This is a genomic window from Vibrio kagoshimensis (assembly GCF_050337535.1).
Lineage (GTDB): Bacteria > Pseudomonadota > Gammaproteobacteria > Enterobacterales > Vibrionaceae > Vibrio > Vibrio gallaecicus.
The window spans coordinates 229960-345302 of record NZ_JAKJSZ010000003.1 but is presented as its reverse complement, the minus strand read 5'-3'; the positions used below and the strand labels follow the sequence as shown (position 1 = coordinate 345302).

81 protein-coding genes (2 of these 81 only partly in view) are annotated in these 115343 nt (G+C 41.7%); 41 read left to right on the top strand and 40 right to left on the bottom strand.

What is annotated here, in order from left to right; translation table 11 throughout:
- Positions 1–84, bottom strand: partial view of an AraC family transcriptional regulator gene (locus tag L4C37_RS03495; protein WP_137371981.1) — the 5' end (the start) only. Its footprint begins 705 nt before the window's first position; 84 of the gene's 789 nt are visible here — the first part of the coding sequence; it begins with the start codon at positions 82–84; its stop codon lies off the left edge, out of view.
- A gap of 98 nt (positions 85–182) precedes the next feature.
- On the opposite strand from L4C37_RS03495, the gene L4C37_RS03490 reads away from it, so the two are divergent.
- Positions 183–1094 carry a DMT family transporter gene (locus L4C37_RS03490; protein WP_429767874.1) on the top strand — a complete coding sequence of 304 codons (912 nt, stop codon included), beginning with the start codon at positions 183–185 and terminating at the stop codon, positions 1092–1094.
- A 284-nt stretch (positions 1095–1378) separates the two neighbouring features.
- On the top strand, positions 1379–3001 hold the full coding sequence (locus tag L4C37_RS03485) for a peptide ABC transporter substrate-binding protein (RefSeq protein WP_429767873.1): 1623 nt from the start codon (positions 1379–1381) through the stop codon (positions 2999–3001).
- 182 nt (positions 3002–3183) lie between these two features.
- Here the strand turns inward: L4C37_RS03485 and L4C37_RS03480 are convergent, their stop codons facing one another.
- Entirely contained in the window at positions 3184–6873 is a 3690-nt protein-coding gene (locus L4C37_RS03480) for an AAA family ATPase (protein ID WP_429767872.1), read from the bottom strand.
- Positions 6870–8102: an exonuclease subunit SbcD gene (gene sbcD, locus L4C37_RS03475; RefSeq protein ID WP_429767871.1), complete on the bottom strand. Its 1233-nt coding sequence runs from the start codon at positions 8100–8102 to the stop codon at positions 6870–6872. Before sbcD ends, L4C37_RS03480 begins: the two co-directional genes overlap by 4 nt.
- 155 nt (positions 8103–8257) lie before the next feature.
- Between sbcD and L4C37_RS03470 the strand changes: the two genes are divergently transcribed.
- Together L4C37_RS03470 and L4C37_RS03465 are read left to right on the top strand one after the other, a co-directional pair.
- Positions 8258–8761 carry an acyl-CoA thioesterase gene (locus tag L4C37_RS03470; RefSeq protein WP_273293791.1) on the top strand — a complete coding sequence of 168 codons (504 nt, stop codon included), beginning with the start codon at positions 8258–8260 and terminating at the stop codon, positions 8759–8761.
- Positions 8762–9142: 381 nt separating this feature from the next.
- Entirely contained in the window at positions 9143–9388 is a 246-nt protein-coding gene (locus L4C37_RS03465; protein ID WP_137371975.1) for a hypothetical protein, read from the top strand.
- Between the two features lie 747 nt (positions 9389–10135).
- On the opposite strand, the gene malG is transcribed toward L4C37_RS03465, so the two are convergent.
- The 3 genes from malG to malE (L4C37_RS03450) form a co-directional block, all read right to left on the bottom strand.
- Complete coding sequence (gene malG / locus L4C37_RS03460) at positions 10136–11026, bottom strand: maltose ABC transporter permease MalG (protein ID WP_137371974.1); 891 nt, start codon at positions 11024–11026, stop codon at positions 10136–10138.
- An 11-nt stretch (positions 11027–11037) separates the two neighbouring features.
- Positions 11038–12609 (bottom strand): maltose ABC transporter permease MalF, encoded by a 1572-nt coding sequence (malF, locus tag L4C37_RS03455; protein WP_137371973.1) that lies wholly within the window; start codon positions 12607–12609, stop codon positions 11038–11040.
- 87 nt (positions 12610–12696) lie between these two features.
- Positions 12697–13881, bottom strand: coding sequence for a maltose/maltodextrin ABC transporter substrate-binding protein MalE (malE, locus tag L4C37_RS03450; RefSeq protein WP_137371972.1), 1185 nt, complete (start codon positions 13879–13881; stop codon positions 12697–12699).
- Between the two features lie 669 nt (positions 13882–14550).
- On the opposite strand from malE (L4C37_RS03450), the gene malK reads away from it, so the two are divergent.
- Positions 14551–15663 carry a maltose/maltodextrin ABC transporter ATP-binding protein MalK gene (malK, locus tag L4C37_RS03445; protein WP_137371971.1) on the top strand — a complete coding sequence of 371 codons (1113 nt, stop codon included), beginning with the start codon at positions 14551–14553 and terminating at the stop codon, positions 15661–15663.
- Between the two features lie 170 nt (positions 15664–15833).
- Here malK and L4C37_RS03440 read toward each other — a convergent pair whose 3' ends face one another.
- The 6 genes from L4C37_RS03440 to L4C37_RS03415 all read right to left on the bottom strand — a co-directional run bounded on the left by L4C37_RS03440 (position 15834) and on the right by L4C37_RS03415 (position 21760).
- Complete coding sequence (locus L4C37_RS03440; RefSeq protein WP_429767870.1) at positions 15834–16733, bottom strand: hypothetical protein; 900 nt, start codon at positions 16731–16733, stop codon at positions 15834–15836.
- Entirely contained in the window at positions 16723–19227 is a 2505-nt protein-coding gene (locus tag L4C37_RS03435) for a fimbria/pilus outer membrane usher protein (protein WP_429767869.1), read from the bottom strand. Before L4C37_RS03435 ends, L4C37_RS03440 begins: the two co-directional genes overlap by 11 nt.
- The gene (locus tag L4C37_RS03430) at positions 19217–19915 is read right to left on the bottom strand and encodes a fimbrial biogenesis chaperone (protein WP_429767868.1); all 699 of its coding nucleotides are present in this window, start codon (positions 19913–19915) and stop codon (positions 19217–19219) included. Before L4C37_RS03430 ends, L4C37_RS03435 begins: the two co-directional genes overlap by 11 nt.
- Before the next feature lie 2 nt (positions 19916–19917).
- Positions 19918–20628, bottom strand: coding sequence for a fimbrial biogenesis chaperone (locus L4C37_RS03425; RefSeq protein ID WP_429767867.1), 711 nt, complete (start codon positions 20626–20628; stop codon positions 19918–19920).
- Between the two features lie 62 nt (positions 20629–20690).
- Positions 20691–21182 carry a hypothetical protein gene (locus L4C37_RS03420; protein WP_137371967.1) on the bottom strand — a complete coding sequence of 164 codons (492 nt, stop codon included), beginning with the start codon at positions 21180–21182 and terminating at the stop codon, positions 20691–20693.
- A gap of 89 nt (positions 21183–21271) precedes the next feature.
- Complete coding sequence (locus L4C37_RS03415; protein WP_429767866.1) at positions 21272–21760, bottom strand: hypothetical protein; 489 nt, start codon at positions 21758–21760, stop codon at positions 21272–21274.
- Between the two features lie 252 nt (positions 21761–22012).
- Between L4C37_RS03415 and L4C37_RS03410 the strand changes: the two genes are divergently transcribed.
- Positions 22013–22678: a LuxR C-terminal-related transcriptional regulator gene (locus L4C37_RS03410; protein ID WP_372268735.1), complete on the top strand. Its 666-nt coding sequence runs from the start codon at positions 22013–22015 to the stop codon at positions 22676–22678.
- A 161-nt stretch (positions 22679–22839) separates the two neighbouring features.
- Here L4C37_RS03410 and L4C37_RS03405 read toward each other — a convergent pair whose 3' ends face one another.
- From L4C37_RS03405 to L4C37_RS03395, 3 genes are all read right to left on the bottom strand, one after another.
- Positions 22840–23514, bottom strand: a complete 675-nt coding sequence (locus L4C37_RS03405; RefSeq protein ID WP_137371964.1) for a LuxR C-terminal-related transcriptional regulator — start codon at positions 23512–23514, stop codon at positions 22840–22842.
- Positions 23515–23747: 233 nt separating this feature from the next.
- Positions 23748–23948 carry a restriction endonuclease subunit S gene (locus L4C37_RS03400; RefSeq protein WP_137371963.1) on the bottom strand — a complete coding sequence of 67 codons (201 nt, stop codon included), beginning with the start codon at positions 23946–23948 and terminating at the stop codon, positions 23748–23750.
- 76 nt (positions 23949–24024) lie between these two features.
- A complete protein-coding gene (locus L4C37_RS03395) occupies positions 24025–25941 on the bottom strand; it encodes a methyl-accepting chemotaxis protein (RefSeq protein WP_137371962.1) in 1917 nt (638 codons plus the stop codon).
- Between the two features lie 337 nt (positions 25942–26278).
- On the opposite strand from L4C37_RS03395, the gene L4C37_RS03390 reads away from it, so the two are divergent.
- From L4C37_RS03390 to L4C37_RS03360, 6 genes are read left to right on the top strand one after another with little or no spacing between them, the layout of a single operon-like run.
- Positions 26279–27235: an AAA family ATPase gene (locus L4C37_RS03390; RefSeq protein WP_372268391.1), complete on the top strand. Its 957-nt coding sequence runs from the start codon at positions 26279–26281 to the stop codon at positions 27233–27235.
- A 30-nt stretch (positions 27236–27265) separates the two neighbouring features.
- Positions 27266–28291 carry a DUF58 domain-containing protein gene (locus tag L4C37_RS22460; RefSeq protein WP_489686368.1) on the top strand — a complete coding sequence of 342 codons (1026 nt, stop codon included), beginning with the start codon at positions 27266–27268 and terminating at the stop codon, positions 28289–28291.
- Positions 28288–28764: a DUF4381 domain-containing protein gene (locus L4C37_RS03375; RefSeq protein WP_429767865.1), complete on the top strand. Its 477-nt coding sequence runs from the start codon at positions 28288–28290 to the stop codon at positions 28762–28764. The genes L4C37_RS22460 and L4C37_RS03375 overlap by 4 nt, the downstream gene beginning before the upstream one ends.
- A 16-nt stretch (positions 28765–28780) precedes the next feature.
- Positions 28781–29773, top strand: coding sequence for a vWA domain-containing protein (locus L4C37_RS03370; protein ID WP_372268396.1), 993 nt, complete (start codon positions 28781–28783; stop codon positions 29771–29773).
- Positions 29766–31595, top strand: a complete 1830-nt coding sequence (locus tag L4C37_RS03365; RefSeq protein ID WP_429767864.1) for a vWA domain-containing protein — start codon at positions 29766–29768, stop codon at positions 31593–31595. The genes L4C37_RS03370 and L4C37_RS03365 overlap by 8 nt, the downstream gene beginning before the upstream one ends.
- Positions 31596–31597: 2 nt before the next feature.
- Complete coding sequence (locus tag L4C37_RS03360; RefSeq protein ID WP_429767863.1) at positions 31598–33322, top strand: BatD family protein; 1725 nt, start codon at positions 31598–31600, stop codon at positions 33320–33322.
- A 177-nt stretch (positions 33323–33499) separates the two neighbouring features.
- Here the strand turns inward: L4C37_RS03360 and L4C37_RS03355 are convergent, their stop codons facing one another.
- The 5 genes from L4C37_RS03355 to L4C37_RS03335 all read right to left on the bottom strand — a co-directional run bounded on the left by L4C37_RS03355 (position 33500) and on the right by L4C37_RS03335 (position 39560).
- Complete coding sequence (locus L4C37_RS03355) at positions 33500–35620, bottom strand: sensor domain-containing diguanylate cyclase (RefSeq protein ID WP_429767862.1); 2121 nt, start codon at positions 35618–35620, stop codon at positions 33500–33502.
- Between the two features lie 368 nt (positions 35621–35988).
- On the bottom strand, positions 35989–36738 hold the full coding sequence (gene pstB, locus L4C37_RS03350; RefSeq protein WP_137371954.1) for a phosphate ABC transporter ATP-binding protein PstB: 750 nt from the start codon (positions 36736–36738) through the stop codon (positions 35989–35991).
- A gap of 66 nt (positions 36739–36804) precedes the next feature.
- Positions 36805–37686 carry a phosphate ABC transporter permease PstA gene (pstA, locus tag L4C37_RS03345; protein WP_137371953.1) on the bottom strand — a complete coding sequence of 294 codons (882 nt, stop codon included), beginning with the start codon at positions 37684–37686 and terminating at the stop codon, positions 36805–36807.
- Positions 37687–37702: 16 nt separating this feature from the next.
- Positions 37703–38632 carry a phosphate ABC transporter permease subunit PstC gene (gene pstC / locus L4C37_RS03340; protein ID WP_137371952.1) on the bottom strand — a complete coding sequence of 310 codons (930 nt, stop codon included), beginning with the start codon at positions 38630–38632 and terminating at the stop codon, positions 37703–37705.
- 106 nt (positions 38633–38738) lie between these two features.
- Complete coding sequence (locus L4C37_RS03335; protein WP_137371951.1) at positions 38739–39560, bottom strand: phosphate ABC transporter substrate-binding protein; 822 nt, start codon at positions 39558–39560, stop codon at positions 38739–38741.
- A 468-nt stretch (positions 39561–40028) separates the two neighbouring features.
- On the opposite strand from L4C37_RS03335, the gene L4C37_RS03330 reads away from it, so the two are divergent.
- Entirely contained in the window at positions 40029–41672 is a 1644-nt protein-coding gene (locus L4C37_RS03330) for a methyl-accepting chemotaxis protein (protein ID WP_273293625.1), read from the top strand.
- 168 nt (positions 41673–41840) lie between these two features.
- On the opposite strand, the gene L4C37_RS03325 is transcribed toward L4C37_RS03330, so the two are convergent.
- The 5 genes from L4C37_RS03325 to L4C37_RS03305 are packed head-to-tail and all read right to left on the bottom strand — an operon-like array spanning position 41841 to position 50426.
- Positions 41841–42398, bottom strand: coding sequence for an Lcl C-terminal domain-containing protein (locus L4C37_RS03325; RefSeq protein WP_137371949.1), 558 nt, complete (start codon positions 42396–42398; stop codon positions 41841–41843).
- A 2-nt stretch (positions 42399–42400) separates the two neighbouring features.
- Positions 42401–43873: an Lcl domain-containing protein gene (locus L4C37_RS03320; RefSeq protein WP_429767861.1), complete on the bottom strand. Its 1473-nt coding sequence runs from the start codon at positions 43871–43873 to the stop codon at positions 42401–42403.
- Positions 43874–43877: 4 nt separating this feature from the next.
- On the bottom strand, positions 43878–46247 hold the full coding sequence (locus L4C37_RS03315; protein WP_429767860.1) for a proprotein convertase P-domain-containing protein: 2370 nt from the start codon (positions 46245–46247) through the stop codon (positions 43878–43880).
- Between the two features lie 9 nt (positions 46248–46256).
- Positions 46257–48398, bottom strand: a complete 2142-nt coding sequence (locus L4C37_RS03310; protein WP_429767859.1) for a TonB-dependent hemoglobin/transferrin/lactoferrin family receptor — start codon at positions 48396–48398, stop codon at positions 46257–46259.
- Positions 48399–50426 (bottom strand): prolyl oligopeptidase family serine peptidase, encoded by a 2028-nt coding sequence (locus L4C37_RS03305; protein WP_429767858.1) that lies wholly within the window; start codon positions 50424–50426, stop codon positions 48399–48401. It abuts the gene before it with no gap.
- Positions 50427–51006: 580 nt separating this feature from the next.
- On the opposite strand from L4C37_RS03305, the gene L4C37_RS03300 reads away from it, so the two are divergent.
- Together L4C37_RS03300 and nagE are read left to right on the top strand one after the other, a co-directional pair.
- Positions 51007–52257 (top strand): SGNH/GDSL hydrolase family protein, encoded by a 1251-nt coding sequence (locus L4C37_RS03300; protein WP_429767889.1) that lies wholly within the window; start codon positions 51007–51009, stop codon positions 52255–52257.
- A gap of 353 nt (positions 52258–52610) precedes the next feature.
- A complete protein-coding gene (gene nagE, locus L4C37_RS03295) occupies positions 52611–54089 on the top strand; it encodes an N-acetylglucosamine-specific PTS transporter subunit IIBC (protein ID WP_429767857.1) in 1479 nt (492 codons plus the stop codon).
- Between the two features lie 120 nt (positions 54090–54209).
- Here nagE and L4C37_RS03290 read toward each other — a convergent pair whose 3' ends face one another.
- The 3 genes from L4C37_RS03290 to L4C37_RS03280 form a co-directional block, all read right to left on the bottom strand.
- Complete coding sequence (locus L4C37_RS03290; RefSeq protein ID WP_429767856.1) at positions 54210–55559, bottom strand: sensor histidine kinase; 1350 nt, start codon at positions 55557–55559, stop codon at positions 54210–54212.
- Entirely contained in the window at positions 55543–56217 is a 675-nt protein-coding gene (locus tag L4C37_RS03285) for a response regulator transcription factor (protein ID WP_137371942.1), read from the bottom strand. The genes L4C37_RS03290 and L4C37_RS03285 overlap by 17 nt, the downstream gene beginning before the upstream one ends.
- 538 nt (positions 56218–56755) lie before the next feature.
- Complete coding sequence (locus L4C37_RS03280) at positions 56756–58087, bottom strand: DEAD/DEAH box helicase (protein ID WP_273293618.1); 1332 nt, start codon at positions 58085–58087, stop codon at positions 56756–56758.
- Between the two features lie 423 nt (positions 58088–58510).
- Between L4C37_RS03280 and L4C37_RS03275 the strand changes: the two genes are divergently transcribed.
- Positions 58511–58777 (top strand): Lpp/OprI family alanine-zipper lipoprotein, encoded by a 267-nt coding sequence (locus L4C37_RS03275; protein ID WP_137371940.1) that lies wholly within the window; start codon positions 58511–58513, stop codon positions 58775–58777.
- Between the two features lie 107 nt (positions 58778–58884).
- Here L4C37_RS03275 and L4C37_RS03270 read toward each other — a convergent pair whose 3' ends face one another.
- Positions 58885–59775, bottom strand: a complete 891-nt coding sequence (locus L4C37_RS03270) for a L,D-transpeptidase family protein (protein ID WP_373367612.1) — start codon at positions 59773–59775, stop codon at positions 58885–58887.
- Positions 59776–60281: 506 nt separating this feature from the next.
- On the opposite strand from L4C37_RS03270, the gene deoD reads away from it, so the two are divergent.
- The 9 genes from deoD (at position 60282) to L4C37_RS03225 (ending at position 70933) form a co-directional block, all read left to right on the top strand.
- Positions 60282–60992: a purine-nucleoside phosphorylase gene (gene deoD / locus L4C37_RS03265; RefSeq protein WP_372265586.1), complete on the top strand. Its 711-nt coding sequence runs from the start codon at positions 60282–60284 to the stop codon at positions 60990–60992.
- Between the two features lie 87 nt (positions 60993–61079).
- Positions 61080–62549, top strand: coding sequence for a transposase (locus tag L4C37_RS03260; RefSeq protein WP_429767855.1), 1470 nt, complete (start codon positions 61080–61082; stop codon positions 62547–62549).
- 190 nt (positions 62550–62739) lie between these two features.
- On the top strand, positions 62740–64227 hold the full coding sequence (locus tag L4C37_RS03255; protein ID WP_137371936.1) for a tetratricopeptide repeat protein: 1488 nt from the start codon (positions 62740–62742) through the stop codon (positions 64225–64227).
- Positions 64208–65788, top strand: coding sequence for a diguanylate cyclase (locus L4C37_RS03250; RefSeq protein ID WP_137371935.1), 1581 nt, complete (start codon positions 64208–64210; stop codon positions 65786–65788). The genes L4C37_RS03255 and L4C37_RS03250 overlap by 20 nt, the downstream gene beginning before the upstream one ends.
- Before the next feature lie 256 nt (positions 65789–66044).
- Positions 66045–66458: a DUF3302 domain-containing protein gene (locus L4C37_RS03245; protein ID WP_429767853.1), complete on the top strand. Its 414-nt coding sequence runs from the start codon at positions 66045–66047 to the stop codon at positions 66456–66458.
- Complete coding sequence (locus tag L4C37_RS03240) at positions 66458–67588, top strand: HlyD family secretion protein (RefSeq protein WP_273294971.1); 1131 nt, start codon at positions 66458–66460, stop codon at positions 67586–67588. The genes L4C37_RS03245 and L4C37_RS03240 overlap by 1 nt, the downstream gene beginning before the upstream one ends.
- A gap of 259 nt (positions 67589–67847) precedes the next feature.
- Positions 67848–68396: an ECF-type riboflavin transporter substrate-binding protein gene (locus L4C37_RS03235; protein WP_137371932.1), complete on the top strand. Its 549-nt coding sequence runs from the start codon at positions 67848–67850 to the stop codon at positions 68394–68396.
- A 6-nt stretch (positions 68397–68402) separates the two neighbouring features.
- A complete protein-coding gene (locus L4C37_RS03230) occupies positions 68403–70097 on the top strand; it encodes an ABC transporter ATP-binding protein (RefSeq protein ID WP_429767852.1) in 1695 nt (564 codons plus the stop codon).
- Entirely contained in the window at positions 70094–70933 is an 840-nt protein-coding gene (locus L4C37_RS03225) for an energy-coupling factor transporter transmembrane component T family protein (RefSeq protein ID WP_137371930.1), read from the top strand. The genes L4C37_RS03230 and L4C37_RS03225 overlap by 4 nt, the downstream gene beginning before the upstream one ends.
- Before the next feature lie 176 nt (positions 70934–71109).
- Here the strand turns inward: L4C37_RS03225 and glgB are convergent, their stop codons facing one another.
- The 3 genes from glgB to L4C37_RS03210 form a co-directional block, all read right to left on the bottom strand.
- On the bottom strand, positions 71110–73290 hold the full coding sequence (gene glgB / locus L4C37_RS03220; protein ID WP_429767850.1) for a 1,4-alpha-glucan branching protein GlgB: 2181 nt from the start codon (positions 73288–73290) through the stop codon (positions 71110–71112).
- A gap of 174 nt (positions 73291–73464) precedes the next feature.
- Entirely contained in the window at positions 73465–75645 is a 2181-nt protein-coding gene (gene malQ, locus L4C37_RS03215; RefSeq protein WP_137371928.1) for a 4-alpha-glucanotransferase, read from the bottom strand.
- 100 nt (positions 75646–75745) lie between these two features.
- Positions 75746–78199: a glycogen/starch/alpha-glucan phosphorylase gene (locus tag L4C37_RS03210; RefSeq protein ID WP_137371927.1), complete on the bottom strand. Its 2454-nt coding sequence runs from the start codon at positions 78197–78199 to the stop codon at positions 75746–75748.
- Between the two features lie 575 nt (positions 78200–78774).
- Here L4C37_RS03210 and malT point away from each other — a divergent pair.
- The 7 genes from malT (at position 78775) to sstT (ending at position 88328) form a co-directional block, all read left to right on the top strand.
- Complete coding sequence (malT, locus tag L4C37_RS03205; RefSeq protein WP_137371926.1) at positions 78775–81495, top strand: HTH-type transcriptional regulator MalT; 2721 nt, start codon at positions 78775–78777, stop codon at positions 81493–81495.
- A 754-nt stretch (positions 81496–82249) separates the two neighbouring features.
- Positions 82250–83176 (top strand): polyprenyl-phosphate transporter, encoded by a 927-nt coding sequence (locus L4C37_RS03200; protein ID WP_137371925.1) that lies wholly within the window; start codon positions 82250–82252, stop codon positions 83174–83176.
- Positions 83177–83459: 283 nt separating this feature from the next.
- Positions 83460–83900, top strand: coding sequence for a hypothetical protein (locus tag L4C37_RS03195; protein ID WP_429767849.1), 441 nt, complete (start codon positions 83460–83462; stop codon positions 83898–83900).
- A complete protein-coding gene (locus L4C37_RS03190; RefSeq protein WP_137371923.1) occupies positions 83897–84496 on the top strand; it encodes an SCO family protein in 600 nt (199 codons plus the stop codon). Before L4C37_RS03195 ends, L4C37_RS03190 begins: the two co-directional genes overlap by 4 nt.
- Before the next feature lie 175 nt (positions 84497–84671).
- Positions 84672–85130 (top strand): copper chaperone PCu(A)C, encoded by a 459-nt coding sequence (locus tag L4C37_RS03185; RefSeq protein ID WP_137371922.1) that lies wholly within the window; start codon positions 84672–84674, stop codon positions 85128–85130.
- Positions 85131–85542: 412 nt separating this feature from the next.
- On the top strand, positions 85543–86607 hold the full coding sequence (gene rsgA, locus L4C37_RS03180) for a ribosome small subunit-dependent GTPase A (protein ID WP_273295079.1): 1065 nt from the start codon (positions 85543–85545) through the stop codon (positions 86605–86607).
- Between the two features lie 503 nt (positions 86608–87110).
- Positions 87111–88328, top strand: a complete 1218-nt coding sequence (gene sstT / locus L4C37_RS03175; RefSeq protein WP_137371920.1) for a serine/threonine transporter SstT — start codon at positions 87111–87113, stop codon at positions 88326–88328.
- 184 nt (positions 88329–88512) lie between these two features.
- Here sstT and L4C37_RS03170 read toward each other — a convergent pair whose 3' ends face one another.
- From L4C37_RS03170 to L4C37_RS03160, 3 genes are all read right to left on the bottom strand, one after another.
- Complete coding sequence (locus L4C37_RS03170; RefSeq protein WP_273295081.1) at positions 88513–89715, bottom strand: tetratricopeptide repeat protein; 1203 nt, start codon at positions 89713–89715, stop codon at positions 88513–88515.
- 501 nt (positions 89716–90216) lie between these two features.
- Positions 90217–91152 (bottom strand): LysR family transcriptional regulator, encoded by a 936-nt coding sequence (locus L4C37_RS03165; RefSeq protein WP_273295083.1) that lies wholly within the window; start codon positions 91150–91152, stop codon positions 90217–90219.
- A gap of 103 nt (positions 91153–91255) precedes the next feature.
- Positions 91256–91696, bottom strand: a complete 441-nt coding sequence (locus tag L4C37_RS03160) for an Lrp/AsnC family transcriptional regulator (RefSeq protein ID WP_137371917.1) — start codon at positions 91694–91696, stop codon at positions 91256–91258.
- 231 nt (positions 91697–91927) lie between these two features.
- Between L4C37_RS03160 and L4C37_RS03155 the strand changes: the two genes are divergently transcribed.
- Positions 91928–92512, top strand: a complete 585-nt coding sequence (locus L4C37_RS03155) for a LysE family translocator (RefSeq protein ID WP_273295085.1) — start codon at positions 91928–91930, stop codon at positions 92510–92512.
- Between the two features lie 149 nt (positions 92513–92661).
- On the opposite strand, the gene L4C37_RS03150 is transcribed toward L4C37_RS03155, so the two are convergent.
- A complete protein-coding gene (locus L4C37_RS03150) occupies positions 92662–92991 on the bottom strand; it encodes a DUF1294 domain-containing protein (RefSeq protein WP_273295091.1) in 330 nt (109 codons plus the stop codon).
- A gap of 271 nt (positions 92992–93262) precedes the next feature.
- Here L4C37_RS03150 and L4C37_RS03145 point away from each other — a divergent pair, with 271 nt between their 5' ends.
- Both L4C37_RS03145 and pulA read left to right on the top strand, forming a co-directional pair.
- Positions 93263–95038: an alpha-amylase family glycosyl hydrolase gene (locus L4C37_RS03145; protein WP_429767847.1), complete on the top strand. Its 1776-nt coding sequence runs from the start codon at positions 93263–93265 to the stop codon at positions 95036–95038.
- A 390-nt stretch (positions 95039–95428) separates the two neighbouring features.
- Positions 95429–99841 carry a pullulanase-type alpha-1,6-glucosidase gene (gene pulA / locus L4C37_RS03140; RefSeq protein WP_429767846.1) on the top strand — a complete coding sequence of 1471 codons (4413 nt, stop codon included), beginning with the start codon at positions 95429–95431 and terminating at the stop codon, positions 99839–99841.
- A gap of 252 nt (positions 99842–100093) precedes the next feature.
- Here pulA and L4C37_RS03135 read toward each other — a convergent pair whose 3' ends face one another.
- Positions 100094–101005: a LysR family transcriptional regulator gene (locus tag L4C37_RS03135; protein ID WP_429767845.1), complete on the bottom strand. Its 912-nt coding sequence runs from the start codon at positions 101003–101005 to the stop codon at positions 100094–100096.
- A gap of 198 nt (positions 101006–101203) precedes the next feature.
- Between L4C37_RS03135 and L4C37_RS03130 the strand changes: the two genes are divergently transcribed.
- The 3 genes from L4C37_RS03130 to L4C37_RS03120 all read left to right on the top strand — a co-directional run bounded on the left by L4C37_RS03130 (position 101204) and on the right by L4C37_RS03120 (position 107363).
- On the top strand, positions 101204–102835 hold the full coding sequence (locus L4C37_RS03130) for a glycoside hydrolase family 13 protein (RefSeq protein WP_429767844.1): 1632 nt from the start codon (positions 101204–101206) through the stop codon (positions 102833–102835).
- A gap of 383 nt (positions 102836–103218) precedes the next feature.
- Positions 103219–104397 (top strand): maltose/maltodextrin ABC transporter substrate-binding protein MalE, encoded by a 1179-nt coding sequence (gene malE, locus L4C37_RS03125; protein WP_137371912.1) that lies wholly within the window; start codon positions 103219–103221, stop codon positions 104395–104397.
- 101 nt (positions 104398–104498) lie between these two features.
- Positions 104499–107363, top strand: coding sequence for an amylo-alpha-1,6-glucosidase (locus L4C37_RS03120; RefSeq protein ID WP_429767843.1), 2865 nt, complete (start codon positions 104499–104501; stop codon positions 107361–107363).
- Positions 107364–107482: 119 nt separating this feature from the next.
- On the opposite strand, the gene L4C37_RS03115 is transcribed toward L4C37_RS03120, so the two are convergent.
- From L4C37_RS03115 to L4C37_RS03105, 3 genes are all read right to left on the bottom strand, one after another.
- Positions 107483–108325, bottom strand: a complete 843-nt coding sequence (locus L4C37_RS03115; protein ID WP_372265555.1) for an alpha/beta hydrolase — start codon at positions 108323–108325, stop codon at positions 107483–107485.
- Positions 108326–108436: 111 nt separating this feature from the next.
- Positions 108437–109294 (bottom strand): MalM family protein, encoded by an 858-nt coding sequence (locus L4C37_RS03110; protein ID WP_429767842.1) that lies wholly within the window; start codon positions 109292–109294, stop codon positions 108437–108439.
- A 79-nt stretch (positions 109295–109373) separates the two neighbouring features.
- Positions 109374–110633 (bottom strand): carbohydrate porin, encoded by a 1260-nt coding sequence (locus L4C37_RS03105; protein WP_429767841.1) that lies wholly within the window; start codon positions 110631–110633, stop codon positions 109374–109376.
- 438 nt (positions 110634–111071) lie between these two features.
- Here L4C37_RS03105 and glgX point away from each other — a divergent pair, with 438 nt between their 5' ends.
- The 3 genes from glgX to L4C37_RS03090 form a co-directional block, all read left to right on the top strand.
- Positions 111072–113033: a glycogen debranching protein GlgX gene (gene glgX, locus L4C37_RS03100; RefSeq protein ID WP_429767840.1), complete on the top strand. Its 1962-nt coding sequence runs from the start codon at positions 111072–111074 to the stop codon at positions 113031–113033.
- Between the two features lie 267 nt (positions 113034–113300).
- Positions 113301–115043, top strand: a complete 1743-nt coding sequence (locus L4C37_RS03095) for a sensor domain-containing diguanylate cyclase (protein ID WP_429767839.1) — start codon at positions 113301–113303, stop codon at positions 115041–115043.
- A 167-nt stretch (positions 115044–115210) separates the two neighbouring features.
- On the top strand, positions 115211–115343 hold the 5' portion of the coding sequence (locus tag L4C37_RS03090; protein ID WP_429767838.1) for a tRNA (adenine(22)-N(1))-methyltransferase. 572 nt of this gene lie beyond the right edge of the window; 133 of the gene's 705 nt are visible here — the first part of the coding sequence; the start codon lies at positions 115211–115213; the stop codon falls past the right edge of the window.

Genomic DNA, 115343 nt, shown 5'->3' with positions numbered 1-115343 from the left:
AAACGCTTCAAAATTCATGAATACATTGGATGGTGCTTTATCAATCGATAAAGATGGGTGAAGGTTTCTTGTCGTTTTTTTCAAACTTGTCTTCCTATCGCGCTCAATGTCTTTTAAAAGATATCTGTAACTATAACGACCTGTCAAACTCTCTTGGTCACCTTAATTGCGATGGAATTCACATGCACTATCTTCTGCCATTTTTTACTGTTTGTATTTGGGGAGCAAATGCCATCATCAATAAGCTTGCTGCCAGTGTTATTGAACCTAGCGCGATGAGCTTTTACCGCTGGGCGCTTGCCATGCTAATTTTAACGCCTTTTTGTATCCGCCCTGTCATTAAACAATGGTCAGCTATACGCCCTAACCTATCTAAACTCGCTTTTCTTGCGTTCTTAGGAATGGTCTTAAACCAATCATTAGGTTACTACGCAGGCTTGACTACCACGGCTTCGAACATGGCTTTAATTACCTCGCTGGTTCCTCTAATTAGTGTCTTTATTAGTGTCCCTTTACTCAGTAAATCGATTTCTGGTTTAAGTATTCTTGGCGGTGTAATGTCGTTAGCTGGGTTAGCCTACATGCTAGGTCAAGGTGACCCATTATTCTTCTTACACCAAGAAATCACGCAAGGTGATGGGCTAATGCTGATTGCGGCGTGTGTTTACGCTTCATACTGTGTATTACTCAAACGTTGGAAAATGCCGATCAGTAATTGGGTGGTAATCTATACCCAAGGCATGTTCGCCGTCTTAATGCTGACTCCACTATGGTTAACAAGCGACCAGCTATTACCTCCTCAACAAGCTTTACCGCTGATTGCTTATGCTGCCGTGGCCGCGTCTGTTTTGGCCCCTTGGATGTGGGTGAAATCAATCAATATTATCGGGGCCGATTCAAGTGCCATGTTCATGAACTTAATGCCAGTAGTCGCTATTGTGCTTGCTGCAACTTGGCTCGGTGAACAAATTCAGCATTTCCATTTGTTGGGTGGGATCATGGTCATTTCAGGAGTGACTCTGGCTCAAATCAAATTAACTAAAAAGCGCCTGCCTAATATAAAAGAAATGGAAACACCAAAAGCCCCAAATTAGATTGTAACCACCTGATAAGTATAACTTTCAATTACATATGAAAATCATTTACTCGAGAATAATCAAATCCACCAGACCTAAAATCACGCTTTGATCTATTAACGAAAGCGCCTAGCAAGGTGGATTGAATTCTTTCTCTGCCGATTTTTCTTAATCAAATTGTGAATAAAGTCATGCCCTTAATGGTTAAATTGAACGCAGCATTGATTGCATTATCACCAACACTTAGCTTTAATGGACTGAGTTTATTGAACTAAATACTGTTAAGTCGTAAAGGAATTACAATGACTCTTTCTCCACTATCTTTGATCATCCCATCTCTATTAGGTTTGGTGGTCCCTTCTGTTATCGCGGCTGATTTAGCCTCTAATACCACCCTTGCCAGTGAACAACATTTTGTCCGAGGAAATGGTGCAGAGCCGAATACACTAGACCCTAGCTTTGTTAATTCAGGGATGCCGGGAGACATTATCGTTAATGATATGTTTGAAGGTTTCGTGATAGAGAACAGTGATGGCCAAATCATTCCCGGACAAGCTGAAAAATGGACATTCAGCAATGGCGGTAAAACGGTCACTTTTACTCTTAAATACACCCTAAAGTGGTCAAATGGAGAACCAGTTACCGCATCAGATTTTGTCTTTGCTTGGCAGCGAGCAGTCTCGCCTAAAACCGGAAATAACACAGGGTTTGTTTTTGTCACCGCCAATATTGATAATGCCGATGAGATACTAAAAGGTAAAAAACAGCCGTCTGAACTTGGTATTAAAGCGATTGATGACCTAACCGTTCAAATTACTTTGAACAAGCCAACACCGTATTTCATGAGTTTGATGAGTATTAAAACCTTCTTCCCTCTTCCGAAAAATCTTGTTGAAGAAAAAGGCGATGCTTGGACTCGAACTGAAAACATCGTAACGAATGGCGCTTACACGTTAACAAAGTGGGTACCTAACGAATATGTAGAAGTCGAACGAAATCCAACATACTGGGACAACCAATCAACGGTTATAAATAAAGTCACTTATTTAGGGCTGTCTTCGCAAAATGCCGAACTGATTCGTTATCAGTCGGGAGAAATCGATATGACAAACCGCGTACAATTGGAGTATTACCAAAAGCTACGTAAAGAAAGCCCTGAACAGATAAAAGCTCAAGCATTACTTGGCTCATATATTTATTCATTCAATACCAATCACCCTCCGTTTGATAACGTACAAGTTCGCAAAGCATTGAGCATGGCAATCGACCGCGAAATTTTGGTGGATAAAGTTACGGGGCAAGGCGAACCTCAAGCCTACGGTGTTTCACCAAATAACATTCCTAACTATCAAGCACCACTGTCTACGTTTGAATCGTTAAGTGCGACACAAAGACTCACAGAAGCGAAGCAATTACTTGCCAATGCCGGATACGATAAGAGCAACCCATTAGCCTTTAAATTGACGTATAACACCAGCGAAAACCATAAGAAGATTGCTATCGCGATTGCTTCTATGTGGAAGCCGTTAGGTGTGAAAGTTGAATTAGAAAATATGGAATGGAAAGCCTACGTAGCGGCAAAAGGAGCGGGGGATTATCAAGTGGCACGTTCATGGGCATTTGGTGACTACCCTGAACCTTCTGCTTTGCTAGAAGGCTTTACCTGCGGTCACACTGCGAATGAAAGTGGTTTCTGTAATCCTAAATTTGATGAGCTAATGAGCCAAGCAAGCTTAACGGAAGATCAAACCTCTCGCTATGCCCTGTACCAGCAAGCAGAAACTCTACTGAATGATGCGGCGGCCGTGATCCCTTTATATCATTACAATCATACGCGCTTAGTGCGTAGCACTCTGAAAGGCTTCCCTAGAAATAATCCGAAAGGGAATATTTACGCAAAAGACCTCTATTTCATTCAAGACTAATGCTTCATTGAGTTAGCAGTTGATTTAAAAAAGAAAAAGGCAAGTGAGTATCGTCACTTGCCTTTTGATTGCTGTTTACGCAGAGATTTAACCCTATATTTCTGAAGAGCTTAAACTCAGACAATAAACCTTAGAATCTTAGAATCTTAGAATCTTAGAATCTTAGAATCTTAGAATCGATACTAAGCCACTCGATAATGTGAATCTAAGACACTGACTCCGAGACCGCTTTTCTTGGTCACTTTCAGCTGAACTGGAATACGCTCTTTCATTGCTTCAATGTGGCTGATTACCCCGATCATTTTCCCTGTAGCGTTCAAGTTATCTAACGCATCCAAAGCTATATCGAGAGTCTCAGCATCTAAAGTGCCAAAGCCTTCATCTAAGAATAATGAGTCGATACTGGTTTTATGACTCACTAGGTCAGATAGAGCAAGCGCCAGCGCTAAACTGACTAAGAAGCTTTCGCCGCCAGATAAGGTTTTTGTATCTCGCACTGCATCGCCTTGCCACGTATCAAGTACAGAAAGCTCTAAGCCCTCCCCACCTTTACGTTGTAAAAGATAACGACCGTGTAAGCGTTCAAGTTGCTGATTGGCAAGATACACAAGGTTATCTAAGGTCAGACCTTGAGCAAAAGTACGGAACTTATCGCCTTTCTGAGAACCAATCAAAGAGTGAAGATATTGAATATCCTCAAATTCCTTGCGGTACTGTTCAATCTGTTCAAAGAGCGCTCTTTGACCCGTTCGACGCTTTTCATCAGATTCTAACTCGTTGCTTAATTCACCTTGCTTCTTAGCGAGGTTATCAACGGCTTCTTGCAATTGTTCAAGCTGGATAGATACGTCATCTAACTCAACTTTGCGCCACTCTTCCGCTTGGGGTTCAAGATCAAGCTTACTGATATTCGCCATCGCGGCTTTCACTACAGCTTGGCTGCCTTCAATGCGTTTTTCTAACTGTGTTTTTAGTAGAACTAATCTTTCTCGTTCCGGCTCAATCAATAACGACGCTAAAAATTCATCTTCATCTTTAATCGAACTTTCAGAAAGCTTTAGCTGCCAGTGTTCGAGTTTTTCCATAACGGCGACTTTAGCTTGCTGAATGTTTTCGACTAGCATATTAATTTCAGCGGAAACGGCATCCAATTGAGATTGCACTTGCTGCGTTGTAGCTAAAGCCGTTTGCTTGGTTTGCTCATGAGTGGTGACTCGTTTTGTGCTTAAATCACGCTCTTGCTCCACCAATTTATCTTGGAATAAATCGCTACGCTCACCTTTCAATTGCAGTAATTGCTCTGCGACATTTTTCACAAGTTCATCTTGTTTAGCCGATGATTCAGTCAGCTCATTCAGTTTTTCATTGAGCGTTAAAGTATCTTTTTTCAAATCAGATAGTTGTTGCTGGTAAGTGTTCACTGACTGGCTAGCGACTTTCCATTGATTCGCATCTTCATGTTTTTGGTTAAACCACGCATCAAGAGCCACACCCTCTTCTATTATAAAGCCGGTATTTTTAATGCTATTTCTGAGTTCAGATTCTAACTGAGATAATTCCAGCTGAGCTTTTTCTGCTTGTTCTTTAAAGCTTGTGAGTTGCTGTAGAGAAGCTTCAATTTTCTGATTATCCAATTGAAACTGAGACTGTAAGTTCTGAACTGAAAGCACAATCTGATTCTTCTCATCCGAAATAGTTTGAACAAGAACTTCAGCTTGATGTAATTGCTTTAGCTGCTGAGTAATCGATTCTTTTTGCTCTCGGAGCTGCTGCATCACAACCTGAATAGCACCTGATTCCGTCACCTTCAAATCGATATTTTGTTGAAGACACTGCTGTTGCCAATGAGTCAATGCCGATTCGATTTGTTCGTTCAGCCACACTTCACGAGCCTCGAACTCTGTTTGTTGACGAATCAAGGTATCCAATTCATTACGAATATCACGCCCTTGCTGCTCAACTTTTTCTAGATCGAGTTCAGCCTGCTGGAGCTGCTCACGTAGCTCTTCATCATGAGTCATAGGTTGTACTGCATCAAAACCCGCTACTTTAGGGTGTTCCAATGCTCCGCATAATGGGCACTCTTCTCCATCCACTAACTGAGTTCGATAATGAGCTAAGTGCCCTTCTTGCGTGATCAATTGCTTAGTTGATGCGACCAATAATTTTTGGGATTGATAATGCCCAAGCAGCTGTTCTCGTTTTTCTTCTAGTTGCTTTTTCGTTTGCTTCGCTTCTTGTAACCAATGATGTTTCTGTTGCTGCTCTGTGGTGAACTGCAGCCAATTAGATTGGATACTGAGTAGTGGTACTTCCAATACCAATTGTGCAGTTAACGCACTTAATTCATTTTCTAAAGACGACTTGTTATGGACAACAAGCAATGCGTTAAGGCTTTGGTTCGCAGCATCGTGCTTTAGTATCACATCATGTTGTTGTTGCTCAGCAGCCTGTAGTTTCAATTTACTTTGGGCTAGCAAGCCAGTTTGTTCTTCACACTGCTTGCTTGTCACAAGAGCTTTACTTTGTAGATCAGAAACCGTCAGCTGTCCTTTCTGGCATTGGCTGTGTTGCGCTTTCCAACCTTGTAACTGTACCTCAACATTTTCATCATTCGAATGTTGTTCAAGGTATTGAACTTGCTTGTCTAGCTGCAAATTGAGACTCGTGGTTTGCTCATCGGTATTTTTCAAAGACACTTGAATTTGAACCAAAGAACTTAACAATGATGACTGCTTTGTTGCTTCAACTTGACTCTGATTTACTAATTGTGCAATCTGCCCATCAAGTGGAACCACCTTTTGATTTATCAGGCTTTCCTGTTCAACATGGCGTAGTTTCACTTGTTCTAAATTTGTTTCTGCCGTTTTTAGCTCTCGGCTTTTTTCATCAAATGAGGATTGCGTAGTGATTAACTGCTCGCGCTTAGTTTGATTCTGCTTTTCTAGGCTTGTTAGCTGGCGAGCAGATTCTTGCCACAAAGTATGAGGAGTACGGAGCTTTTCGGCAGGTTCACTTTTAGCCAATCTCTCCATATCTGAAGCTGCATTATCTCGTGCTGAATTAGCCGCGGTAAACTCTGTTTCAGCTTGATTCAGTTCAGAACTGAGCTTGTGATATTGGTTCCACCAGCTTTTATGTTCAGTTAAAGCCTGAAGGGTTTGCTTATTTGCCTTTTGTTGAAGCTCTACATCAGACAGTTCTTGAGTAAATACTTCTATTTGTTCAAAAGTCAGTAATTGAACGCCTTCAGCTTGAGATTCCAGCTGCGCTAAACCTTGCTTAGATTGGCTATATTGCTTGTGCACACCTTCGGAGATCAGACCGTAAATTTCAGTTCCAGTCAGCTCTTCCAATAGCTCCGCTCGCTCAGATTCCTTAGCATTAAGAAATGCAGCAAACTGACCTTGTGAGAGCATCATTGACTTGGTGAACCTATCAAAATCTAACCCTGTGAGTGACTCAACCAGCTCTGATTTCTTCTTGATTTGAGTAGCAAGGACTTTGCCAGATTCAACTTCTGCAAGCTCCACTTGGGCTGATTGCAAATTACCATCTAACTTTCCTCTTGAACGGCGCATGCTCCAAAACGATCGATACGCTTTGCCTTTCACTTCAAATTCGACTTCCGAAAAACACTCCGCCGTGCCTCTCGTCATAATTTCGTTGTTAGACGTTGAAATAGCGCCAAGCCTAGGTGTGTTGTGATACAAACCTAAACATATCGCATCAAGCAATGTCGTTTTTCCTGCGCCCGTTGCGCCCGTAATCGCGAATAAGCCGTTATCGACAAATGGAGACTGGGTAAAATCTATTTTCCACTCGCCCTTGAGTGAATTTAGGTTACCAAAGCGTAAGGTTAAAATTTTCATTCCGCTGAATCCTTATGCTCAATGTCTGACACGATTTGTTTAAAAGTCTGTGTGATTCGCTCTTTGCGGTTCTGCTGGTCTTCACCTTCAAACACTTCAAGTTCTAAGCGTTTTGAAAATACATCAAACGGCGTTAACTCAGCCAAAGTCTCATTGTTTTGTTGGCTCAAAGAAGCCGAATAGTTTTCACGTGCACGGCGTAATTGAAGCACTTCAATGTTAGTGCCTTCGACCATGGCTTGTATGCGATTTTGCAAGTCGGATAAGTAATCTTGAATTTTGACTTCAACCGATACCCAAACGCTCTCTTCCGAGTTGTCTTCCGCTAATTTTTCCAGGCTAGCTTCGACTTCTTTTAAGTCCCCTTTCACACTTGCCATCGCCTGAAATCTAGGAACTGAAATCGTTTCAATTGAACTGACTTTATCCGCTTCAAATTCAACCATCACAACTTGTTTTTCCGATTTTAATTCATCAAAGCTCAATGGAATTGGTGACCCGCTGTAACGAATATGCTGCTTCTTCGCCACTATTTGAGGTCGGTGAATATGACCCAATGCAATGTAATCAGCAGGGGGGAAACCTTTTGCATCAAAACCATCAAGCGTTCCAATATAAATATCACGGACAGATTCAGACGTGGTTACCCCAAGCGCGGTTAAGTGACCGGTCGCAACAATAGGGATAGATAGATGTTTAGATTGTCTCAGTTCATTCGCATGATCATATAAAGCATGATAGTGCTGAGAAATAGCTTGCCCCAACGCTTGCTGCTTGTCTGTTCCCGACTCACCCGCTTGGCTGCTGACTACGTCTCTCGCTCGAACAAAAGGCACGGCGCATAGGTACGCCCCAACTTTATCTTTGTTCATGAGTGGAATAATTTGTGAGTCTAGATCATCACTTGTATTAGCAATAACATGAGTATTTAAGCAAGCTAACAATTGCTTAGATTCATTCAGTGTTGAAACGGAATCGTGGTTACCGCCAAGTACCACCAACTGGCATCCTAATTGGTTCAAGTCCACGACAAACTGGTTATACATTTCTCTGGCATAACTGGGCGGAGCGCCAGTATCAAACACATCTCCCGCGACAATAACGGCATTAATATCAAAAGCGGTGACTTGCTTAAGTAGCCATTGAATGAAAAGTTGATGCTCGTTTTTACGGCTTTTGGTAAAGAAGTTTTGACCAAAATGCCAATCGGAAGTATGGAGAATGCGCATAGAAAACACTGTCTGATTTAAGTGGTTTAATTGTGCCAACTAAATCTAGCAGTGAAAAGGAAATCTCTGCTTTAATTCTTATGTCGTTAGGTATATTGTTTCTAATAAGTAACTGACTTGTTAATCAATAAAAATATAATAATTAGGAACAGTGTATGGGCGGTAATCAAAATAGACAAAGTGGTAAACGCGATGTCACTTTACGCTTTTTAGCAGAACCAGGGGACGTGAACTTCGGCGGCAAAGTACACGGTGGCGCAGCAATGAAATGGATCGATTTAGCCGCTTACGCCTGCTCTGCCGGTTGGAGTGGTAAATATTGTATTACTGCTTACGCTGGGGGAATTCGCTTTGTTGCACCCATTCATGTAGGCAACCTTGTTGAAGTAAGTGCCAAGGTTATTTATACCGGATCTTCTTCTATGCATATCGCCATCGATGTTCAAGCTAGCGATCCTAAGGAGCTTAACAACCGATTGACGACTCACTGCATCGTTATCATGGTTGCCGTTGATGAAAATGGCTCACCAACTAAGGTGCCGGAATGGATACCTGAAACCGATGAAGATATTGAACTTCGCGATTCTGCGATTCGCTTAATGAACATGCGTAAGCAGATTGGCGAAGAAATGGAAGCTCACGTTAAGTATCTAAAATAAAAAGTAACGGCTTCCTGAGTCATTCTCAAATAAGCATTTTGAACAGCAAGCAGCACCTACAAGCTTAGCATTGAAGCCGAACAATAAAACCTAGCCCATTCTCTTTTTACTTACTTTCAAATAGAAAGAACCAAGGGGCTGGGTTTTGTCTACTGAGCATATGGTTATTCACTCTTCACTAGGTCGTGATAAGCAACCCTATTTTATAATCAACCGTACTCACATCATTCTATTGTTGAACGCTTTACACGTTCTTCCTTCCATTCTTTTACAGAATATCGCCTTTGAACCGTTTTTAATAAGCCGTGTAATATATTCGTCATTTTGCTTTGCTTAAATGCCACTTCTAATAATGGACTGGCATATATTCAGGAGTAACCCTTGGGCATCACACGCACCACGCTAAGCGAATCAACTCTCAATAATTTAAAAGCAGTGGAATATCAATGGGTTCGTACCTTGTATGTGGAAGGCTACAATAGCGATGAGATTAATCACTATATTCAAGCGTGTTTTGGCGGGGACAATACCTTTGCAGATCTATTCCGTAGAGTCGCATTAAATCAAGAGAGTATTTATGTTTTGCTACAGCATCAGGGCTGTGCCCCCTCTAATCGGGAGTTTTAAACCGTTTAATACAGCGTCTATGCCTAGTCTTAGTCTTAGTCTTAGTCTTAGTCTTAGTCTTAGTCTTAGTCTTATAGAGCATCAATTTTCATGTTACATAAATTAAAAGATGGCTTAAGTTTCCATCCTAGTTCAACTAATCGCGATGATGCTTAAGTCTTAGATTTCAAATTTTATAAACTCCCCATCACAAGACCCCATCATTTTTAAAAACGAAATCATGCTAATGCATCACTTTGTAGATGTAATAAGATCTTGTTACACCTTAATAATTGAACTATCACGCAGCTCAGAATGAGCATTGTATTAATAGAACTTGCCTTCTCTATACTCAAATCCATCAATTTGACCTCTATTGATAATTTAGTTCCTAATCATGGGACAGTTAACTAAGTAAGGTTACTAAGGTAACTAGCTAAGTAAGTACTAAGGTAACTAGCTAAGTAAGTACTAAGAACGTTACGCACATTACTGAAAATAAGTACCAGATATGTTCAATATTGGTATTGAAATAAGGTCAAGAGATACAAGTAATTTTAGAGTAGGCATAAAAAAACCCAAGCATATGCTCAGGTTCTGGTTACAAATCACTATTAATGGTTAACGGCGTAAGGAACCTCATTAATAGCTAGCTATGCGTAACACTAGAGTTACTCTTATTACTGATCAGCGGCCAAACCAAATAGTGTAATAAGAATGCCAATTAAGAGCGACCTATGTGGTCGCTCTTATTATTATCACTATAGCTTATCCTTTTACCCCACCCGCAGTCAAACCACCAACTAACCAACGCTGTGCAAGTAAGAATACTGCTGTAATTGGTAGTGCTGAAAGTACTGCTGCTGCTGCGAAGTCACCCCATAAGTAGTTTTGTGGGTATAAGTACTGCTGCATGCCTACTGCTAATGTGTATGAGTTCACATCAGAAAGCAGAAGTGACGCTACTGGTACTTCACCAACTACACCGATGAAAGACAGGATAAATACAACCGCTAGAATCGGCACTGAAAGTGGTAATAGTACCAGTTTAAATGCTTGCCACGGTGTTGCTCCATCCAGAGCTGCCGCTTCTTCTAGTGAGTTATCAATGGTTTCGAAGTAGCCTTTAATCGTCCATACATGTAGCGCGATACCGCCTAAGTAAGAGAAGATCAAACCACCATGGGTATTCAACCCTAGGAATGGGATGTATTGTCCTAACTTGTCAAATAACGCGTAGATTGCAACCAAAGCCAACACTGCTGGGAACATTTGGAAAATCATCATCGCTTTCAAGATAGTTTCTTTACCTTTAAAGCGCATACGAGCAAATGCATAAGCCGAAGTTGTAGACAGTGAAACGATTAGGATAGACGTGATACCCGCTACCTTAATTGAGTTCCATAACCAGGTTAGTACTGGGAATGGAGGAGGCGTAACACTACCATCCGCATTCGTTACCGACATCCCTAACGCAAGTTTCCAGTGCTCCAGAGAAGGGTTTTCTGGAATCAAGCTACCTGTCGCAAAGTTACCTTCACGGAAGGAAATCGCAATGATCATAAGTAGTGGAAAAATAATCATCGCTAGGAAACACCACAAAGCGATATGCGTTGCCCACACACGGTATTTAAGGTTTTTACCTTGTACCATAGCCATTGTATTGCTCCTTAATCTTGAGACAGTTTAGTGAAACGTAGGTTTAGTAGTGCTAGTCCACCAACCAATAGGAATATCAGAGTAGCAATGGCACTTGCTAGACCGAAGTCTTGACCGCCGCCGCCTTCAAATGCGATTCGGTATGTGTAGCTTACTAATAGATCCGTGTAACCTGCTGGTTCAGAAGTACCAATCATGTTTGGACCACCATTCGTCAACAATTGAATCATTACGAAGTTGTTGAAGTTAAAAGCGAACGCAGCAATAAGAAGCGGTGTTAACGGTTTAATCATCAGCGGGAATGTTACGCGACGGAAGTTATCAATGAAGTTAGAGCCATCAATCGCTGACGCTTCATACAAATCGTCTGGAATCGCTTTTAGCAGACCCATACAAAGAATCATCATGTAAGGGAAGCCAAGCCATGTGTTAACCATCAACACCATTGTTTTCGCTAGAATTGGATCTGAGAACCAGTTAGGGCTTAGGCCGAAGATAGCTTCAAGCACCATGTTGATTTCACCAAAACTTTGGTTAAACAAGCCTTTAAAGATAAGGATTGAGATAAACGCAGGTACAGCATATGGCAGAATCAGTAATACACGATAGATAGCACGACCTTTCAGCTCTTCCCATTGCACGATGTTTGCCAGCACTAAGCCAATAGCCAGTGTTAAACCCACCGTTAAGATGGAGAAGACAACCGTCCAGATAAAGATACTGATGAAAGGTTCTTTAATACCGTCATCTTTCCATACACGCTCAAAGTTGTGCGTACCAATACCGACAACGAACCCTGGTGATATTGTGTTACCAATAAAGCTGCCGCTTTCATCAACAGGCTGATAGAAACCCACTTCCATATTAGGTTTCAGTACTTCACCAGTTTCGTTGTTAAGTAATGTTTCACCATCTTCTTGCAAAGTATACAAAGGCGCCACAGAAGCAAACTTACGTAAGCCGCTCATGCGGATGTCTTCACCCGTTGGAAGATGGAAATCAATGCCGCTCAACGTCGCTTTATTTTGAATGATCGTTTTGATCTTTTCTTTGCTGCCTTGAGAAGCTTCAATTAGAGATAAATCCATGTCCGACGCTGATAAGCCTTCTAAAGAGAACTCATCTGTCGCTAATAATTGCTCGCCATCTTTCACTACAATTTGGTGACCGTTATCAGTCTTGTACAAAGTGAATGGGAAGCTATCTCCGCTTTGGAATGTACGGTCAAGCAATACCGTTTGCGTACGTTCAAGCGTAAGTTGGTTCTTTGCACTGTAGTTTGTGAAGGCTAGTCCGACGGTATATGCCAATGGGAAAAGAATGAATAGGATCATTCCGGCTATACCTGGGTAAATGTAACGGTGGGCGTAAGTTTTCTTACTACCGAAAATGTAAAGTGCCAGAGCCGTTAGAATCACTGTCAGCAACGCAAAAGCGAGCTCACCGCGAGAATACATAAGAATAGTAGCGTAGCCATTGATTAAGCCTACGGTACCAAGCGCTCCCCATTTGATGAAGACGCTTTTACTACCGGGAAGGCTCGCTGGTGCTGAGATAGCATCTGTACCTTGAACTGACTGCATAGAGGAACCTGCTAGCGATATATAAAATTTAAGAAAGTAAGGAGAGGTTACCCCCTCCTTAAAAGGTTTTTCGTTTAATGTTTTTTGTTACTTAGTCATTCGAGCTTCAGCAGCTTCTAGTGCTTGGTTTACATTTTGACGACCGTCAACAACGTTACCAATCGCTTCTTCCATGCTGTACCAGAATGTTGTGAACTGAGGAATGTTCGGCATAATTTCACCGTTCATTGCGTTGTCCATTGTTGCTGCGATACGAGTGTCGCTGTCTAATTGACGTTGGAAAGAGTTTAGAGCAACAGCGCCAAGTGGCTTGTCGTCATTTAGGCTCTTCATACCAGCATCAGTCAGTAGGTAGCTTTCCATGAACTCAACCGCTAAGTCTTTGTTTGGAGAAGCAGTACTGATACCACCAGCCCATACACCAACGAATGGTTTAGACGCTTTACCATTGAATTTAGGAAGCGTTGTAACACCGTAATCTACGCCTGCTTTTTCAATGTTTGACCAGCCCCAAGGACCGTTGATTGTCATTGCTACGTTACCCGCAACAAATTCAGATTCAGCAACTGAGTAATCCATGTCTGCTGAAATTACTTTGTCTTTTACCATCTTCTCGATGAAACCAAGTGACTTTTGAACACCTTCAGTTGCAACACCTGCATCTTTAATGTCGTAGCCTTCAGCAACTTGCTTAAATGCGTAACCGCCGTCAGCTGCTAGAAGTGGCCATGTGAAGTATGCACCGCCACGTAGTGGCCACATGATAGCTTTCTTGCCTTGCTTTTGTAGCTCAGCATTAAGAGCTGGAACTTCTTCCCACGATTTAGGAGGGTTTGGAACCAACGCTTTGTTGTAAATAAGTGAAACAGACTCTACCGCTACAGGGTAAGCAATTGTTTTGCCTTTATACGCCACAGCATCCCATGCAAAATCTACGATACCTTCTTTAATTTCTTTTGAAGGTTTGATATCAGCAAGAAGTCCTGCTTCTGCAAAACCGCCAAAACGGTCATGTGCGTAGAAGATCATATCCGGACCATCACCAGCAGCTGCAACTTGTGAGAACTTTTCTTCTAGTTTATCTGGGAATGCGACAGTTACTTTTACGCCAGTGTCTTCTTCAAAACGTTTACCGACTTCTGCCATTCCTTCGTAAGCTTTATCGCCGCCAACCCAAATAGTCAATTGACCTTCTTCGATAGCAGCATTAGCACCAAAAGAACCCAGTGCAACTAGTGTACCTAGTGCTACAGCGCTTAGAGCGTTTTTCATGTTCATATCCTTTTTATATTTATACGTAGGGCATATCACTAAGGATGAGCCAAGTTTCGATGCTTATGATCTGAGAAAACAAGGGTTCAATCATCATCCTAGCGACTACGCCCTTGCTATTATGGCCTAATTTCGTGATCACCATCCGGTAACGTTAGAGACCGAAATCACAAAACAAATACTCACCGTGATCAATGTCACCGTTATGCACTAGGTTTATTTGAACTGGATCGCCATTTCCCAAGAATCCTATTTATCTACTCCTCCCCTACTACTCCCCCCAGTAAATATGTCATTAGGAGGATGCGCCTTTCCCTTAATTCCCTGAAACTGCATCCATCCAAGAGTGGATAGTAAGAACCCTTTACCAGCAGTTTCATTTAAGATGCTCAATAGGCAAGTTTAAATGCAGTATGTTGGTTTGCATTGCCCGTATTCACCTATGAGCATCAAACTAAACTAGTGAATCTTTCACGGGGGAGGTTTAGTTGGATGTGGGGGATTAGATGTATATTTGGCTATGATGGGTGAAGCTTAACGAGCCAGTTAAGATTCACCCACTTTTTCTTACTTTCTCAACTACTTACCAATTCCTACTGTTACTGCTGAAACGAAAATCTCTTATAATGATCAGCAGTAGATAATAAAATTTGATCGAGGACGAGCTAGATGACAAGTGTTACGCTAAAAAACGTTTGTAAATCCTATGGCGATGTGAAGATTTCTAAGGATGTGAGCTTAGAGATTAACGAAGGCGAGTTTGTCGTATTCGTTGGGCCATCTGGTTGTGGTAAATCAACCTTACTGCGTTGTATCGCTGGTTTAGAAGACATCACTTCTGGTGATTTATACATTGGTGACCAACGCATGAACGACGTTGAGCCTTCAAAGCGTGGGGTTGGTATGGTATTCCAATCTTATGCTCTTTATCCTCACCTTAATCTATACGACAACATGTCTTTTGGTCTTAAGCTTGCTAAAGCAGACAAATCTGAGATTGATAAACGTGTTGAGCATGCAGCAGAAATCCTGCAATTAGGTCACCTACTTGAACGCCAACCAAAAGCACTATCTGGTGGTCAACGTCAACGTGTGGCAATTGGTCGTACTCTTGTATCTCAACCTAATGTATTCCTACTTGATGAACCGCTATCTAACCTAGATGCAGCACTTCGTGTTCAAATGCGTTCACAAATTACTAAACTGCAACGTCAACTTGGTTGTACCATGATTTATGTTACACACGATCAGGTTGAAGCAATGACAATGGCAGACAAAATTGTTGTTCTTGATGGTGGTTATGTATCTCAAGTTGGTCGCCCACTAGAGCTTTACCACTACCCTGAAAACCGCTTTGTTGCAGGCTTCATCGGTTCACCTAAAATGAACTTCATGAGCGTGCAGATTGAAAAAGTAGAATCAGAACGCGTATTGGTTCAGCTGTCTAACGGCACAACTTTCTGGATCGATGTTGATGGGACGACGGTTAATGAAGGTGACCGCATGTCACTGGGTGTTCGCCCAGAGCATTTAGTTTCAGCTGAAACAGGCGATGCTAACATCGAAGGCGATGTGATGATCGTTGAAAAGCTTGGTAACGAAACTCAAGTTTACCTAAACCTTGAAAGTGCCGATGCAGACGTTATTTACCGTCAGCCAGATACACTAACGATTGAGCCTGGTGATAAACTGGCTATTGGTATTCCAGCTCACCGTTGTCACTTATTCCACAGTGATGGTCGTGCGTGTCGCCGTATGTACAAAGAATACGGTCTAGACTAATCAGGCAGTCTTTCCTAGAAATAGGCTAGAATAAAATGTGATTATCTAAAATCCCCATCATTAGCGTGATGGGGATTTTTTGGTTTACCCACAAACAAAATCCTAAATCCTAAATCCTAAATCCTAAATCCTGAGATGCTAAATGCTTAGATATTTGGATACTTAAATACTTATGGTGATTGAGATAAATCAGGCTCAATCGAAATATGCAGTATGTCCTTATAGCTCCCACCCGGCTTTTGCCCAACATCACCAATCACAAAAGACATAGGCACAGTTTGCCCTTGTGTTGACTGACTTGATCGCCATTGGCTATTTGCTGTCTCTAGCGGCACCGTTTCTGAGTTGACCATAATTTGATAAGCGATATCCCAGGATCTGTCCGCGGTTTCATGTCGTAAATGCCCCAAGTTTTCAGATTCAAATGAAACCACATATTCACTGGTACTTTGCACCCAAAGTTTAGGTCCTGAATGGATAATTTTACTCGAGTTTAATTCACCCAGATCTAAATCATAATGACGCTGAGATAGACCATAGAACTGAATTTTAGCGCTCGGTATAACGTCAGCTTCAACCTCTAAAGTCAGCTCTTTAGAGTTTAATAATGATGCACTGGTGTTACTGCCTGACTCAATCACGTTAGCCGTCATTTGCCCATGAAAAGCACCAGATGTCAGCCATTGCCCAGAGGGATACCGCAATTGGAATTGAGTAATAGGTTCATCGTGCGTCAACGTCACCAACCACCTTCCACCTCTAATAAATCCGTTTGTTCCAGACCATTCAAAACCAAGATCCTGACCTGCATTCCCTCTAAGTTGATTGGAACCTTCATCAATATCCAACTCTACCGATACGCTACAACCTTCTTGTGCTATATCTGCCCGTAATTGGTAATGCTGAACTAGCGGAGACTGGGCTGTAGAAAATACATCATAAGTTGACCGCGCAGAAACCGGTTCTAAACTGATGAGTCTTACATCGCATTGACTTTTACTGGTCGCAAAACTATTGGTGCTTATGAGTATAAAAGCCACACCACAAGCTTTGATAATGTTAGTCCACATACATTTCTCCTATACGCACAAGTACGTCACTATTCTCTGGTAACGTAATTTCAAGTGTCTGCTTCTTCTTGGTATTTAGCTTTAACCGGTAGTGACCTGGTTTCATGCCTGAAATAGCAAACTTCCCTTTCCTGTTTGTAAAAAACTCTAGCGGCTCGTGAGTTTTATCAACCTGAACTTTATTACCGGATTCTTTTCCTAAGTAATAAGCCTTACCTGCAATAAGTGCTATGGGTTCTTTAGTAACGGCGTGGAACAAACTGCCAATGACCGTTAACACAGCATCAGACCCGACTTCCAACTCGTAGCCCTGTTTATAGCCAGGATAAACCGAGAACGCGCCATCCCCGAGATCATAGCCAGGAGGAAGGTCCTCTACATCGTAAGTGATCAGCTGAGAGCTATAAGCCACCAAGTCGGGCACCAATATATTAGTATTTCCTTCGCTATAAACCCTCGCGTATTCAGTGTTACGTTCAGGGTCTATCGAGACTTTATTTTCTGCTAAACTTTTATGTTTTTTCACAATCGCAAACGCTTCTCCCACTTCTCGCCCAACCGCAAAGGAAGTGCCAGCAAAAGCAATCGCACTTGATAACTCCAAACGCGTATTATGGCTTCGGTCATCTTCGTTGAGATCTTGGTAACGAGTGGTATGGTCGGCAATGATTCGAATTCGATTACCAGTGTAGTTGACACCCGCATCCACATTAGAATCAATTTCTCGTTCGGTGGTGAGGGTGGCATAGGCAGATACACCACCAGCACTGCCAATACCGTCTTTATAACTCACATCTACAGAGCCTAGATCCTTATCACTTTGATAACGGCTTACCACTCGAGTTTGCTTACTCAGCGGCCAACTTAATGTCAGTGTTGTTGAATACTCATCATCACTGCCATGATCATATTTGTAATCTCGGTAATTAAAACGCGAGCTCCATGTAGCAGGCGTACCAAACAAAGGACCTGATAAACTCGGGCTAAGTGTCCAATAATTGTCGTCCGATTTTGAACCCGAGCTATATGACCCCGATAAAGCCACCCTTAATCTTGAAGTCACATCAATAGAGCTAAACATTGAGACATAATGTTCAATAGTATTTAAAGGTGTCGACGAATTGTCGTAATCCCCAATACCCGAGAAATTCTCAGACTGGTGATCATAAATAATACTCAGCTGCGGGTTTCGTGATTTGTCATTTATAAGATCGGCATCATAAGCAACGCGGTACGCGTAACCACTGCCCAGTGTCGGATGTGAACTTTGAGACACGATGAACTCGGTAACGCCAATACCAGTAGCCACTAGGCTGGAGAGTCCATACTGGTACAAATCTTCTCGACCTTGAGCATTAATACCCAGTGTTAGCCAAGGTGTAATACCATAATCTAGATAACCATGAGCCAAGTATTCCGAACTTTGATATTCAATCTCGCTCCCCACCGACTCACTTGGCACTCCCACCATAAGGCTATACTCGAACTCACCACTGTCTAAAAGATCGTTACCTGTAGCGACAGAAAATTGAATTCTCTCTTCTTGACCGCTCGAGTCGGTAATCACTAACTCGACATCATTTGTACCTTCAGCCAAAGGAATATCACTTAAGTTATAGCTACCGGCGTTCAGAGTTAACCTTTGAACGACAATGCCATCGACTAATACATCGACATTAGACGTTCTTTGTAAGGTAAAGGTTTGAGTGGCTTTAGGGCGAACATTCCTCGTTGGAATTAAAGTAAAATCACGAGTAAGTCCAATACCTAAAGTATCAGCACTGTCTTGTAAATTTTTGCCTGCATTAAACATGTCTCCCACCACTAAGCGCGTACCTTGCGACGGAAAATCCACGTTCATCCTAGTACCGCGTCTCGCATAGATTGATGGTTCGCCTTCAACATTTTCATAAGTGGCTTCGTATTCAAAATTAGCACTTCCAATGTTTAGAGCAGAATCAATTCTGTGGGTGAAGCTCGTCATGCTTGTTGAAGCATCATCCACCGTTTCCGACTGATTACCTGATAAAGACAAGTTTACATACCCGCTAATCCAAGCTGGGGATAAATGGTTATCATCCATTTGCATAAGTGAGCTGGCAGACAGTTGCTGTGTTTTTAAGAATTGAGGAGGAACCGTGACAATGCATTCTAATGTCGAAAAGTCAAAAGTGAGATCCAACCCAGCTAGGCTAAAATGTTCTTGTGAGAATGAAGCTTCAGCCGTCGAGTTTCTAAGCGCAGTTAACGCCTCATCGGTCACTAATCCTTCAAGTAAAATCAACGTACTTTCTTTAGGGAGTAAGATCTTGTCATCAGCCGTGATGACTACTTCCGCCTCACCCAAAACACTGTCACTCACCTTTAATAATGAAATAAGCTCAATATCTCGACCTGTCGGATTTAAAGTGCCTGTTTTTGCTAACACAGAATTGGCTGAATATAAAAAAACCAGCAGACACAACACCAAAGATCTTAGCGTTTCACATTTCATACCCTTGGTACTCCCCTGGTTCTAACTTCTCATTAGCCTCAAGTTCAATTGAGCTTGATGGGGGAAGAAAATGTTCATCAAAATAAGATGAATCGCCAGAAGCATGAGTGCTGAAAGGTTTAATGGTTGAGTTAACTTGTTTAGATATGAACTTCAATGAGTTTAAATAGGCATACCTTTTACCTTTGTTAACAACGACTACAGAGCCATCTTCACGAACTTGTAAAGTGACATTCGGCTTAAGGGCTGAGCTGTAAACATGAATGATTGCATTGTAGTGAATTTGGACGGCAATTCCGGACAACTCTCCCTGAGACGGAATAAGTGAAGGTTGGCTAAATCGTAAAAAGTAACTTTGAGAACTTACTAAAGATTGATTCTCCCCCACCCATTGCAAGCGAAAAACTTGTGATTTCCCTGGCTTAATGATGGCTGCTGGAGGGAAGATCATAAGACGATCCTCTTTAGACTCTTCCGCGATAAATGTACCATCATGATTAAACGCTAATTGGCGTAGGTTCACTTCTATTGGTGTCTGCTGTGTCGAATTATTCGTTAGAACAATTTGTGCAACTCCACCAGATAAAACATCCATCTCAGTGATCATAGGGTTAATGACAATGGCATGTGTTTTTGGAGTCATCAACACCATCAAAACAGATAAGAAAATAACACTACGCACACGCATGTTTAATCCAAGTTTTCAATTTCAATCGAGGTCGGTACAGAATCAAACCCTTCTAATGACTCCATCACAAACACACGGCTTGATTTAGGTAAAACCAATGTTCCCTCCACTTTATCTCTGATCTCATTTCCCTTTAAGAATACAGAGTGATTTTTATCAGAAATAGACCAATTACTATTGGTCAAGCGGCCATAGCTGTCACCATCATTTCTCACTTCAACAAGCCACTGTTCATCCTTAGACTCAATATTTTGCACACTGAGCTCGGCTTTTGCATTTTTGGGGCGAACATTGAGCAAAGTATTAAATTGCAATAACAAGCCCACATTAGATGCATTACTTTCCCCACGATCGACTTTAACTTGGCGAACTGAAATGCGGTATGAGCGTGATTGAGTAATTGAAGGCTCACCAAGATAACGAACCATCACAGATTGCGAACGGCCAGGCTCAATCACAGCAGTAACAGGGATCACTAATAAGTCATCATCGGCAGGCTGGGTGGTTTCATTTCCCATAGAATCCATGGACATGGAAAGTGGTTCTAACTCAACAGTTAATGGTTGGGTCCCTGTGTTATCAATTCTCATCGACATTTGTGCGTTTTTGCCTAGCGGAGCCATTTCCGCGACCATTGGCTGCACTTTATAAGCAAAGCTCGGCAAGCTCATTAAGCACAAACAACCAAGCAAGGCACATTTGAATAAATCCATTTCATTTAGCTCCAAAGGATGAATGGGAGAGCAGAGGCTCTCCCATTTCGATTTAACAGTATCTAGTTAGCAGAGATTTGAACCGTCAATGTATCTGAGTAACCGCCAGACCAAGGTGCTGCTCCTTGAGTCTCGATATCCAACGTTGCTGCAATACCGGTAGCAAGCAGACCTGAACCACCATAAGATTCAGAGTTAGAAGTACCATTAGTACCAATGCCACCCGGAGCATTTAGCGTTAGGTCAGTAAGACCCGCTGGGCTTAGAACAGCGTCATAAGCAATCGCATAATCTTCTACATCATCAGATTCAAGACCACCTTCCGCACTGGTCATCGTGATTGTCGCGCCATCACCATCATTACATTGAATATTTAGACCGTAAGTAACGGTTTGACCTGATGTTGCGACAGAACCAAAATCGAGTAGCTGAGTGTTCAACCCAGTCACTTCACAAACGGCTGGTACATAACCCGCGAGTTGTACATCGCCCGCATTTGCTTGAGCGGCAAATAACCCTGATACTGCAATTGCACATAATGTTAGCTTTTTCATGAATAGATTCCTTTAAAGAGATTTAAGACGTACTTGTCATGACCCTGTTCCAAACAAGAGCCACTACTGCTCTGCAATCCGCAGATGATTTACTTGCTACTGCCATGTATTGATGGAAATACATCAATTTCAATGACATCTTCGTAATACCCCGCATATAGCAGGTTTTCTTTCAGCGTTACTCTCACCACACCAACGGTATCGAAGGGAATAACACTTGAACTATCGATAACGATCGGCGAAGCAATATCTTGGCTATGCAACCGGCTTTTCAAACCGATGGTTTCAATATCAATACCCACTTCATAAGCCACGACTTGCCTAACGTTACTCTGTTGATTTTCTAATCCACCTTTTCGAGAATAAACTGACATACTCAATGGCTGGTTACATTGGATATCAAATGGTAATGATTTTTGTATTTCATTTGAAAAGTCTAAGCTTTTCCCATCATTAAAATTGATTTCACAATAGTTCTTAATATGACCCGTTAACGATAACGTTAGTGAGCTACCCATAACTAAACCACTAGATAAAAATAATGTTGTCATAACTAGAACTGAACGACTCATATTCATATCTTGTTCGCCTTTATGTTTATTCCCTTGAAAACTTAAATATAACTATAATGAGTTTTAAAAATCATGAGGTATGAGACGAGTATTAAATTGAAAATAAAAGTTGTAGAAAAGTTGTAATTAGCCCATTTATATACAAATATGTAATCACAAATATTCAACATCTATTTTAAATATTAATCTGGCATATAAAAACACCTTGTTATAACTATAATAAGAAAGGCACGGTTGAACTGGCTAAGGACTTGAAGTATGAATAAGCTGGCTTTAGAAAAAGAGAACAATAATATCAACATTTTTTTTCTGAACGAGAATAACCTTCAAACACGACTCATAGAGAAAGAGCTCGCAAAAACACCCAATTGTTTAATCAAGAAACAAACCGATAACGATCTTGATTCTCCCTATTCGTCAGGAGGAACTTGCATTGTATTAATGAACTACCATTCAACAAAAGGTAGCTTATACACCGACTTAACTTCAACAGGTACTTTTGATTTTAAATTAGTGGTTTACGATGTCCCTCTTGGCTATCCATACAGCAAATCAGCACAATGGTGTAACCTAAGTGGCATCATGTATGAAGATGCTCCGATAGATCACCTAACTCGTTGCATTAATACCGTTGCAAAAGGGGATTTGTGGCTACCTCGCCCTCTCATCGCAAGCATGCTCGAACATCTTAAAACTTTGCCACCATCACCAATGAAAGATATAGATAACCTTACAAGAAGGGAGCAGCAGATACTCGATAGGCTGGTCTGCGGGCAATCCAATATACAAATTGCCAATGAACTTTTTGTCGCAGAAAGTACCGTGAAAACACACATATATAAACTGTATAAAAAAATAAATGTAAGTTGTAGAAAAGAAGCAATAAGATTATTTAGGCAATGCGAGACTACGACTATTAGTTAATAACTAATAACTAATAACTAATAACTAATAACTAATAACTAATAACTAATAACTAATAACCCGGTAAACTTTATGACCAATATTAAATATACAATAGTTTATTAAAAATAAAAAAGGCACCTAACTAAATAATTAGGTGCCTTTTACAAAAACCAARTTCTTTATACAAATTCTTCGCTACCAATATTATCTTTAGCCCAAAGCAAAGCTTGTAATCGATTACTTACATTGATCTTCTTGAATACATTATGAAGATGTGTCTTTACTGTATTTTCACTAACAAATAATTGCTGCGCGATATCATTATTAGAAGCTCCTTCACCAAGTAGCTTAATAATTTGCTGCTCTCTTTTTGTTAATAACGCAAACTGGTCACTTGTTGTGACAGGTTGTCTGTTTCTATAAAAGCGAATGTACTCTTGTGCCAACTGTCGACTGAACCAAAATTCCCCATCAAGCACTTGCTTCATTCCTTGAACAAGCATATCTAAAGAGTCATCACTGTAGAAAACTCCCACAAGATTTTTCCACTTAAGGAAGCTGACATAATCAGACTCTGGTGGACAATTAATAAGAACTTCATCGACACAAGGAAATCTTTGATCCCGCAATGCGAAATACGTAGCTTTGTCTTCTTCCGTTAAGCTTGAGAAATCAATGAGAACCAATGAAGTCATGATCTGATCTTCAAAGCGATATTGATTAATCAATTGCTGGTAAGTGAGTTGGTTGATAGGTAGCGCTAGAATATTTTCTATCGACTCTTTTAGTAGGGTGGATTGCAAAGTGTTATGTGCAACAAAAGTTATGCTTCTTGTTATATCGTTATTATGCATGTGAACCTCTTAACGTAACGTTGTCAGTAAACAATCTAGTCAACCTTAGCGCTAGGTCAATAGAGTAAAAACCTTACACCATCTCCTATCCTACTGAATTATCATGGTTTACCAGTAGTTTCATATGCTTAAAATAGATTCTCACTTTTAAGATACAACAAGGGTTTATTTCTGATTTTATAAAAAACAAAAAAGGCGCTATCAAAGCGCCTTTTTATTCACATCCTACTCCATTAATGAATAGGAGTGTTGTTCGTTTTATTGAACTGACCGAAGTGCTGTTCTAAAACTTCAGGAGTAAGTTTACCTTCTGCTTCTAAACGCTTTAGTTCTGCCACTACCGCTTTTTGCTCTTCAATTGATGGGAGCTTTACCTCAGGCTCGTCACCCATCTCTTGAGACATCACTTCTAGTTCTTTTTCAAAATCGCTCATGAATCTTACCTAATACTAAAAAGTTAAAACTAAATATTGAAACTAAGCTGATTTTACTCATTTAAGCCAGGTGATGCTAGAGCTTAAATGTCCCTACCATCTTATCTAAACGCCCAGACAATAAGCGTAGCTCTTGGCTCGCATCCGCCAGTTGTTCAGCAGTACCAGTGGTAACTTCATTGATAGCGTTAATTTCTTCAATGTTTTGGTTGATGGTATGCACAACCGTTGACTGCTCTTCTGTTGCTGTCGCCACTTGAGTATTACGGTCTGTAATATCAGTAATTCTATCTGAAATACCACCTAAAACGCCCACCGCTTCATCAGATGCAGACACGCCTTCAAGCGTCACTACTTTACCTGCATTCATCGCTGTAACTGCATCTTTTGCATCACTCTGCAGTTGATTAATCATCTTCTGAATTTCTTCAGTCGAATCTGCAGTTCTACTCGCAAGGTTACGAACTTCATCCGCTACCACAGCAAAGCCACGACCTTGCTCACCAGCACGTGCCGCTTCAATGGCAGCATTTAAGGCAAGCAGGTTAGTTTGGTCTGAAATATCACGGATAACACCCAGGATCGAGCCAATGTCTTGTGTAGTAGAAGCAAGCTGCTCAACGACTTGACCTGTATTTTCAATATCTTGAGCTAAACGGCTGATCGCGTCTTTCGCTTTGTTCACAACATTACGGCCAACTTCAGTATTGTCTGCTGCTTGAGTAGCCGTTTCAGCTGCCGTTGCTGCGTTAGATGCAATTTCACTGATAGTCATACCCATTTGGTTGATAGCAGCCACGACTTGCAACGTTTGATCTCGTTGCTCTTGGCTGTTGTCATGAGTGGTATGCGCTTTATTCGATACACTTTCTGCGGCAACTTGAAGTGCTTGGCTTGTCGAAGAAACTTCTTTCATGGATTCATGGATCTTTTCAATAAAGCCATTAAAACCATTCGAAAGTTGAGCAATTTCATCATTGCCTTTCACTTCAATACGCTGTGATAAATCACCATCGCCTGCGCCTAAATCACAAAAGCGTTTAGATAGCAGTTTAATTGGATTAGTAATGCTGTTCGCTAACACGATTCCCATAAGAATAAAGATTAGCGCTACAACGATAGTGGTAATCAGCATTTTCTGAGCGGTTGCATCTAAATCAGCAAACACTTCTTGAGTTGGTACAACACCAATAACAAACCAATCCATTGATGAAACGTACAAGCTTGCGACAAACACTTCTTTGCCTTGGTACTCAGTAGTAATCAAGTTAAAGTCATTTTTATCCAATAACTGGCTAGCTTGAGAGCCATACAGTTGAGAAAGTGATGACTTAGCTTTACCTTGCTCACGGTGAATTTGCACATCACCTTTACTGTCTGTTAAGAAAACAAAACCTGTCGATTCAATCTGGAAACCATTCAATAGGCTCACCATGTCGTCCATAGATTTTGACAGACCAGACATAGTGCTGCCAGATACTTGCTGGAAGTTAGCAAACATCTTCACTTCGCCGGTTGATTCTTGGAACATACTCACCATGGTTCTTTGACCAGACTGAGTAAAGCCGAAGAACCAACCATCTTGTTGTTGGTTTAGCTGGCGTAAAAATCCATTTTGATTCCAGTAATAAGATGTTTGACGGTTAGCAACCGATGCATCATTCAATTGATACTGGTTACGTACATTGTTTAACTGTTTCACCAGCTTCGCTTCAACACTTGGATCACGATCCGTTGAAGAAACGGCGTCGATGATAAATTCGTTTGAAGCAACTTGCTCAGCGGCTAAAAGTAACTGCGACACTTCGCGATCCACTTCTGCATTAATTTGCTCAAGCATACTTGGCAGTTGAATATCAATTAAACGGTGGCTAAGCACTTCTCGCGCTTGACGCTGTGCCATCACACCAACAATCACGGTAGATGCAAGAACAGCAAATGTGATCCCTGCAACAACTTTTTGCTTAATACTCATGGAATTAAATTTGAACATCAGATTGCCCCTATTGGCATAATTTTGTAACGTTTTGTTATCGGCTGAATAGTAGAACCCTTTAGATTTTTAGTCTCTATTTTTATATAGAAAACTCAAAATTATTGACCAAAGGCATGGCTATCCTATTTTTGCTTCACAAATAATGATGATGAGCCAAACATCTATTTAACACTCTACCGCTATTTAGAAAATCAAAAACATCCCCATATCTCTAGGACGAACCTAAAGAATAGAAATTGTGCGCTTGTATGTTGAAAGTTAAGGGAACTTTTCTTACTTTTTCAAACCCAAGTACCAATCTAAGACTTAAATACAAATATCAAGAGAGCACTTCATGCATTCACACGCTTTCAATGCCCTAAAAGACTATTTAGAATCTCAAATCATAGGTCAACAAGACCTGGTAAAACAGTTGATGATCGCATTACTGGCTGATGGTCACATTCTTGTTGAAGGTCCTCCAGGGCTAGCAAAAACTCGCGCAGTAAAATCACTAGCAGATTGCGTAGAAGGCGATTTTCACCGCGTTCAATTCACCCCAGATCTTTTACCAGCAGATTTAACCGGTACTGATATTTTCAGACCTGAGACCGGCGAGTTTACTTTCCAATCAGGACCGATTTTCAATTCGTTAATCCTTGCAGATGAAATCAACCGCGCGCCAGCAAAAGTTCAAGCTGCAATGTTAGAAGCAATGGCTGAAAAACAGGTAACAGCGGGAAGAAATACCTATAAGCTTCCTGAGCTATTTTTAGTCATGGCGACGCAAAACCCAATCGAGCAAGAAGGAACCTACCCGCTCCCTGAAGCACAGCTCGACCGTTTTTTACTTCACCTAGAAGTAAACTACCCAGATATGGAAAGTGAATTAGACATTCTCCGCCTCAATCGAGGGGAAGCAAAAGGCAGCACTGCCGCTCAACCTGTAGAAATCAGCCAAGAGACCATATTCCAAGCGAGACAAGAAGTACTCAATGTCCACATGGCGGATACCATTGAGCAATACATCGTGAGACTGGTTATGGCTACTCGTCAGCCTAGCCAATACAGCGAACAGCTGGATCAATGGCTTGATATGGGTGTCAGCCCGAGAGCCACGATCGCACTAGATCGCTGTGCACGAGCTCATGCTTGGTTAGCCGGCCGAGATTTTGTCACACCTGAAGACGTAAAAACGATGGCATTTCCAGTGCTAAGACATCGCTTACTTCGTAGTTATCACGCACAAGCAGAAGGCATCACTTCAAATCAAGTTATCGCGCACCTTATTGGTTTAGTGGGTAGCGCGTAGGCAACGGTAGTAACTGATAAGGTTAATTGCATGATAAATCCATTGCCAAAGCAAACTTTGAACAAACGAGAAAAATCACTAGGAGCTAAGCAGCCTAGTACTTTGCCTAAAGGCAGTAATGGCGTGACGTTGAGTTTAGATGAGTTGCTCCAGTATAAGTCTCAATCTGTACGCTGGTTACCGCCGGCCAAAAGCCTGTGGTCGCAACTTAATGGTCAGCATGAAAGTACGAAACGAGGAAGAGGCATGGACTTCGCTGAAGTTCGGCAATACCAAGCTGGGGATGATATTCGCAGTATTGATTGGCGAGTCACAGCAAGAACAGGTAAACCACACACTAAGCTTTTTTCAGAAGAGCGAGAGCAGCCAACGGTTCTTTACATCGACCTAAGTAACAGCATGCTTTTTGGCTCAACCTTGTTATTAAAATCCGTCCAGTTAGCACATTTTGTTAGCCAAATTTGTTGGGTGACAGTCGCGCAAAAAGACCGGATTGGCGCTGTAATTGATACGGGGTTCGAACTCATCGAAATTAAACCCAGCGCAAGCCATCATGCACCATTAAGAATTTTGCAAAAAATCATTGAGATTAACAATAAGGCAATAGCTGATTCTGCGGCAGCCGATTCTTCGAGAGCGGATTCTGACAAGCTTACCCGTCAAATGCCGCACTCTTTTGATGTGGCATTAAAGTCGCTCCATCAACTCTGCCCAAAAGGTAGTGACATTATTTTCCTTAGCGATTTCATTCGTTATGAAGAAAGTAACCGCTCACTATTAAGCCAAATACGAACTCATAATCGACTTCGATTTGTGCATTTCTATGACCCACTTGAACTTGGGGATACCCCTTACAAAGGTTATCAACAAATAACAAATGGAATACGAACTCAGTGGCTAAACTTTTCTTCAAATAAAGAAAAGCAGCAGTTGAACCACGCCTTTAAGCAAAAGCAACATGAACTGAAAGCGTTAAGTTTATCGCTTGCGATCCCATACAGTTCATTGTCATGCGCTCGCCCTCTTCTTGAGCAATTATCTGGAACTTATTCATGACAGAAGCAACTCAAACACCCACTTTAGATCTTAGCCCACTCCTTTTACCTGAAGCCCCTAATTGGTGGCCGATACAGTGGGGATGGTGGAGCTTAGCTGCCGCGATTATTTTCAGCATCGCAATAACCATCTTTATCATCCGTCGCAATAAGAAAAAACAAGCCTCTAAACGTGCAGCGTTACGGTTATTTTCGCTATCTAGCCAAACGCTTACACCATCATCAGCTTTAGAATTGTTACGACAAGCCGCGCTTAGCTATTATCCAAGAGAAACCATTGCACCGTTATCAGGTAATGATTGGTACGCCTTTCTTGATGAACAGTTGAATCAGCCATTATTCGGTCCTAAACAAGCCTTGTGGCAACAAGCTCTCTACCAGAACAAACAAAACGATTCCGATGAACAGCTTGTTCAAGATTGTCAGCTATGGATTCAAAAAGCATTACCGCCAAAGAGAGGTCGCCGTGGCTAGCTTTTCATTCTTTGACATAAGTCGTTTATGGAGCAACGGCTTATCAAATCTGGAGTTTGTATGGTGGTGGGTATTATTGCTTGCGCCACTGCCATGGCTGATCTACAAGTTCGCGCCGAAAGCGCAACCCACCGCCGCTGTGAGGCTTCCATATCTTCCGGAAGAAGCGGGGAACAAAGTGCCTCAATCTTTGTTCCCTAAATTTCTTTCTTTATGTATTTGGCTATTGATTGTTATCGCTGCCGCTCGTCCAGTCTGGTATGGCGACCCTGTTGAGGTTCAGCCAAAACACAGAGACTTGATGCTTGTGGTGGATCTTTCCTATTCAATGAGCAAAGAAGACATGCAATTGAACGGCGAATATATTGACCGCTTGTCTGCAGTAAAGCAGGTTCTGACAGACTTTATTGATAAACGTAAAGGCGACCGCGTTGGGCTAGTCTTATTTGCTGATCATGCTTACTTACAAACACCGTTAACCCTCGACAGAAACACGTTAACACAGCAACTTAACCAAGCGGTTTTACGACTTATTGGTAACAACACAGCCATCGGTGACGGAATTGGGCTTGCAACTAAAACCTTCATTGATAGTGATGCTCCTCAACGAGTGATGATTTTACTGAGTGATGGTGGCAATACTGCTGGAGTACTTGACCCCATTGAAGCCGCTGATATTGCTAAGAAATTCGACTCAACGATTTATACCGTTGGCGTAGGCGCTGGTGAAATGGTAGTGAAAGAGTTTTTTATGACTCGTAAAGTCAATACCGCTCAGGATTTAGATGAAGCAACGCTTATCGATATTGCAGACCGGACTGGTGGGCAATACTTTCGAGCTCGTGACAGTAAAGAGCTCGCCACCATTTATGACACCATCAATAGTTTAGAACCCGTATCAAGTGCGACAAAGACATGGAGACCTCAGCAAGAGTGGTTTGGTTTCCCGCTAGCGTTCGCCCTATTACTTTCATGCCTACTTATCGCGGTAAGGAGATCAAATGTCTAATTTTGAATTTCTCTATCCCTTATGGTTAATCGCTTTAGCTGTGATTCCATTAGTGTTTTTCTTAGGTAATCGAACCCAAGAACGACCATTGATCGCACCGCATATTGCTCAACATTTATCACATAACCACAGTAAGCCGTCACAAAACAAACGTAAGTATTTTGTGGTGTGGTGGGCAATTTCGGTTATTGCACTCGCAGGTCCTAGCTTTCAAGAAGTAGAACGTCCAAGTTTTGAAAAGACACCCGCTAGGGTTCTGGTAATGGATATGTCTATGTCCATGTATGCCACTGACATAAAACCAAATCGATTAACACAAGCTCGCTATAAAGCACTTGATCTGTTGCCGAAATGGTCAGAAGGTTTAACAGGGTTAGTCGCTTATGCTGGCGATGCGTATACCATTAGCCCTCTCACTTCCGATGTAAATACCATTGTTAATCAGATCCCTAATCTGTCTCCAGATATCATGCCATTTCAAGGTGGTAATGCAGCTTCTGCTATCAACCTATCTATCGAAATGATGCACAACGCCAAAATCTACCAAGGCGATATTGTTCTCATTAGTGATGATATTGATGACCAAGAAAGAAAACAGATTGAATCCCAACTCAAAGGCACGGCATGGCGCTTATCAATACTGGCCGTCGGGACACAAGATGGAGCACCCATTAGCCTAGCGGATGGTTCAATGCTACGAAACAATTCAGGTTCAACGGTAATAGCCAAAACCAACATCGAAAATATGCAAGCTCTTACTCGATTAACCAATGGGACGTTTGCGCCTGTGCAACATGACAGTTCTGATGTGGAACACCTAGCTTTAAGTACCACAACAAACACCCAACTGACTGACGTAAAACAAGGAACACAAGCCCTTAGTACAAGAGTCAATAATGGCTTTTGGCTTCTACCGTTCATTCTGCTACCGGTACTCACTTTATTTAGACAAGGCGCTATTTGGATATTGGTGATTGTGGCTGCTCCTTTATTACAACCAACACCAGCATACGCTAGCCCTTGGAAAACAGATGATCAGGTGGCTTACCAAGCCTTCCAACAAGGTGATTTTGAAGCCGCAGCTTCAGATTTTACTTCTAAAGAATGGAAAGGCGCGGCTCAATATCAAGCCGGTAACTATGAAGGTGCAATTGAGTCCTTAACAGACATTCAGAGTGAAGATGCTCGCTATAACCTCGCGAACGCTTATGCACAACAAGGAAACTTTGAAGAAGCCATAAAAGGCTACGAGAGTGTCCTTGAGAAAAACCCAAACCACCGTTATGCACAGAATAACCTGAACATCGTCAAGCAACAGCAACAGCAACAGCAACAGCAACAGCAAGGCGAGCCTCAAGATGGTGATTCTCAAGATCAATCAGAAAATCAGCAGTCTTCCGATCCTTCCTCCAATAATAATGAAAAAGGCTCAGAACAAAGCAACCAGCAAAATTCTGGAGATCCACAGGCTAATCCTCAACAGCAGTCGAGCTCTCAACAGCAGCAACAAGGCAGTCAGAGTCAGAATGAGGATGAATCGAAGCAGAAAAATTCTGAAGAAAGCTCAAGCCAAAAAAGCGAAGATGAATCCAATAAGGGTAAAGATAGTGACTCGACTACAGAACAAGCTCAAAAGGATGAATCCGACTCAGCACGATCTCAAACAGCTCAAGCAGCTGATGATTCAAAAGCTGTTGACCCTGACATTAGAAAACTTGAGCAAGTTGAAAGTGCCAGAGATCCAAGCCAATTGCTAAGAGCTCAGATGATTTTACAAGCGCAACAAAAAGACGCGCCTACTAACCAAGATAAAAAGTGGTGATCATGCCAATTTCTAAACATCTATTTTTGACCTTTTTCCTAGGGCTCTTAAGCCTAGGTTTGTCGATAAACTCCGCACACGCAGCCACTACCGCTTCTGCAAGCGTGACTCAGAATAAAGTAACCAAAGATGAAGTTTTTGTACTAAAAGTTTCTGTGAATGAAAAAGTCTCTTCTGATGCTTTAACACTCGATGCGTTAACCAATGATTTTTATATTGGGAGACCGAGTTTCGGTTCATCGATGAACATCATTAACGGAACTCGAACGGTACAAAGTGAATGGACCGTTACCCTAGCGCCACTAAGAGCTGGTTCATTAACCATTCCGAGCTTCAATATTGAAGGTGCGAAAACACGCCCTATTCCGATCAAAGTGTCCATCAACAAGTTAGCTCCAACACAAAGCGATATGGCTGAGTTTGAGCTAGAACTGAATACAACACAGCTTTACCCGAGTGAGAATGGGCAGCTTGACGTAACTTTGGTTATCAAGGCCGATCCTCGAAGGCTACAAAACCCTCAAATAGCACCGCCTAGCTCTATACTTTCAAAAAACATGACAGGCTCGAATAGCTCGGTTAATTCAAATAACATCACAAAAACCAAAGGACTAGAAGTCACGCCAATTGGTGACTCAAATCAATACCAAGATGTGCGTAACGGAGTTGAAGTAACAATAGTTCAGCAATCATTCTCATTGTCTTCGTCAACACCAGGGGACTACACGTTAATTGGACCAAAGCTAACAGGTTCCGTGGTTTATTCAGATAATCGTTCAAGTAAAACTCGACTATTCCAACTTGATACACCGGTTAAGACATTTGCGATAAAAGTCCTTCCGATACCAAGCAATTACAAAGGTAGTTGGCTCCCAACGCAGCAACTGACACTGAACCAAGCTTGGGAAGACAGCACCGGATCAGAAATCCCTGAAGGCAGCCATATTGAACTAAACGTGGGCGATTCATTAACTCGAACTATCACCATGTCAGCAAAGGGGATCGCACAACACCAACTGCCGAACCTTTCACTAATGAACCCTGAAACTGTTCGTGTATATGATGAGAAGCCAAAATTTGGTCAAACCGAATCTGGTGATGCCATTGTCGTTTTCCAACAAGTGCTTATACCTAAAAAATCTGGGTCTTTCACGTTACCGGCGGTTACACAAACTTGGTTTAATACCACGACTAAAACGCAAGGAACCAGCTCACTTGAGGGCTTAACGTTTACTGCAATTGCTAATGCATCCGAGACTGCAGCAATAGAACCTAAGCAACAAATCCAACCAAGCACGAGCGAAGCTGTAACAGTAACCGACGCAGGAATATGGCCATATATCTCATTGATGTTCGCACTTCTTTGGGTAGGAAGCAGCGCCATTGCATTCCATTTCTGGAAAAAGAAACCAAACAGCCAGACAGATACGAAGAGACAGATAAAGGGAAGTACAGACAGCACACAGAAAGCTCTGATTCACGCTTTAGAAAAAAGAGATGGTTTACAGGTAGAAGCTGCATTTGAAGAGTGGCGTAATAATCACAAGAATGTTGCCCCAAGTGATTTAAGTGCTATTCAAAAGGAAATTAAGTCATTCACAAGTGAGCTTTACAGTAAAAAGGCAGTATCCAAGGCAACATGGACACCAACTGCTGCAATAAAATTGATTAGCAAACAGAAAGCATCGAAAAGTACGGCTGAAGAATCGGTTCTGGCAAAATTATAGTTATCTATTAACCGATAATTTACACGAAAACTGGCACTTAACAGTAAGGTCGGTAGTTAGAAGTAAGACTGATGCTGTAACAAAAAAGCCTAGCGATTAATCAAAAGGATTCTCTCGCTAGGCTTTTATTATATTTTTATATGATGTCTAAAGATTAACGGTTCTCTGAATGAGATTCTACTCCACCGTAACTTTCATTGTGTTTGCTGATACGCTTTGATTCCTTCCTGCATCTTTCGCCTGATATAAGGCTTTATCTGCTTTTCTATATAAACCATCAAAGTCTAAATCATTATACTGAGCCTTAACCGACGCATACCCTACTGAAGCGGTGAGCACTTTACTGGTGCTACTATCTTGATGAGGGATTTTGGCATTTTCAATGCATTGACGGATACCTTCAGCCCGTAGCTTTGTCTCTTTGTCGCTTGTTCCAACAAGTAACAACATAAATTCTTCACCGCCGACTCTACAGAAGGTTTCTCCTTCGTGATAAGTATGCTTTCTAAGAATGTTACCCACCGTTTTTAACGCAACATCCCCTTCAGTGTGCCCATATACATTGTTGTACAAACCAAAGTGATCTAAATCGACAAGAATAAGACCAAAAGTAATCGTGGATGATTGCTGAGTACCGCCTAATTCATCCAACACTTGTGCGAGTTTTCGTCTATTACCCAGACGAGTAAGCGGGTCCATTTTTGAAATAACATCAAGCTGCTCATTCGCCATTTCAAGCTGTAAAGTACGCTTCTTTACCTCTTGCTCCAATGTTTCATTAAGCTTTCTCAGTTCTTCTTGCGCTTGTGTTCTTTGCAGAACTTCGGCCAAACTTGAAGCAAATATACGGATAACTTCCCGTAATTGAGAAGTTAATGGGCTTCGTGTCAGCAAATTATCCGCTGCAATAAATGCGATAGGTTCTTGCGTATTATTGGTGAGCATAGTCATAGATGTCCAACCGAACCCAACAATATTGCAGTCATGGTAGATAGGAACTGATTCTTCAAATGCCACTTGGTTTGGCGTTGAGCGTGCGGCTGTCACTATCTCTCTATTCGTTGTTTCAGAACGATAATAAGATTCATCAACTATGTTTCCTTGAATATTGGTACCCCATGTACCCTGCATATAGGTACAGTCTTTATTCGTTAAAAACACAGCTAGTCGGTCAATGCCAAGATGCTGAATAGCAAAACTAACCGCTGACTTACAAACGTCGCTCACGCTATCACAACGAGACAACTCAACCATACTTGAGTGGAGCATCCGAATATTTTGCTCTTGTCTTTTGCGAATATAAATCTGTGAAAGAAGAGAACCAAACGACTTAAGCATTTGCTTTTGATAACCTGTTATCGGGCTCCGTTGAATGTAATTATCCATCGCAATCCAACCAATGGCTTTATCACCTTCACGTAAAATGAGCATACCATTCCACCCCTGACCCACGACTTTTCCCGCGGTATAAAGTGGAGCTTCTTCAATGACAACTAAGTTTCTTTTACCATCAGATAACGCTTCTATGTATTCTTCTTCAAGCTGGTGAATATCATATTGAGTATGATGTTCACTATTGGTTTTTCCGTCTTCATCTGTGCCGTAAGTACCGCTAAAACAGCGCTTCTTCATGTCTAGAAGCATAAATACGGCTCGATCAAAGCCTAGCCGATCCCTTACCGCTTCTACCGCCGCTTTATATAAAGCATCTAATGATTCTGGATTAGATAACTCAAGAGCCACTTCATGCACAAGCTTCATATTCTCGACAAACAACTCTCGAAGCTTGATTTCATCTAGGTATAAAGCTTCTCGTGTATCGCGATTTTTAATTTCAATAGCCGCATTTTTCTCAGCTCGGATGCATTGCCAACGAAAAGCCGTAAGCTGGAGCACATCAAGATGCCCTGCAAACGCTTGGCTAATTTTTCTAGGATCACAATTTTGAATAACAAGATAAGTTTGAGAGGCTGGAGCGTTATCCAACATCATAATGAATGACTCGCCGCCTAGCTTTTCTACATGCTCCCATTGGCAGGTATTAATTGCCATTGGTAATACGCCGTCTGCAGTATCGAACTGCGAAACCCACTGCCAAAACGTATTGGGATAAACATCAAGAGAGCTGACTACACCAGAAGAAAAAAGTGGGGATTGATTTGTTGAACTTGAGGGATTAGTGAAGATACCCACTCCCTTAGGGCATAGAATTTGAGCAAGATAACCAAATAGGCACTCAGCAAGCAAACGATGATCTCGTATAGCTGACATTTGTTTGGTAAAGGCTTTTACTGGCACAAGTTCTATCCATCTGGTTATTCAAGTATTGCAAAAATACCCATGGGTTAATATGCAATCAATACAACTAAAAAGCAGATGTTAACTTGCTCGCAATTCCTTTATTTACATTGTCACAAGCTAGATAAGGACTACAAAAATGGGATTTCTTTTCCATTTTCTTACTAATGAAACTTCGATTAAATCAAGGTCTAAATCACGCATAATTAGGCAGTGCTAATACAAAAATGACGAATCAAAACTATCAAAGAGACATGGCAATAAAAAACAAAAAAGCCCCACTACTATAGTAGTGAGGCAAACTTTCCATCGCTTATAATTATAGTGATATGCCTGTAAATTAAGCGCGGCGAGATCTACGATTAAAATTAACCAAAATCACCGTTTACGTAACCCTGTGTACGATCGTCTTTAGGGTTACTGAAAATAACTTGAGTATCGTTGTGTTCAACCAATTCACCCATCAAGAAGAAAGCCGTGCGGTCTGAAATACGTCGAGCTTGCTGCATTGAGTGAGTCACGATAACGATGGTGTAGTTCTTCTTAAGATCTTCCATCAACTCTTCAATTTTATGAGTCGCAATCGGGTCAAGTGCTGATGTCGGCTCATCCATTAGAATAACGTCTGGTTCCATTGCAATGGTACGAGCAATACATAAACGCTGCTGCTGACCACCAGACAAACCAAAGGCATGAGACTTAAGACGGTCTTTCACTTCATCCCAAAGCGCAGCACCACGAAGAGAGCTTTCCACCACTTGGTCGATATGCTTTTTGTCTTTAATACCTTGAGCTCGTAGACCATAAGCCACGTTCTCATAAATGCTCATCGGGAATGGGTTTGGCTTTTGAAATACCATACCGACTCGAATACGTAAGTCAGAAACATCAATATTTCCATAGATGTCAGTGCCATCCATTTCTAATAAACCTGTAATTTTCACACCTTCAATCAAATCATTCATGCGGTTAAGGCAGCGCAAAAGTGTTGATTTACCGCAACCAGAAGGTCCGATTAACGCCGTCACTTGGCGAGTTGGGATTGGCAAGTTAATCGATTTAAGTGCTTGGTTGTCACCGTAAAACAGGTCTAAGTTTTCAATATCAAATTTGTTCATAATCGTAATCTCTAAATTCTTAAATTCGTTTCTAATTCAATGCTTTTACACTTGGCTCACAGGAGCTTAATACGTTGCTGTGTTGAAGCGGCTTGCGATTAATTTGGTGACCATGTTGATCAACAGAACAAGCACAATTAGGACTGTCGCCGTACCGTAAGCTTGGTTCCACTCATCAATAGTGAACAGCTCGGTAGTCAACTTATATAGGTGAACCGTTAGTGTACGCCCTGAATCCAAAACAGATTCTGGAATGCGTGCCACCATACCTGCTGTTAAAAATACAGGTGCTGATTCGCCAATTACACGACCAATACTAAGAATGACCGAAGTTAAGATACCTGGCATTGCACTTGGTAAGATCAAACGCCAGATAGTGTAGATTTTAGGAGCGCCAAGGCCATATGAGCCTTCACGGTAAGTTTGTGGTACTGCCATCAATGCTTCTTCCGTTGTACGGATAATAACTGGAAGAATCAAAATACTCAGAGTTAATGCACCCGAAAGAATCGAGAAACCTAAACCTAAGATTGATACAAAGAATGTCATACCAAATAGACCGAAGATAATCGACGGGATGCCAGCTAAAGATTCAGTACAGAATCGAATAACTTTTACGAGTCGGCTGCCCACTTTTGCATATTCAGTTAGATAAATTGCCGTCATGATACCGAGCGGTGCTGCTACTGATATTGACGCTATCACCATATAAATGGTGGAAATAATCATCGGAAAGATACCTTGTTCAGTACCAGTACGAGTGTAGTCATCAGTAACAAAGTTCCAATCTACGTGCTGTAGACCGTTCGACAAAATGTACCAAATAATCCAAAACAAGAAACCAACCGTCACAGCGGCAGCGCCCCAGATGAAGACTTTTAAAACATTATCTTTGTTTTGGCGAGCTTGTTTTAGCTTTACGCGATCTTGAGTTTTAATAGTTTGCATAGTATTCACCTTCGGCTTACTTAGCTTTTTCACGGTTTAGATAAAGCAGAGCACCATTTAGCATCATGATGAATACAAGAAGTACCACACCTGTTGCGTACAATGCGTTGGCGTGAACGCCACTTGCGTATGACATTTCAATAGCAATGTTCGCCGTTAATGTACGAGCTGAGTCTAAGATCCCTTCAGGCATAGCAGGAGCATTACCCATAACCATTATGATTGCCATGGTTTCTCCAAGCGCTCGACCAATACCGAGAATCACACCCGTCATAATGCCTGAGCGTGCAGCTGGTACTAACAGTTTAAAAATCGTAAAGATTTTAGATGCGCCTAACGCCAATGAACCTTCTTTATAAGCACGAGGAACTGCGCGAATAGACGTTTCAGAAACCGTGATAACCGTTGGCAAAATCATAATTCCGAGAACGATGATACCCGCCAGAATCGTATTTCCTGCAGGTACTTGGAAAACATTCTGAATAAGAGGAACGATGATAACCAAGCCGAAGAAGCCATAAACCACCGATGGGATACCTGCTAATAATTCAACAGCAGGTCTAATAATGTCAGCCAAACGCTTTGGGGCAATCTCAGCAATAAAAATGGCGGTTAAAACACCAACGGGAACGCCAACAACCACAGCTCCAAGGGTTGAAACAATGGAAGCAACAATCATGGTTGCAACACCGAATAAGGCCGGTGGTAACCAATCTGTTCCTAAAACAATGCCAGAGACACCTGCTTCTTGGAATGCAGGGATACTCTCTGCAACGATAAAATAAGCGATTACTGCCAGTGATACGATGCCGATTACAGCACTCGTTAAGAATAAGCCGTGAAAGATACGTTCTTTCCAATCGATACGCTTTTTGGTACGTAGACTTGGCTTATTTACTTGAGTTGCTTCAGTATTCATAAGCTTTTCACTATTTGCGATGGTCATATACTAAATCTCATACTTTGCTCTTAGGTTGAGACAAAGTTGAAAGAAAAGGCTCAGCCCAAATGTAGGCTGAGCAATGTTTAAATTCTTTAAGCTAAGTAAATGATTAGTTTACTGTGATGTAGCCTTTCTTACCTGCGATAGCCTGTGCTTCATCTGTAACCATCCAATCTAGGAATTGTTGAGTTTCAGTTGATGGAGCACCAGCTTTGTAAAGCACTAGGAATGGACGAGCAACTTTGTAAGAACCGTTCTTAACGTTTTCTACGTTTGCAGCAGCGCCATCGATAGTTAGAGCTTGAACAGTATTATCAACTGTACCAAGAGAGATAAAGCCGATAGCGTATGGGTTGCTTGCTACCGATACTTTTAGTGCGCCGTTACCGTTAGCAACTTGAGCACGTTGAGAGATTGCAGATACTTTCTTATCGCCAATCTTTTTCTTAAGTTTCATGATGTCTTCAAATGCGCCACGTGTACCAGATGCCGTATCACGAGTGATTGCAACGATTGGCTTGTCAGCGCCGCCAACATCTTTCCAGTTAGTGATGTCGCCTTTGTAGATTGAAGTAATTTGCTCAGCTGATAGAGCAGAAACTTCATTATTTGGGTTTACAACAACTGCAATACCGTCACGAGCAATAACCAACTCTTTCAGGTCAGAAGATCTTTCAGCCGCTTTTAAGTCACGAGAAGAAATACCAAGGTCAGCACTTCCATTTTTTGCTGCTTTGATGCCTGCAGAAGAACCCGGAGCTTGAATCTCGATGAATACTGGTTCACCTTTATTCATGTAAGTTTCTGCAAAAACTTCAACCAGTGGAGAAGCACTGTTAGAGCCAACTACAGAGATAGTTTCTTTAGCTGAAGCTGTATTCACTGTTAGAGCGCCTAGTAGTGCGATTGCACCGATAACTGTCTTTTTCATCACAAATTTCCTTTAGTGGCGTTATTGCCGTTATATTGTGTTTCGCTTGAACGATGCTCACTTTAAGATTCTAATGTGACAGTTGTGTTTCACTTAATTGAAGCCTATATGACAATGCGTAATAAAACCGAAATTAACAATTTCCCTTTAATTTCCCCCTATATAGCTATATCGAATCTCTGCTTTTTTTCTGATCATTCCCCATTAACACACTTTCCTTTGCAGCTCATGATTATTTTTTAGACGTAAATCTAGAGTTCGTAATTAGTACTCTTTAGCTTGCTCAATTTTCCGTATGCCAAACCGTTATATGACTCTGAAAGTTCTAATTGATAACAAAATGTAATGCTTTATTGATTGATTTATCAAACTGAAGGGATAGAATCTACGCTGAAAATAAAATAATAAGAACGATTCTCATTAAGAGACTATTTTAATTAACCATCAAAGCGTAAAGAGGGTTTTAACATGCGCCAACTATTGAGTGGCTTATCCATTAAAGTACAGATATTAATCCCTGTACTTTTCTCCATTGTTCTTCTGCTTGGAGGGATAACCATTGGAGGCGAAAAGCTTGAAAATGCTTTTCAAGATGTCTCTATTGCCACTGACCAGCTGATCTTACACAAAGAAGAATTAAGCGAAATTGTAGACAATAGTTATGGTATGCGTATCAAAGCTATTTATAGTCTCTTCAACCCAGAAGATATAAAGACTCTTATCGATACCCTTAACCAAAAAAGGAACGCTAATTCACGTTTACTTGATTCACTTGATACCGTTCCAGGCATGCAAGAAGAAGTAAGAGAAATGCGTAAAGCGATGGGGCATTATGTCGATTTCTCACGTCAAACCATGCTCCCTCTTTTGAAAATAAAACATGGCGAAAGTTACCTTTCTGATGACTTTGAGATCAAATACCAGAATGCTTCTGCACAATATCGTGATGCTGGAAACAACATGGTAAAAGCAATTAATGCCCTATCAAAAGAACTCAACCGCATTGCCATTGAAAGTGTCGAAGTTAATGGAGAAAAGCACAGTTCAACACTGAATACAGCCATCATAGCCCTACTATTCATCCTTTCAGTTGCTCTTTTAAGCAGTTGGCTATTAGCTGGTATTATTGTTAAACCAATTAAAGATCTTCAAGTGACAATGCGTGAAGTCGCAAAAGGAAATTTACTGGTTAAAGCAGAAGAACAAGGTAAAAATGAAATTTCGTTTTTAGCTCAAGATGTGAACAAAACAGTTAGCCAATTAAGAGAAACCGTTGAATCATTAATGCGAATTAGTACTGACGTTGCCTCAGCTTCTACTGAGCTTGCCGCAGTGATGACACAATCGAGTGTCAATTCCGACCAAGAAAAGCAAGAAGTTGAGCAAGTAGCTTCTGCGGTCAATCAGCTAGAAAGTACAGCATCACATGTAAATGAAAATGCCGTTCTTGCGGACTCAGCCTCTAAACAAGCAGACAAAATGGCTTCTCATAGCATGACGTTGTTTGAAGAAAGTCACCAAGCGAATGAAAAAATGGCAACGCAGTTAGGTGACGCGGCTCGGGTTGTTGGTACGTTGAAAGAGCAGTCAGAGCAAATCGGTAAAGTGATTGAAGTAATACAAAGCATCTCTGAGCAAACTAACTTACTTGCACTTAATGCAGCTATTGAAGCGGCGCGTGCTGGTGAAAGTGGGCGCGGCTTTGCAGTAGTAGCCGATGAAGTTCGTATGTTGGCGGCTAGAACCCAAGATTCAACGAAAGAGATTCAAGCGATTATTGAAGGGCTTCAAACTCAATCGGGCAATGCCAATGAAAGCATGAACAACTCACTGGCAATGTTGCAACAAAACCAAGAATTAGCAAGTGAAGTAAGCACAGCCTTATCAGATATTGCTCACTCTGTTACCGATATGACAGAGATTAATACACAAGTTGCGTCAGCCGCTGAAGAACAAAGCCAAGTAACGGGTGACATCAATCGAAATATTTCAAATATCTACGATTTAGTCAGCCAAAACGTAACGGGCATCACTCAAGCTGCTGCTGCCAGCCATGAGCTATCAGATTTGGCAGAACGTCAGAAGCAACAATTGGATTACTTTAAAGTATAACTTGAAGGCTTTTCTTTAAGGCTACTGCTTTCTAGTGACTCAAGAACTTAAGTAGCATTAAGCTGTAAGTTCTAGTAATAAAATAAAAAGCACTCGTTACAAAACAGCAAGTGCTAGAACAAAAAAAGACCGTGTTGAACACGGTCTTTTTTATTTTCAACTCTGAAGTTACTCAGCAACAAGCAACACACTAAACTTATATTGTGCAGCGTTGTACTGGTAAACCTCAGCGTTGATTGTGTCTAGCGTCATCACACTCTGCCCATTACCAGCAGGGGTAGAACTCCAAACATAAGCTTCTAAGTCACCTGTTTCAAAGTTAAACGTGTCACCGAAAGCTTTTGCGCTAAGTGCTGGTGAGTGGCAAGCCACTTCTTTTAAAGAAATAAGTTCTTTAATGTTTGGCATACGCCATTGTTCAACACCACCAAATTGGTGTAACTGGTGATTACCATTAGTGTCATTGATTGACTCAACCATAGTCAATGCACTCTGCCATAAGAAAGTTTCCCCATCACCGGTACAAGATAGCGATGACTTATCCCACGTCTTACCTAGCTGACAACGCATCCAAGTCAAACCCGTAAGCTGATCAGTAAAAGTACCGTTATCATTCGTGGCATAACGAGTGTTAGATGCCGTTCTTCCTAGGTCTAAGCTACATTCTTGAGCAAAGGCACCTGCCGAAAATAAACTAATTAAAGCGACGGTTAGTATGTTTTTCATTGCTATTTACCTTGTAGTGAAACCAAACGAGCAGGGAATTGGTAAGAATCGTAATTATCTGAAGAATCAACATCGCCAGAGTAAATCTCTAGCGCACTGATATAACCTCTGTCGCCACCAAGAGTACCGATTTCGTTATAGTAGAAGCCGCCATCAACGGTAGATTTAGAGTAAATGTTGTAGATAATTGACTGGTTCCACACTGAGCCAATTTCCGTGTATTCACCACCAATACTTTGATGAGGGAAGTACTTGTACGTTAGACCGTATGCTTGACCATTTGCATGAGTTTCTGTTTCACCAAAATCAAGCAAGTTATAGAATTCGTGGAAAGTAGGTAAACGCCAATCGGATTTGCCACACAGGTTGATTGAGTTGATATGCTCAACATAATCTTGAGTTGTACAAACCGCATCACCTTTAGTCTTACATGTTGCTAAATCAACATCTTGGTCATATGGCGTCACTTTCCCAGGTAGTTCTAGAGCAAATTGACGATCTTTATGCTGCATTGAGTTTTCATCGTCAGTTTTAGATTCCCAAATTAAGCCACTTCGCTCATCAAGAACACAAGACCACTGAGCCGCTTCATCTGCCAGTGTTTGACCATTTTCATCCAACTTAATGAACTTAAACCCATTGCCCGACTGTGCATTTTTCTCCGTTTTATCAAAACCAAATTCAGCATCTTGACCAGGGAAACTATCTGGGCGGTCTGCAACATCCTGGGTATCATTCGTATCGGAGAAGTATAGAGTTGCACCCGTATCATTCAGCTCCGTCGCTGCCTTAATATCGCCAGTAATAACGTTTGAAAATTCCGCTATTTCATCATTCGTTAAGACACCGCCTACGAAATCAGTGGTGGTTTTATCAAACTTATCACTAAGCTGTGCCAACATATAAGCACGGTGTGTTTTATCAAAAACTTTAATCGAAGAAACCACATTTTGCTCTAAGCTCGCCAGCTCAGAGTCAGATAGATGATCTTGAATATCACCGGAAATAGTAATGCCTTTAGCTGCCAGTTGTGCTTTTAGTTTACTGTTCGCATTCTTTACGGTGTAGCCATCTAAAACATACCCAGCAAGCAATGTACTAATACCATTGATTTCATTGCCTGATGTTTTTTGTAGACCTGGAGCTGCGATGTAAGATAATGAAGTTTGCACGCCATCTGCGTTGCTAACGGCTACACCCGTATCCAACTCCACTAATAGCGGTAGTGAAAGCATCGCTTTTTGAGTGCTCGTTAAACTAAATTCACCATTTGCATTTGCCGTAGTGGTTGGTTCACCACTATCACAAGTCAAACTTTCATTTAAGTCAGAACAAACTTTGCTTTCTAGTGCAACATTCTGAGCAGTAATTTTACCTGCAACGGTATAAGTTGGAGCTGAAGTCTCGGAACTGCCCGAACCTCCACAGCCCGCAAGAGCCAAAGACATGGCTAAAATAGTCAATTGTGGTTTCATAGAGTTATCTTCTTGTTGTGTTTTTAAAGAACATTTTGTTTGTAAGGGATGCTTTATTAATTAACGGCTTTGCGTTTTCTAAAAAGTTCATCAGACATAACGAACGTTTTGAATTGAGGGAGCGACCAAGTGCCAGCAGAAACATACAAGCAATAACAAACGGAGAGCTTCCACCGCCCGAGCTACTGCTAGAGGAAGCCTTTGCACCAGCATCACCACAGTCGTATTCCGAAATAGTGCCAACAGCCCAGCGATTTAGCTGCCCTGACTCACCCATAACATAATCACCAATCTCTAAACGCCAAGTACCATTACTCGGTTCATCAGCAAAAGCGTTAAGTACAGCGTCATGTTTAAAGGTAAAGAAGCTATTAAAGCCATTAGAACGGGTGGCTTGATGCTTCAGTAAATCAACACGAGTGCCTCGTGGAGAAATTAATGTCACGGTTAAATCTGCAAGCCTTGGGTGTTCAATATCAAGGTAAACACCAAATTGGTCACCAACCGATTGAACCGCATCATTCAGAGTGAAGTTAAATGTTTTGAAACCTATTATTGATTGGTTAGAAGCACTCAACTTACTGTCTGGTAGAGGGCTGTTCACTTCTTTCAATGAAGCACTCAGATTAGGAAGCCCATAAATGAGGTCTATTTGATGTCGCCAATTCAACTTTTTTAAAGCCGCATCATATTGGTAATCTAACGATGTCGTCATGCCAATTGCTGACCCACAAACTTGACCACTTGGTAAAGCCGTTTCGATAGAAAGCTGGTTGCTAGGCTGACTTGCAAAAGGTTTAGTTAACCCCGCTACTTCAATCTCACCTTCAATGTCCGCTTGCCTTGAGGTTGGATACAAATCGACATTCAATAACTTTTCTGGATGAACATATCGGGAAGCAATTTCAACGCTAAATGGCTCAATAATTAAATTATGAACGGCAAATTTTTCCTTCAATATCTCAGCGTAGCGGCGTTCTGGGTACAGTTCTTGGGCGACAAAAATGGCATTTTCCGCTAGATCATGCATTTTCAATCCGCGTCCTAATCCATACATAGACTCTAGAACTATGCTGTCAAATTCTTGGAAGCCATCTTGCCCGTACAATTCAACAGAGCTTTTTAATGCTTGGAATAAAGGCGTCGACCATAGTTCATCGCCCAGCTCTCCAGCCACACTTTCGTGAGGTCTATATTCAGCATGTTGAAAATAACGTGCTCTTTGGTTCCATAAGCTGCGGGTAGTATTGCGGACACCAAAATACCCATCCCAGTTGAACACGGTATCGATCTCAAACTCTTGCCCTTGAGTTTGTGCATTTTCAAACTGAGTGCGGAAACTAAAACTGCCAGCCCAGTAATCACCAAAACCTTCGCCTATTGCGCCAGTGTGTCCATAAGCCCAGTCCTTAACGATTTGGTAATGAATCCCATGACCAAGCTCATGAATAATGACATCTGCATCTAAGGCATCAGGGGATCCACCAGCAATACCAAACAACGCTGCTTTGGGCCCGTAATAGTAGGTAGAGTTATCCGCCGATAAACCTCTGCCATCAAACTCTAAAGGTCCATCAAATAGAGAAAAACCTAATTGGTTCAGGTAACTTAACGACTGGTCAAGATGTGCAAACGCCATCACTTGAGCGAATCTATTATCTTGCCAATCGACCTGCTTCAGCTCAGCTAGACTTGCGAATGTCGTCACTCCTTCTGCAGGAAGAAAGCTCTGGCTATCTCGGTTTGTTATTTCACCGCTCTCGTGATTCACCGTCACTAAAGCTACAGCATCAACTTGAGACACTCGGCTATTGGTCAGATAAATGCCACCACTGTGGCTAAGCACCTCAACATCCTTAGAAATGTATTGGGGAGGATGTGGGTATTCACTGATATCTGTTAGCAAGGTTTCAGGCGGCGCACTTCTATCCATTGTTCTTAAATCAGGGCTGAAGATACTTAGCTCTGCTTGCACAACCTGTCCAGAAACTAGAGCTGGCGGTCTTTGTGCTTCCAACTGACGAGGAGCTTCAAGCTCAGCTGCAGTTGTTGGCTGCCCATTTCTGATAACCGTGTCTTCAAGACTTTTGAAAACACGTGATACTTGATGATCATTATCAGTCGTTAGCACCACTGTTCTTTGCTGCTGATAGACACCATTTTCAAATACATCAAAATTGTAATGATGACCAAGCTTAGACTGGTTTGAATAGCGAAATTGCAAACTACCCACACTAGGATAGGCTTCTTCTAAGTAAGTTTGAGCTTCCTGTTGATTGGCAACTAACGTATTACCTTGAGGGTAATCCCACTGCGCCGCAACACTCGGAAATGAAGCCAATAAAATGGCGACACATAAAGGTGATTTGATCATACTGAGCCCTTAAAACACATACTTAGCGTTAACAGTGAAATAACGACCCGGCTCTGTTGAGTAGCCTTTATTCGAGTCCATAACCCCTGCAACATCTTGGTAACGAATGTATTCTTTATCGAATAGGTTAATGACGTTCGCACTAAGATTTAAACCAAAGTCCCACGCATAGCTCATTCCCATATCAACACTTGCCCAACCAGCAGTCGTCGCACATGCGGTTGCAAGACCTATATCAGTTTCACATTCCGGTACTTTATCCATTGCTTGTGCCCAACTCACCATCGTATAAGCCGAGAATGCTTGGTTGTCATAAGTGACCTCTGCACTACCTTCCCATGGCGTTAAAGATCTGATTTTCTCGCCGTTACTGTCTTCGCCATCTACAAAACCTAGTTGAGTACTGGCACCCCAATTTTCTGTAAATTGGTGCGCAATCGAAGCTTCAAAGCCATACGTCTCGACTCCACTTACATTTTGGAACTGCTTAAAGTAATTACCGGTATTCGGGTCAGGCGCAAAAGTCACTTGTTCCACACCGATAAAGTTTTCAAACTTTTGGTAAAACACTGCAGTGTAGAATTGAGTACGACCATTATCGTACTTACTGCCTATTTCAAAGGTATCACTGGTTTCCGCTTCTAAATCCATATTCGGAATAATTTCGAACGGCGTGATTGGCACAAAATCATGGTTCTGATAGCCATAAATCTTGTCGTATGAAGGCGCTCGGAAGCCATGGTTGTACGAAACATAAGTATTGAGTGAATCTGTTAATTGGTAGCCTACAGATAAGCTTGGTGAAAATTCACTGCTGCTCTTCTCTTTTACGTCATACCCACTGATAGAACTTTGCGAGTCTGGTTTAAGTTGGTGAACATCAAAACGCGCACCTGCAGTTACCGTCCAGTGATTAATTTCAATTGAATCTCGCATGAAGCCAGCAAAGTTATATTCACGGGCTGGTACAAATGGCACATTTCCACCTGAAGACGTACCATTCCAATCTAAAGTTACTGAACCACTTGGTCGCTCGTATCGGTTAGCATCTAGGCTCACACCATAAGACAAAGTATGCTTAGCACCTTGAGTATTAAACGAACTAATAAAGTCAGCACTAGCCCCAATGAGTTGGTCGGTAAAACTACGCGTATCGATCACTCGGCGTAATTCAAATACGTTATTGTTAGTGCGAGACATAAGGCGATTAGTGACGTCATTATTGGTCATATCACGCCAATACACTTTTGCGTCCAGCTCTTCAAACCAAGAGTTCAGAGGAAGGTATTCAAATCCCGCAGATGCAGAAATCGACTCGGTATACGCTTGTTGGTCAAAGTCTTTAATATCCCAGCTATCATCTGTTTGCAGCTTAGCGGGACCTTCTTGTCTACTTAGGTTTTCTTTATAATATTCAACGTTACCCTTTAGCATCAGGGCATCACTTGCCCAATAGTTCAGCGTGTAAGCACCACTAATCCCATCGACAGAGCGGTTATATAAATCTTCATTGTAGTTGCGCGTTTCTTCGCCATCCCAATATGCAAGGCTAATTAGGCTTTCTACATTTCCTGAACGGAATGCAAGGTTAGTGGCGCCTTTATATTTATTACTAATGCCCGTATAGGTTCCTGAAACATCGCTATAAAAGTCGTTACCTTTTAAGTAGTCCCCAGGCTGCATCGATTTAACAACCACAACACCACCAATAGCACCGGAGCCGTAAACTGAAGAACTTGCCCCTTTGATAACCTCAATGCTTTTCACATTCGACATATCAAATGAGTTTCTTCCAACCTTGTCATTCAGATCTTCTGCGCCAAAGCCATCCGACGACTTAACCCCATCTTTTACAATAGCAATTCGATTGCCCGACATACCACGAATCGTAATATTCTGAGCGCGACCAGCACCACCAGAAACGCTAACACCAGGTTCGCTATTCAATGCATCGTACAGTTCTGTTGCCCCTTTCTTTTCTAGTTCTTCGCCATTAATAACCGCGACAGAACCAGCAACTTCAGATAAGGGTTGCTCTATTTTATTTGCGGTAACAACCACTTCTTCAAACTGGTAAACCTCAGATTCGGCGTGCACGATGTTGGCAGCAAGTACGCTAAGTACTGCCGCTGAGATAGGTGAAAGCTTCATTTACTGCTCCGCTTTATTATCTTGTTGCTGTGTAATGGATAGGAAAAATGCGTATTCGAACGCTTGCTGTGATAAGGCTTGGCGTCGATCCGTCGAGTGACCTTGATTAAAGTTCGTCGACAAAAGATAAGGTCCTTGACCTGAACTTATTGAACGTAGTTTTTCAAAATATTTCGCCCCTTCCCAATAGGGTACTCGCCTATCGTGCAGCCCCACCTGAACCAGAACGGGTGGGTAATCTTGAGAAGAAATATTCAAATAAGGGTCGTAGCCTTGCATAACGACAAGCTCTTCCGTTAAGTTGGGGTCCCCCCACTCACCGTATTGTTGAGCGGTTAATGGCAGGCTTTCATCAGACATGCTGTTTACTACATCAACGAAAGGTACTTTCAATATGGCGGCGTCGAACGCACTTGCATCTTGGTTCAATGCCGCAGACACAAGAGTGCCACCAGCACTTGCCCCCATCGCATAAATTGGTCGAGCACCGCTCTTGTAATGCTTCAATGATTTGGCTGAAGCAACAAAATCTGAAATAGAATTCGGTTTATTGATGCCTTTGCCCATTTCGTACCAAGCCTTTCCGTTAAATCCACTCCCACGAACATGAGCGATCGCGTAAATCATGCCTTTATCTAATAGGCTGATAATTTGAGGCATATAATACGGTTTCATTGTCACACCATAGGCACCATAGCCGTAAAGTAGAATCGGAGACTTTTCTGTAAGTCGATCTTTACGGTACGCTAAAGTAACAGGCACCCATTCATCATCATTTTTTATTAAGACTTGTTCAGTTTTATATTCAGTAGGCTGGTAGTTTGGGTACACATCTTGTGAGAACACCTCTCGCTGTAAAGACAGAGTGTCTAACTTTTCCCATTTAGCCGGTTGGACCATAGACATGCTGCGAATGTGTAGCTTATTACTATTAAAGTCACCCATTTGACTCACCCAAGCAACTTGGCCAGATTGGGCTAACTTCTGAGTATCCGTAAGTTCACCCTTGTTATTGATGAAGTTAAGGTATTGTGCAGACCCACTTTCTGTCATCGCAACAACACCAGAAGCGAACCAGTAGAAATTGCTAACATGAGTATCACCTCTTGCTTTCAGCAAAGGCTGCCATTGTGAAAGCTGAGCAATTGACGCGGTGTTAGCTGAGTACAGTTCAAACCCAGAGCGGTCATGGTTGCTGTTTATATAGAATTGGTTTTCAAATTTATCTGCGTAGTACTCAACTCCCGCTTGTCGTGCTCTTAACGGTTGCGAAAGCTCTCCTGTCGCAAGGTTAAGTAAACGCTGTTCACTACTGCTGTCACTGTTGGACTGAACGAGAGAAAACTTCTTGTCACTGGTTACGTATGACGAGACCAACCAAGCTTTATCGAGCTCTTGATAAATGACCTTTTCCGATGCACTTTTCAGCTCATACTCAATCACAGCAAAAGGACGAGTTGTCTGTGTTTCTTGCTTGATAAAAAATAGGCTTTGCTCATCCAGAGCCCAAGTAATTGATGCTTCGACCTTAGTAGCCACTTCGGTGATAGCGCCAGAATCTAGATCAACAATACTGATGACGTATTGCTCAGAACCATCGATGTCTTCCGCAACCGCCAATTGAGTGCGAGATGGGCTAAGTGCCCAATCACCTAATTGGTAATAGTCAAACTCATTTGCACGCTTGGCAAGATCAAACAATTCTGTTTGATGTGGATTAGTTTCACTTTCTGAACTGACAGGTCGAGACAAGAGCTTGCGAGACTGTACAGCATATTCAAAGCCATCGATTTCTAACCAAGGCTTATTTGAACGAACAGGTGTGTTTTTTCGCCATTCATTAAGTAACTCATCGCTGGTAGATTGAATTTGAGCTTTATACTGCTGTGTTAATTCGTTCTCTTTTTTCAAGTAATTCAATACTTCAGAATTGGCTCGGCTGTCATCTCTCAACCATGCAAGATTATCTTCAGATGAAACACTTCCTGAAAAAACAACAGTGACTAACAGCGCTCTAATGAGTTTCATAAATACAACAAATCCATACGTCAATTTCATAAATCGAGCGTATACTGCACTTAAATAGTAATGAGATCAATTATCATTTTCATCAACAGGTGATTTGCGTCGCGGTTTTTATCTCATTTATGATCGATATAACAGTTTTTTATCTTGGATAACCACCTATAACTCTTACTGTTCATTTCTCAATCATTACATAAAAATAAAAAACAACCATTAAATATCAACAACTTAATTTACTTCATAAAAAATAGACTCTCTATTCCCACAACTTTACGCTGCTGTTTTAAGCATTCACTGTTACATCAAACGCCTCTACAAACTTTGAATAAAAACTCTAAAGACACGGTCATTTTTCGATCATATTTTCGTTGAAACTAAGACGTTAGTACCAGTAAACACATTGATAAATTTGAATGTGTTGACAGTATTTATTGATGAAAGATATAGGTCATACCAGTTTGAGTTAATTGTTTATAACGACCAACGAGCTATGCCAATAACGAGCTATACCAATACCGACAACAGCAACGATCTATACCAACCACTACGACCTATATCCAAAACAAGAAGAATGACTAATATGATGAAACTGACAACGTTAGCCGCGACATTGGGAATGACTTTTGGAGCGTTTGCGACTGAAGAAATTCCAGTAACACCAGAAAGTATTACTGCTGCACAAGTGGTGAATACTCAAGCTTCTGAAACTTATACTTACGTACGCTGCTGGTATAGAACCGATGCTACGCACGACTCTCCGGGCACCGATTGGGAGTGGGCTGAAGATAAAAATGGTGATTATTACACCGTCGATGGTTATTGGTGGTCATCAGTTTCATTCAAAAATATGTTTTTCAGTGACACACCACAAAGTGAAATCAAGCAACGCTGTGAAGAAACACTCGACTTACAGCACGATACTGCCGACATCACGTATTTTGCCGCAGATAACCGTTTTTCTTATAACCATTCAATTTGGACAAACGATAACGTTTTTCAAGCCAATACCATCAACCGCATTGTCGCTTTTGGAGACAGTTTATCTGACACTGGAAACTTATTTAACGGCTCTCAATGGATATTTCCCAATCCAAACTCATGGTTCTTAGGTCACTTCTCAAATGGTTTAGTGTGGACTGAATACTTGGCCAAAGACAAGAATATTCCCTTGTATAACTGGGCTGTCGGCGGAGCGGCAGGAACGAACCAATACGTTGCTTTAACAGGGATCTACGACCAAGTGACTTCTTATCTCACTTACATGAAAATGGCGAAAAACTACCGTCCAGAGAACTCGCTTTTTACACTTGAGTTCGGCTTAAATGACTTCATGAATTACAACCGAGAAGTCTCTGACGTCAAAGCTGATTTCAGTAGTGCCCTGATTCGTTTAACCGATTCTGGCGCAAAAAACATTCTTCTATTTACGCTACCAGATGCGACAAATGCACCACAGTTTAAGTACTCAACCCAAGAAGAAATTGTGAAAGTAAGAGCGAAGATTAATGAGTTTAATTTATTCATTAAAGAACAGGCGGCGTACTACCAATCTAAAGGTGAGAACATCGTTCTTTTTGACGCTAATGCGCTCTTTACCAGTATGACAAAAAACCCAAAATCACATGGGTTTAGAAATTCGAGCGATGCTTGTTTAAATATACAACGCAGCTCTTCAGTGGATTACTTACAAAGCCATAGCTTAACGAATGACTGTGCCGCTTATGGCTCAGATAGCTATGTTTTCTGGGGGGTTACTCATCCTACAACGGCAACTCATAAGTACATTGCTGACAATATTTTAAAAAGTTCGTTTTCAACTTTTCACTTCGAATAACTTGTTAGCTTGTTAGCTTGTTAGCTTGTTAGCACGGTAATGTGAGATCAAGCTTGAGTTACCTAGTTTAGAAAAAAGGCTTTTTGGAACAAAGAAAGAGACTCTGGGTAAGCGAAATCATCAACGTCAATAAGTTAGTGTGACAACATAAAGTTCCCCTTAGCAAAATGTTTAAGGGGAGCTTTAACTATTAGTAAGAATAGCCGCGCCGCTGACTCACTTCACCATTATAAAATGCTGGCTCCCTGTGAACCTAAAGTAACATTAATAATTGTTAATCTAAGCACAACCCTTTGTTAATCCTCACCCAAGTAAGCTCTTTGATAACAATTAAAATCCAAAGAGGACTGACGGTGAATATACTAGGATACTTACAAAAAATTGGTAAGGCGCTAATGGTGCCAATTGCGGTGCTGCCTGCTGGCGGCTTAATGCTTGGTTTAGGCTACGCGATCGACCCAACTGGCTGGGGTGCCAACAGCGCCCTTGCGACTATTTTGGTTTATGGTGGCAAGGGCATCATGGACAATCAAGCTTGGTTATTTGCGGTGGGGGTTGCATACGGGCTTGCCAAAGACAGCAACGGTGCAGCGGCCCTTTCTGGTTTGCTTGGTTTATTGATCGTTGAGATGATCGTCGGCGACATTGCGGTGATTTCGCAGATAACGGGCGTCCCCGTTGATCAAATGAGCAGCTCGGAAGTGATCGCTTCCAAAGCATCTGTCAGTGCCTTTACTGGGATTGTTATGGGCTTGGTGGCAGCTTCTCTTTACAACAGGTTCCACACCATTAAGCTCCCTGCTGCGCTCGGCTTCTTTGGTGGCAAACGTTTTGTGCCTATTGTGACTTCTCTAGCGGCTATCACTATCAGTTTGATCATGGTTTATGTTTGGCCTGTCGTGTACGGCGCGTTGGTTGATTTCGGCATCGCGATTTCAGGCATGGGTGCGGTCGGCGCTGGTATCTATGGCTTCTTTAACCGCTTATTGATTCCAGTAGGCCTTCACCATGCACTTAACCAAGTATTCCTATTCGACCTTGTTGGTATAAACGATATCTCAAAATTTTGGTCTAGCACTGGTGAGTTAGGCGTTACCGGGATCTACCAAGGTGGTTTCTTCCCTGTAATGGGTTACGGGCTTCCTGCTGCGTGTTTAGCGATGTATCACTGCGCACTTCCTGAAAACAAGAAGAAGATCGGTGGCATTCTTGGTGCCTCTGCACTGACTGCGATTTTAACGGGTGTAACAGAACCGATTGAGTTTGCTTTCATGTTCGTGGCACCTGTTTTGTACTTGATTCATGCATTCTTAGCCGCGATCTCGCTATACATTGCTGCAAGCATGCAATGGATTGCTGGCTTTACCTTTAGTGGTGGTCTCATTGACTTTGTGCTGTCATACAACCTTCCACTGGCAATGAAACCGTACATGCTGATTGTGCAAGGTTTGTGTTTCTCAGCAATCTACTACTCTGTATTCCGCTTTGCGATTGTGAAGTTCGACCTTAAAACGCCAGGTCGTGAAGTTGAAGAAAAGGTTCAGGTTAATGCTGTTAACACCAACGAAAAGGCCGCGCAATATCTTAAAGCTTTGGGTGGGCATGCAAATCTAACCAGTATCGACTCATGCATTACGCGCTTACGCCTTACGCTGAAAGATGCAACTCTAGCCAATGAGGCGACACTAAAAGCAATTGGAGCAATGGGTGTTGTTAAAATGGGAGCCAATAACTTGCAAGTCATTGTTGGTACTGAAGCTGAAGAAATTGCCCATGCAATGAAACAGATCCCTGAAAGCCAAGACTTAGCAGCGATTGCATTACCAAACTAGCGACCTAGCGACCTAGCGACCTAGCAAAATACTATTTCAATATTAAGGCTCAGCAGAATTTATTTGCTGAGCCTTTTGAGCATGGGCTACGAGCCATAAGCGGTATATAGGATTAACCCGCTAACGTTCAAAGTAGATCCTTGCTCTCAAACCGCAGTTACCCTCACACAAGCTACCATCATATGAACAACTACCGCTTAGCTGATTAGCACCTGAGTTATTATCGCGTAGAATCAAGTAAGCATTATGTCGCTTAACCACCGCATCCACTAAAGACAAGCCCAACCCATTCCCTTGTTCTGTACGGCTTTTATCCGCACGAAACATTGGTCGACACACACTCATTTTGTCGCTCTCAGAGATCCCTATGCCATTGTCTGCGACCACAACGCCAAAATGATCAATTATCACCTCAATATCTCCATGATCAGGAGTGTATTTCACTGCATTCTCAATCAAATTAAACACCGCGCGAAACAGTAAGCTTTTATCTCCCTGAACCTCACAAAACTGATCTTGACGGCAAATTAAACGTTGCTGCTTCATTTCTGCAATAGGGCTAATAAACTCAATGGCATCATGGGCAACTCGGCCTATATCAACCGCTTCAGTCGCCAACTTTGTTTGTCCGCTGTTCAACTTTGCGATTTCTAACATGCTATTGAACAGCGACAAAATAAGTTCAAGCTCATCATGGCAAGCTGAGAGCTGATCACTTTGTTTAACAGTCAGCTTCTCATCAGACAGTATCTCTTCTAGGCGTAGTTTTAAACGAGCCATCGGCGTTCGCATATCGTGAGCCATGCCCACCGTCAGTGACTTAAGTGACGCTTCATTCTTTGCCATTTGTTCAATCATAAAGTTGAGGTGAATCGCCAATATATCGAACTCATCATCTTGTTTCGAAACCGCTATTTTCACATCTCGCTCTCCGCATAAGACACGATTCATAGCACGGTTCACTCGCTCTAAACGTTTTAAAATCAATATGGTAAAGAACAAAGCAGCTATAAGCATCACTGCCACAGGAAGGATAATTCCCGAAAAGACAATCGGAATAAGAGACTTTTGATAGGCTTCAACCGCGTGGTGATCTATGCCTATCACGAGCTGGTGCGTATCACCGACTAAGATATTTGTAACGCTAGAAGGTAACGTTCGAATGGGATAAGTAGGGTTATTTGACACTGGCTCTGAACGTTCAGTTAAGCGATAGTAAAAACTGGTTTCTGATGCTCTTTTTGTGGCGAGTAGCCTTTCAACATCTTCTTTGCTCTGCTTCGCCACAAAGCTAAACTCTGCTGACTCATCTTGGAGTTGTTTCACCAATTGCTCACGGTGAAATGCATCTGAATCTTTATAAACTTGCCGTATTACAATGACATTCACGACCGTGATTAACACAAAGACACCCACTAACGTCTTGAAGACCGATGAACGGGTCAGTGCATAATCATCGACGAAGGACATAGCCAGCCCCTCTTACTGTATGCAGCAGCCCAGAACATCCAGCCTCTTCTAACTTTCTTCTTAAGTTGGCGACATGAACATCAATCACGTTGGTCTTAGGGTCAAAGTGGTAACTCCATATCGCTTCAAATAAGCGCATTCTCGATACTACCTGCTCACTGTGTTCTACAAAGTACTGGATGAGCTGAAACTCTTTCGGCTGCAAGATAAGTTCTTGTTTATTACATACAACACGGTGAGCGCGTAGATCAACCTCTAAGCAGTCATAACTCAAAGCGTGCGTGGTTGCTGACTGCTTGTTGTGGCGATGGATAATAATATCGACACGGGCAAGCAATTCAGCCAAAGCGAATGGCTTAATTAAGTAGTCATCGCTACCGGCTTGAAGCCCGTCCACTCTGTCTTCCACACTATCCATCGCACTCAATATAAGAACAGGTAAATCTTCCTGCGTAGCTTTAATAGCTGAAAGCACTTTCATTCCATCTAAGTAAGGGAGCATTCTATCGAGGACAACCAATTGATATTCGGCGCTCAAAGCCATCATTAAGCCTTTTTTACCATCTTCTGCTTGGTCAACTGCATAACCATGCTCTTGCAGCCCCTTTGCGACAAATTCTCTGGTGGTGGTGTCGTCTTCGATGATCAGTATTTTCACTGTACGCCCCCGTATTTAAAGGATAATTTTATCGTAAGGTGTGGCTTGGATAGAGGAAAAAAGAGAGGCTCGCGTGACTAATGCGAGCCAGTTACGGTTTAGGGGGTAAACCGTGTCTAAATAAAATAACGGAGCTTTATTGTATGGTTTAATTGAATTTTCATCACAGAAAACAATAACACCTTATATTCACGGGCATTATGCAGTGCTTCTGATTTAGATTTCATTTTCAGATGATTAACGATAATTAATCAACATTTATAAGGTAATTTAGCCTGTAAATAACTGTTTTATGATAACGAGTGTACTCCAATATCCCTGCGACCTATCTACCTGTACTTTAGAGGTGGCGATGAATAAGCGATGGGAAGATGGGGAAAGTAAGCATGGAATATTGAAAGATAAGATATTACAGGAATAAAAAACGGCCCAAGATAGGACCGTTCAAATGAGTAGAATTCGCCACATAAAAACTGTAAGCGTCTTCCTATAGATTTAAACTGTTAACTAAGGAACCAGCCTAAACCAATCACTAAATTTACTCGTCATCCACTTTTGGTGCGACTTTCTTCTTAGGAATAAATACCGTATCACCCACAGCCACATTATTGTGGAAGCTCTTATCGCGTTTAACCGGTTTCTTAGGTGTTTTCTTCGCTTGAACCTTAGCTTTACCCTTCGCAGGACCGCCTTTCTGGAATGCAGGTTTACGAGGTTTAATACCTTTAAACTTACCTTTCAAGCCTTCAAGAACTGAGAAGGTAAGATCTTGCTGTAGGTACATTTCTACACGTTTAAAGCTATCCCAGTCTTTTGGTCCAACAAGTGAAATCGCATCACCTTTGTTACCAGCACGACCTGTACGACCTACACGGTGCACATATTCTTCAGTATGCTTCGGCATATCAAAGTTGATTACGTGACTTACGTTTGGAATATCGATACCACGTGAAGCAACATCAGTCGTAACAAGAATCTTAAATACTGCTCGTTCAAACTGGCTCATGATCGCGTTACGTTGAGTTTGGTTTAAATTACCACTCAGAGCGACGGCTTTAAGCTTCTTCTCGTTTAGCTTTTCAGTTAGACGATCAGTATCCACACGAGTAGCTGTAAAAATCATTACCTGACGGTATTCAGCTTCTTCAATAATGCGGTCTAAGATTGCTTCTTTATGATCTAGGTGATCACATAGATAGAATTTTTGCGTAATGTCTCGGTGTTCTTCATTAGAAACACCAATTGAAATACGCTTTGGCGTATCTAACATTTCGCCAGCAATACCATTCACTTCAGCGTGATCTAACGTTGCAGAGAACATTAGCGTTTGGCGACGACGGTGCTTAGCTGCATTTGAGATACGACGCAGCTCAGGTGCAAAACCTAGGTCTAGCATACGGTCTGCTTCATCCAGAATCAGTGTATCGACACCATCGAGGAATAAAGAGCGGTGCTCAAGGTGATCCGCTAAACGCCCAGGCGTAGCGACAATAAAACGTGGATATTTACGTAATGCTTTAACTTGATCGTTAAAGTTCTCACCACCAAGAATAAGAGCAGCTTCATAAGACAAACCACCCAGCATGCTGCGAAGTTCACCGTAAACTTGTTTAGCCAGTTCACGGGTTGGAGCCAAAATCACACCACGAGGATCACGAGCAGAAAAAGCTTTCGATTTTAATGCTTTATGTATCATAGGTAATACGAATGCTAACGTTTTACCTGATCCTGTTTTTGATGAAGCCAATAGATCCTTACCAGCAATAGCCACAGGGATCGCTTGTTGTTGGATCTCTGTCGCTTTCTTGAAGTCGTAATGTTTTAAGTTCTTCAGTAAGCGATTATCTAAGCCTAAATCTTTAAAGTGCAAAGGACTCTCCAGTCTTGGTGATTTGATACAAAATTATTTTAACGTGACATGATACCGCGAAAGTACTTCTAATGGATAGAGATCACATAAAATTTATCAGGTATCTTTCTCCAACCTTTTGTTTACAGCCTTGTGTTAATACCTAGCCAAGTCATCTGAAAAGAATAAAACCCTGCCAGCCTATTCAAAAACCTCGTCATAAAAATGCTAAGACTTAATAAGAGGCAAAGAGAGTAAGTACGCGTATTGGCTCTCAAATATGAGACATCCACCACCATCTTGGATAAAAAGGAACAGATTTATCATTTTCCTACTTGTAAATTAGGTGCTTAAAATTTTTATCGCTACAATCATTAATGAAGCGACTGTATGGTTAGAAATGTATAGCGCATATTTTGATATTAATATAAACAAGGAGTTCTTATGAACAAGACGTTATTCGCAGCTGCAGCTTCCGTATTTATTCTTGCTGGTTGTTCTTCTGGTCCCGATGAATCGGCAATGGCAGGCATGGATGAGCTTAAAAACCAAGTTGCTCAACTGACTAGCGAAGTTAATGCACTTAAAAACGAACAATCAACAGCAGAAATGAAAGCGAAGCAAGCCGCAGATTCAGCAATGGCAGCGCAAGAAGAAGCTGCTCGTGCCAATGAGCGTATTGACAATATTGCTCAGTCATACACAAAATAGTTAAGTAAATCGATAATACATAACCGATTAATTTTACTGACTATCGCCGTTTACCCTTAGTAAGGATAAACGGCTTTTTTATGCGTGTTGATTGATGGAAGACAAAGCTAAGGTGAAACAATTTCAACAGGTACACCATTTTGTGCAAAAATGACGGCTTTTGCTTTAGAGTCAGACAATTGAGCATCCTGTAGCCACCACTCTAATTCAACAGGTACATTCAGAGCTTTTTGTGATCCGTCACTACGTGTCAAAGGTTCATGCGCCTCAATAAACACACTTCTATCAGGCTCAAGAGCAATTTTTATCGGCTCATTAATAATCGTCACCTTCTCGCCTTTGTGCACTTTTTCAAATAACCATTCAATATCTTTCGGTTCCATCCTAATGCAACCAGAGCTGACCCTAAGCCCTATACCGAAATCTTTATTGGTACCATGGATAAGATAGTCACCTGCGCCATAGGCGAGTCGTAAAGCATATTGACCCAATGGGTTTTCAGGGCCCGCAGGCACAACAGGTGGAAGTTCTATCCCTTTTTCTAAATATTCAGCTCGAATCGATTTAGGCGGCGTCCAGGTTGGGTTAGGTCTTTTTTGGCTTATTTTTGTTGTCATCTCAGGTGTATCACGCCCAACTCTTCCGATTCCGACCGGAAACACATGCACTTGATTTTTTTCAGGTTCAAAATAGTACAAACGAAGTTCGGCAAGGTTGATGACAATACCTTCACGGAGAGTGTTAGGCAGAATGAATCGAGTCGGGATACTTAGCACATACCCTTCATTTGGAAGAAAGGGATCAATGCCTTTATTCGCCGCCATTAACGATAAAAAACCGACGTCATACTTCTTAGCTATCTCTGCGAGCGTTTCACCTTTCACCACTTCATGTAGTTGAATCCGCCCGACCACGCGGCTTTCGTCTGTTGGCAATGGAAAAGTTGCTGCAAGTAAGTGAGAAGAACAGAGCCCTAAAGCGAGAGTCAGTACTTTCAATCTTCCTTTAATATTATTGAATATTGGTCGCTTAAACTCGCAAGGCATAGTATTCCCTAAATAACTCTATATTTAGAGTTTAGATTATCTATGTTTATAAGTATCAACAACCAGAATGATTGATATACATGCCCCATGCATAATTTCCGTTCAGTTTCGTATTTATTACAACTAAGAAATCACTTACTTCTTCTGACTTTCTTCTTCGAGATAGCTGTATTTAACTCGATAAGTGGGCTATATGAGTAATGGAAATGCAATCATATGCACCTATTCACATTGTAAAATAGAGAATATGGGTAACAAAAACGATTGCCCATAAAATTTCAACATATTTAGTTATCAACAATCATAAAATTCAATAGCTGAACTCATTCTGTGACAAAGCTCTCAAGGAACCCTTATTTAACTCGCTAATATTGCTTCAACAGAACGAATTCAATTCAACAGAATTGGTAATTTACAAACCTGTTCCGTAAATTACCGTTTAACTTTGGAGAACGACAATGGCAACCCCTCACATTAATGCACAACTTGGTGATTTCGCTGAAACGGTTCTTATGCCTGGTGACCCGCTTCGCGCAAAATACATTGCAGAAACGTTCCTTGATGATGTAAAGCAAGTTTGTGATGTTCGTAACATGTTCGGTTACACCGGTACTTACAAAGGCAAAAAAGTTTCTGTTATGGGTCACGGCATGGGTATCCCATCATGCTGCATCTATGTACACGAACTTATCGCTGAATTTGGCGTTAAAAACGTTATTCGTGTAGGTAGCTGTGGTGCAGTACGTGACGACGTTAAATTAATGGACGTTGTTATCGGTATGGGTGCATCTACTGACTCTAAAGTAAACCGTATCCGTTTCAACAACCACGATTTCGCGGCAATTGCTGATTACGGTCTTCTTGAAGAAGCAGTAAAACAAGCTCGTTCACAAGAAGTTCCTGTAAAAGTAGGTAACGTATTCTCTGCAGACCTTTTCTACACTCCTGAAGCTGATTTATTCGGCAAAATGGAAAAACTAGGCATCCTAGGTGTTGATATGGAAGCGGCTGGTATCTACGGTGTTGCTGCAGATCTAGGTGCTAAAGCACTGACTATCCTAACAGTTTCTGACCACATCATCCGTGGCGAAAAACTAAGCTCTGAAGAGCGTCAAAAGTCGTTCAACGACATGATGAAAGTTGCACTAGAAACTGCAATTAACATCTAATTAATTATTGATAGAAATAGTTAATTGAAAAGAAATACCCAGCAGCTAAGTTCGCTTAGCTGCCCAGATAATCCCGAGGGGGCGATCGTGTCTAACGGCGAGCTGCCAAAAGATGCGGATGGTTTACAACTCAACTTTTGTAAAACATTGGCGTGTAACAACTTTGGCTTGAGCGATGCAAAACGTTATGTTTTGCAACATGCGAACCCTAAGCGTCCAGCGATGGTTTGTCGTGAATGTGGTGCGTTCCCCCCCTTACTTAACAATCGTGAAGTTCTAAACGAATTACATCGTTTACGTCAGCTTCATAGTGATGGACTCCCTGCTTGTCGCAATAATGATTGTGAAAGCTTTGGTCTTTCAGTACACACCCATAAACACCTATACCATGCCTTTGGTTATAGCGGTGACCGCCAGCGATACCGCTGCAAATGCTGCCAATCAACGTTTGTTGATAAATGGTCAGGTTCCAATAAAAAGCTTCAATTTCAAGAAAATCTTATGGGCTTATTGTTCATGGGTTATTCCGTACGTGAAATTTGCCGAAAATTAGAAATTAACCCAAAAACCTTCTATGACCATGTGGATCATATTGCGAGCCGTTGCCGTCGTAAGCTGGCAATGATCGATGCTCGTTGGGTTAACCATGCAAAAGATTATCAATTTGCTTCGCATTACCAACGTTTACAGCCAAACAGCAATAATGGCGTTGTGTGGATCGCGACGGGAGAAGCGCATTCTGGATACATTTTATGCCAGCATGTGAACTACTCACACTCAGAAGAGCCTATGGGCGGAGTTGATCATAACCCGTATGACACTGCGTCACGATTTGTCTCTCGTGATCACTCTTCAGAAGCAAATATAGAAACACCCAAACCTTCAGAAAACTTGCGTGAGCGTATCGAGCAGAAGTATCAAACTATTCTTGCCCGTGGCAATGTTGAAGACCCTATGGGAAATTTAACAACATTCTCTTACCCATCTAAAGGTGCGTTAATCCGCCCACCTTATACATCTTACGCACACTTTTTACATGTGCTTGATATGTGTAAAGCAGACAAACACGTTTCAATCTATTTACCTCAAGATCCCCTACTAAGATCTGCCGCTCTTAGCGTGTGCTTGCCGCGTATACAAAGCCAAAATATTGACTTAATGTATGTGGAAGAAGATCTATCATGGGATGAAAGTGCTGGTTTTGAAAAGATTGATATTGTGCATATGAGTTGGTGGCGAGATCGCTGGGCAATTGCAAACCAAGAATCCAGCCAAAAAGGCATTTGCTACCTAGCAGGAAAAAATTCAGAACCTAAACAATGGTTTAATGAAGCCTCTATCAAGCATACCGAATTTTATCAGCAACGTTTTCAATTGCTATTCGACAGCTTCATTAATGAACCAAGACGTAAACTGAGACCGGGTGGCATCCTTCCCCTTCTAGACATATTCAGAGCTTGGCACAATCTGTGCTACCAAGATAAGCATGGGGCAACAGCAGCCCAGCGTCTTGGTGTGACCGATCACCCTCTGACGCTAAAGCAGTTACTCTCATAACGCTTTGCATTTATAAGATGTGTTAGATAAATAACCATATTAATTAATCACTAGAACATGAGCTAACGCGAATTAATTATAAAGATATTCGCCTCATAAACTTTCTACTGAAGATAATTCGTGCTTATCCTATATCATGCTCTTATAATGATCGTGTTATCAATACGTTCGGTAATTATGGATATACGCCTTGGACAAACACCAGTACCTTCTTGAAACAGAATTAGAGCAGCTCAAGAGTCGTGCAGATTCTGAGCCTCAAGTCATCTTAGAACTCTCACAACAATGCTTAGTGAGAGCTGAACAGATGCTGTTTGAAAAAGGGGCGATACAGGCATTGATGATCATGTCTCGCTGTCACTGGAACTTGATGGATTATCGAAAAGGCTTAAAAGATATTAAAGAAGCTTATTCTCGCCAAAACCGACTTGATACTGACATATTCCTTCCTGAAATCCTCCATCTTCATGCTCTCCAGTTTTGGGGACAAGCCAAATACTACTCTGCCCAGCAATATTGGATAAATGCATTAGAGCAATCTGCACTCGTTGATGAAATAGAAATTCAAATAGAGTGTTTAATTGGTCTTGGTAACATTTGGCGTATTACTCATGAATATAAGCTGGCTTGTTCAACCCACCAGCTCGCGGTTAAGGTTGCAAACAGTAGCAGAATTGGCTGGCTTGAAGGGAAAGCAAGAATACTACTCGCATGGGATTACTACCTTCTTAGCAATTATGTTGAAATGCTTTCTGTACTTGATGGCGCTGAAGAAGCACTACAAGATCACCACGACAATACATGGCATGCAGAAGTTTGGGATTTCAGAGGATTAGCACTTTTAGGCTTAGAGCGCCTAGACGACGCTGAAAAAGCCACGGAAAAAGCACACGGTCTTGCGATAAAGCACAACCTGACATGGATGAAAGCTCACTCGTATATTAGCCGAGCAAGGTTGCAATTACTCAGAAAGAAACCTGAAGAAGCCGCCGAGTTATTAGTATTAGCCGAACAATCGGCAGGCTCATTCGATAATGGTGAACTACTCAGTCAGATCTGTTTTCAGCAATCTTTGGTTTCAGAAGAAAACGGCGATTATGAAGCCTCTCTCATCGCCTTTAAGAAGTACCGCCAACACTCTATTGACATGCTCAGAGAGCAAACCACGCGAGTAGGTTTAGATAAAGCTCGTAATTCTAAGCGTCAACTGGAGCAGAGGGCGAGAAAACTCATTAATCGTATTCGTGGTCAACATGAATATGATCCAGAAAAACATTTCTCACATGTGGTTTCAGAAACTTACTGGTGGGAAAAGCTGGTTTTATACAAGACAGAGCTCAAAAGTTCTAAGCATGCCGTTATCATGTTCCAGCATGTTGATCCTGATTACCTCGAAGTTTGTACAGAGCTCGCTCATGCGATATGCAATCAAAATGACCTTATCTCTCGTTTGAGCACAGAGCGTGTCGCGCTTATGCTTTCTGAAAAAGGGGACGAGGCAGAGAAAGTTTTCAATACCTTGAAAGCCATGCTTGATATGTACCCATGGCATAGACGCGGATTAAAGGGTAAGAAACCCACCATTAGTCTCAATGACATTTTAACGTTCCCGTTCACTCTTGAACAATTAGAAGAAACCCCAGAAAAGGTAGAGACTGATGGAAACGCTACTAAGTAAAATAACGGATGCAGGGCTTGATCCTTCATCAGTTTCTGGTGAAGAAGCCATTATATTCTGGAACCATATTCGGCTGCATATTTCAACGACACCTCAAGAGCGTGCTCACTGCTATATCATCAGCTCGGAATATAGAGCGGAATTAAAGCAAAACCAAATCAGTATTGATGAACTGCGCCTCGCACTCGACCTGCTTTCTTTACCTCGTGATGTTGAAGATATTTTAACGGTCAAGTCCAGCTTGAGTGAGCGTTTAGTTGAAATCGGCGATTACACTGCAGCGCTCAATGAATTTGTCAGCTCTTCTACAATTTCAGTTGAACATGGATATATCGATGAGTACGTTATGGCTATCATCGGAATGGGTAATTTATGCGATGCCTATGGCGACCATAACCGTGCATTACGCTATTACCAAAAAATCGAAAGTATCGACCACGCCATTAGCAGCCGCTCATTAAGACTTCGCTTTAAATTGCATATGGTTGCAAGTCTAATTTTGCTCAACCGAATTACTGCCGCAAATGACCTTTTACGTGAATGTGAAGAGCTAAGTATCTTAGTCAGTGATAAACGACTCACAGCTCAGATATTGCTGTATTGCGCTAAAATTTTACGAGCCAAGAAAGAGTATAACGAAGCTCTTCTGTGCCTTTCAAAAGTTCAGTACTCTTCAACTAATATTCAAGCCAGCTGGTTAGCCACTATGATCCGTTTAGAAGTGGCTCATAACTTAAATGCGGTAGGTAAAGAGCACATCGCAAGTATGATTCTTGCGAACACACATAAGCGAATTAAACACTATTCTTCACCAGTTCTAGCAAAACGATTTTATGACTCTTTAAGTTCAGTATGCATGACTCAAGGTCGATTCAAAGAAGCACTGGCATACGAGAAAAAAGGTTACCGCATTGAAACTGATTTAATGAAGCAGATTCCGATTAGTGAATTAGGAGCCAGCCAGTTACGTCGTTTATCCCGCTTTGAATTGCAGTTGAAACTGATACTTTCAGAACAAGAAAATAAAGAATTAAAAGAAACGACAGAGCAACATAAGAATACCGTAGCTCAGCTGCAACAGGATGTATTTACTGACCCACTCACCAGCTTACATAACCGACGCTGGCTAGATGTGAAACTGAAAGACTTACTGTTGCATGAGACGCCATTCGCTCTGTTAGTTGTCGACATCGACCACTTCAAATCAATTAATGATGAGTTAAGCCATTTAGTTGGTGATAAAGCAATTGTGAGCGTTTCACATGAACTTGCCTCTTACTTCAAATTTAGAGGGGCATCTTGTGTCCGTTTCGGTGGTGAAGAATTCTTGGTCATTTTAGAAAATTCAGACTTAGCGAAAGCTGAACTTCATGCTGAAAATTATCGAGAGCGTATATTCCAGTATGGCTGGAGAGAGATACTCGGAGAACGTGGGTTAACAGTTAGTATTGGTATTACGCTGCACCGTGATGGAGAAAATACTCAACGTACTTTCTACCGAGCAGATAAGGCTTTATACCGAGCAAAAGCCAATGGTCGGAACCAAGTCTGCACTGAATAGTAAACCTAGTATATCTTCAGAACAAACGTACCACACAATAAAGAGCTCATATTGATGGGCTCTTTACTTTTGTGCTCTTCTACTTCTACTTCTACTTCTACTTCTAGAATGATTTACACCTAAAACATAAAAGTAAACTCACATACACCCTCAAAGTTAAAACAAAATACTCTATAAAGGTTTTATTTTTCATAACAAATACTTACAGCCTAGTGTAAGATAAATTCAGACCTCTTAAAATTAACAAGGACCCGTTATGTTTTTAGACTATTTTGCCCTTGGCCTCCTCATATTTGTCGCATTAGTCATCTTTTATGGAATCATTGTCATTCATGATATCCCCTATGAAATTGCCAAAGAGCGTGATCACCCGCATCAAGATGCGATTCATGTTTCCGGCTGGGTGAGTCTTTTCACTTTACATGCTATTTGGCCATTCTTATGGATATGGGCAACACTGTGGCGTAAAGACAGAGGCTGGGGATTCGCAAAACTTGCAGAAGAGCAACACGATATCCACCATCGCGTCGATACTCTGATTGATCAAGTAGCCGCGCTTCAGCAAGAAGTTGCGCAATTAAAGCAACCGACTACACAAACTAACTCAACGCCAAAGCAACAGACAACATCGAACAACTCAACTTATGCTCAAAATCAGGAGGTGAAGTAATGGATTTACTGCTGATAATGACCTATGCAGCACTTTGTATCACTATTTTCAAAGTGTTTAAGATTCCCCTAAACAAGTGGACAGTCCCAACAGCGGTACTTGGCGGAGTTGTTTTGATTGGTACTCTCATTTTATTGATGAACTACAATCACCCGTTCACGCAAATTGGTAACCAAGTCTATTCCACTACCCCTATTGTTTCTGGTGTTCGAGGCAAAGTTATTGAGGTTCCGGTAGAAGCGAACAAACCTTTGAAACAAGGTGACGTTCTATTCCGTATTGACCCTATCCCATTTGAAGCTGAAGTTGCGAAATTACAAGCGAAAGTAAAAGAAGCCAGCCAAGGTGCATTAGGGCTTGAATCAATAGTCAATGAAGCCGAAGCAGCCAAAATCAAAGCCATTGCGGAAAGAGATAAGGCACAACGTGAATTTTCTCGTTACGAAAGAGGCTTTAAAAGTGGTGCTTTCACAGAGCAACAACTTGATACCAAGAAACAAGCATATAAAGCAGCAGAAGCCGCTTTAAAAGTCGCAGAAGCAAACCAACAACAAGCTCAAATTGCACTCAACTCAGAGATTGGTGGTGAGAACACCGCTGTTGCGGGATTACTTGCAGACTTACGTATTGCTGAGTTTAACCTTGATCAAACCGTAGTTAGAGCGCCAACTGATGGCTACGTTACACAGTTAGCTCTACGACCTGGTGTCATGGCTGTACCTCTACCGCTTGCACCTGTCATGACTTTTGTTCATACAGAAGCGCAGTTCTATACTGCTGCATTTAGACAAAATTCACTGCAACGTTTACAACCTGGGTTTGAAGCTGAATTTTTATTCCGCGCCTTACCTGGTAAAGTATTTAAAGGTCGTATCGATGAAGTAATACCTGCAATCGGCGAAAGCCAATTTCAAGCTAGAGGTGCCCTGTTAGGTACTGATGCATTAAGAACCAATGGTCGTGTATTTGCAAAGCTCACGATTACTGATGATTTATCGGAGTATCATTTACCTCTAGGTACTGCTGTTGAGGTTGCCGTTTATTCCGACAGTTTTACTCACGTTTCAATAATGCGTAAAGTTCTTATTCGAATGAAGAGCTGGCAAAACTTCCTATACTTAGATCATTAATTGATTTAAAAATTTAAAGTAAAACTAAGCCAGAGCGTTCATGCTCTGGCTTTTTCATTCTTCCCCAAAATCATCTATCAACTCGCTGAATGATTTTTAGACATCTAGACACTTGGCTTTCCTAACTAGCAGATTCTCCTGTATACTGCGCGCCTTATTTTTAATATTTGCCTAAAAAACAATCTTGTTTAAAGATTTACCAATAGCGGCAATTATTAGGCTCTTTAAAGCATTTATCTTTCTGTATTTGAGGTTATCCATGAACTTTTCAGCTAAAACTGTCGTCGTGATTGCGATCGGCGCTGCTCTATATGGCATTGGTGGTTTACCAATGTTTGGCGTGCCTGTTTTTGCCAACACTACACTTAAGCCAGCAATGGCTGTATTAGCACTATTCTCAGTACTATTTGGTCCAATCGTTGGTTTCTTAGTAGGTTTTATTGGTCATTGGGTAACAGACTTGTTCGCGGGCTGGGGCGTTTGGCTTACTTGGGTTTTAGGTTCAGGCATTGTTGGTTTGGTCATTGGTTTGTTTCCGATAATGACTAAGAACCGCTTGCAACAAGGTGAACTTCCGATGAAAGATTTTGTTCTTTTTGTTTTGCTCGCTCTTGCAGGCAATGTCGTCGGTTACGGCTGCTCTGCATTCTTAGATACTATCCTGTACGCAGAACCTTTCACAAAAGTCTTCACTCAATTAACAATTATTGCCGCTGGTAACACGGTATTGATCGCTGTTGTTGGTTACTTGATTTTGAAATCAGTGGCTAAACGTAATAAACAAAGCCGTAACCTTACTGAGGCATAAGCGATAATGACTATAGCATTTTCGAACTTCTCTTTTAGATATGAGTCGCTGGATAAACCGACGCTAAAAAATATCAATCTAAGGATAGAGAAAGGAGAGAAAATCGTCATTATAGGTCCTAGTGGTAGTGGTAAATCTACCCTAGGGCAGTGCCTAAATGGTCTGGTTCCTCATGCGATTAAAGGTGAAACCTCTGGATCACTGCAGATAAATGGGCAGGATACGTCTACCTTCGACATGCACGATTATACCGAGCAAGTAGGCACAGTATTACAAGACACTGACAGCCAGTTTGTAGGGTTGAGTATCGGTGAAGACATTGCTTTTGCATTAGAAAACCAGCAAATGTCTAACATTGATATGTACCCGTTAGTGAAGTCGACGGCAAAAATGGTCGACCTTGAAACCATGTTAGATCGTTCACCTCATGATTTATCTGGTGGACAAAAGCAACGCGTATCTTTAGCTGGAATCTTAGTTGATGATGTCGATGTTCTGTTGTTTGATGAACCTCTCGCGAGTTTGGATCCTAAAACGAGCAAAGCAACAATCGAGATCATCGATCAACTCCATCAAGAAACGGATAAGACCATCATTATTATTGAGCACCGTCTTGAAGATGTTTTACATAAGCATATAGACCGTGTGATTTTAATGGAGCGTGGCGAAATCATCGCAGACACGACACCTGATGAGATCCTTGCTTCTGGTTTACTTGATATACACGGGATCCGTGAACCGCTGTATCTTTCTACGCTTAAAGCCGCAAAAGCACCTTTAACTGAAGAAGATAAACTGTCGGTATTCGAACAACTTGATTTCAAAAAATTCCGACCAAGTATCCAAACATGGTTTGAACAAAGACCAAGCGTCGCCCCTGCTCAGAACTTTCCGACTCTTCTTGAAGTTCATGGCTTAACTTATTCATATGATGGCGAAAAGAATGCGCTTGAAGATGTGAGTTTCAAAATTGGCAAAGGTGAATTTGTCTCTATCTTAGGCAAGAATGGATCGGGTAAATCTACGATTACTAAGATTATCATGGGCGTTATCGAGCCTGACTCTGGCTCTGCTTACTTAAATGGTGAAGAACTTTCTCAAATGTCTATTTTTGAAAGAAGCCAAAAAGTAGGTGTGGTTATGCAGAACCCAAACCATATGATCTCACATCACATGATTTTCGATGAGGTAGCATTTGGTTTACGCAACCGTGGCGTAGAAGAATCAGTAGTTAAAAGTAAAGTAGAGTCTGTTCTTGAGCTTTGTGGGCTGAGTAAATTTAGAAAATGGCCAATTGAAGCTTTGAGTTATGGACAAAAAAAACGAGTCACTATTGCTTCTATTTTAGTACTTGAACCCGAGCTTCTCATTCTCGATGAACCGACTTCAGGGCAAGATTACCGTAACTACACATCTATGTTGAATTTCATCCAGAAATTGAATAATGAGCTTGGGATTACTGTCGTCATCATCTCTCATGACATGCACTTAGTCCTTGAATACACAACTCGATCTATTGTTATTGCCGATAGCAAACTGATTGCTAACGCCCCAATGACTGAAGTATTTAGCCAACCATCTTTGCTGGAAAGGGCTAATCTGAGCACCACAAGTATTTATGAACTTGCAAGTAAGATGAAAATTGAAGAGACCAACGCATTCATGCAGCATTTTATTGATTATGAGCGAGGTTCATTATGAATGCATCAAAAGTGAAATTTGGTATCAATTACATCGATACTCAATCACCACTGCACGCACTTAATGGTATTACCAAGTTCGCCCTTTTTCTTGCATGGGTAACCGTCGTCTTAACCACGTTTGATATTAGACTCATCCTGACTCTGATATTTACTGGTTTAGTTCTGCTTAAGATGACAAAAGTACCAGTGCGTGTTTATAAGCCGCTGCTTATAGGTACTGCAAGTGTATTGCTGCTTAATGCACTTTTCATGTATTTACTTGCTCCTCAGCAAGGACCCGAGTTAATTGGCAGTGAGCACATTCTATTTGCTTTACCGGGAAATTACTCATTAAGCCAAGAGACTCTGTTTTATCTGATAACTGTGACGTTGAAGTACATGAGCATGTTCCCTATCGCGCTCATTTTTGTATTCACAACACATCCTACTGAGTTTTCAGCGAGCCTGAACCGCATAGGTGTGCCTTACAAAGTTGCTTATGCTGTAAGCCTTACACTGCGTTATCTGCCTGAAGTGAAGAAAGACTTTGTAAATATTATGCATGCACAGCAAGCACGAGGCGTAGAGTTGTCTAAAAAAGCATCTCTAATTACCCGAATTAAAAACGTGGCGAAGATACTTGGACCGTTGATCTTTTCGAGTTTAGATAGGGCAGATGAAATATCTAATGCGATGACATTACGTGGATTTGGCAGGCATAAATCTCGTACTTGGTACAGCTACTCACCTTTAAAGCGAATCGACTTTGCCGTACTTAGCTTTATTTCTATCATCGTTGTTCTAGCAGTTACAAAGCGAGTATTCGAAGAGCAACTATTCTGGTATCCGTTTTAAGATTAGTGGCTGGTGAGTTACACATAAATCGCATTACTTAAAACAGCTTTAATCAAAAAAATACCGCTCAACTTTGAGCGGTATTTTTATATTAGTAACTTGAATCAACTCTGCCGTACAAGAAGTACAAAATAGCTAACTCAAAGCACATCTATTAAAAGTAAGCGAACTCACCTTTAATTAAGTTTATAGAAAACTGTAGATAGTGGCGGTAACCTCAACTCAATAGATTGAGCTAAACCTTCACTTTGAATATCTTCAATTTCAACTGTCTCTTTTACTTCATATTCACTACCATCGAACTCTTTTGAGTCCGTATTTAATAGCAATGAATAGCGACCTGAGCTTGGTACGCCTAAACGGAAACGTTCATGAGGAACAGGTGTAAAGTTAGAAACAACCAACACACGCTCACCCGACTCACTGATACGCTCGTGTGCTAACACACTCGCTTCAGCCGAATCTTGTAGGCGCCACTCAAACCCTTTAGGGTCAGAATCCAATTCGTGCATCGCTCGCTCTGAACGGTATAAATTATTCAGACCTTTTGTTAGCTGCTGCAAACCTTGGTGACGTTCGTAATCTAGCAAGAACCACTGCAGTTGATCGTCATGATTCCATTCAGCCGTTTGACCGAATTCAGCACCCATGAAGTTCAACTTCTTACCAGGTTGAGCATACATGTAACCCATGTAAGCACGTAAGTTCGCAGTTTGCTGCCACTCATCACCTGGCATCTTGTCATGGATAGAACCTTTACCGTAAACCACTTCATCGTGAGAAAGAGACAATACGTAATTCTCGCTGTGTGCATACACTAGCGGGAAAGTAATAGTGTCGTGGTGGTATTTACGGTTAATCGGGTCTTCTTGAATGTAAGATAAGCTATCGTGCATCCACCCCATATTCCATTTAAAGCCAAAGCCTAAGCCCCCCATAAATGTTGGTGCAGATACACCAGGGAAAGCCGTAGATTCTTCAGCAATGGTCATGGCATTAGGGAAATGTTTATACACTTCCTCATTCATCCATTTCAACGTCGCAATAGCATCGTAATTTTCGTTGCCACCATCGACATTAGGTATCCACTGGTCATGACTGCGTGAGTAATCAAGGTATAGCATTGAAGCAACAGCATCCACACGGATACCATCAATATGGAACTGTTCAAACCAATACAAGGCATTTGAAACTAAGAAGCGGCGAACATGTTCACGACCTAAATCGTAAATGTATGAGTTCCAATCTTGGTGCCAGCCTCTACGTGGATCAGGATCATGGAACAAAGGGGTTCCATCAAAGTCAGCCAACCCGTGGTCATCGGAAGGGAAATGCGCTGGAACCCAATCCAGAACAACACCTAGACCGGCTTGGTGGCACTGATCAACAAAGTATTTAAAATCATCAGGTGAACCAAAACGACTAGTCGGAGCGAATAAACCAATTGGTTGGTAACCCCAAGAGCCATAGAAAGGATGCTCAGATACAGGCATCAGTTCAACGTGTGTGTACCCTAAATCTGTTAGGTACGGTATTAGCTCAGCAGCGAGCTCTCGGTAATTTAAAAATTCACCTTCCGCGTTACGTTTCCAAGAACCTGCATGAAGTTCATAAAACGATAAAGCTTCTTTACGTTTCTCTGTCACTGGGCGGTTTTGCCATTGAGTGTCTTGCCACTCGTAACGATTGTGATCATACGTAATTGATGAGAAAGAAGGGTACTGCTCAGAGTAGAAACCCCAAGGATCCGCTTTATGAGGTAAGCCTTCCCCATTTGGTCCTTTCAATTCAAATTTATACTGAGCGCCTTCTTCCAAGTTAGGAATGAATAGCCCCCAAAGACCATAATCCAAACGTTGCATTGGATGACGGCGACCATCCCACTCATTAAAATTACCAACTAAACTTGCTGCCGTGGCATGCGGGGCATACACAAGAAATCGTGTACCCGAAATAGTCTGTCCATCACGTTCTAGAGTCACAAATTGCGAACCCATGTGCTTGTACATTTCTTTCGGTGTATGCAGCTCTTCGTAACCTGCATATAAGCCATGATATTGATATGGGTCATCAATAATCTGTTCAACACCCGACCAATTAATCGCAAGTTGGTAATGTGTAAAACGTAAGTCGCGATTTTGCTCTAGAAGAAATCCACTTTCATTCTCTCGCTTTAACTCTACGCGTGGTTCATCCCCAACAATCAACTCTACTTTATCTGCCCCAGGGATCCATACTCGCAACGCACCTTCGGCTGCCGGTAAGTATGGGCCCAAAAATGAAAATGGGTCAGCATATGAAGCCTGTGATAGTTGGGTATATATTTGTTTTTGCTTTGAAATGACGCTTTTTTCCAAAACTTATCTCCCTAACCAAACATCAAAAATTACTATACAAAAATGCCCGCTAATAGTGCGGGCAATATAACGACGATTCAGTTTACCTGACGAAGGCCTGTGATTGAGTGACCAAGGTTGTAGTTTCGTATTCGACTGCAATAAAGTGCACTACATTCCCGCTCACTCATTAGATTACTCACCGGCTTTACTACGCACTTCTGTTAGGCGCGATGCCACTCTATTCACACCTTCGTGTGCAAAGATTTCGTCTAAATTCATTGACAGCTTGCGGCGCCAGTTTGGATACTCATCAACAGTTCCTGGAATATTCACTGGCTGATCCATTTCTAACCAATCTTCTAACTGTACACTAAGTAAAGTTGATGAACCTGCCGCGACATGAAGCTGCAGCGCTTCTGCCAAGTATGAATCCATTGGCACTTGGCTTGCGTCACGTCCCACACCTTCTGGTAGGTAACCATGCCAAGCCACTGAGTCTAAGATGCCTTGCTTGCACTCTAAACGATTAACGAATAGCGTTTCTAGTTGAGCCGCATCAGGGTATAGACCAATTTCTTCACCCATTTTTAAATCATCACAGTGCCAGAACCCACGAAGTGTTGGCATATCATGCGTACATAATGCAGACATCGATTGACCAGCATAGTGTTTAGGTGAAATGAAACCACCATCATCTTCTGATGTTTCGAAGAAGAATACTTTGTATGAGTGCACGCCTGCATCCGCAAGAATATCAACGATTTCGTCAGGAACAGTCCCTAAATCTTCACCAATCACACTACACTGATGACGATGAGATTCAAGCGCAAGAATTGAAAGCATGTCTTGCACTGGGTAGTAAACGTATGCACCTTTGGTTGCATCTTCACCACGTGGAATCCACCATAGACGTAGTAGACCTAAAACATGGTCAATACGTAAAGCACCACAATGTTTCATGTTAGCTTGTAGCAATTTCACAAACGCATCATAGCCGGTTGCTTGTAGCACCTCTGGATTTAGCGGTGGTAAGCCCCAGTTTTGACCAAGAGGACCAAGAATATCTGGTGGAGCACCGATGCTCGCATCCATCACTAGGTTGCCTTCATCAGCCCATGTCTCGCTTCCTGAATCAGCAACACCTACGGCTAAATCACGGTACAGACCAACCGCCATGCCCTTCTCTTCGGCTAAACGCTGAGCATCATCAATCTGGCAATCAGCAATCCACTGTAAGTACATGTAAAGTTGTACTTTCTCTTGGTTGTCTTTGATGTATTTTTGAGTCGCTGGGCTATCAAATGTACGGTATTTTTCTGGGAAAACCGGCCAGCCCCACATACCACTATCTTCCGAGTGAAGATCAGCATGCAGTGCGTCAAATGCAGCTTGTTGAGTTAAGCTATCACCACCTTTCTCAGCAAACGCTAAAAACTCTTGTGCACGATCACTTGTGTTATCTAAGTGGCGTTTTTTGAATTCCGTGAAAAGAAGAGGAAGAATGCTCATCTTCAGATCTGAAACTTCTGTGTAATTTACCCAATGTGATTCACGCGCTTTTTGTAGACGTTGCTGGAACTCAGTACTGCCAACAGTTTGCTGCGCTTCTGCACTTAGAGAGAACTCAGGAACTGAACTCACATCAATGTAAAGAATATTCAACCAACGACGTGAAGATGGGCTGTACGGGCTTGCCCCTTCAGGGTTCGCAGGGAATAGAGAATGAATCGGGTTTAAACCGACAAAGTCGCCGCCACGTGATGAGATATCTGCAACCAATTGTTTTAGATCGCCAAAATCACCGATACCCCAGTTGTGCTGAGTTCTCAATGTGTAAAGCTGAACGCTTGGGCCCCAAAGCTTTTTACCATCATCAATGGCATCTTGTTTGAAACATGCTTTTGGTGTGATGATAAGTGCCATTTCATAAGGCGTTTTACGACGCTTACGGCTCACTATCAATTTGTGGTAACCCCATGCCAAATCACTTGGCAATGCAAACACTAAAGGGCCACCCTCTGCACGCTCATCACGAACGACTTGAGATTGAAGATAGCCTTCAAGTACCTCTCCCTGCTCGGTTTCTAAGCGCCAGCTAAACTCACTTTCACGGGCACTTGCACCTAGGTTAAGCGCCACTTCTACGGGCTCACCATCACGCAAAACAAGAACTGGGTCTAATACGTCTTTCTTGTGTTTCTTTTCTGCTGACTTCAATAATGCAGCATCATTACTTGTGTCATAGCCAAGTGAAGCCAATAGATGTGTAATTGTCTCATCTGAAACTTTAGCTTCATCGCCCCATGCACTAACGTAGCTATCTGCAATGTTTGCCATTTCTGCGACTTGTTTTAATACGTTTTGTTCTTTCATCGCTCTCTCCGAAGGCACTGCTTTTACGCCTTCCAAATCTGTAGGGGTTCTATCAATTAAAAGGCCAAGGCAGCGTACTGCCTTGGCGTTGTTCAAACTCTTAGCGTTTTACTGCTTCAAGTTTCCAAATGTTGTTCACGTAGTCGCGTATTGAGCGGTCTGATGTGAATTTACCAACCAATGCGGTGTTAAGAATCGCTTTCTTAGCCCAGCCAGCTTGGTCTTTGTACTGCTTGCCCATATCTTCATGTGCTTGAACATAAGAAGCAAAATCTGCAAGACATAGGTAAGGGTCACCACCGTCGAGTAGGCTATCAAACGTTGCACGTAGAAGACCTGGTTGACCTGGAGAGAACTCATCACCTGTCAATAGGTCAAGAGATGCTTTCAGTAGTGGGTCTGCATTGTAGTAGTCGTAAGGGTTGTAACCCTGAGCTTTCAATGCAACAACACCGTCAACGTCTAGACCGAAGATGTAGATGTTTTCATCGCCAACTTCTTCACGAATCTCAACGTTCGCACCATCCATCGTACCGATGGTTAACGCGCCGTTTAGAGCCATCTTCATGTTGCCCGTACCAGATGCTTCTTTACCAGCCAGTGAGATTTGCTGAGAAACGTCTGCTGCAGGGATGATGATTTCAGCCATGCTTACACGGTAGTCAGGGATGAATACCACTTTAAGCTTGTTACCGATGCGAGGATCGTTGTTGATCTTCTCTGCAATCTTGTTAACCGCGAAGATGATTTCTTTTGCTAGGTGGTAACCAGGTGCTGCTTTCGCTGCGAAGAAACATACGCGTGGCTCACACTCGAAACCAGGTTCGTTAAGAATACGGTGGTACAGAGATAGAATGTGTAGCAAATCTAGGTGCTGACGCTTGTATTCGTGAAGACGTTTGATTTGAACGTCGAAGATAGCGTTAGTATCTAGCTCGATACCCATGTTCTCTTGAACCCAATCAGCAAGACGCTGTTTGTTTTCTTTCTTAACAGCCATGAATTCTTTTTGGAATTTCGCGTCTGTTGCAAACTTAGCGATGCCTTCTAGCTGTTCAAGTTTTGCTGGCCATTCAGTGCCGATCTTACCTGTGATTAACGTAGATAGACCTGGGTTACAGAACTTCAACCAACGACGTGGCGTGATACCGTTCGTTACGTTAGTCAGTTTACCTGGGAAGATTTCGTTGAACTCTGGGAACAAGTCTTTCTTAACCAGTTGTGAGTGAAGTGCAGCTACACCGTTTACTTTGTAAGAACCAATCACACATAGGTTTGCCATGCGAACCATGCGGTGGAAACCTTCTTGGATGATAGAAAGCTTCGCTTGTTTCTCACCGTCACCAGGCCACATCTTGCGAACTTCTTGCATAAAGCGGTGGTTGATTTCAAAAATGATTTCCATGTGACGTGGAAGAAGACGGTTAATCAAAGATTCAGACCAAGTCTCTAGCGCTTCAGGAAGTAGTGTGTGGTTCGTGTATGCGAACGTATGAGCACTGATTTCCCATGCTTGATCCCAAGATAGACCTTTCTCGTCGATTAGGATGCGCATTAGCTCAGGAATCGCAATCGTTGGGTGCGTATCGTTAAGCTGAATCGTTTCTTGTTTAGGCAGATCTTCTAGAGAGAAACCTGCTGCTTCATGACGACGTAGAATATCGCGAACAGACGCTGCTGAGTGGAAGTACTGCTGCATTAGGCGCAGAGTCTTACCTTTCTCGTGGTTGTCGTTCGGGTAAAGTACTTTAGTGATGTTACCTGCATCGATTAGCGAGTGTTGCGCTTCGAAGTAATCACCGTTGTTGAAGCTTGCTAGTGAGAATGGTGCGATTGCCTGACATTCCCAAAGACGCAGCGGGTAGACCGTGTTTGACTCGTAACCTACGATTGGTAGATCCCAAGGCATTGCTTTTACTTCCATACCTGGAACCCAAGTACGAACTTCTTTACCGTCGATGTATTCAACTTCTACATGACCGTAAAAACCAATGTGTTGTGCTAGTTCTGGACGAGCAACTTCCCACGGGTAACCTTCAACACCACGCCATGCGTCTGGTGCTTCTTGTTGACGACCATCTTGGAAAGATTGTTTGAATAGACCGTACTCGTAGTGAAGACCGTAGCCTACTGTTGGGTATTCTTGAGCGGCACAAGAATCCATGAAACAAGCAGCAAGACGACCAAGACCACCATTACCTAGTGATGGGTCGCGTTCTTCTTCTAGAAGGTCAGTTAGGTTTTGACCTAGCTCTTCCATTGCATGAGTGATCTGCTCGTACAGACCCATGCTGATTAAGTTGTTACCTGTAAGGCGACCAATCAAAAACTCTAGTGAAAGGTAGTTAACGCTCTTCGCGTTTTTGATTTTTTCATCATTTTCAGTTTCTAACAGATCAAATGTTGTCAATTCTGCTAGCGCACGCCCCATTGCTAGGTACCATGCGCGGCTATCTGCTGTTTCAATCGTTGTTGCGTAAGTTGCAGATAAATGCTTTTTAACGCTTTCTTGGAACGACACTTTATCGAAAGTTTTTTGCTGAGTTGGTTTCATTTCAGAAATCTCGCTTTTAATAGTTCTAATTCATCTGTGACATATCGTGCATGGTCACCATTAACTAAACATCATCCCGAAACTACACCCTATAAGGAGTAGATCAGAGGGAGTAGAGGGCGTACCCGTAATCACTTAGTGATCTGAATCTCATCATCTGACGCATAATAAAATTTTCGAGTGACTACGATCACAAGCCTCTATTCGATAACCTAACCTCAATTAGGAATATTTCTGTTTACAGAAACCTAATCACTTATCAATTTTGATGTTCAGATCACGAAAAATTTTCAATCTCTTTCATAAGTTGCATAATTTTCCGTACAGATAGGAACCACTTCACAATCAAAAACCCAAGCAATAAGTGATGATCATCACAAAAAAGGGGCGTAGATTAGTCAAAACAAGCAGAAGAGCAAGATTTAAGAAGTCGATCATAGTTTGTTGCATTCCGCTTCACGTAACATGCCCCCATAATTCAAACGATAATTGGTACTGCTACCCTTTAACCATGGCATTTCGCAACCAAGGTTCATATGCAGCTTATACCAACCACTTAAAAGGTTAGACTCGATATGTGGATCCCATCAAAACTGACTCGTCCTGGTCGCTTACATAATGCAATCGTAAGACCCCGAGTATTGGAGCTATTACAGCAAGCACCATTTTATAAGCTCGTATTATTTCGCTCCCCAGCAGGCTATGGCAAAACGACCATGGCGGCCCAATGGCTCGCAGATAAACCAAACGTGGGTTGGTACAGTATTGATGACAGCGACAATGATGCTTTCAGGTTCATTAACTACCTGCTTCAGTCGCTAAATAAAGCCACACAAAACGCATGTCCAAACTCTCAAAAACTTGCGGAAAAAAGACAATTTTCATCACTTCACTCTTTGCTAAGTGAAATTTTTGCAGAAATGTCTAATTTTCATCAGGAGTGTTTTCTAGTTCTGGATGACTACCATCTGATCGCAAATGACGATATTCATGAAGCCATGCGTTTCTTCTTGAAGCACATGCCAGACAACCTAACGCTAGTGGCAACAAGCCGCGCGACACCACCTTTAGGCACCGCAAACCTTCGTGTCCGTGACTTGATGATTGAAATTGGTAATGAGTCTCTAGCCTTTGATACAGAAGAAACCACTCGGTTCTTTAACTTAAGAGTCGCGAATGGAATAGATGACTCCACGGCAGGCAGCCTATGTAGCTATGTTGAGGGCTGGCCTTCTGCCCTACAATTAATTGCTTTACAGGCGCAACACCAAAAGCGCACTCTAGTTCAAGCAGCTGAATCAGTTTCTCACTTCAACCATGCGCACCTTTGGGATTACCTTGTCGAAGAAGTGTTTGACTTGCTGGATAAGGAAACAAGACATTTCTTAATGCAATGTTCCGTTCTTGATCACTTTAATGATGAACTCGTATGCGCGCTCACCGAACGTGAGGACGCTTTAGGTATGATCGAGTCATTAAATCGATATGGACTATTTATCTATCCGCTGGAAGGTGAACATAAAGGCGAGCATAACTGGTACCGTTTCCACAATTTATTTGCAGAGTTTTTAGCTCATGAGCGCCAAGCAAGAATTCCTCAACAAGAAGAAGAGCTCCATCGTTCTGCTGCAAAAGCCTGGCTGAAGCAAGATACACCTCACCAAGCATTACGACATGCTCAAAGAGCACAAGATGGTGAATTGATTGTCCAAATCTTAAATGACACTGGCTGGAAGATGTTTAACCAGGGTGAACTTTCATCTTTGGAAATGGCAGTTAAACAACTGACACGAGACCAGTTATTTGGCAACCCGAAGCTTTCAATGTTAAGAGCATGGCTTGCACAAAGCCAACATAGATATGACCAAGTAGGTACGCTTTTAGAAGAAGCCGAAAAGGAATATAAAGAGCGCAACATTGTGTTAGATACTCAACATAAAGGGCAATACAATGCACTCAGAGCTCAAGTTGCGATCAATAGTAGTGATCCAGAAAACGCTCTAGAACTTGCTGAATTAGCACTAAGCCAACTCAATACCAATGTCTATCGTAGCCGCATTGTAGCGACATCTGTAGTAGGCGAAGTTAATCACGTTATGGGTAATTTAAGCCGTGCACTACCCATGATGCAGCAAACAGAGAAACTGGCTCGTCAGTATCAAGTTTATCATCAAGCTTTATGGGCTATTCTCCAGCAGAGTGAAATATTGATTGCTCAAGGGTATGTTCAAGCTGCATTTGAGCTGCAAGACAGTGCATTCAAGTTAATTGAAGAACACCAACTGCAATACGTCCCTCTGCATGAGTTCTTACTGCGTGTTCGCGCTCAAATCTTCTGGTGTTGGAACCGATTAGACGAGGCGGAAGAGTGTTGCTATAAGGGCTTAGATATTCTTGGTCACCACTCACCAAGCAAGCATCTTCACAGCTACTCAATGCTGGCGCGTATTTCTCTTAGCCGCGGTGAAATAGATAAAGCCGCAAAGTTTATTGATCAAATCCAGCATTTACTGCGCCAGTCTACTTACCATGTAGATTGGACAGCTAATGCGTCCTTGTCACTTATCTTATTCTGGCAAGTCAAAGGTAACAAAGAAGCGATCCAAGATTGGCTAAACGCAGCTGCACGCCCTGAAACGGCGAGCAACCATTTCTGCCAACTTCAATGGCGCAATATAGTGCGAGCGCATATATATTTGGATCAATTTGAAGAGGCTGAAACCGCTTTAAATTTCTTAAAAAGTGAAGCGGCTAAATCTCATTTGATTACTGATACGAACCGAAACCTCATTGTTGAGTCGGTGTACCATATTCAAACTCAAAATGAAGACCATGCACGAACTCTTCTGGAAGAAGCGCTGCAAATGACCAACCAAACCGGCATGGTGGGTAACTTCTTGGTTGATGGCAGTACAATCGGGCACATTCTCGATAAGTTAAGTAGCAAACCTGGTCTTGGAGATTTAGAGCGCCACCGAGCGCAACAAATCATGAAAGACATTTCTACAACACAACGCAGCCGCTCAATTCATTTTGATGAAGACTTTGTCGAAAACTTAGTGAACCACCCGAACATCCCAGAGCTAGTGCGCACCAGCCCACTGACTCAACGAGAGTGGCAAGTACTAGGATTAATTTATTCTGGGTTTAGTAATGAACAAATCGCCCAAGAACTCGACGTTGCAGGGACAACCATCAAGACTCACATTCGAAACCTGTATCAGAAACTGAATATTGCGAATAGAAAGGAAGCAATCAGTACTGCTGAGAACTTGTTACAGTTGATGGGATACTAATACCCAATCAATGACTAGCGCTGTTCACACATAGAACCCCAGCTAGAATAAACATAAAGCCAGCCTGAATCGAAACGATTCTGGGTTGGCTTTTTTGCATAATAAGCTTATGACTTAGTAAAGCCTAACTAGTAAGATTATATAAATAGTGTGCGATGGTAGAGCTTTGAGTTCCGCTTTAGCTTAACTTGGGTCTTGGGTCTTGGGTCTTGGGTCTTGGGTCTTGGGTCTTGGGTCTTGGGTCTTGGGTCTTGGGTCTTGGGTCTTGGGTCTTGGGAAGGAGAATACACTGGATGACGGGTTATTCACTAATAAGCCAAGTAAGTGAAGAAGAGTGGCACAAATGACAGACAAAAAAATAGCCAATCGCAATAAGCGCGATTGGCTCTATATATATCGTGAACAAATTGGTTCACTAACAACGTCAGTTGGCTAGGTGACCCTCGGCTTAAGAAGGGTCGATTTATACAATGCAGGTAACGTGCCAACTTTAAACTAGGTTATTTTGGGTCAAATGTCGCATAAAACTCCTAATTTTCAATCAGAATTTGCATTATGCAATTGCACTTTGCATTTTCATGCAAAATAGATATGAATACTGTTGCTATCAAAGGGTGAGCAAATCCCAGTTTGATTAGTTTTACGATCCGTCGAACGTAATCGCATAAGACATCGAGTTGCACATCCAGAATTGATATTTTTTCTACACTATTCTTTGTATACTGCGGGCAATTATCATTAACTATATGCAGCAATGAATTACTTAAGCACTTTTTTTAAAGGTATGGCAATGGGCGCAGCAGATGTTGTACCTGGCGTATCGGGCGGTACCATCGCTTTTATTACTGGAATTTACGATACTCTTCTTGAGAGTATTAGACGCATCAACCCAAGCCTATTCGGCATATGGAAGCGTGAAGGTTTTAAAGCCGCATTTAACCACATCAACGGCTTTTTCTTAATCTCATTGTTTGGTGGTATTTTTACCAGCATAGCAACATTAGCCAAATTGATTTCATGGCTACTGGTCACTCACCCTATCCCACTGTGGTCATTTTTCTTTGGACTGATCCTAGTCTCTATTTACCATATTCTTAAACAGGTCGAAAAAAGAGACGCTTTGCGTTTTGTGTTTCTACTGTTAGGGGTAGCATTCGCTTACAGTATTACCATACTGAAGCCTCTGCAGATGGAGCCTACTAGCATCAACATTTTAATCGCAGGCGGAATTGCTATTTGTGCGATGATCTTACCGGGAATCTCTGGCAGCTTTATCTTACTTCTCATTGGCATGTATACACCGGTATTAGCGGCGGTTAAAGGCTTTCAAGTTGATGTATTAGCCTTATTCCTTGGCGGGTGTGTTATTGGTCTTTTAACCTTTTCACATGTGCTTTCTTGGTTGCTTCGTTCATTCAGAGATTTCACTCTGATTTTTTTAACCGGCTTAATGATTGGTACACTTCCAAAAATCTGGCCTTGGAAAGAAACCATCAGCTGGCGCACCAACTCAAAAGGTGAGCAAGTTCCTTTAATTCAAGAAAACCTATCGCCATTTGAATTTGAGTCCCTCACATCACAACCGTCACAGTTAGTATTGGCAGTTGCCATGATGCTTGTTGCAATCACTTTTGTTCTTGCTCTAGAGAAGTTTGCAGGCGACGGCAGTAAAGAGAAATAATCGCTTTATCTAACGTATTTACTTCTTTATTTGAATACACATAGCTTCATTACAAACGCCGCCTTTTATAGGCGGTTTTTTATTCAAGACTACACATTACCTCTTTTCAACTTCCCTCATTTAGCGCTCACTTTCTGCCTTTCTCCATAAATATCATGATAATAAGCAATGAGAAAAACCCTGTGGAAAATACTAGCATCAGCACATAATTTCCTTTTGATACAAATACGTATTGGCGATTGTGATAATATCGCGACTTTATAGAATCAAATGGATATGACTGATGCATTCTGCATTTAAAGTTGTTGCGGTGATTACTGCCCTTGCCGCTGGTTTTTATGGACCTCAAGCTATCAATAAGGTCCAAGAGTCACTTGGGTCAGATATGGAAAATGTCGACCTCGCGGACTATTGCATGCTGTCAACAGACTCATGTATACAAGACTCCATTTCAATGTCACTTGATAAAAATACAGCCCAACCCCTGATTCCTTCTACGATTCGAGTTATCTGGCCCAATGCTAAGCAAGACACACTACTGTTATCGCTAAAAGGGCTAGAAATGGAGATGGGCACCGCGCTTTATCAGTTAAAATTGATAGGCGGAGATGAATATGAGGGCGAAATTATTCTTCCTGTATGTACACTTGAAAAAATGACTTGGGTTGGAGAGTTAACCGACGGCACAACCACGATTCACCCAGCAATAAGGATGGCAAGATGAGTAAAAATTGGTCTTTAGCACTAATCGTAGCGTTTGTTTTAGGCTTTGGCGTAAAAGTCTATTTAGACGAGCAAGCGACTACTCAAGCCAAACAAGAAAAAGCTCAACAGCTTTCTGAAACTACTTTGTATGGAAAAGGTGGTCAGCCAGCAACCATATTTGATGAAAGCGACCCACGAATTCGGGTTGTCTACTTTGGTTTCACACGTTGCCCTGACGTATGCCCAACCTCATTAGCCATGCTAGCTGGCGCGCTGAATCAAATTACCGATGAAGATAAAGCTAAGCTTCGTCCTATGTTCATATCTTTAGACCCTGAACGTGATGCTGCAGATGCGTCTTCTCAATACGCGCAATATTTCCACCCTATGATTGAAGGACTTTCTGGCTCGTTAGAAGCAACAACGTCTTTAGCTCATAACTATGGTGTCATTTTTAGAAAAACAGTGCTTGAAGATTCTGAGCTGGAATACACGTTAGACCACAGCTCTTATTTTTATTTTTTGAAGCCAGACGGTACGCTAATTACGAAAGTGCCACACACATTAACCCCAGCTCCCATCGTAAATGCGATTAAAGAGCTTGCGGTTAACTAGTTAGATTCAAACGATTTAGGCTGATAAGTGGCTTAGGTTGATAAATGGCTTAAGTAGATAAATCGCTAGGTTTAATCGTTTGACCAAGAAAGGGTCACGAAATGACCCAATAAAATTAAAGTGCTCAATACTAAAAGCACGATAACACTATAATAAAACCATTAAGGACAATAACATGAAGTTAAAAGCTCTCGCCCTTGCGGGGTTGCTCCTCACTCCTTTTGCTCAAGCTAAATCCGACATCATGGCGCATGACTTATACGCCCGCGCTATGGCACCATCATCAGTGACAAGTGCTGTTTTCACTACACTTATGAACCATGGTGATAATGAACGTACCCTTATTTCAGCATCAACACCCGCAGCTGGAAAAGTCGAACTTCATGATGTAATTAAAGATGGCGATGTAATGAAAATGCGCCAAGTACAAAGCATTGCAATACCAGCAAACGGCCACGCAGTACTCAAGCCAGGTAGCTTACACATCATGTTATTTGATTTAGATAAACGTTTAGCAGAAGGGGAAGAAATTGAAATGACGCTTACCTTTGCTAACGGTGAAACCCAAACGCTGCAAGTACCTGTGAAAAAGGTTATGAGTGGCATGAAGAAGATGGACCACTCCCATCATTAAGCTTCTTTAAAACAAACGGCGAGTACTTTTACCACTCGCCGTTTTCTGTTACGCTTAGCGCGTATTTAACCCGATGGAGGACACAAGATGATTGTAATGACGAACCTAAACACGACTGTAAAAGTATCGCGCGTATAACTTGGTAGAAACACCTAAAGACAACTAATTTCCTACCAATTTAATTACTCAATTTCACAGCTAGCCAGTTTCAACACTAGCCAATAGCTAAATTTGAGTTATTACCCCCGCTACCTTTACCCGTGTAATTAATTACCGGGGTCTACATCAATTCCATTTGACCCTAACTCAAACGTTTTTATGACGTCTCGAGCGCATTACTGTACAGCAAGCTAAATAGCTCGCAAATAAACGACAGTTTTTATGCAGTTCGCACGTCTAGGGTAAACAAATAATGAATTCACAAACTGCATTTTCTCATCCAATGACACTTCAACAACTTGGATGGCAACCTGTATTCCAACAACAACTAACACTTGAAGACTACGACCAATCTATCATTGCTCGCGTTATTGCTCATCATAGAAGTGGCTATACTCTAGCAAGTGAACAAGGTGAAATAACCTTACCTATTCACCATAGCCAACCAGCTATGACGGTCGGTGATTGGGTGATCTTAACGCTAGAACAACAGTTTGACCGCTTGCTAGAAAGGCAATCTCTATTTAGTCGAAAAGCCGCAGGCAGTAAAGTGTCTGAGCAGTATATTTCCGCTAACATTGACACTGTTTTTATCGTAGTTTCACTCAATAATGACTTTAACTTAAGCAGAATTGAACGTTACTTAGCGCTTGCCAATGAAGCACAAGTAGAACCCGTTATTGTTCTAACCAAAAAAGACTTATGTGACGATGTAGAAGACAAAATCATGCAAGTTCAACAACTCGACCCAATGCTAATGGTTGAGTCAGTGAACAGTTTAGATATCGATTCTACTCAGGTATTGGCACATTTTTGCAAAGTTGGTAAAACCGTCGCGCTCATGGGGTCATCTGGTGTTGGGAAGTCAACATTAGTTAACTCATTAATAGGCAGTGAAGAGCAAGAAACTGGGGGAATTAGAGAAGACGACAGTAAAGGTCGTCATACTACGACATCTCGATCACTTCATTCTCTTAGAAGTGGCGGTTTGCTTCTGGATACTCCAGGGATGCGTGAGCTTCAATTAGCCGACTGCGCTGATGGTGTAAGTGAAACCTTTTCTGATATCGAAGAGCTCGCTCTACGCTGTCGCTTCTCAGACTGCCACCACGAATCAGAGCCTGGTTGTAAAATCACGGCTGCGATTGAAAGTGGAGACCTGACAGAAAGGCGCTTTAAGAATTACCAAAAGTTGCTGAGAGAACAAGCTCGAAATGGCGCTACTCTGGCCGAGCAACGTTCGCACTACAAACAGCTTTCTAAAATGTACCGAAACGTACAATCGGAAAGCCGTAACATCAAACAAGGTGGCTCTTAGGCTTAAATCTAGAAACCTAGAAACCTAGAAACCTAGAAACCTAGAAACCTAGAAACAGAATAAATCATTGAAATCACCTTACCATGCCCCTTTTTAAGGGGCGTTTTATTTCCTGCAATGCTGTCTTGAATCTGCTCTTTTTTAATCGAGTAAGCCCCACAGTAACTATAGGTACGAATACCGGCTTAAATACCAGCCTAAGACACCTATCTCATATAGCACTTTCTATTCACTCACTGAATATCAAATCCTGACTAAAACGGTTAAAAAACACCAACAAAAAAGTTAAGTAAAATAGTTAATAATACCAATCATTAACATAAAATAAACATTAGAACTTAAATTAAGCACATAGAGCAAACAATTACCCTAAAAACAAACTAATCCTAGACACAAAATATTATGTAGTTACCATAACGACTATTCGGCTAATGAATAGACGAAATGATCGTGCTTTTATAAAACACGACAAACTATAACAACTAAATAATTGCAGGTATTTTATGCAAAATAACAACATCGTCGCTCGCATTGCTCGTGGGAACTTAGTTCTCCAGATCCTTGCGGGTATTGTTTTTGGTGTCATTCTAGCAATGGTGTCACCATCAGCAGCCCAAGATGCAGGTCTACTTGGTAGCCTGTTTGTTGGTGCATTAAAAGCGGTAGCCCCAATTTTGGTATTCATTCTTGTTGCTGCTTCTATTGCAAACCAGAAAAAAGGTCAGCATACCCACATGCGACCAATCATCGTACTTTACCTTTTTGGTACATTTTCAGCAGCTCTAACCGCTGTTGTATTAAGCTTCATGTTCCCAACCACTTTGACACTGGTTGCTGGCGCTGAAGGTGCGAACCCTCCTCAAGGTATTGCGGAAGTCCTAAACACATTATTATTCAAGCTTGTTGATAATCCAGTAAGTGCATTAATGAACGCTAACTACATTGGCATTCTTGCTTGGGCTATTGGTCTTGGTCTTGCACTTCACCACGCATCATCCACAACGAAAGCGGTATTTGAAGATTTAAGTAACAGCGTGTCTCACATTGTTCGCTTTATTATTCGCCTTGCTCCTTTTGGTATCTTCGGTCTTGTTTCTGCAACGTTCGCAACAACAGGCTTTGATGCTCTAGCAAGCTATGGTCAACTTCTAGCAGTACTTCTAAGCTCAATGCTTATTATTGCTCTTGTCGTTAACCCAATAATTGTATTCGTGAAAACCAAGCAAAACCCTTACCCGCTTGTGCTGCAATGTATTCGCGAGTCTGGCGTGACGGCATTCTTTACTCGTTCAAGTGCTGCTAACATTCCAGTAAACATGAACTTATGTAAGAAGCTTGAGCTTGATGAAGACACTTATTCAGTTTCTATTCCACTAGGCGCAACCATTAACATGGCTGGTGCTGCAATTACGATTACAGTATTAACGCTAGCAGCGGTTCATACTATGGGTATTGAAATTGATATCTTCACAGCAATCTTACTTAGCCTTGTTGCTGCGGTTTCAGCATGTGGTGCTTCTGGTGTAGCGGGTGGTTCATTACTGCTGATCCCACTTGCATGTGGTCTGTTTGGTATTTCTAATGATGTGGCAATGCAGGTTGTTGCGGTTGGTTTCATTATTGGTGTGATTCAAGATTCTGCAGAAACAGCACTGAACAGCTCAACTGATGTTGTGTTCACAGCGGCCGTTTGTAAAGCTGAGCAACAAAAAGCACAGTAATACATTCTGAGCGACAGAGCTAAATTGGATTAAGTTCCAACAAAAAACGGGGAAGCTAATGCTTCCCCGTTTCTTTTTATCTGTTTTATCTATATTTCGTTACAGCAAGCTTTAGATATGCGACAGCTGAACTGAAGGGCTTAAACTGAGTCATTTAAAACTAATTAATTCAAATCTAACCGGTTTAAAGCTTGGGCGGCTTAAGTGGCTGAGAAAAATCCAGTGCCGTAGTAGGTAACGAAGGTTCGACAGCAACTGGCGCTTTTGCTTGCTCACCTGCTTTTTGGTCGCCATCATTTAGGCTTTGTTCTTGTTGTAAGCTTTCCTGTTGCTGCGTATCAACTTGTATCTCGTCTGAATCATCTTCCACTTCAACGACTTTTTTAGGAATCGGCACTCCACGCTTGTATAGCTTATTTAACGCTCGGATAATTGAATGTTTAGCTACTGATTTTTGGGTTAACTTCGCAATAAGTGGTTTCGTTAAGGACTGCAAACCTACAACTGAATCAACCCCTAAATTTGACCCTACAATATCTCTAATGGGTCTTGCAGGTTCATAACCAAAGTGGGCCGCCATAAACAACCAAATATAAGAAATCGCATTTCCGTGCTCACCTTGATCTCTCCATGCTTCACCCGCACGGCACATCGCTTCAGGGTGGCTTTTTTCAGCAGCACTCTCTAACCAATAACATGCCATTCCATGGTTCTTAGGAACACCTACACCATTTAAATAACTTGCACCCAGCTTAAGGCTCCCTTCAATTTTCCCTTTATCTGCTGCGCCTTTATACCATTTTACAGAAGCTTCGGCTGAGGCTTCAGGATTAGTTTTATCAACATTCCAATCACCCATGAAAATCATGGCTTCTGGGTTGCCTGCTGATGCTGATTCTTCAATTAATGAGTAACCTTTAGGGATATTCTTGGTTGTCCCTCTTCCGAAAATTAGCGCTTTACCCATCTCAAACTTAGCATTCAAATCCCCTTCTAAACCAGCAATCGCTAGCTGCCAGAAGTTCGCTTGTTCTTTGAGAATCAGATCTTCTCTTTTACGCATGCTGATACGCACAATGCCATACATGCCATTCATGTCATCCAACTGCGCGGCTTTTTCATACCAATAAAGAGCCTCTTTCAAATTCGTTCTTTCCGCTTCTTTTGCTAGAAAGAGAATAGAGGGAAGATGCCCAGTTTCAGCTTTAAAAAGACGTTCTTGCTTCTCTTGTTTTCGTGCTTTTTCAATCGCTTTTCGGTAAGCCACTTCACGCGCTTTTCTTTCTTCCTCGATGCGCTGCTTTCTTAAAGACAGCGACATAAGCCAGATGAACACAAGCAAAAGTGATAGAGCTGTCGCACCAATTGCGATTCCCATAGTACTCATAAAAATTCTTAATGTTGGTAAGCTGATTTCAAATACCGAAGTGGAAAATACAATCAGCTTTAGATGATATCTATTTTAGCGGCTATTCATGGAAAACCTGAAGAAGACGCATGAATTAATAAGCATATTCTCGGAAAAAATGACATAAGTGAGCAACTTTTGATGATAATGCCACTATACAGCCATTGGCACATGAGATTTCATTTGGAGTTAACCATTGTGATCTTCAATCATACATTTTCAATTAGTGGGTCTATATTGGATTCTAGGAGTAACCAATAAGGCAGAACTGCCTAAAAGGATATTTGAAGTATAAGCAAACATATTATGAGGTTTAAATAGTCCATGAACCCTTGTATTTGTTAGAGTTTACATTGTAAATTCAACTTATAAATACTTATTAGTTTACGGTGTTATTAAGCATTAATACTGATGAATACAACAAAGGCGCGCTCATTTAAGCACGCCCTTTATTATGCGGTAGATTCTTTGTTCAGTAGTTTATTGCTTTTTTAGTCGATTCTTTTCCCACATAGGGGGACTACCAATATAGTCTTGCACACTCTGGATAAATTCTTTGACTAGCTTAGTCTGCTTTCTGTGCGGGTATATTGCGTAAATAGCGGTATCTAACCTCGAAATATGATAATCAGGCAATAAAGTGACTAAGCCCAATTCTTCCATTGAGTAATGAAGGTTAGATAAATCAAGCAAGGTATAACCAAGCCCATCACTGACCCCAGCAACGATCGTTCGAACATCACTAACAACAAAATTGCCTTTCATTTTCCAGCTATGGTACAGGTCACTTCCAGGACTTTCATTAATGCGAAGGTGGTCTAACCTAATATCTCTATTGCTGTAAATAATTGCAGGAAGCTTAATCAAATCTTGCGGAGTTTCTGGCATACCGTGCTGCTCAACAAACCCTTTAGAAGCCACCAGCAAAAAGTGAGTGTCTGCAATTTTTCGTGCAATTAGATTCGACTCTGCAAGCTTGCCAATTCGAAACGCAATATCGTACTGATCAGCAATGATATCGGCTTTTTTATCATTTAAAGACAAGGTGATCTGCACATCAGGGTAGCGCTTCATAAAATCAGATACTATCGGCTGCAGGTATTGTTGGCCAAAATAGATTGGAGTCGTAATTCGTAACATACCTTTAGGTTCAGACTGATACGAATCAGCAATACCTTGAATTTGGTCAAGCGTATCTTGAAGAACATGAGTTTGAGCAAGAATGTCTTCACCGGCAGAGGTCAAAGAAAAGGACCGAGTAGAGCGGTTCAAAAGCTGCACACCAAGATCAGCTTCCAACTTCTTAATTTGTTTTGAAAGTGAAGAGTTATCCATATTGTGTAAAGCCGCAGCTTTGGTAAAAGACCCTTGCTGAACAACATCAAGAAACAATAATAACTGGTTAGTATTTGGCACTCTCTTTCCTTAATCAATAACCCAACATTTCATACAACTTTAGCGCTAATTAAAATCATTAAACTTCATAACTTTCACTAAGATTTTCATTGAATAGTTATAGCTAGCGTTCGTCTTTTGGCGTATCCATCACTACCATCGTTGAAATGGATTGAACTTGCGCGCATTCACCTAAAACATCAGCGTGAAACTTTTTATAACTTGGTAAATCACGGGTTTCTACTCGTAATAAATATTCATTAGCACCCGTAATATTGTGGCATTCAACCACTTCACTTTCTAAGCTGACATGTTGTTCGAATTCAAGTTGAGCCGCTTTACTGTGACTAGATAAACCAATCGATACGTAAGCAATAAAACCAACGCCCATTTGCACATTATCTAATACCGCGCGATAGCCTTGAATCACCCCTTTTTTCTCTAAATCTTGCACTCGCCTTAGGGTTGCTGATGGAGATAACCCTACCCTTTCAGAAAGGTCTACATTAGAGATTCTGCCGTCAGCTTTTAGCTCATGCAATATTCTTTCGTCAAATCTATCCATAGCCGTTGTTTATTGCTCAAAAATCCTTAATGAGATGAATATAAACACAAAATTGCGGTGCTTTCCACCTAGTATGAAGCTTGACCGGTCAGACAAGATTCTCATGCCTATATTTCAATGCTCGTTGGTTTACCACTTCTGCATTCGCACTATTTGCATTCACTCATATTTTAAGCTCGTACATCACATGCATACGGTGCTTACTCAGCACAAATAAAAATGGAGAAAACTATGCCATTAGAACAACTCAGTGCATTAGCGTTATTTGCGTTTGTCTCGACCTTTACCCCTGGACCAAACAACATCATGTTAATGACTTCAGGAGCCAATGTCGGCTTTGCTCGAACCATCCCACACATGTTAGGTATCGCACTCGGTTTCGCCGTAATGTTGCTATTAGTTGGATTCGGTTTAATGGGCGTGTTTAATGCTTACCCAGTAACGCACCAAGTTTTAAAGTACCTGAGTTTGGCTTACTTGGTGTACCTTGCAATCAAGATTGCTACCAGTGGCAAAGCTAAAAATTCAGACACATTCAAACCCATGACTTTTCTAGGTGCGGCGAGTTTTCAATGGGTGAATCCAAAGGGATGGTCAATGGCATTAACAGCGGTTTCGGTCTATAGCTCTGGAAGCTCTTGGTGGGAATTAGCCATCATTGCAGGGATTTTCACCTTGGCCAATTTACCTTCTGTGACTTTTTGGACTGCAGCGGGTAAACAATTACAGCACTGGCTAACGACCCCAATTCGCATTAAGAGCTTCAACTATGGGATGGCTGGTTTACTGCTCGCGTCGACAATTCCAATGCTCTAATTTCTAGTCATTGACTCACCTAACTTCTAGGCCTTGAGTCAAAACGTTATCTAGCTATCTAGTGCTTTAGCACGGTTGAAAATTCAGTTCATTTTAAATGCTCAATTGCTTAGATACATAGCTGCTCAATAACTTAGTGAACCAATAGTTTAGTTAACCAATAAGTTCGCAAGGATAGGCTGTAACACGGCTTGTCCTTGCGCCGTCAAAGCCCACAAAAATGCACTGATATTCCCGATAATCGACATCCATAAAATAGCTTTAAATGGCTGCTTTTGAGTTTTATGGCGTAACTTCGCTTGCGCCAGTAACGCACCAGGCCAACCTCCCAACAAAGAAAACAGGTGTAACGTACTTTCCTTGGTTCGCCACTGACCTTTTATTGCCGCTCGTTTATCTTTCGCATAAAGCGCGAAGGTTAAAATGCTCATCACAATGTAGGCGACGAACAGCGCCTGAGAAGAAGTAAAAAGCAGCATACTCACTGCGACAATGCTTAAATAAATACAGCTAAAAATGATAGTGAGAGACAAAAAGACTCCTTAGATTTAAACTTTATTAAACTGACTGAATGTTCAATGCGCGAAGTATTAACAGACGCGCCTAGATTAGCGATTCAAGCCTTCAAAGAAAACTCAGCTACGCCCTTAAATCTTTTATAAAGGATGAGTAAGCTTTTTTACAAATACGTTAGCCTAAATGCCTTATCCATCCCTACATAACATGATGGAATATAAAGGAATTATAACAATGAATAATAATAAACATGCTATCTATCAAGTTTTTACACGTTTGTTTGGCAACAAAAATACCACCAATACTCCATGGGGTACGATGGAAGAAAATGGGGTAGGAAAATTCAGTGATTTCACGCATCACGCTCTGGCTGAAATAAAAGACCTTGGTATAACCCATATTTGGTATACCGGAGTCCCGCACCACGCTGTGATTAAGGATTACAGCGACATTGGTATTACCAATGATCACCCAAGTGTCGTCAAAGGGCGTGCTGGCTCTCCTTATGCAGTCAAAGATTACTACTCAGTAAACCCTGATTTAGCTAATGACCCAACCTCTCGCCTTGAAGAGTTCGAAGCGCTAATACAAAGAAGCCATGAAAACGGCTTAAAAGTCATTATCGACATCGTACCCAATCATGTTGCACGCCAATACAAAGGGGAAAACAACCCGCTTGGTATCAAAGATTTCGGTAGCCAAGACGATACCAGCGTAGAGTACCATCGCGATAATAACTTCTATTATATCCCTAACGCTGCATTTGAATTGCCAGATATTATCTCTGAGTTCATGCCTCTTGGTGGAGAAAATCATCCGAGCTTAGCGACTCCATTTATTGAAAACCCAGCAAAATGGACTGGTAATGGATCTCGCCTTTCCAAGCCAAATTTCGACGACTGGTACGAAACCGTAAAAGTGAACTATGGCATTAAGCCCGACGGCACCAAAGATTTCCCAGAGTTACCTCGTGACTTTGAACACCGCGATTACATGGATCATTATCACTTTTGGCTTGAATTTGAAGTCCCTGACTCTTGGGTTAAATTCCGAGATATAGCTCTATACTGGCTATCTAAAGGCGTGGATGGTTTCCGCTATGATATGGCGGAAATGGTGCCAGTTGAATTTTGGAGCTACCTCAACTCATCAATCAAAATGAAGAATGCAGAAGCCTTCTTAATGGCCGAAGTATATCAACCTCATCTTTACCGAGATTACATCAAGCTAGGCAAGATGGATTACTTATACGATAAGGTCGATCTCTATGATGGTTTGAAAGCCATCATGCAGGGCAAAGCATCAACCGCTATCATTCCGGAAATTCAGCATCAGCTGCAAGACATTGAACACCATATGATGCACTTCCTTGATAACCATGATGAGCAAAGAATTGCTTCACCAGAATTTGTCGGTGATCCCAATGTTGCTAAGCCTGCAATGCTAGTCAGTGCTTTATTAAGTAGCTCACCTACCATGCTGTATTTTGGTCAAGAAGTCGGTGAATCTGGGGCTGAAAATGCAGGATTTGGGCAACCTTCTCGTACCTCTATCTTTGATTACATTGGCGTACCTCAACACCAAAAGTGGATGAATAACGGGAAGTTCGACGGCGGGCAGCTCAATGATGATGAGAAGCAACTTCGCGCCTTCTATAAAAAAGTGATGAATTTCACCCTTAAGCATTCCTCCATGACAGGTGCTTATGTCGACTTACATCAATCGAACCATTTAAGTGATTCCTGTTACGCGTTTATTCGCCATGATCAAAATGAACTGGTGATTGCTTCAGCAAACTTTCACCAGCATAACTCAGAGTTCATAGATCTAGTGATTCCACAAAGCACTCTTCAAGCCATTGATTTAAAAGAAGGGGTTTATGATATGAGTGAATATATTGGCAACCATTCAAAGGCTACATTAAAAGTGAACAACCACGGAGAAGGCTTCATCAGCTTGCAATTAGAACCTTTAGCAACATCGGCATTAGTATTATCTCTACCATTTTAATTCGGAAAATTTAGTGCATAAAAAACGGACTTTAAAGCCCAAATTAATAGGTTTTTAACTCTCAAGAGAACAAATAAAGGGTGAATTGCTCACCCTTTATTTTTGATGAAAAATAAGATCGTTCAATATCGGCATTAAGCTCACACTTCTTAGGAGTAGAGCTCATCCTCTCCTCCTACTCCCATGCTCTACGCCTTTACCTCATGAATAGTTAATTTGTGAGTGATTGATCAAAGGTAATATTAGTTTTCATTATACAAAGCGTGACGACCTCACTGTATTTTCTAAATTTCCATATCCAAAATAACTTTGGCTATATCGCTCACACACCGTTCGACCTATTAAACACTACGATATTCAACTGAAATAAAAACTATATGGATATCAAACGTGAATACAAAAACCTTTAAGCTATCGACCTTATCCAAGGCTATGCTGCCAATCCTAACGGCAACAGTAATCTCGGGTTGTAGCGACGATGACTCAACTTATGTCGCACCAACACCCTCAACCTCTGTACCTTCAGAAGTGGAACTTGCACCGAATGTAGCTTTACCTTCTGCTGCTGCAGCTCCTTCTGCTACTGAAATTTCTGTCAGCTACATTGCAGATACGACATCCACAGTTTCTCGTATGGCAAATGTCACCACCGACTTTAGCCAATGGGTACTGGAGTGTGGTGACAAATCATTTACGGCAACATCGTCTGATAATTTTGGTCCTACTTGGTTAGTTACTGCAACAGAAGCACAAGGCGCGTGCAATATTTCAGATGGTACAACTCAGCAGGCAGCCGTGACCTTAGACAGTAATGATGCTGGTAAGTCACTAGGTGTGACTCATACTGGCGACAAAGTTGAAGGTTCTCGCCAAGACACTATGATGATGGCTCACGGGCTTGATCAAACCGGTACTGACGTAAAATTACCAGAAGTAGCAGCACCTGGTGAATTACCCGCTCCACCGTCTGGTCACTTTGCATTGCACTTATACGATGCACTAGGTGATTACAAAGAAGACGGTGCTGATAAAAACGGCTACGCAAACTTAAACCTGCATATCTGGAATAACGCAAGTTGTGCCGCAGCAGGTGAAGACTACCTAAATGGTGGATGGGACGACGTAAGCGTAACACCAGATGCCTCTGATGAGTTTGGTCCAGTTTGGTATGTACCGGTTACTGATGATGCCACTCAATGTTTCAACGTAATTTTCCGTAACGCCAACAAAGATAAGCTTATTGGTAACGACCTTGTGATTGATATTTCAGGTCAAGCAGATAACCCTGGCGTCACTTATATTCCTGGCAGCGGAACGTCTTACCCAACCCGAGATGACGCATTTGCAGTAGGCGGTCCATCTTCAGAATTCACTATTGATACCGTTGGGGCGATTTTACTTGATGACAACACCATGGTGTGGCGCGCAGGCAACGGTGCTGACCTTGTGCAAATCATGTTCAGCTCAAACGGCAAGTACGATGTATCAGAAGACGGTGTCGTCACCGGCGCATCGATCAAACTAACTGGTGCAACGCTCACTGACGCACAGAAAAAACAATTCCCTCACCTTGCTGATTACCCAGCATTTGAAGTGCCAGATCTACCAAGTGAGTTATCACTTGCGTCTTTGATGAAAGGCAGCTTAATTGCCATTGCTTCTTCAAATGGTGTTGCAGATGAACCATCAGCACTGCGTTCTTCAACTGCCATTCAATTTGCTGGTGCGATTGATGCTATTTTCGCTGAAGATGCTGCCGATCTAGAATACGGTCCAATTTATGGTGATGACGGCGTGACTTTCCGTCTGTGGGCTCCAACAGCTTCTGAAGTTGAATTGGTGGTTTACAACAGCGACAAGTCTGAAGCTTCACGTCACGCAATGACTGAAGATGCTGCTTCTGGTAGCTGGAGCGTTGAACTAGAAACTGACGCGGTAGACAACAAATTCTACCGTTACGCAATGAAAGTGTTCCAACCAAGAGAGCAAAAAGGTTACGGCTACGAAGTAACTGACCCGTACTCAGTGAGCCTTTCAACAAACTCTCTATACAGCCAAGCCATCGATTTAGATTCAGATGATTTGAAACCAGCTGGTTGGGATGGTTTAGACGCACCACACTCTCAAAACCCTGAAAATGGTGATTTGTCTAACATGGTGATTTACGAATCTCATGTCCGTGACTTCTCAGCTCAAGATGCAAGTACAGACAACAAAGGTAAGTACCTAGCCTTCACCGAACAAAACTCAGTTCCAGTAAACCACCTGAAAGAGCTAAGTGAAGCAGGCATGACTCACCTGCACTTAATGCCTGTATTTGATATCGCGACGATCAACGAAGATCCCGATAAAGTTGCCAATATCGACGAACCGTTTAGTAAACTTTGTTCTCTGAATGCATCTGTTGAAAAAGATGACCGATTCAGTGGCTACTGTACAAGTGGTGGCACGATTGCTGATGCATTTGAAGAACTAAAAGCAAGCGATTCGAAAGAAAACCCAGTGATTGAAGGACTTAACGAATACGTTCGTTCAGTCGACTCATACAACTGGGGCTATGACCCATTCCATTACACGGTTCCTGAAGGTTCATACTCTAGCGATGCAGAAGGTACAGCGCGTATCCTAGAATTCCGTGAAATGGTGAAGTCAGTTAAAGAAGATATCGGCATGAACGTCGTTGTGGATGTGGTGTACAACCATACCAACGCTTCAGGCATGAACGACAAGTCGGTACTGGATAAAGTCGTTCCACTTTACTACCAACGTTTAGTTCCGGATACAGGTCTAGTAGAAACATCAACCTGTTGTGAAAACACAGCACCTGAAAATGCCATGTTTGCCAAGCTGATTGATGACTCTATCCAAACTTGGGTTGAAGCTTACAAAATTGATGCTTTCCGTTGGGACTTAATGGGCCACCACCCACTTTCACAAATGGAGCAAACATTAGCCGCAGCGCGTGAAGTCAATTCTGAAGTTTACTTCTACGGTGAAGGTTGGAACTTTGGTGAAGTTGAGAACAACAAACGTTTTGTACAAGCAACTCAACCGAACCTTGGTGGCACTGGTATTGGCTCTTTCTCTGATAGATTAAGAGATGCAGTACGTGGCGGTAGCCCATTTGATGAAGCTAACGGCATCCGTGAAACTCAAGGTTTTGCTACTGGTGCAGCAGTATTACCTAATGAGCTAAGCCGAGATGCAGAAGGCAATGTGTCTGATGCAGAATTAGCTCGCGCACTTCACCAAACTGACTTAACTCGCTTAGGTATGGCTGGCAACTTGAAGAAATTCAAGATGGTCGATTACGAAGGGACAACTCAAGTAGGTTCAAGCATTGACTATAACGGTCAGCAAGCAGGTTACGCAGAACAGCCTTGGGAAGTTCAAAACTACGTTTCTAAGCACGATAACCAAACGTTCTGGGACATCAATATGTACAAAGTGCCTTCAGAGGCATCAGTTGAAGTTCGCGTTCAAATGCAGTCTGTTGGTATGGCGACCGTTCTTCTAGGTCAAGCAATGCCGTTCAACCATATGGGTGGTGAACTGCTACGTTCTAAATCAATGCAGCGTGACTCTTACGACTACGGTGATTGGTACAACCTTGTCGACTTTACTCTTGCAGACAACAACTGGAACAAAGGTTTACCTGCAAAAGATAAAGACTTCGCTAACTATGATTTGATCAGTCAAGTAACGGCCGACGTTAATGCTCAGCCACAAGCTAAAGACTTGGAATTGATGTACTCAAATTACAAAGAAATGCTACGCATCCGTAGTGCTTCTGATTTGATGACACTGCCAAGTGCTGAAGAAATCATGAAACGTGTCGACTTCCGTAATTCAGGCAAAGGTCAAACTCCAGGTTTGATTGTAATGAGCATTGATAACGGTTCAACACAAACGACTGACCTAGATGCAAATCTTGATTCAATCGTAGTGGTTATCAACGCATCACCAGAAACTCAAGTTATTGGTGATTTTGTTGACCACGAAAGCAAAGCCATCGAACTTGCTGGTTTTGCATTAAGTGAAGAACATGTGAATGGCGGCGTAGCCGGCGCTTCACAGTTTGCAGAAGGTAAGTTCTCGGTTCCTGCTTGGTCTAGCGCAGTGTTTGTACAAGCTCGTAACGGCGAACGTGGGCTAGGTTTGCCAGTAAGCGAAAAACTTGATGATTTACCTCCATTTGGTAACACCAAGATCTACATTGCTGGTGACTTCCCTGCTGCATCTTGGGATCCATCAACTATCGAAGTACCTTACGCTAATGGCGGTTTGTATACAGTTCAACTAGGTCTTGCTAAAGATACTGGCTACAAATTTACTAAAGGCTCATGGGATACAGAAATTAGCTGTGGTGGTGATAACTGCCCAAGTAACTTCTCTGAAATGGGCATGTACGAGTTCACACTTGATGCAACCAATACTGAGACGCCTGTTGTGGTTGATGCTGTACTAAGCGAAAGCTATGTGGGTAAAACGTGGTTCATCCCAGGCACAATTTCTGGCGATTGGGCGCACGGTGATGCTCAGAAAATGACATCAGATGCTGATAAGCCTGAAATGATTTCATTTACAACAGCGGAGCTGACTGCCGGTGAAACGACTCAGTTTAAAATGACTTGTGGTAACTGGGGCGAATGTGAACATGCATTTAATGATGTCGTTCAGGGCTCTGAATCTCTGGAGATTACTGACTCAAGCGGCAATATTGCTTTCACTCCTGCAACAGCAGGTAGCTACCAAGTGGCATTCAACATTCTAAACAAAGAGCTAACGATTACTGCTAAGTAATTTTAGTAAATGTAATATGAAAGCGTAAAGCTTGGCTGCTCTAAAACAGCGCCAACTAAAAGCAAGCGCCAACCTATAGTAGGTTGGCGCTTTTTCGTTTCTAGAGATTTGCTTTCTAAAGCATTATTTTCTATAAGCTTAGCTTCAATAGCCTTAAACAAGTTACAGTATACAAATCAGGTTTTGGTTCAGCTTAAAGCTAGGTTTGACATAGCTTGAATCTAGGTTTGGAAGCTGTCTTACATAACTACCTTAAATCGATTCCTGCAAAATCTGGACAAATCGTTGGATCTTTTGATCATCAATCCCCTGCTTAGTATAAATCCCGACATTGCCTAACCTTTCTTCATTCACCAGTAAGGTTTCAATCTCTCGCTCTTTCATCCAAGCGCACATTTTCTGACTATATGGCATCACCGCATCAGTCATTTTTAACATATCAATGCTGGCGAAAAGTGAGTCCACATCATACACATCACGCCCAACCAACTGGCTTTCCATTGCATCTTCTTGGGAATTAACATGATCAGAGAGAACCGAATTGTGCCTTGAATGCTCAGGCGTCACTCTTAATAACGGGTACTGTTCTTGACTCTTCAATTGATCACCCATGCCCAATTTTTTCTTAGTCAGCAGCGGGTGATCTTTTCGAACAAAAATGGCTTCTTTATCTTGAAACAAAGGATGAAACGTCACTTTACAACGCTCATGTAAACCTGTGACTTCATGCCCTACAAACAAATCGATATCACCTTGAACAAGGTGGTGCATCAAAGACAAGTTATTTCCAAATTCCAAATGCAATGAGCAAGCTGGCTCTATTAGTTTGTATTCTTTAACGGAGTGGCAAACGAATTGTTCCCACCACGCTTCACCCGTTCCTATTTTTAACTTACCCAATTGGCGTTGCTGCATATCGGTAAAGCGGTGCATTAAGCTCAAATGTTTTTCTTGTTGCTCTTGCACATACTCTCGGAATAAACGCCCATACTCCGTTAATTCCACACCTTTGGATTTACGAATAAAAATAGGCACACCAACATCGGCTTCTAACTTTTTAATGGCAGCAGTCAAAGAAGGTTGGCTGATATTGAGCTTATCAGCGGCACCTTTTATGCTGCCAGTATGGGCAACCATCAAAAAATATCGGTATGGCTTATTCATATTGCTTTCTCTTTATTTGCATAACATCACAAAATGCGCGGTTGGTTTTTCAACGATTTATAGCGTTATGTAAAACATACATCAAACAACAGCCATGATATAGCTTTTTCCTATAGAGAAATGAGTCTAACGCTATTTCCCCACCTCGCATAAAATCACTATAGTAAGCCCAATCGTTTTATTGAGTGGAATTGAATAATGGAACAAAAATGGTGGCATGACGCCGTGGTGTATCAAATTTACCCACGTAGCTTCTTAGATTCAGATAATGATGGCATTGGTGACCTAAATGGCATCATCAGCAAGTTAGACTATTTGAAAAATCTTGGTATTAATGTGCTTTGGTTGTCTCCTGTTTATCAATCTCCAATGGATGACAACGGGTACGACATTTCTGACTATCAAGCCATCGCCAAAGAGTTCGGTAGCATGGAAGACATGCAGCGCTTACTTGATGAAGCGAACAAGCGTGACATAAAAATAGTGATGGATCTTGTCGTGAACCACACATCTGATGAACATACTTGGTTCGAACAATCGCGCTCTTCTAGAGACAACCCATACCGTGATTACTACATTTGGCGTGATGCTAAACCAGACGGTAGTGCTCCAGATGATCAAGAGTCAATTTTCGGTGGCAGTGCTTGGCATTGGGATGAACATACTCAGCAGTACTTCTTCCATCTATTCTCAAAAAGACAGCCAGATTTGAACTGGGAAAATACCAAAGTTCAAGATGAAGTTCACGCCATGATGAATTGGTGGATTGACCTAGGCATAGGTGGTTTCCGCCTAGATGTGATTGACCTTATCGGTAAAGAAATCGACAAAGGCATTACAGGAAACGGTCCTCGCTTACATAAACTGCTACAGGAAATGAACCAAAAAACCTTTGGTAACAAAGACCTATTAACGGTTGGGGAAACTTGGGGCGCAACACCTGAAATAGCCAAGCTATACAGCGCACAAGACAGAAATGAACTGTCGATGGTTTTCCAATTTGAGCACATTACCCTGACTTGGGAAAACGGTGACAAGTGGAACCCGATCCCGCTCGATTTGAAAGAATTCAAGCAAGTGCTAACTAAGTGGCAAGTAGAGTTGGCTGATGGTGGCTGGAACTCTCTGTTCTGGAACAACCACGATTTACCAAGACTGGTTTCCAAATATGGTAACGATAAAGAGTACCGCGTGGAGTCTGCGAAAATGCTGGCAACCTGCCTACACTTCTTAAAAGGCACGCCTTACATTTTCCAAGGTGAAGAAATCGGTATGACCAATGTTGCTTTCGAAAATCTTGAGCAATATAAAGACATTGAAACCCAGAACTTTTACAAAGTACGCACAGAAGCAGGCGTGACTCATGAACACATGATGGATGCGATTCACGAAAATAGCCGTGATAATGCTCGTACGCCGATGCATTGGGACAACAGTGAAAATGCTGGTTTTTCCAAGGGAACTCCATGGATTGAACTGAATCCGAACTTCCCAGAGATCAATGTGGAAGAGGCGTTAGCTAACCCAAATTCTATTTACTATCACTACCAAGATTTAATCAAACTACGTAAGGCGCACCCTGCCATTGTTCATGGGTCATTCACTCCTGTGTTTGAAGACCACGACAAAGTATTTGCCTACGTAAGAGAGCTTAACGAAGAGAAACTATTCGTTATCTGTAACTTCTCAGATGAAGCTTTAACGCTAGATGTACCAACTGAGTACCAAAAACAAGATCTAACTTGCTTGATTAACAACTACCAAGCTGTCACTGCAATATCAGAAACACTGAACTTGAAGCCATACGAGTCTTTTGCTGTGAAGCTTTAAACTGATTCATAAGGTTTTATAGCAAATTAAATCAAAGAAAATACGTAGCAACCCAAAGAGGCAAGTCTCATATCCTTGCCTCTTTTTTTATTCAAAAAACACAATTATTTGCTAAGCAACTGAGTACGTAAAAACATTCCTCTTCCTTTACCAAAAAGAGTTTGAGCGATTCTTCACACTTATGAAAACGCTCTATATCACAAAAATTTTCAATAGCCTTTATTTAAGGTAACTTTCACCAAAGGTATAGATTAAAGCTATACCTAGCACTCATAATCCTATTTCTCCTTCTTCCCATGCATCGCTATAATTCACCCAAGATAATAAGAACTAGTAGAAGCTCTTATCACTTATGGATAACCTTCTGAAAATGGAACTGAACTATGAAACATGTATTAAAAACTCTGTCTATTTGTACCCTTGCTGCTTTATGTAATGCTCCTGCTGTCGCGATGGAAGAAGGTGAAATCACCATCTGGATCAATGGCGATAAAAGCTATGACGGTCTTGCTCAAATTGGTAAACAATTTGAAGAAGATACAGGCGTTAAAATCATTGTTCAGCACCCTGAATCTCTAGAAGCTAAATTCCAACAGCACGCGGCTACTGGCGGCGGTCCTGATATCATTTTCTGGGCACACGACCGCTTCGGTGGTTATGCAGAATCTGGTCTTCTACATGAAATCAAACCAAGTAAAGAATTCAAAAACAAGATTGTTGACTTCAGTTGGGACGCAGTAACGGTTGAAGGCAAGATTGTCGGCTACCCTGTTTCTATTGAAGCCCCTTCTCTTATCTACAACAAAGACCTACTGCCAAACCCACCAAAAACATGGGAAGAGCTAGCTGATATCCAAAAAGATATGCAGAAGCAAAACAAGCAAGCAATTATGTGGGATATTAAGAATGCTTACTTCACATGGCCAGTTATTTCTTCTGGCGGCGCATTTGCTTTTGAGAAAACAGCAGATGGCTACGATGAGAAAAGCACTGGCGTAAACAACGCTGCAGGTGTTCGCGGTCTTCAATTCTTAGTAGACATGGTTAACGAGGGCGTACTAAACCCTAATATGGATTACTCTGTAGCTGAAGCGGCGTTCACTAAAGGTGATGCAGCAATGACCATCAATGGTCCTTGGGCCTGGGGCAACTTAGATAAAATGGGCGTTAACTATGGCGTTGCGGTTCTACCAACTTTAAATGGTGGTAAAGGTAACCCATTCGTTGGCATCCTAAGTGCGGGTATTAACTCTGCAAGTCCAAACACAGACCTAGCAGTAGAATTCTTAGAGAACTACCTATTCTTAGATGAGTCTCTAAAAATCATGAATGATGACAAACCACTAGGTGCCGTTACACTGAAATCATTCCAAAAAATCCTAGAGAGCGATGAGCGCATTAAGTCAACAATGACCAATGCAGAAAACGGTGAAGTAATGCCTAACATCCCTCAAATGACCGCTTACTGGTTTGCTGAAGGCGCTGCAATTGATAACGCAATGCAAGGTAAGCAAACAGTAAGAGAAGCGCTAGATATGGCTGCTAAACAAATTACTAAATAATTCCAAGTCCTATATTTCAAGTACTGTATTCCAAGTACTAATTGTCCGTAAGTTTGGCACAGTTCGCTGTGCCTTTTTTCATTTCTGGAAATTACATCTCTATGCAAATCCCTACTCTCTATCTTAAAGGCACTTTTAATGGTTGGGGGTTAGATACCCCTTTCATCTCGCTTTCCGAACACTGCCTACAAACAACTGTCTGTTTATCTACGGATCAATATCGCTTCAAAATATCCGACTTAGACGGTACAGAGAATTGGACCTTATCGGGCCATGCCAATAATCCTACCGTGTGCAAAACGGATACACTGACTCAGCTTGTCACCACTCAGGGAATTGGAAACGACCTTCTATTTTCACCTTCAGCTCCAGGTTTATTTACGTTAGAGCTCAATTTCCAAGGTGATGTTCCTACCATTATCTTTGCTGAAGGCGAGCCTCAAAACCACCGCCCAACAAGACAGCTCACGGATACAACCCTAATTGCGGACGCTGCAACACAATCAACAATAGACTGGCACAAACCTGACTTTGCACTCCCACACTATGAATTATTCCAACAGCTCGCGATAATCGAAATGGAAAGTTTTCCGTTTGTATTTGGTGATAACGTAGATGGTTACTATCACGGAACTACGCATAGCTTTGTGAACAGCGGTAAGTATCGCCACCACCAAGGTTGGGGTTTAGGCGGTTTTGCCAGCTTCGTAGACCATAAAATTAATGACAAAGAATCCGCTAATCATGCCAGTTTGATGCCTTATGGCATTGAGCATCACTATTCCAATCAAAAGAGAAACATCTCAAACCCTACTTCTTCAGACTGCTTGAGCATCATTCAAGGGTCAAGATTGGCTTGTTTACATGTGAACGCTGAAGACAATACCATATTAGCAATAGTCCCTGAACTGAACATTCCGACCACACACTCAAGCATTCACACTAAGCAAAACAGCATAACCATAGAGCTTGACCACAGTATTTGCCCAGAAGGCAGCCCGCGTTTTATTTCAATTGCTGCGGATAAATCAATTTCTGCAAAAGAAATGACACTCGCCAATTCACCAGAACTCGACACGGTGATGCACCTATCTGAAAATAATGTGAAACTAAAACTGGAAACTCAGCAACCAGAGCATTCATTGTGTGTGTACTTATCTTTTGGTGACACTCTTGAAGAGACTCAAGCTCAAGCATTAAAAGCCGTTGAAGAGTCCGTATTTATTTCTCATCAACAAAGCATCTACCAATTTCTACTTAAAAACTACTTGTGGACGAACGACACCCACTTCAATAAATCGGTGATGTGGGCTCGTCTATCTAGCCGAACCTTTATTAGTCATGAGTTTGGTACAGGTATTTGGGCTGGGCTACCTTGGTTTAAAGATTGCTGGGGCAGAGACACCTTTATTGCTCTATCTGGCACTAGCTTAGTCAATGGCTTATTTGATGAAGCGAAAGCCGTGATTCAGAACTTTGCCTCTATGCAAATGTTAGATAAAGAATCTAAAAACTTTGGTCGTATTCCTAACCGAGTCACCAGTAAATCCAATATTATCTACAACACCACAGATGGTACGCCGTGGATGATACGAGAAGCCTTAGAGTACATAAATTACTCGGGTGATACTGAGTTTGCTAAAGACATTTACCCAACAGTGAAACGCTTTATTGAGGGCGTTGAAAAAGAATACCTAGATTCAGACAATTTAATGTCACACCGCCACCCTGACACTTGGATGGACGCAAAAATCAATGGCATTACACCTTGGTCGCCAAGAGGACCAAAAGCTAATGACATTCAAGCGTTGTGGTTTGAAAGTGTAAATTGTGCAATGCAATTGGCTGAGTTAGTGGATGACCAAGACGCTAAGTCAGAATGGCATAAGCTATCTTCTAGCATCAAAGAGAGCTTCAACAATAAATTCTGGGATGCTGATAAACAGCAATTAGCGGATCACTTATCTAATGAAGATAAGCCTGATTACAGCATTCGACCGAACCAATTAATGGTGTTGTCGATCCCACAAGATAGCTCTTTGGCAGATGATGGCATTGAACAGCATATAGTGAAAAATGCGGTTGAAACTTTACTGTTCCCTTGGGGCATTTGCTCGCTTCAGCAAGAACATATTGATTTTCACCCTTACCATGACAACCAGATTCAATACCACAAAGACGCGGCCTACCATAACGGTACAATTTGGGGGTGGAACGCTGGTTTCACTGTAAGTGCGCTTAACCGATTAAACCAACAAGAGTTAAGCTATGAGCTCTCTAGGAATCTAGGTCAGCAGATCTTAAAGCAAGGCTGCCGTGGTGCAATGAGTGAAAACTTAGATGCTTACCAGACGATTACTGAGGGTTCTTCTGTATCAAACCAACTGCTTGAAAGCCCGCTAGTTGAGTCTGGAACATTTGCCCAAGCTTGGTCCGTCTCTGAATACGCTCGTAATGCTCAGCAAGACTACTTAGGCTACCGCCCACAGTTGTTGGCTAATCGTATTCATTTGAACCCAAGGCTACCAAGTGCATGGACGGATCTAAGTGCAACTCTTCCTTATGGAGAAAGTAGCTTGCTTAAGGTTCAGTTTAACAAGCAAAATGATACTAGCCATTACGTGATCAACGCGGCACAAGCAACAGAACAGAAACAAGATCCCAACAAGCTACATAGCAACAAACTTCAGCTGTGCATTACTTTGAAGGTAAGTAATGAAACAGACGTAAAAATTGAATGCCCAGCAAATGTGGATTTAGACATCGTCATTAATCATAAAACAGGTGAAGTAACCACAAGCACCGAGCCAAACAATGTGAGTATTATTTCGAGTAAACAATACCCATCTTTGGATAATTTGCACTTTGCTAAACCAGACTTCACACGCCAACATCGAAGTGTGTTAACCAAAGATTATCTATTGAATAAGAGAACTGAAGAGAATTTGGAAGTTGCCAAAGATTAGCGTTTAACATCCTCTCCCTTCATCGCACTCAGTTAGAATAGATCGATAAAAAATGGCGTTTGAGTTCTACCTCAAACGCCATTTCTATTATTAAACGTATTTTTTGAAACTTGTGATATTCAGGATTGATGATCCAAAATGCTGCGAATAAATACAGGGAAACGCTCAGCCCACGCTATTTCATTATGTTCATGCCCTTCACCTTCAACATAGAACAACGAAACATTGCTTTTATCTTCTAACAAGGTTTTCATATCCCGAGAACCTGATAGATAAACCTCAGCAAAATCGACCTTTGAGCCATCTCTTTTTTCATTGGTTCCCATGTCCATATAAATAGTCATGGGTAATCCAAACTCAGCTTCAGACGCTAACTTAAAAAACGCAGAGTAATTAAACCAAAATGCAGGGGAAAACACCCCGATACTAGAAAATACCTGCTGATACTTAATCCCACCATAAAGGCTGATTAAACCGCCCATTGAACTTCCAGCCAAATAAGTAGATTCACGTTGCGGGTTAGTTCGGTAATGACCATCAATATATGGTTTTAAGGTCTCACAGATAAAGGCAAGGTACTCACTTCCCTCTCCACCATGCCTTAGCAGCACTTCTTCAATGCCTAGCTTAAGCACTGCCTCGCTGGCTTTATATGGTGAATACTCATCGTAGCGGCTCATTTTATCTAGCTCTTCACTGCTATCCACCGCCACGACTATCATGCCATCCTGCTTTGAACTGTTTTGCATGGCATCTAGCGTGTCACGAACTTTCCAGCTCATTCCATAAGTGGCCGTTTTTTCTTCGAAAACATTTTGTCCGTCGTGCATGTAAAGCACAGGGTAGCGTTTTGAAGAAGCTTCATAGCCTATTGGTAAATAAATGCGAACCGTCCGGGAGCGGTTGAGTTGCGGGATAAAAAAATCAGAATGGATGACGAGTGTTGATTCCTCTGTATGCATAACTTCTCCTTAAACCAACAAAGTTCGGCTCAAAAATATAATTGATAAATACATAAAATTAACGCCCCTTTCGGAGCGTTAATGAATAATTGATATATGCCTTAAATGGAACTACTTAGCGTTAACTGCTCGAACAAACGCTTCTTGAGCACCTTCAACATTCAACGCTTTTGCTTCATCAAGTAGACCTAGAGCTTTAGGCACATCGCCTGATTTCACCGCTTTTTGAATAGCAGAAATATAGAAATCTTGAGTTTCTTGTTGAACCTTAATAGCTGTAGTAACTGCCGGTTCTGCAGCAACAGGGGCAACGGCTACTGGTGCTACCGCCGCTGTCGCTCGGTATGGGCGAAGCTTCAACGTTTCCACTTCAAGCTCAATACGACCACCAAGACGGTTAGTGTAAACAGGGTCAATGACCATTGGCATCACTTCGCCAAACTCTTTGGCGCGCACTTTCGCAGGGTGATCCACTTTAATCGCTTTACCAAGTTCATCCGCTGGGGTGTACACGATCATATAAGGCGTTTTACTTGCATCAATACGCAAGCGTTCTACATAGCTCGTACGAGTAAAAGCATCAGATGCTTGTACTTTAAAATCATCAAATTTTACTGTTTTCGTTGGCTGGAAGGCCTCATCTAAAAAGATGACCTCTGGGGCAAAAACCGAGTCATCAATCATCAAGCTTGAAAGCGTTACAACCATCTCACCTGAACGGTCACTGAATTTGAACGCTGCAAAGTGGCTGTTACCCGTAGTGAAGTTACCTACCGGTGAACCTAAATCAATATCAAATTTTAAATCTTCATTGTCGTTTAGCTGCGCATAAGGGAATTGCGTAAAATCACTGCAGCAAACTTCTGAATTGGTTGGGGGAGAAAGTTCAGTTTGAACCTGAACATCAGATGCACAACCGCCTAGCAAGGCACCTAGTACCACGGCTAAAATAGAGCTTTTATTTTTCATTGTAATCTCTCTTACTATTGGTTGTTATGGGGTAAAACACAAAAAGGCAGCCAAACGGCTGCCTTCAATACTATTTGATTTAGAACCAAATTTCAGTATGTACACCGAATACGAATTGGTCATCACCATTTTCGATACCGATAATCGAAGCACTCGCTTCATCGTCAGCTTTGATGTAGCTGATGTATGGCTTAACTTGTGGACGACCGAAGTAGTCAGAGTTAGCTGTGAATGCAGTTGCGATTTCTAGGTTAATGATGTTGCTTTCTAGTGCATCACCAGTACGACCCCAGTAACCTTCATCACCTTCTTCATGACCGTAAGAAGCTGTCGCTTCAAGACGAACATTGTCGTTCAGTTTGTAAGAAGGACGAGCTGCCACCATGTAACGAGTTAAACCTTCAGCAGTGAACAGTTGGTCAAGAGCCGTAAAGTATGTAATTTCAGTACCAAGCTGGATTTTATCTGAAATGTTTAGTACACCGTAAGACGTTAGGAATAATGATTCAGCTTTATCATCACCACCTGACCAGTTACCAAAGTTAACACCACGGTTTTGCATTACACCAGAACCGTAAGCAACCGCGTTTTGTGTCCAACCATCAAGACCATAGTAGCTAGTATTAAGCGTTACCGATGCACCGATACCGTCATCATTTTCACCATCTTTAACTTGCTTACCGTATTTGAAGTCAAAGTCTAGGCTACCGATACCAGCATCAACACCGTAGTAGTAAAGGTCAATAGAAGAAAGCGTTGTACGGTCTGCGTTATCATCACCAGCTGTTGGATCAGCCATTACGTATGCAATACCCGCTGTTTTGCCATCAAGCTTAGTTTGGATACCAGCACCAATACCTGAAGATTGTTTCCAGAACTCACCAGAAAGGATACCCGCAGCACGGTTTAGGTAACGTTGACCACCCCAGATAGAAGTGTCTTCACCTAGAATGCCACCAAGCTCTACGAACGCTTCTTTTAGAGCAAAACCGTCAGTGTCATTTACACTTTGGTCACCATCAGAAGAGTATGCAGAAGAGTTGCCATTACCAAATTCTGAACGTAGAACGTAATCAGCCCACACACCATTTTCGTATTCACTGTGTTTTTTGATTGAAAATTCTACTTGGTTAGTACTCTTACCGTGAGTACCTGCTGTTTTGTAGTCTGGACGACCAAATTCAGTATCAGTTGTAGTACCGTCAACAACACGTACATTCGAAGACATGTAGCCATGAACTTCCCAACCATCAGTTACAGTATCAGTAGGTGCAGCAAATGCAGAACCCGCAGCTAATGTAGATGCCACTGCAGCAGCAATCAAACTTACTTTTTTCATTCTTAACTCCATTAAGGACGATTCATTATTAATATTTTTATTTTTGCTCTCATGAAACAACCAAAGGCAGTAATGGCAACGTAACGTAGAGAGGTACTAGGGTTTCCCCTACAATTTGTTTCAACGGGGTCAATATTAAGAAAGGATGACAACTTTGACTTCCTCCACCCTAAGCTAATTTAGGGGGGATGAGAAAGGCGTAGAAAGTATACAGAACGGTGTTTAAGGGAGTTGGATCACTTAAATTAGGAGGAGTAGACCGCACCTAGATCGACTTATTCAGTATAAATGGGACGCACATCAAACATATACATTGAACGAATTAATAATAAAAAATTTTAATAAATAATTAATCTGTGAAGATGCTTGACCTTACTGTGACAAAGCTTTTTACTTATAGTTAACTAATGTTGTTTAACTGAACAAGAATAATAAGTAATGACTAAAACTCTCTCTCGCCCTTATCCACTAGGCGCTACGCTAAGTAATGCTGGTTGTAACTTTTCAATTTATTCACCTGAATGTAAATCTATCTCCCTAGCTTTATTTGACGATAAAGATGAATTCAAAACATATAAATTAGAGGGAGAGTACGCAGGAATTAAACATACATTCATTGAAGATATTAAAGCAGGGCAAAAATACGGATACATCGTTGAAAATTGCGATGGCTCTTTATTACTTTCAGACCCTTACGCTAAAGCACTAAGTGAACCTTTACATTACAGCACGCCTTACACGAACGATAAAAGTTTCTCCATGGCAAAGTGTGTAGTGACCGATGACAGCTTCGATTGGCAAGGTACCGAACACCCAAGAATTGACCGCGAAGATACCGTATTATTTGAAACCCATGTAAAAGGGCTTTCAAAACTTCATCCAGAAATTCCAACCAAAGACCAAGGTCGCTATTTAGGGTTAGTGAGCCCTGAAATGTTGGCTTTCTATAAGCAACAAAACATCAATTCTTTACAGCTACTTCCCGTTGCAGCTTGTATGCATGAACCCCACCTTCTGGATATGGAAAAGGTCAACTACTGGGGCTATAACCCCTACCTTTTCATGGTTCCAGACCCTCGTTATGCAGATAAAGATGCAGTGATAGAACTGAAAACTGCGATTAGAGAACTTCACCGTAATGGTATTGAAGTCATTTTAGACGTGGTTTATAACCACACAGCGGAAGGTGGCGAAGGTGGCACAGTCTTTAATCTCAAAGCACTCGATCAACGCTTTTATATTAAACATGGACAACATTTCGCGAACTTCACAGGTTGCGGAAATACTGTCGATCTCACGTACCAGCCGGCTTTAAATTTAGTGATGGATACTCTTCGCTATTGGGTAAGCGAATATAAAGTGGATGGCTTTCGCTTTGATTTAGCCGCAACACTTGGGCGACAAGGGGACGACTACAACCCTGAAGCTGCATTCTTCAAAGCCGTTGCTCAAGATCCGGTTCTTCGTGAAACAAAACTGATTGCAGAACCTTGGGATATCGGACCAAATGGCTACCAAGTTGGTAACTTTCCACTCGGTTGGAATGAATGTAACGACAAATTAAGAGATATCACACGCAGCTTTTGGCGCGGTGACCAAGGTTATTTGAAAGAGTTTGCGACCCGTTTAATGGGCTCTAGAGACATCTATAGCGCGGCCCATTGGCCTTATAAATTGACGGTTAACTACATCACTTACCATGATGGGTTCACCATGCAGGATCTCGTTTCTTATAAGCATAAGCACAATGAAGATAATGGTGAACACAACCGAGATGGTCATGGTGATAACCGTTCTGAAAACTACGGAATAGAAGGCGAGACGGAAAACTTATTAGTTATCGCGACTCGTGAAAAACAAAAGCGCAACTTTATGGCAAGTTTGCTGTTTGCTTTTGGTATTCCGCACATTCTAACTGCAGATGTCCTTTCACATAGCCAAAAAGGTAACAACAATGCTTACTGCCAAGATGGCGAAACAAGTTGGTTGAATTGGGACATTTCTGAGCGTAAAGATTACTTCAAAAGCTGGCTTTCAGAAATGGTTGCCGCCCGCCAAGAATTTATGGTGCCGTTCATCAAAGCCTTTAGTGGTGATAAACGAAACTCAAACCGAATTTCTTGGAGCCGTGTAGATGGCACAATCATGGATCATGATGACTGGAACCGCTTAAGCTCTGTAGCGTTGCACTTAGGAATTGGTAAAGACGGCAACGAACTCATTTACTTAATAAACCAAACAAATGCACCTGCTAGGTTTACTTTGCCAAGTGACCGAAATCAAAGCTGGGTAACCATCTGCGATACTAACTTACGGAATGTGAAAGCCTGTTCAGCAGAAGGTGAAATGTTGCTATCACCAACCTCAATGGCTATTTTGCATTACACGCCGAATGCTTAATGCTTAATGCTTAATGCTTAATGCTTAATGCTTAAAAAGCATTACAAATTGATAAGAGCCAGCTAACTTTATAGCTGGCTTTTTTTTAAGCTAATCATCACAAAATTTCGAAAATTATATGGAATCATTTGCATTGATGTGAGTGTGAAAACTGTTTACTATGCTTCCACAATAAAAAACAGATTCACCACGTCTTTGGATATCATGGCTTTACCTAAAACACTCATTCGGCTAACAAGGCCGTACATTATATTATTAACTGGCTTTATGCTTTATTTAGCCGCGGTACAGTTGAAAGAAGCAGAAGATTCTGCTCATGAACAGTCTTCATCAAATATTAGAATTGCCACTTCTCTAGTAAGATCAAATATCGAAGCCACTTTCGGTAAGCTTAATTTATTAGAGAGAGCTATACTCTCCACTCCCAATAAAAAAGTCGCCCAGCAAAGCTTCGATGAACTGGCAAATACTATACTCAAGCGGTCCTCATACTTTTCTGACATTGTTCGCTTTACACCAAGCTCTCAAATTTATTCTTCTTCGATAAACCAGCCTTTAACTCACGACGTTATTAACAATATTCAGTGGCGATCAATCAATACTGTCTCTGGGGATTTTTTCATTTCCTCAGTTTACCAAAAGCCTAATCATCGATGGGTATTTGCAATTAAAAACAGAAAGTTAGACCAAGGTGAAGAAATTTGGATCGAGTTTGATTTATTGCATACGACACAAGGGCTAAAAGATCTCAAAACACTCAATAAGGGCTATATTTTTGTCGTAGACCAAACCACAGAAAAATTGGTGTTTCATCCAGATCCAATTCGAATAGGTAGCCAGTCAATAAGCTACAATGCAGGGATTAAGTCTCTTTTAGATTCAGGCTTAACCAATGGGAAATACGAATATTATTACCGAGGAAACTTCAAAGTTTCCGTCTTTAATGCGGATAATGATTTAAACTGGGTATTCATCGCGGGAACAGACCGCCGTGAGATCTTATCTTCTTCTTACCAGTTCACTATTGCTGGCATTCTAATTGCGTCTATGCTGTTACTCTGGTTTGTATTCAATTACCTTTCGCACCAATTGAATATAGCACTGTCGACACTCAACCAAGTGAATGACTTAGCAAGCTTCAAGCATCAGCTAAAATCTATTTTTGATAAGTTCACCTACCACCGCGGTGTACAATTTTGTTTATACGACCCAAACTCGCACAACTTCAGTACGCTTGATTACCATGGCAATAAAACCATCGTACATTCTGATGGTGATTTAGCATCTCGTTTTAAACCGGATACCCTCACTTACCAAGGAAGCCAATACACAGATCCTCTGGCTAAGAAACTAAAAATCCACCAACGCCACTACTGCATACCACTTTATTCAACAGAGCAGTTAATTGCCGTTATCTATGTAAATAGTTACTTTCCTATTAACAATAGTATTTTGCGACTGACTAGAAGTTACTCTGAAGTGTCTCTGGCTAATTTACTCCTTAATCATCAATTGAAGAGTAAAGACATTATGACTCAGCTAGAGAATAAGGCATTTTTTAACAGTACTTTAGAGCTCTACAAAAATACACCTGATACTTTTTTAGCTCGTCTAAGCATTGATAATTTTGAGTACATTAATCGTCATTATGGCGAGCAAATTGGTGACACCGCCATTATTAGCACAGCCGAGACTATTCGAGACCATTTCCCAAAACCAAAAGGGGTAAGTGTAGCTCGATTAAACGGCAATCAGTTTGGTATTTTGTTTCATGCGAATAACAATGAAGATGCAAAATACCAATTAGACCAATGTAGGATCGCCCTGTCAGAAAAAGTCATTGATACACCGTTAGATTCGCTAACACTGAGCGCAAGTATCGGTTATACCAAAATCATTGAGTCTCATGCATTCAGCCTAGCTCACGCTGAACATGCAAAAAAACAAGCAAGGCTGCTAGGAAGAAACCGAGTAGAAATGTATATCTCCAACCAAGAGATAGCCTCTTAGTTAATAATCAGGGTTAGCGCTGCTTTATTCTTCATTGAAACTTAGCTTTGTTCAAATCATTAGTCTTAATCAAAGCACCTTGTAAAACGGGTGCTTTTTTTTATGAAAAACCATTACAATGCGCCTCCTATTATTCCCTATGATTTCCAAACAACGGCTATAAAAGAATGAAACTGAGTAAGCGACTGCAAACCATTGAATCTCTCGTCGGTGACGAATACACCCATATATGGGATTGTTGTTGTGACCACGGTTTTCTTGGTACTCACTTACTGGCCACGAACAAAGCTCCCACTATTC

Bases quoted from the DNA above. Each gene is read 5' to 3' on its own strand.
- L4C37_RS03250 (WP_137371935.1), top strand. From the start codon at position 64,208: ATGGAAACGCTACTAAGTAAAATAACGGATGCAGGGCTTGATCCTTCA.
- sstT (WP_137371920.1), top strand. From the start codon at position 87,111: ATGCAAAATAACAACATCGTCGCTCGCATTGCTCGTGGGAACTTAGTT.
- sbcD (WP_429767871.1), bottom strand. From the start codon at position 8,102: ATGCGCATTCTCCATACTTCCGATTGGCATTTTGGTCAAAACTTCTTT.
- L4C37_RS03320 (WP_429767861.1), bottom strand. From the start codon at position 43,873: ATGAAACCACAATTGACTATTTTAGCCATGTCTTTGGCTCTTGCGGGC.
- L4C37_RS03150 (WP_273295091.1), bottom strand. From the start codon at position 92,991: ATGCTGCTTTTTACTTCTTCTCAGGCGCTGTTCGTCGCCTACATTGTG.
- L4C37_RS03480 (WP_429767872.1), bottom strand. From the start codon at position 6,873: ATGAAAATTTTAACCTTACGCTTTGGTAACCTAAATTCACTCAAGGGC.
- L4C37_RS03290 (WP_429767856.1), bottom strand. From the start codon at position 55,559: ATGTCCTTCGTCGATGATTATGCACTGACCCGTTCATCGGTCTTCAAG.
- L4C37_RS03245 (WP_429767853.1), top strand. From the start codon at position 66,045: ATGTTTTTAGACTATTTTGCCCTTGGCCTCCTCATATTTGTCGCATTA.
- rsgA (WP_273295079.1), top strand. From the start codon at position 85,543: ATGAATTCACAAACTGCATTTTCTCATCCAATGACACTTCAACAACTT.
- L4C37_RS03360 (WP_429767863.1), top strand. From the start codon at position 31,598: ATGCCAATTTCTAAACATCTATTTTTGACCTTTTTCCTAGGGCTCTTA.
- malE (WP_137371972.1), bottom strand. From the start codon at position 13,881: ATGAAAAACGCTCTAAGCGCTGTAGCACTAGGTACACTAGTTGCACTG.
- glgX (WP_429767840.1), top strand. From the start codon at position 111,072: ATGACTAAAACTCTCTCTCGCCCTTATCCACTAGGCGCTACGCTAAGT.
- L4C37_RS03190 (WP_137371923.1), top strand. From the start codon at position 83,897: ATGAGTAAAAATTGGTCTTTAGCACTAATCGTAGCGTTTGTTTTAGGC.
- L4C37_RS03240 (WP_273294971.1), top strand. From the start codon at position 66,458: ATGGATTTACTGCTGATAATGACCTATGCAGCACTTTGTATCACTATT.
- L4C37_RS03405 (WP_137371964.1), bottom strand. From the start codon at position 23,514: ATGCATAATAACGATATAACAAGAAGCATAACTTTTGTTGCACATAAC.
- malQ (WP_137371928.1), bottom strand. From the start codon at position 75,645: ATGAAAGAACAAAACGTATTAAAACAAGTCGCAGAAATGGCAAACATT.
- L4C37_RS03230 (WP_429767852.1), top strand. From the start codon at position 68,403: ATGACTATAGCATTTTCGAACTTCTCTTTTAGATATGAGTCGCTGGAT.
- L4C37_RS03160 (WP_137371917.1), bottom strand. From the start codon at position 91,696: ATGGATAGATTTGACGAAAGAATATTGCATGAGCTAAAAGCTGACGGC.
- L4C37_RS03415 (WP_429767866.1), bottom strand. From the start codon at position 21,760: ATGAATATGAGTCGTTCAGTTCTAGTTATGACAACATTATTTTTATCT.
- L4C37_RS03130 (WP_429767844.1), top strand. From the start codon at position 101,204: ATGGAACAAAAATGGTGGCATGACGCCGTGGTGTATCAAATTTACCCA.
- L4C37_RS03185 (WP_137371922.1), top strand. From the start codon at position 84,672: ATGAAGTTAAAAGCTCTCGCCCTTGCGGGGTTGCTCCTCACTCCTTTT.
- L4C37_RS03105 (WP_429767841.1), bottom strand. From the start codon at position 110,633: ATGAAAAAAGTAAGTTTGATTGCTGCTGCAGTGGCATCTACATTAGCT.
- malG (WP_137371974.1), bottom strand. From the start codon at position 11,026: ATGGCTATGGTACAAGGTAAAAACCTTAAATACCGTGTGTGGGCAACG.
- L4C37_RS03310 (WP_429767859.1), bottom strand. From the start codon at position 48,398: ATGAAGCTTTCACCTATCTCAGCGGCAGTACTTAGCGTACTTGCTGCC.
- L4C37_RS03325 (WP_137371949.1), bottom strand. From the start codon at position 42,398: ATGAAAAACATACTAACCGTCGCTTTAATTAGTTTATTTTCGGCAGGT.
- L4C37_RS03275 (WP_137371940.1), top strand. From the start codon at position 58,511: ATGAACAAGACGTTATTCGCAGCTGCAGCTTCCGTATTTATTCTTGCT.
- L4C37_RS03225 (WP_137371930.1), top strand. From the start codon at position 70,094: ATGAATGCATCAAAAGTGAAATTTGGTATCAATTACATCGATACTCAA.
- L4C37_RS03410 (WP_372268735.1), top strand. From the start codon at position 22,013: ATGAATAAGCTGGCTTTAGAAAAAGAGAACAATAATATCAACATTTTT.
- L4C37_RS03400 (WP_137371963.1), bottom strand. From the start codon at position 23,948: ATGAGCGATTTTGAAAAAGAACTAGAAGTGATGTCTCAAGAGATGGGT.
- pstB (WP_137371954.1), bottom strand. From the start codon at position 36,738: ATGAACAAATTTGATATTGAAAACTTAGACCTGTTTTACGGTGACAAC.
- L4C37_RS22460 (WP_489686368.1), top strand. From the start codon at position 27,266: ATGATAAATCCATTGCCAAAGCAAACTTTGAACAAACGAGAAAAATCA.
- L4C37_RS03300 (WP_429767889.1), top strand. From the start codon at position 51,007: ATGAAACTGACAACGTTAGCCGCGACATTGGGAATGACTTTTGGAGCG.
- L4C37_RS03490 (WP_429767874.1), top strand. From the start codon at position 183: ATGCACTATCTTCTGCCATTTTTTACTGTTTGTATTTGGGGAGCAAAT.
- L4C37_RS03170 (WP_273295081.1), bottom strand. From the start codon at position 89,715: ATGAGTACTATGGGAATCGCAATTGGTGCGACAGCTCTATCACTTTTG.
- L4C37_RS03315 (WP_429767860.1), bottom strand. From the start codon at position 46,247: ATGATCAAATCACCTTTATGTGTCGCCATTTTATTGGCTTCATTTCCG.
- malK (WP_137371971.1), top strand. From the start codon at position 14,551: ATGACAAGTGTTACGCTAAAAAACGTTTGTAAATCCTATGGCGATGTG.
- L4C37_RS03155 (WP_273295085.1), top strand. From the start codon at position 91,928: ATGCCATTAGAACAACTCAGTGCATTAGCGTTATTTGCGTTTGTCTCG.
- L4C37_RS03200 (WP_137371925.1), top strand. From the start codon at position 82,250: ATGAATTACTTAAGCACTTTTTTTAAAGGTATGGCAATGGGCGCAGCA.
- L4C37_RS03425 (WP_429767867.1), bottom strand. From the start codon at position 20,628: ATGGATTTATTCAAATGTGCCTTGCTTGGTTGTTTGTGCTTAATGAGC.
- L4C37_RS03330 (WP_273293625.1), top strand. From the start codon at position 40,029: ATGCGCCAACTATTGAGTGGCTTATCCATTAAAGTACAGATATTAATC.
- malT (WP_137371926.1), top strand. From the start codon at position 78,775: ATGTGGATCCCATCAAAACTGACTCGTCCTGGTCGCTTACATAATGCA.
- L4C37_RS03110 (WP_429767842.1), bottom strand. From the start codon at position 109,294: ATGAAAAATAAAAGCTCTATTTTAGCCGTGGTACTAGGTGCCTTGCTA.
- L4C37_RS03120 (WP_429767843.1), top strand. From the start codon at position 104,499: ATGCAAATCCCTACTCTCTATCTTAAAGGCACTTTTAATGGTTGGGGG.
- L4C37_RS03095 (WP_429767839.1), top strand. From the start codon at position 113,301: ATGCTTTATTTAGCCGCGGTACAGTTGAAAGAAGCAGAAGATTCTGCT.
- L4C37_RS03335 (WP_137371951.1), bottom strand. From the start codon at position 39,560: ATGAAAAAGACAGTTATCGGTGCAATCGCACTACTAGGCGCTCTAACA.
- L4C37_RS03305 (WP_429767858.1), bottom strand. From the start codon at position 50,426: ATGAAACTCATTAGAGCGCTGTTAGTCACTGTTGTTTTTTCAGGAAGT.
- L4C37_RS03430 (WP_429767868.1), bottom strand. From the start codon at position 19,915: ATGCGTGTGCGTAGTGTTATTTTCTTATCTGTTTTGATGGTGTTGATG.
- L4C37_RS03210 (WP_137371927.1), bottom strand. From the start codon at position 78,199: ATGAAACCAACTCAGCAAAAAACTTTCGATAAAGTGTCGTTCCAAGAA.
- L4C37_RS03485 (WP_429767873.1), top strand. From the start codon at position 1,379: ATGACTCTTTCTCCACTATCTTTGATCATCCCATCTCTATTAGGTTTG.
- L4C37_RS03435 (WP_429767869.1), bottom strand. From the start codon at position 19,227: ATGAAATGTGAAACGCTAAGATCTTTGGTGTTGTGTCTGCTGGTTTTT.
- L4C37_RS03390 (WP_372268391.1), top strand. From the start codon at position 26,279: ATGCATTCACACGCTTTCAATGCCCTAAAAGACTATTTAGAATCTCAA.
- deoD (WP_372265586.1), top strand. From the start codon at position 60,282: ATGGCAACCCCTCACATTAATGCACAACTTGGTGATTTCGCTGAAACG.
- L4C37_RS03365 (WP_429767864.1), top strand. From the start codon at position 29,766: ATGTCTAATTTTGAATTTCTCTATCCCTTATGGTTAATCGCTTTAGCT.
- L4C37_RS03440 (WP_429767870.1), bottom strand. From the start codon at position 16,733: ATGTGGACTAACATTATCAAAGCTTGTGGTGTGGCTTTTATACTCATA.
- pstC (WP_137371952.1), bottom strand. From the start codon at position 38,632: ATGACCATCGCAAATAGTGAAAAGCTTATGAATACTGAAGCAACTCAA.
- L4C37_RS03420 (WP_137371967.1), bottom strand. From the start codon at position 21,182: ATGAAAAAGCTAACATTATGTGCAATTGCAGTATCAGGGTTATTTGCC.
- L4C37_RS03135 (WP_429767845.1), bottom strand. From the start codon at position 101,005: ATGAATAAGCCATACCGATATTTTTTGATGGTTGCCCATACTGGCAGC.
- L4C37_RS03235 (WP_137371932.1), top strand. From the start codon at position 67,848: ATGAACTTTTCAGCTAAAACTGTCGTCGTGATTGCGATCGGCGCTGCT.
- L4C37_RS03470 (WP_273293791.1), top strand. From the start codon at position 8,258: ATGGGCGGTAATCAAAATAGACAAAGTGGTAAACGCGATGTCACTTTA.
- L4C37_RS03195 (WP_429767849.1), top strand. From the start codon at position 83,460: ATGCATTCTGCATTTAAAGTTGTTGCGGTGATTACTGCCCTTGCCGCT.
- malF (WP_137371973.1), bottom strand. From the start codon at position 12,609: ATGCAGTCAGTTCAAGGTACAGATGCTATCTCAGCACCAGCGAGCCTT.
- L4C37_RS03395 (WP_137371962.1), bottom strand. From the start codon at position 25,941: ATGTTCAAATTTAATTCCATGAGTATTAAGCAAAAAGTTGTTGCAGGG.
- L4C37_RS03375 (WP_429767865.1), top strand. From the start codon at position 28,288: ATGACAGAAGCAACTCAAACACCCACTTTAGATCTTAGCCCACTCCTT.
- malE (WP_137371912.1), top strand. From the start codon at position 103,219: ATGAAACATGTATTAAAAACTCTGTCTATTTGTACCCTTGCTGCTTTA.
- L4C37_RS03115 (WP_372265555.1), bottom strand. From the start codon at position 108,325: ATGCATACAGAGGAATCAACACTCGTCATCCATTCTGATTTTTTTATC.
- L4C37_RS03145 (WP_429767847.1), top strand. From the start codon at position 93,263: ATGAATAATAATAAACATGCTATCTATCAAGTTTTTACACGTTTGTTT.
- pstA (WP_137371953.1), bottom strand. From the start codon at position 37,686: ATGCAAACTATTAAAACTCAAGATCGCGTAAAGCTAAAACAAGCTCGC.